The following is a 115,343-nucleotide window of genomic DNA, read 5'->3' as shown; positions in this document are numbered from 1 at the left end:
GCTTCTGTGGCTACAGTAAAAAATAAGGCTGCTATGGTAATCCTACATTTCAAACTTTTCATACTTAAAGTGTTCTCTTGATTATGATTATTTAATTTTTTGAGTAATGTTTTATTTTTTCAGGATATAGGTGTTTTCTTTTTTCTGTACTTCCAATCCCAGGATGAAGGCCAGTGATTCAATATTTTCTCCTACCGTTCCTCCGGTAAAGTCAGCAGTTATCTTCTTGTCTTCAGCATCTTTAGGATATAATACTTTTGTGTTGTAGTTACTCTCAAGAACAGCTACCACTTCTTTTAAAGGAACATCGTTAAAGCTTAAAGACAGTATTGCAGAAATTTTCTTGGCCGCATTTTTCACCGGACGTATTGAAATAACCGCTGTAGTACGTGCAATCCCGAAATTTGTCCATTTCTGATTTGGTTTCAGGAAAGAAACCGGAACTCCCGGAGAAGATACGGCCACCTTCCCTTCATAAAGATCAACCGCTTTTCTCTTTCCTGACTGTGAGATTTTAAATACAGTTCCCAAAACTTTAGTACTGAAACCATCAGCACGCACTACAAAAGGATGTATTTTTGACTTGGCTACGGAGAAGATTGCATCTCCTTTTAAATCCACAATTCTGGTAGAAGCAGGAAATGATTTTTCAACGGTAAGTTCCGCTCCTGGTAAAAGGGTAACCACAGACCCGTCTTCCAGATGAACAATACGGTTTTCTGATTTTGCAAGATAAACATCAGGCTTAATGAACATTGTATACGTAAAAATACCTCCCAACGACAAAAGCAGAATAATAACCGCTGCAATTTTATATAGATGTGTTTTAAACCTTTTTACAGAATGTATAGAAATACGATCTGTTTGAGGAAAATAATGCTCCAGTCCCGACAATACTCTTTCTCTGGATTCTTTTCTATGAACAGCATCCAGATCTTTTTCAGTACGGATTCTCCATTTTGTTAAAAGTTCTTTTTCCTTTTCAGAAATTGATTCTTCAGAAACTTCCCGTTCCCAAAGTCTGAAAACAAAGGCTTCAATATTTTTATATGTTAAACGATTTTTCATAAAGTCTTTCATGGTATTCACAGATACTTCTATCTATAAGACAGTGAAAATGAAAAACTTCCCCAGGGCATTCTTAACGTTATATTCACATTATGAGCAAATTGTTAATAATTTTCACCATTTTTCACATTTACCCAACATTAACCCACTATTTTGTTCCCGTTTTTCAGAAATATTTAATCTTACCACACCCAAAGTTCACAAAAAGTTAATTTTCCTTTAGGTAATTTTGCATCAACAATATGAGCCCAACAGACTATACATTATTAAAGAAAATAAAATCAGGCGACCGTCCTGCATTTATGCTGCTGTATGACCGATATTGGGATAGTCTATATAGCTTTGTCTTTGTACGGACCCGGGATAAGGAAATCGCTGAGGAAATCCTTCAGAACCTGTGGGTAAAGATTCTTGAGAATACAGATGTAATACAAACTGACGATTCAGAAAGTGCAAAAGGCTATCTTCTCCGCCATCTTCATTACCGTATCCTTGACTTTTATAACAGTTATAAAAAAGCTCCTCTCACGCTGAGTATTGACGAGTTTGATATCCCCAATGAATTTGAGATATCGGATACAGATTATTTTGAAATTCTTGAAGAAAATGAGATCAATACTTTATTATCGATGATTGATGAAGTGGTTGCCCAGCTTCCTTCAACGGAACAGCAGGTATATGATATGAGGATCCGGAAAAACATGTCCGTTAATGAAACTGCAGAAGCTTTGGGACTCAGCAATAAGACGGTAAGTAATAAATTAAGCAAAGCTTTGGGGGAAATCCGTGAACAACTGAATCCGGAATATCAGTCGTCTAAGAAATTGGTCTCTATCCTGTTGCTGATGGAGATTTTGATGAGGTATTGAGAGGTGGGATTCATGATTCATAATTGCGTCAATCGTCAATTTGCTACGCAGGCAATGGTCAATTTTTATAGCACGTTTTAAAATTCACAGCGAAGCGGACTCACTATTCACCATTCATTATTTATTATTTACTATTCACTAAACACCGGCAATAAAGCATTGCTAAAGTTCAATATTTTAAAGTCGGCAAGATCAGAATCAATGCTTTCATCATTATTGGTGAAAACAATGGTCTGCATTCCTGCATCTTTTGCTGCTTTTAATCCTGAGTGGCTGTCTTCAATAGCAATGCAGTATTCAGGAGAAACACCAAGGTTTCTTGCAGAGGTAAGATATACCGCAGGATGAGGTTTGCCCTGGGTTTCAAATTCGGACGAATGGACGGTATCAAACAGATCACGAACCTGAAGTTTTTCAAGAACAATATGTGCCACACGCAAAGGGGCATTGGTTGCCAGCCCTATTTTATATTCTTTATTCTTAAGATGTCTGATAAACTCCTGTACACCGGACATTGTACAGTCTTTGGTCTGTATCATTTCAATCACTCTTGTGACTACTTTATTTTCCAGATCAGACGCATCAAAATTTTCCCATGGAAATCTTTCATACCAGAATTCTGTCACTTCCTGAGTGGTCATGTATTTGGTTTGTACTGCAAGATCCTCTGTAACCTGTACTCCATAAGACGAAAATACATCAAGCTCTGCATGAGTCCAGAATTTTTCTGAATCTATCAGGACTCCATCCATATCAAATATTACTGCTTTTAAAGCCATTTTTTGAATGATAAATTAAATTACTGGCTGATTTTATAAACACAGCGCTGCCCGCCGGAAACAATATGATCTACTCTTTCAACCGTATATTCTTTCCCGATCAACGACTGGAAATTGGATAACTCAGCACGGCAGAACCCTTGACATTCTGTTGCTGCAGCACATATCGGGCAATGGTTTTCGATCAGTAAGTAATCTTTCCCTTCTTTTTTCCATTCTGCCATATATCCTTCTTCACTACGTACTTTTGCCAGGGATTCAAGGCGTTGTTCCAGAGATTTTGATTTAGAAAGTACTTTTTCATATCGTTCATGAGTATTCTTCTCACGATCACTGATTAATAAATCCAGAGCATTTTCACCTAAAAGATTTTTCACTGATTTCAGAATCTGAACGGTTACATCTGCATGGGTATCAGGAAACTGAGCCAATCCTTTCTCTGTAAGGGTATAGTAGGCAGATGGACGTCCCACACCTTCGCTCTTCACCGAAGAACGGATCAATCCCTCCTGAGCAAGATTCAGTAAATGTTTTCTTGCCCCTTCTTTGGTAATCGACAATTCTTCAGCAATAAGAAGTGATGTAACTTCGCCTCTCATCTTTAAAAACATCAGAATACGATCAGCAGCCGGCTTCTTCATTTGGCAATATTTAGGTTGTTTTATTTTTCAACAACAAATATAGTCATTTTCTATAACCTCCAAAAATAGCAGACAATCCAAACATTTACAACCAGTTATATTTTGAAAGAGCACACTCAATTAAACAACCAAAAAGTTGTTTAATTCAAATATATTTTTACCTTTGTCAGACAATAATCAAAAAAATAAATACGATGAACCCATTTACATTACCACAGTTACCTTATTCTTATGATGCTTTGGAACCTTTTATAGATAAAGAAACAATGACCATTCATCACCAGCGCCATCACCAGGCCTATGTTGATAATCTGAATGCAGCCCTGGCACAAACCAGTGAAATCAATCCCGATCTTGATTCTTTACTGCAAAGGATAAGTGAATACAGCCCTGCTGTAAGAAATAACGGCGGAGGACATTACAATCACTCTTTATTCTGGGAAATTCTTTCACCTCAACCCAAACTTAATCCTGAAGGTGCACTTAATGATGCTGTCATTGCTACTTTTGAAAGTCTTGAGAACCTTAAAGCAGAAATGAAAAAAACAGGTCTGTCACAATTCGGGTCCGGATGGGTATGGCTTTTTATAAAATTCAATGGATCTCTGGCTATCAGTTCCACACCTAATCAGGATAACCCAATGATGGATGTTCTTTCGATGAACAGAGGCTTCCCTATTCTTGGAATAGATGTGTGGGAACATGCTTATTATCTGAACTATCAGAATAAAAGGGCAGATTATCTGGATTCTTTCTGGTCTGTTCTGGATTGGTCTGCTGTGGAGAAAAAATATGAAGAGGCTTTATCAAAAGTAAGATAATTAACATCAAATATAATAAACTATGACTGAGGAAACTTTTATCAATAAAGCAAAGGCTTCAGGCATTATTGCTCTTGACCTTTCAGACTACAAGCCTACAACGGAAATTGTAGAACTGGATATTAAAGATCATCTTTTTATGGGAATGATTGTCAAGGAGAAAGAATTTAAAGAATCAATTGCTGCGGTGGATTTTTCTGTCTATAACGAAAAAGCAGTAGGAATCATCTGTTCTACGGATGCCATTATCCCGCCATGGGCCTATATGCTGATCATGGAAAAACTATCTCCTTATGCTTCTTATGTTGATTTAAACAGTGCAGAAACGGTTCTGCTCGACCTCTGGAAACGCCGTCTCATTTATGCAGACCTGAAGCATTACAGAAATCAGAAAGTAGTTGTCCGTGCGAGCACCCATCATGATCCTGCGCTCTATTTATTAGCTGCTGGACTTCTGAAACCGTTAGTTAAAACACTGATGTATGGTGAGATAGGTTTACCCAAAGTAATTTTTAAACAATAAAAAATGAAAGCAATCATATTCAATGGGTCTTTGGAAAGAAGAACACAATCTACTTCCGGACTGATTTCCGACTATTTTTCAGAACGTCTGAAAATGCTGGGAATTCAGACTGACATTTTCACCCTTGCGGATTCCGGCATTCCGCTATTTGATGTCACGCTTACTAAAACTCCTTTAGCAGTAGAACGTATGACCCAAATGTTTACCAATGCCGATCTGCACATCTGGCTGACTCCGCTTTACCATGGAAGTATTCCGGGAGTGATGAAAAATTGCCTGGACTGGCTTGAAATGACTGCCAACAGGCATGAACCTTATCTTACCGATAAAACAGTTGGGTTAGTATGCTGGGCTGATGGTCTGCAGGCAATGCAGGGAATCAATGCTATGGATTCAATTGCCAAGTCATTGCGTGCCTGGCCATTGCCATTCAGTGTCCCTATTGTCAGGTCATCATTATTTGATCCTGAACATTCAACTGAAATTTCGGATTTTTATTCCGGTAAGTTTGATAAGCTGATCAGCATCGCAACAACTAAAAAAATAGAAAGCCTGAATTCTTCAACATTCATACTACCAAAAGATTAGCTTCCAGATGCCCTTTACAATGCAGATGCATGGACTGCCGGTAGAAATTGCTGCAGATTAATGATTTAAAAATAAAAATTAGCACACTTTATGCTGCTTATTTTCAAAAGAACAGTGTTGAACTGCTGTAATTAAGTTTAGCAGGGATTTCTGAATCGTCCGACGTTGCAGAAATCCCTTTTAAAAACCCTCTAAACATACACAATATGGCTATAAAAATAACGGATGCCTGTATCAACTGTGGAGCCTGCGAACCCGAATGCCCCAACTCAGCCATTTATGAAGGCGCTATCGACTGGCGCTGGAAAGACAAAACAAAGCTTTCAGGGCATATTACATTTCCTGACGGAACAGAAGGAGATGCTGATGCTTACAATGAGGCTGTTTCGGATGAAGTTTATTATATTGTCTCCGGAAAATGTACGGAATGTAAAGGTTTTCATGAGGAACCACAATGTAAAGCTGTATGTCCTGTAGACTGCTGTATAGATGATCCTGATCATCGGGAAACAGAGGAAGTACTATTGGACCGGCAAAAATTCATGCACAGTGCTTAAATTTCTATCTTTTATATTTAATTTCAATAAAGGGCGGGCTAAAACCCACCCTTTTATATTTCTTTTCCGGTCTTAGCGCAAACTTATTTTGCTTTAATCCCAGTGTAGATTTTTTGGGTAAAAGGAGTTTCGATACCAAGTTCAGCTCCATATTTTAAGACAGCTCCGGCAAATAATTCCAATTCGTTATCTTTCTTTCCTGAGTTAACATCAAGCTGTAAAGATGTGGGTGTTTCAAAAGGAAATGTAGAAGCTTTCTCGAAAGTTGCACTGATAATGTCTTCCTGCAAATCAATTCCTTTTTTAGCTGCGATCAGCTTTATTTCTTTCATAATTTCAGCGGCTTCGTTTCTCTGCTGTTCATCAGTACATACAGCTCCTATAGATGAATTATACTTAGCTGTTACCAATCCGAAACTGGCAATGAAAATAAATTTCGTCCAGATATCCGTTAATGAATTGTCTTTAAAATCAAAATCAATTTTACTTTCGCTCAAAAGATCGGTAATCCACTCTACAGAGGTAGAAAAATGCTCAGGATCTCTTCCCACAATCATTTTCCCGGCTTTTCCTTTATGCTCCACGGTTCCTCTTTCCTTAATATGAGAAGCTACATAGATGCAGGTTGGAAGAACTGTATGTTCAGGAATTATTTTGCGTATTCTGTCATAGATATCTGCACCGTTCATCATCGGAAGTAAGACTGTATTTTCATTGATGACTGGCAGTAACTGTTTACACACGTTTTCAAGATCGTATTCTTTTACGCAGATCAGTACCAGATCAGGATTTTCAATCTCCCTGATGTTCTGTACAATTGTATCAGGATGAGTCTGCGGATTAGCATGTTCAGGAGACAGCAAAGTCAATCCGTTATCTTTTACTTTCTCATAAGTTTCTCCACGGGCAACAAAGGAAACGGTATATTTCCGCGAAATTTCATTAGCCTGATTTATTTTAAATCCAAAATAACCGCCTACACCTCCCAATCCTACTACTACAATATGTTTTTTGTTCATGAAATTATTTTTAGCAAAGATCAGTGATGATCTCTGAAATATCACTTGACAAATGAAAAGAAATTATATTTTATGAATATCCCTTCTGATCCGGCTCAGTGAGCTGTCTTTGATACCCAGATAAGAAGCAAGTATCTTCAAAGGAACATGCTGAAAAATATCGGGATCTTTCTTCATCAGATTGAAATATCTTGTGGAAGCTTTCTGACTTGCCATTTCTATCAGTCTGTCATGAATATTATAGTAATTCAGGACAAAAAGAAGCCTGCTGAACTCCCTGAATTCAGGAATATTATGAAAATTATCCTGTACATTTTCCAATCCTGTTTCCCAGAAAACACAGTCAGTCACCGTCTGGTATATTTCTTTGGCAGGCTGCTGCCTGAAGAAAGACAGAAAATCATTCACAAAGCAAGGAGCTGTATAGATATTAGTTGTAATCTCCTCATTATCTTCATTCAGTATATATGAACGTACATAGCCTTTTTCCAGAAAGTATGTTTTGGTACTGATGGCATCTTTATCCAGCAAAACAGTATTTGCTTTTAATTCAAAATGGATAAATTTTTCTGTGATCTTTTCAACCACCTCCGCTTTGATACTGAATAAGGAATGAAAGTAGGTGTTAAGTAATGATTTGTCCATGAGAATAAGAGCTGTTATACATTTATTTTTGAAATCTTTCCGAAACAAAAATAAGATTTAAAAACCATTGAAGTAAAGCACAAATCTTTTAATTCTAAAATATTATCCTATAAACTTTTACTATTTTTATCTTTAATTTGCTGAAAACTTTAGGCTTTGTTTTGATCCTGTACAATGAAGAATATCTTGCTGGTTTATAACAAATTTTGTAATTTCATTCATTAAACCCAGTCTGCCACAGACCATATTATGGACAATGACTTCACTTATAATTTCATCGAACCTGATGAAGAGATCGCGGATTTTGTTGAAAATCTGGGAACTTTTCAGAATCTTTCAGATGAGGCTAAAGAAGTGGTGATTATTCCTGACGGAAGAATTGATTTATTTTTTTCACAGTCTGCCTCAGAACCTTTTCATATTACCCTTCTCGGACTGGAAACTTATCCTGAACAAAGATATATTGCTCCTCAGACAATTGCTTTTGTTGTCAGTTTCAAACCTCTTGCAGTTGAATATATTTTAAATACCTCCATTGCAGATCTATTGAATATAGGAAAAGAACTTTCTCCCGATTTCTGGAATTTTAAAGCAGATGATTTAAATGATTTTTCCAGCTGTTGTACAAAAGCAATTCAAAAAATAAAAGAACTGCTTCCTTCAAAGGTAGATGAAAGAAAACGCAGACTTTTCGACCTGGTTTATACTTCAAAGGGTGAAATGAGCGTGCAGGAACTTTCTGAAAAAACAGGCTGGAGCAGCAGACAAATTAACCGTTATTTTACCAAACAGCTCGGTTTATCATTAAAAGCCTACTCTACTATTTTGCGTTTCAGAGCATCTTTGGAACACATTGCACAGGGAAGACTCTTTCCCGAACTCAATTATACTGATCAAAACCATTTCATCAAAGAAGTAAAGAAATTTTCAGGAGTTGCTCCCAAAGAATTATCTAAAAATAAAAACGACCGATTTGTACTATTATCAGTGTTAAAAGGAAAATAAATTTGCATTGTAAAATTTAAACTAACAATGCTGATAGACAATAAATCAATAGCAATCGTTGGCGGCGGTCCCGCAGGACTTACACTGGCAAGACTTTTACAGTTGAAAGGTGCAGACGTAAAAGTATATGAAAGAGATTTCAATAAAAATGCACGGGTACAGGGTTCCCCTCTTGATATGCATGAAGATTCTGGGCTGGCAGCCATACGCAAAGCTGAGCTGCTGGAGGAATTTAAGAAGACTTTCCGACCGGGAGCAGACAAAACCCTGATCATGAATGAACAGGCTCAAATATTTTTCAATGATCATGAGACGAAACCTGAAGAAGATTTTGGCGAAGAAAATTTCCGCCCTGAAATAGACCGCGGGCCTTTAAGGAATATGCTTTTAGAATCATTACATCCTGAAACCGTAGTCTGGGACAGTCATTTCCTCACGATGGAGCGTAAGAATGAAGGATGGCTTCTGCATTTCAAAAACGGAACTTCAGAATATGCAGATCTTGTTATTGCCGGTGATGGAGCCAATTCTAAAATACGGCCTTATCTTACTGATATTAAACCTGTTTATTCCGGAATCATCATGCTGGAAGGCAATGTTTCAAAAGAAAATGCACCTCAGATTGATGCTATGATTAAAGGTGGGAAAATAATGGCATTTGGAAATACCAAAAATATCTTATTAGGTCAGAAAGGCAATGGAGACCTGGGATTTTATGCAAGCTTTAAAGCTGATGAAAACTGGCCTGCTGACAGCGGTCTTGATTATTCTGATCATGCACAGATGCTAAAATGGTTCAAAACAGAATATTCCGGATGGAATCCTATCTGGGATGAGTTGTTTGAAAATGCTGTAACGCCGTTTATTCCGCGCCTGATCTACTCTATGCCTTCAGATCAAACCTGGGAAGCACAACCCAATCTGACACTGATTGGTGACGCTGCCCACGTAATGCCTCCGTTTGCAGGAGAAGGCGCTAATATGGCCATGCTGGATGCCCTTGAACTGAGCGAATATTTAACAAATAACAGCTACAGCACATTACAGGAAGCAATTTCCGGCTATGAACATCATATGCGTAAAAGAGCGGCTATTGCCACACAGGAATCTCTTGAAAACGGAGAACGGATGCATTCTGAAAAGTCACTAACAACCATGCTGGATTTCTTTAATGGTCATCTTACTTCATTATAAACAAAAGGCTGCCTCAACCAGAGACAGCCTTTTTCAGTTAAATAAACTTTTTTTCTCTCCGCTTTTTTAGATCCTGATGCAGAGATTCATGTGTGTTATTTCTTGATTAACTTAGTATTGTAAGTATTCTTCTCATCTTTTATAGTGATCACATACATTCCTTTTACCAAAGAAGCAACGTTGATTTTACCTTCAATTTTACCTTCCTGAACTAATCTTCCGTCTGCACTGTAGATTTTGTAATCTGCTTTACCTTTAAGATTTTTCACTTCTACAAATGTATCTGCAGGGTTAGGATAAATAGATACCTCTGAAGATTTTGTGTCTATAGCCTCTCTCACAGCAAGAGCACCAGCAGTAATTTTAACAGGAAGATCCAAAATACCACCCGCATTGCTTGCCAGTTCACCACAAGTATCAGTAAGAGCTGCAGTTGAATATTTACCAACAATTCTCATTCTTAATAATTTATCTCCTGTATATGATGTGGCTGGAACCGTAAAGTTATGATCTCCAAAATTTACAAGCCCTTTCGGAGCACCACCTGATATACTGCTTACTCTCTCAGTAGCTTCAAATACTCCGTTTCTGTTATAATCAATCCAAACAGAGACATTTTCATTTGCAGCAGCAAGTAAGTTTACAACAGCAGGCTTTAGTGTATAAGAACTCCCCTGAACAAGATTCACTATTTTAGAAGGATCCTCGCTTAAGTCTATATATGATCTTGCAACCCCATTAAAGTAATCCAAATTCGCTACTTTAACAGATACAATTCCGGCAAAGTAAGGTGACCCTGAATTCAATATACAGTAATCAACTCCTGTCTTTAAACCTTTTGTTTTAAATGTATAATTATTAGAAAAAGCCCCGACAGCAGAGTTCACTACAGCTGCAACCTGTACTTCATAATTTGTTTCGTCTTCTAAGTTATTTAATACTAATGAATTTGTCGGGCTCACTGCATTGGACCAGTTTACAGTTCCTGCTTTTCTATAATTAACAGAATAGGTAGCTCCCGGAACACTGTTCCAAGATACCCTCGCTGTTGTTTTGAAAATCTCAGTATCTATAGTGGAAAGACCTGTAGGTGCTGACGTAGGAGATGTAGGTGCACTGCCCACAGTAATGGCAGGAGATACTGCGTAAAAAACGTTTCCTACAGCTGATATTCTTAATTTTACAGCTCCATTTATATTAGCCGGCATTTGTGCACTAAAACTTCCGGTATTAGGAGTTGCAGCAACAAGGTTCGTCCAGCTGGCTCCATTATTTGTAGTATAATCTATTTTTACGCTCGCTGTATTATAAGGTGCAGCATTCGTATTGGCAACATCCCAATAAATTGTGCCTACAGCATCATTATACAACACTGAAGATGCAGTAAGCCCATTGAATTTGAATGGACCATCATTCCCAACTGTTACTGTAGTTGTTGAGGTTGAAACCATTGGGCGCTGAGCGTTCAGATCTCTTACCGTTACAGCATAATTCAATGTTCGAGGAATATATGATACAGTTTCCCATCCCTGCTTATCTGTAAGTATTCCGTTCATCACAGTCTCCAGCTTAGGAAAATATCTTCTTCCATTTGGTGTACCAGGAACTGATCTCGTTAAGGCTCCTTTGGGATTATACCCCCATCCGCTATCTCCTGAAATGGTAGAAAAATCATCTGTAGTATCGTTCTGCTCCCAAGTATAGTTTACAGCATCATTTTCAGCATCTGCAGCAGAAGCTTCAAGATAATAAGCCGTTCCTTTAGGAATGTTATACGCTGACAATGGATTAATTGCCGGAGCTGTATTATTAATAATATTTTGAGATGCTCCACATGTAGATTTATTTTCTAAATTGGTCAGTACCTGATCAATGGATTTGTAATGAAAATATCCATCTGCGTTTGCCTGTACATTATCATAGGTAATCCCTGCATATCCCATGATTGTTGTTCCTCCTCCCGGTTCTACATTCGCTCCCTGAAGAGCATCTGTAACAGAAGTATTTGAAAATGTATGATTAGCTCCCAGCTGGTGTCCCATTTCATGTGCTGCGGTAAAGTCAAAAACTTCACCAGCAGGTACAGGTCCCTGGGTATAAGCTGATCCTTTTTTAATTTCTGTATTATTGGCAGGATCTGTACAGACAATCCCAATTCCACCGGCATTTCCACTTCTTTCTGCATTTTGATGAAGAACGTGCCCAATATCGTAGTTGGCATTTCCTACTGCAGAAGTAAGGGTCTGCTGTAACTGAAGATTTAAATTATCTGTATAAGGATCAGATGCAGCATCAAGATATATAATCTGTGGAAGGTTCTGAACTGTTAAATGAGCACCAAAATCTCTTTCAAAAACACCATTTATACGGGTCATGGTATTGTTCATTGCTGCCAAAACAACTCCTTTTTTCACATCATCTGTTGCGTTGGCAGGAGTTCCCGCTGCGGTCAATTGATATTGGCTGTATTCTCCGGTAACGGATAATGCCATTCTAAAATTTCTGTATTTTGTATTGGTAGGTCTGCTTGTAATTCCCACTCCGGAAAGCATTTTTTTACCATTTTCTACCAGCTTATTCATATTTTTAAAATCATACTCCCCGGTATCACATTTAAAACCATGCTCCCCTGTTTCTTTTGATTTATAAAATACACCGTAAGTTTGTTTATCCGTACTTATGGGTTCTATAAATTGGAATACACCATCTTTGATAATCATAGACTGCATGTCAGTAGGGGATGTACTGAATCTTAAATACTTAGAAGAATCATCCACACCAATTCCCACATAGGATCCCAGCTGATATTCGTCTACAAGCGATTTATCCATTACAGGATTGCTATAGACAGCAAATTTTTCAATCTTTCCTTCTGCTGTTGGTAAAGAAATAATAACAGGACGTGCATTCTTTCCCGTTTCTTCAGCATTTTTCAGCATTTCTCTCAGGGACTTCAGATCAACTCTGTAAGACTGCTGCACTTCTACACCTTCTCTTATCTGCAAAGATTTCTGAGAAACAGATTCCCATCTCTGAGCATTGAAAACTGTAAAACAAGACGCTAATGCGCAAACAAATAAAATTCTTTTTTTCATAAAGCTCTATTAAAGTTATTTTGGAGGAGTATATTGTGATTTTTATTGAAAGGATTATCCGGCTTCTGCCTTCAAAGACACTGATAATCATTATCATAAATTCAATAAAACAAAACATATCATGTGATATTCACAACTAAACCCGTTGCAAAACTTACATTTTCTGAATAAAAAACAAAAAAAAACGATACTACACAGATACAACATGATTATAAATAATTATATTTCAAGGATTTACACTTTAATTCTAATTATTTATTTAATCCACAAAGATTTTGAAAAGGTGAAATTATTTGAGAGTTCTTATCAAGATACTGATAAAAAAACATGGAAAATCAGGGCTAAAAAACATTGTCAAAGAGTTTATTATTTTAAAATACAGGCTAAAAAACGAACTGCTTTAAAGTTGCTGGTCCTTTTTTCTAAAATAAATCCACAAATCCAACATAAAATACAATAACTTAACTATCAGTTATTTAAAAATACAAATATGTGATGTAGTATTCATGTAGTATAGCTTTTTTTCTTGTTTTCATTAAAAATTTTCATATTTGAACAGAGAAACCACAAAAAAATTCAAGTGGTGAAAAGAGAATATTTTCGAGTACTGTCTGACATGATAAATCAGACAGTTTTTTTTGAAATTATTTCAAGGTATCAAAGAAATGATAAATATCTGTTTCTCCAGGAATATTCAGTTTCTTTCTTATTCTGTATTTTTTCTGCTGCACACTTCTGTGCTGAACCAAAGTATAATTTGCAATTTCTTTGGATGTAAAATGCAGTTTCAGCATCGCACAAAAAATCAATTCAGAACTTTCAAGGCCGGGATTAATTGTTAAAAGCTGATCTATAAATTCAGAATAAACTTCTTTAAAACGATTCAGAAATTCGGGATCATTCTTCTTACCAAGTTCTATGATCTCTTCCTGCTTGTTGTCATTCATTCTGATTTTCAGATTTTCGGCTTCTATTGTAAGTACTTCTTTTCTTTTTCCAAGGGCTCTGATAATTCTCCATGCATATAATCCCAGCAGAGAAAGACCTACCAATGATAAAAAGAAAATCCAGTATATTTTACTTTTATGATGGGCTGCATCCTGTTGGGCTCCGGTAATGAAAGATTCCATATCCTGATTGATCGTGGCCGCTAAAGATGTATTGGTTTTATAATAAGCTTCTGTATATGCTTTCAAATAAAGGTATGCTTTTTCTTTATCTCCTGTACGTTCATACAACATCCTGAGATCGTTATAGATATATTTACCATAGTAGGCATAGATACGTTTGGTCTTTTCATTGATTTTCAAAGCCTTCTTAAGAGTTTCTTCTGCCTTATCATACTGTTTGTTGGTAAGAAAATATTCTCCCATAATAGTATTGGCATACAGGGCAATTCCGTCTTCCTTCCCTCTTATATTAGCTTTATTATAAGCAGTAGCAACGTATTTGTATGCAGAATCTTTATTCTTATGCATATAAACGTAATCCCCTATTGCACAATCGGTAAGACCTGTATTATCCATTTTTTTTGCCCTGTGAAAGTATTCAAGTGCTCTTTCATAATCCTTTTTTTGGATAAAATAAATGGCCTGTCTGAAATAAATACTGAAAAGAAGGTCATTTTTAAGTTCAGATTGACCGCTTTTCTGGATCAGGCTCATCGCTTCATTATTATATTGAAAAGCTTTGTCAACCCGTCGGAGTTCTAAATTGAACCTGCCGTAAACATTATAAAATCTGGCTTTGTGTATATTATCTTCTGAATGATCCAGGATTTCTTTTGCGTTATCGAAAAGAATCTGAGATTTCTGAAAATTTTCTAATGAAATATTAAGCTCTGCCAGATTGATGTAGCACAGCGCTTTTCCGTCTGCATAATTTATTTTATCAGCCAGTTTGTAATACCTTTTATTGAGATTGATCAGAGAGTCATATTCTCCGGCCACTCTGAATTTCTCATTCTGCTTCAGAAGAGAAACATCAAATTTCTTTTCAGCCTCCTTTTTTGAATAAGAATGGCATGAAACTAAAATAATAAGTAAAACAGCAAGAAAAATACGTGTCATATGTTTCTTTATTTAAGCTAAATTTCTGTATAAATTATGATTAAAAATGATCTCTCAGAATAAATTGCACTCTATTCTTTTCTCCAATGGTGCTTCTACTGAGATTAACAATAAAATCTTTTATAAAACAGAATCAGACACCTTTTATTGTGATGAATTTCTTTATTCTGTTAAGTTTTCAAAAAAGTCATAAATATCCGTTTCTCCATGAATATTCAATCTTTTTCTGATTCTGTATTTTTTCTGCTGTACGGATCTATGCTGTACAAAGGTATAATCTGCTATTTCTTTGGAAGAAAAGCGTAGTTTCAACATAGCACAGAAAGTCAGTTCTGAATTTTCAAGATCAGGATTGATTTTCAAAAGTGCTTTTATAAAATCAGGATACAGTTCTTTGAATTTTAATAAAAAAGAAGAATCATTCCGTTTGGCAAGTTCTGTTACTTCTTCCAACTGCTTAGTTTCCACATTGTTTTTCAACTCATTCGTTTCTTCTTTTAAGGAATTCTTCTTTAGCTTTAACTTATTAATTATCTTCCGTACATATACTCCTGAAAAGGTAAAAACAGCGATAGAAAGGGCAATAAATAACGGAAGATCATTTTTATGCCAGTCCGACTCCTGCTTTACTTCAGAAATAAAATCCTCGGTCGCCTTATTCATCGCGGTAAATCTTGCAGCATCAAATCTGCCTTCTTCTTCCATATATTTTTTCAGATAGAAATAAGCTTTCCCGCCGTCATTCTTTTTCTTATACAGGTCTGCCAGTGCCTTATAAACCTCTTTTATATGTGAAGAATAAGTACGTCTCGTTTTAATATTGATGTCCAGAGCTTTTCTAAGTGCTTTCTCAGCCTGCTCACTGTTATTTATTTCATTATAGTAGTATCCCATCGTATAATAAACCCATAGGGATTCTACATCAGTTGTCTTTTGGCTTAGCATTTTCTCATCTGCCTCCTCAATATATATTCCTGCAGAATCTGGCTTATGAACAAATAAATAATATTGGGCGACCATACAATTGCTGTAGGCCGAGTTTTCCAGTACATTCGCTTTGGTGAAACATTTTAAAGAAGTTCCGAACCACCCTTTCCAGGCATAGTAAATTCCTTTGTTCACGTACAGTCTTGGAAGAAGTTTTCGGGCAAGACTAGTTTTTGCAGCCTGTTTTAAAAAATAAAATGCTTTATTATTACATTCAATAGCCTTGTCATTTATTTTAAGATGAGAATAATACAGGCTATAGTCATTATAGAATGCTGCTTTATGATAATTATTCTCAGAGTTTTTCAGATCTTTCTCTGCTTTGTTGAAAAAAAAGCGGGCTTTATCATAATTTCCTGCCGAGACATTCACCCCTGCCATATTCAGATAGCAAAGACCTTTTCCGGCTTTATATTTCATTTTCGCAGCCTTTTTCAGATATTTTATATTCAGCCGGATAAAAGCTTCATACTCCCCTGACAACTGAAGGTCTGAAGTCTGGTTTAATAGAGAAGTATCAAAATTTTCTCTTTCCTTATCCTGAGAATCATGGCTGCACGAAAGCATACATAAAAATAACCCTATACAGATTGTACAGGCTATTATTTTTTTTATATCCTTTGAATGTATTTTTTTATTCTTAAGAATGATTAGATTAATTCTTTCCATCAGCACCACTTTTCCCTATATCTACCTATACATATTTCATTAAAATATGTTGATAAACTTCTACTATTATTTTACTATTTTCCCCAATAAGTGTTATAAATATACATAATTTATCATGCTTATTATGAAATAAGCTGTTAATTTTGCAAAAATGTAACATTTAAATAAAGTACCAAATTTTCCCCTTAAACAAACATTTTTTAAGCTTTCCGGACTGCTCTATAAACTTTTCCGCTCAAAAAATGATTGCTTTTGTTTATAATAAGACTAACTGAAGTGAAATTTGTTACAAATACATCGTTTAGTTTAAAAATTTTAATACAATTGTTGAAATTCAACCGGGCATACTAAAAGAAGTTCAGAATAATCTATATACTTGTACCCGGATATTAATGGAAATGATTACCCTACTGACTATGATAAATATTAGCTATCGAAAACTTATCTCCGGAGAAAGTAAAATGTACCGGGCCATCCGCCTGGAAAGTCTGGAAAAATTCCCTGAATCTTTTGGAGCAACCTATCAGGAAGCCCTGAGTATTGAAAAATTTCGGATAGAAAGCGATATTGAAGAACAAACACCGGAAAGATTTGTATATGGAGCTTTTGCACAGCAGGAACTCGTGGGTATCTGTACTTTTGTTAAAAATGAAGATAGCACCGGAAGTATTTACCAGATGTATGTAAAAAGAGAGTTTCAAGGAAAAAATATAGGTCAGGGACTGATTGAGGCCGTTATTGCCGAGGCCTGTCAAAAATTTAATGGCATTGAAATCATTCTAGAGGTTATTCCCGGAAATGACAAGGCTTACAATCTGTACCGGAAAATAGGGTTTCACGAAATACCTAATACTCTTTCTGAAGAAATCAGTATGAAATATATTCCCGGATAAGAATATTTTATTTTTAATAGTAAATCTTAATGAGGAGAAGTTTATTGTCCTGATCCCTCTTCTGTCCGTTGCTCGAAAATCATCGATCAATTAATCGAATACTACTCAGCTTTAAAAGCAAGAAACGCCATGTAAAAGTTATCATTTTTACATGGCGTTTCTGTTTGGCCTCAATTCATTCTTTATTGTATGTCTTAATAGCTGAATGTCCTGTTTATGTGAGGTAGGTCACACAATCCATTGTCAAACTCTACCGAATTTTGCTCTATGATTTTCCGGTATCCAAATTCATCCGATTACAAGTGACTGGATAAAAATTACAATAATTAATTTCTGAAAAATGAAAAAAACAAATTACTTTATAACTCTGCTTTGCACCGTTGCATTTCTAAACACCAACCATACTCATGCTCAAAGTTTATCCAATAATGAATGGGGAGATATCTATCCAGAAAATATCAAATGGTCAGCATTTCCAGCGTTTCCACCTGAAGCCCGTCTTGCTGTACTGATAGGAGATCCGAAAAAGGCAGAACCCTATGTAGTTCGGGTAAGAGTACCTTCTGACGTGGTACTGCTTCCGCACAAGCATCCTGAAAACAGAATATATACAGTCATAAGCGGTGTATTTTATATTGGTATAGGCGAAAAGTTCGATGCTGCTAAATTAAAGGCTTATCCATCGGGAAGTGTTGTGGTACTTCCTGGAAATACACCGCATTTTCATTGGGCAAAATCAGGAAGTTATGAAACACAGGTCAGCGCCTTTGGGCCTTTGGGAATAAGCTATATGAATCCTTCGGATGATCCCAGAAATAAAGGAAAATGAATTATTAAAATGAATTAAAATATAATTAACATGGAAAATAAACCCATTATTGTTGATTCAAGCTTTTCTGCTGTGATCAACGCACCGATTGAAAAAATCAACCTTCCGGAATGGTGCTTTACCCTTCCGGAACACGAATATCAGGCATGTTCCCCTGCTCACATTGCGGCAGGCGTTACGACCTCTACTGAGGGTAAAAGAATGTCTATTAATGTAGAAATACTTGGAGGAAATCCAATGGTACAGCATTATATAGAAACCGTGTCCGAGCCCACACACCTTATCCTGGAGTCTGTTTCGGATGTTTTTACCCCTACCGGCCGTGTTACTATCCTTGTACACTGGGAAATGAGTGTAAGAAAGATAGATGATAATACTTGTGAATTTACCAACAGAGTCCTATCAAGACCTACTGATGATTTCCTTAAAGGACTGGAAAAGCAGGGAATCCCATTTGAACTTTTTAAAACCCAACGACAGCCAGTTTCTATATATCACAATCAAAGCGAGACGCCTTTGTTTGCAAAAAGTATTGAAAGACATGCATTGAGATAAAATTAATCTTATATTAAATAAAAAAGAAAATGGAAACACCAATCTATGAACGTAATAAAACAGCTTTGTTATTTATTGATCCTTACAATGATTTTCTATCTGAAGGTGGGAAAGTGTGGCCAAGAGTGAAAGACGTTGCAGAAAGCAACAATTTATTGAATAATCTGCGAAGCATCGTAAAAGCTGTAAGGCAGGCAGGTATACAGATCTTTATTGTTCCGCACAAACGATGGGAACCTACAGATTACCAATACTGGAAATTTCCCAACCCTACTCAGATAAGCATTATGGAACGTCATTCTTTTGCAAAAGACAGCTGGGGAGGCGAATGGCATCCTGATTTTACTCCTCAGGAAGGAGACATTATTGCCAAGGAACACTGGGCACAAAGTGGTTTTGCCAATACAGATCTGGATATGCTGCTCAAGCAACGCGATATAACCCATGTCATCGCTATAGGATTGCTCGCTAACACCTGTGTTGAAAGTACGGCACGTTTTGCAATGGAGTTAGGATATCATGTAACCCTGGTAAAAGATGCAACAGCAGCCTTCACCTCCGAAATGATGCATGCAGCACATGTCCTGAACGGGCCTACCTATGCTCATGCACTCCTCACAACCCATGAACTTATCACTGCATTACCCGTAGAAAACAGCACCGGATCATAGAAGACGATTATCTATAAAACTGATATAAACAGAAGGCGTATTTTCATGCGCCTTTTTAGCTGATTAAACACTGCACAGTTTTTTTACGACCCCATTACAAAATTCAGGCTTCCTTTCTTGAATACTTATAAACAAGAAGTAAAAAGCTGTAAAGAATATATACTTTACAGCTAAAATTTCATGGTGTGTTTTTAGAATCTTTCTTGATCTGATAATCTTATAAATATATTGAGCAACTTAATTTTGAAACTTCACAAAATCTAAATAAAAGCTAGGGTTTCCTATATTAAAAGCAGGAACCACTCCGTTAGTTTTAATAGCCAATACCGGATAGGTTCCGGGTGTTGAAAAATACAGTACCCGGTTCTGATCCCTTGGACTCATATTAGCAACAGTAGAAACATTACAGTAGGTTTTCCAGACCTCTCCAATCCCATTAATATAAAATACATAATCGTTACAGTCAGAAGCAATTGTAAGACCAGAGCGGAAAAAATACCATCCTTTTGCCGGTATCGTTACTGAAATCCCTGTGGCCAGCCCACCACCGCCTGTAGTTCCGGTAAAAGGATTTACCAATGTTCCGGTATAAGAGGTCCAGTTATTGGCAAATGCAGTAGTAACCGTAGAAGACCATGTTGCTAATCCGTTAGCATCACTTGTGAGTACATATCCCAGTTGCTGGGTACCGTCTTTAATCTGAAGGGCTCCATTAGTAGTTCCGTTATCAATAACCATCTTTGCACTGGAAGCTCCGGCAGGTACAATATTGGTTCCAACCAGAACTTTCCCAGTACCATTAATGCTTAAGTTATTCCCTGCGGTTGCAATATCTGCTGCTTGTGAAAGAGTTCCTCCCAATTTTACATCTGTTCCGGATAGAGTAAGACCATTACTTGCTGTGATGTTATTATTAATGATTGTTGTTCCCCCATTTCCGTTACCTCCGGCAAGTTCTGTAACTGTCATAAAACCTATCCCTGGATTCAGTTGAGCGGTTCCAGCTCCCCCTAATCTTACCTTTACAGATGTATCAGCGATAGGTCTGTAGATCGCATAAGCTTCAGGCTGCCCTCCAAGGGATGTTGCCGGATAGTTATTTATTGCATCAACTACTCCCGTGGTGCTGGAAGGAAGAACAGAGTTATTGGAAGCATCTACCCATTCATAAACAAAAAATCCTCCTGCCAAAGAAAAATCAGTAGCGTGCAACTGACATCGAAGCACATAGGTCTTGCCCGCCTTCAAATTAAAAACACCTGAGTTATAAGTGATGTTATTAGAAGCAATTACAGATCCGAAGGTCACATCTGACCCTGTAGATACTACTTGAGCCGCGTTAGGTTTTACAATAATGTAGTCTCCTGTAGAAGAAGAGCCTGCTGATAGGAGTTCCCATGTAGAATTTGTTCCTGTAAGCCCCGTATTTACCAGTTCCACACTTTGATTCGCAGGAATTGAAATAGTAGCACTGCCATTAATTGTTTCCGGAGCCGCAGAAAAGACTGTTATTTTAAAGTTCGTATTATTTTTAATTCTGTAAATCCGCCCTTTAAAATTCCCGACTCCACTAATAGCAGATGGAAGGTTAAATATAGCATCTGCCCCTCCGTTATATGAAACATGGAAGTCTGATGATGTTAAATTATAAGACGTTGTATTCACCGCTTTATAACTTGCGGCTAACGATCCGTTAATATCCATGGTAGAACCAGGGTTCACAGTATTAATCCCAACACTTCCAGCCTGGGCAAAAGCAACGGCCGGGCTAAAAGCCAGCATTGCAAAAATTAGTTTTGTAGAAATTTTAAGCATTTATCATTATTTTATTTACATTACTAAACCGTGTTGTTTAACATAATGTAAAAGTATTAGAATAAATACTACAGGAAAGATCACAATACGTAGAAATAAACTAAGCAATTTGTAGAAAATTTTCTACACTTTGAAAACTAATTTCTACTGAAAATACAGTACAGCTATGACATATAAGCTTCATATAATTTAATAAGGTCTGCCAAATTGGTTGTTTTTAATTTTTTATGAATCCTTTTTTTATAAGTACTTATAGTGGACATCTGAATTTCCATTTCATTTGAAATTTCCAGGTTTCCGTTTCCTTTTACCATTAATATGAAAATTTCATATTCTCTTTCCGACAAACTTTTAATGCCATCAAGTGCAGATGGCTGTAAGAGTTTGTTTACAATACCATTGGGATAATAATTGCCTTCTGCAAACATTTTCATGACTGCTTCAGAAATTGTATCTACCTTGCTTAATTTATTAATATAGCCATCTGCCCCTTCTTTGATATATTGTACTCCAATATCTTCTTCATATGCTGAAAACACAAGTATCCTGATTTCAGGCTGGATGCTCTTAATTTCTGAAATCATTTTTTTATTCCTGCTTTCGGGCATATTAATATCCAATATGAGTAAATCATATTTTTGTCCGGAAATTTTATCCAGAACCTCAGGATAGTCTGCAGCCGTATCTATTACAGTGTTGGGAATACGTGATTCTAAAATGATAGATGTTCCCGTTAATACAATATCATGATCATCCGCTATGAGGATTTTTTTAATCATTATTCCGATTTTTTAAGATTAATTGGAAAGAAGTTCCTTTTGCTTCGTTTCTTTTGATTATAATTTTACTTTCTATCATTTGGAGCAATTGCAGTACAAGATGAAGACCCATACCATACTTTTGTAATAATAACTTCTCATTTTCAATATTCTCCTGAAGTTTAGTATAGTACTCAATTTTCTGGTCATCCATCCCGATACCTGTATCGGTAATTTCTAAAATTATCAATGTATCCTTATCTGATCCATTGATCGTAATAATTCCGTTTCTTGTAAATTTCACTGAATTATCTATCAGATTATGAATAATAACAGCCAAGATGTTTTTGCTGGTACGGATCATTAATTGTTTGCTGGCCAGATTTACAATTGTGGTATTATGATTATTGGCAATTTCCTCAAAAAGAATTTTCTTTTCTTCCACAAGGCTATACAACGAATAAAGTTCAGTCTCATCAGTTCTGTATTCATTGTAAATATCAGCATACTCCTTCAAAGTCTTTGTAAAATTATAGAGTTGGTTGGACGACTTGTAAATAGAGTTCAAAATCCTTTCCGTACTAGATACGCTCATTTCCTGATAATTTAAAACTTCTTTACTTGTTAAAGCAATAAACTTTAACGGTGTAGTAATATCATGGGTAATAGTACCAATAAGCTTTTTCTGCTGTTCAATTTCCTTTCCCAATTTTATTTGAGTAACTTCAAGATTATTGACAGTTTCTGATAAAATCTTGGTCCTCAACTGAATAATTGCCTCCAATTCATGGTTTTTCTTTCTAAGAAAACTTGTCCGCCATTTTATGGAGAGATAAAATAAGCATAACAGCAGGAAGCATGTTAACAGTTTGAACCAGAGAGTCTGATAAAAAAAAGGGGGAACAGTAATTTTTATTTTTTTGAAGATATATTTCTGCTGATCAGAAACAAGCATTCTAACAGTAAGAATATGTGTACCATTACCAAGACTTCCAAGCAAAATCTTTCTATCTTTTCCTACAGATATCCATTCATTTTTTTTCTCATTATCAAGATGTGTCTGAATGATAACATTATCAGGATTTGCATAGTAAGGAACATCAATAAAAATTTCTGCTCTCGTGTTTTCCTGACTAAGTGTTAAAGTATTTGCAAAAAAACTTTCTTTACCATCAATTCTGGCTCTTTCTAAGTATATGTCTGTTGGATAATAACTTTTGACCTTTAAAGGATTAAAAAAAACAAGACCATCTAAGGAAGGTAACACAAACTCTTCATTTTTTAATTTATTACCATTTATGTTAGCTCCACCATTAAATTCATTAGTACTAAAGCCTGTTTCTTTTGAGTATTTGTAATAGTGTATTTTAAAATTTCGATTCTGAACATATTTTAACAACATGTTTTCCTTTATTTTGTACAAGCCATTGTTCGTGGAAATCCAAAAATAGCCATTTCTATCCTCCAATATGGTGTGGGATGACAGAAGGTTTCCTTCAGAATCGACCGGCAATTTTATGAGACTGTTATTTTTTAAAAGATAAAAACCTTTTCCCAGGGTTGTTATCCATATGTTTCCATCTTTGCTGCGTATCACGTCCCGGATCGACAATTCATTATGACCATTTAACTTGTATATTTTACCTGGCACAGCCGGGAGTTTGAACAAACCTTTTATAGTTCCTACTAAAATATTGCCACCATCTGTCAACATAATTCTGGTGGGTTCACTGGCAAAAAAATATTTTTTCTTTAAAGATTTATAGGGCCAGTCTTCATATATGCTCAAAACACCCGTGAATTCAGTACTTCCCTTTTTTTGTTTGGAGGACAAGACATAATATTTTCCATTAGCAAATAAAAAATCTTTAACGGTCTCTTCTCCTGTAGAAATTCTTTGAAAATCCAAAAAATCTCTCTGCTTATCATATACAAGAAGAGTCTGTTCCTTTCTTGTAATAATATTTCTGTACTTATCAAAACCTAAAAAATAGGATATGTTTTTCCCAAAATTTTTACTTTTAACCAGTCCATTTCTATTATATATTTCACCTTCAGGTGTTATTACACATGAGTCACTAAAAGGATGAATAGCATAAAAAACGGCCAGCGATTTTGGATTTTTTTTTTTCGAGGAAATGAAATCTGTTAAACTCACAATTTTCAACCCATCTGTGCTGCTCCCCAAATAAAGTTTTTTGTATTTTTCATCATAATAAATACTCATTAAGGTGCTCTGAATTACATTTTCCAGCTGAACCAGTTTTGATATTTTGAATGCTCCATTACTATAGGTATACCGATAAAGAGTATTATTATTTAAGACAAACCCTTGTCCACTCATTCTGTTCCAGAATACTTTACTTCTAACATCAGCAATAACAGGCACATCATAATCAGCCGTAAACCTTCCCTCTTCTATTGTTCTTACTTTTTTAGCATTATGATCAATATAAAATAAAGTCTCTCCAATGACAAAAGTATTGGGACTATTTTTATAAACAGGTTTCTCAATCACCTGGATCTGGGAATTTGAATGCCGACCCTCATAAATAATGGAATTCTCCGCAATGAAATACCGCCCTTTTTTAAAGTTCATAAAAAAATAGCTGTAGGTATAGTTTGAAATAGATAAACTATAATTTATATACCCCCTAGCAATAAGTGAGGGAGATTTCTTTATATTGTTAATTACCTTTGGAGCTTTCTGATGGATTAGCACAGTTTTTCCATAATCTCCATCTGTAAAAATACTATCCTTTTCAGGATTACCATAAAAATAGGTAAACCTCTGGCTATTCAGGGGGAAATTTTTATATACTAAAAAATTAAGGCCATCATATCGTACAATTCCGTTTTCTGTTGTCAGCCAAATAAAACCATATTTGTCTTTAATAATGTCTTTTACACTATTCTGAGGAAGTCCGTTATCCGTATTGAAAAGCTGGGTAGTATATTGCTGGGAATAAATCGAAAGAAAAGCAAGTAGAAAGCCGACTACAAGAATATTTCTGTACAAACCTATTATTATTTATTGATACTGTAAAGATAATTCATTTATGTATAAATAAATTATCAAATACCAACATTCATATAAAAAGTAGTCATTCAATTCGTATAATGATCTCAAGTCGTAACTTATTCATTTATTTAATTGCAGTAAATTATTTCTATTTTGGAGAGGGTTATGTAAATACGATCAATTACGGTTACCTGATTTAGCCTGCCGGACGGTCTGATTATCTCTTAAATTAAGTCGATATACAAGTGTTAATCGGTAACGGGCTGCATTGGGAATATTGGTCTGATTGATCTGGTAATCTGCTCCTGTGGTTTTGCTGATAGATTTTCGAAGATCGAACAGGTTACTTACATCAAAGGACACTGTTGCTTTATCCTTTAAGAAAGTTTTGCTGCACCCAAAATCAATACTATGCAAAGCGTTTGAGTAAGTTTGGGCAGTTGCATTGGCTCCCCTGAAATTATACACCGACTGAAAAGCAAGTTTATTCTTCAATTTCACCTGAGCGCTTACACGGGCTGTAAGTGTATTTCCTGAATAATCGAAGATCTGATTCTGATAACTTCCCTGTTTGACATAGTGAAATATATTAAGTTCAGTATTTAACTGTAACCATTTAATAGGATTATACAATACGGAAAGCTCTAAACCACTGCGCTCTTCTTTGTTGATATTAACCGGCATGGTAATAAACAAACCATCTGCATTTTGATACGTATAATCTTCAATGACCCCAGTATTTTTTTGATAATAAAGGGATGGATTAAAAGTAAGGGTCTTCCAGTTCTTCAGGAAAGCTAGTTCAAACACATGAGCATAAGATGGGTTCAGATCCGGATTACCAATATAACGGCTATTCAGATCGGTCAATTCATTGAAAGGATAAATCATTCCCAATGATGGCCTGTTGATCCGTTTACTGTAACTCCCCTGTAAGGTGGCACCTGTATTAAAACGGTAACTGACATTTAACGTAGGAAATAACCTGCTATACTTTTTATCATTTGTGTAACTTCCTATACGGTCTTCAATACCTATACGGGTCAATTCGCCTCTTATACCACCCTGATAACTCAACTCCCCCATTTTGCCTGCAAACTGCACATAAGCACTCCCAATAAGTTCTTTATATAAAAGATGATTGTCGATCTGATCAATAATTTCCCAGCCCGCAGAATTTTGCTGTTCAGCAGTGAAATCACTGTTAACCCTCCTGTTCTCCAGTTTCAATCCAAATTCCAGTGTCGAAGTACTGTCCAGTGGCTGTATCAGATCTGTTTTAATCATCAGATCCTTACTCCCTCCTACCGAGCTTGTTCTGATTGTGGGAAAGATAACAGGAGCTGGAAAAACTCTATTAGTTGCCAGATTCCATTCTTTATCACTGTCCCAGAAATCATATTGTATATCCACAGTAAATTTTTTGCCGGTGCGTTCAAAACTTTTTGTATAATTAAATTCCAACTGATTGTAACTTCGCTTTTCCCATGATTCGCCACTGCGGCTAAGTGTACTATCAGTGACACCACCCTTTCCTGAATATAAATAGTTCAGCCAGGTCTTATCATGATCATGTGTAGAATTCCTAAGAAAGGCTGCAGTAATCGTATTATGGTCATTAATCTGGTAATCTGCACCAAAATAAAGCAATTTGGCATTATCATGGCGGTTCTCATCCTGGCGTTGGCTCAGATAAACCGCGTTACCTGAAAGTCCGGTAAATTGCTCTGTTTTATAGAGACCCACATAATCTGATAATCGCAAACCATACGTTGCAAATAGGTTAAGTTTATCTGATTTATAATTTAAACTGGGACTAACACGTGTTTCATTAGGAATACCGCCAACTACCCTTAGCTGCCCGCTGAATCCATCTTTCTTATTTTTTTTAAGAATAATATTAATAATTCCTGCCGACCCTCCGGCATCAAATCTGGAAGAAGGATTGGCAATTACTTCAACACGTTCCACCTGATCAGCAGGTAACTGTTCCAGGACATTACCCTGAGTTAATCCGGTTCGTCGTCCATTAATTAATATCAATACATTAGCATTACCACGAAGACTAATCGCACCCGTAGGACTCACACTGACTGATGGAACAATGTTCAACAGATCAGTTACCGCTCCTGTTTGAGAGAGAACATCCTTACCTACTTCAAAAACTTTCTTATCAAGTTTTAAATTGATCGAACTCCGATGTCCGGTTAATGCTACCTCCTTCAAAAGTTTTGTGTCAGCCTCTAAAGTTATTATTCCAACATCTGTCAGCAGGTCCGTACTCACTTCTATTGGTTTACTGACTGGCTTAAAACCTATCAGATTATAAGTGATATGATAGGTTCCGGCTGGTATATTTTCCATCTTGAATATTCCTTTGGTATCCGAAATACTGGTCATAATTATTTTTTCCGTACTATCTTTTAGTGTTACATTGACATGCGGGATAGGAACAGAAAGATTTTCATAAATGACACCCGTTATTTGTGCGTGCTGTGCAAAGGAATTTTGAACAGTTAACATGATCAGAAAAATGAGTAGTATTTGTTTCATGATGTAAAATTAAATTCCAGAAGTACTCATTTCGAGTAAAAACATCTGAACGGCTCTACAGACTTGCAAACTGCCATCAGCTTTTATAAATTACCTTGTATATTTACATTATGCAGAATTTTATGTTTTTGCTGATTTTGCTCGGCATACTGAACCCATCTGTTATTCGTAATGAAGATCCTATACCTGTTTACAAAACAGGTGACGATATGTCTTGGGCATCTAAGGATTATAATGATAAGAACTGGTCACCCGAGAGAGCAAATACTTCTGATAAAATTTTCTGGTCACGAACTCATTTAGATCTGCGTAAGGTTGAAAATGAGGTATTACCGCTTGGTCTTCAGATTGAATCCTTTGGTTCTTTTGAAGTATACTGGGACGGAATATTGATTGGTCATAACGGTCAGATTCCACAAAACGGCAAACCGGAAATACCCGGTACTGAAAGCAGTTATTACAGAATTCCGGATCATTTGATTTCGCCTGGTCTTCACACGGTTGCCCTACGCAGTTCACAATCATTACTTCCACACATACAACGTGGTATTGGATATAAATTAGATCCTTATAATTCCTTATTGACAAGCCCATTGGTTACGATGTCTTATATGAATCTCATGGCAGGAGCTTTCCTTATCGCAGCTGTGTATTACTTTTTTCTTTATGTAAACAGCAAGCGAAAACAATGGGATATATTGATCTTCGGAATCATCTGTTTTTTGTTTTTTTCCTTACTGATCATGGAATATCTGAAGTTTCATGTTACAATCCCTTACTCCCAGTTTTTCATACGCCTTGAGATTATCGGTTGGCTGACTTTTGCTAATGCATTATTGGTTCCGCTGTATTTTATCATCCAATTCAATTTTAAAAAGGGAAAATGGCTGATGGCAGCACTTCTGATAGCTTTAGTATTTCTTTACTGGTCCAATTACGGACACTATGATCTGACTGCCAGGCTCTATAGTTTAGCTATGCTTATTGCCTCTTTCATTGTCGTTTTGAATGGTATCATTCAAAAGGAAAAAGGAGGGTTTATAGCTATGCTCGCGCTTTTAATGAGTGCGATGGTCAATCGTTTAGTGGTTTATGATTTTGGGCTGTTCATCAGTTTCACTATCATTGTTCTGAGCATGCTCTATCTGCATTCCATCCGTACAAGTGTTATGGAGGCTGAGCGTCAGAATGCAATTTTACTTTCCTCAAGGCTGCAGTTGGAACTGCTCAAAAAAAATATTCAGCCTCACTTTTTAAGAAATACCCTGACTTCAATGATGGACTGGGTAGAAGAATCTCCAAAAGAAGGAGCGCGTTTTATACAGGCACTGGCTGCAGAGTTTGATATTATGAACGAAATTTCTGAACAAACCCTGATTCCCATAACAAAGGAATTGGAGCTTTGCCGTCAACACCTGTCGGTAATGGGGTTTCGTAAGGAGATTAATTATATATGGGAGCAAAACGGAATAGATGAAAGTCAGCTGATACCCCCCGCTATTATTCATACATTGCTGGAAAATGGTATCACCCACAGTGAACCCTTACCAGAGAACTCTGTTAAATTCATACTTCGTTATGTTGTAACGAAAGAAGGCTATCATCAATATGTTTTTGAAACCATCGCAAAGAACCGGCATATTCTCACAGAACGTGCAGGAGGTAATGGGCTTAGATATATCCGGACACGCCTCACTGAAAGCTATGAGCAAAACTGGAGATTCGATTCGCATGCTACAGAAAACGGCTGGATATCTACCATTCAAATTTTAAAACCATGAATATACTGATCATTGAAGACGAAGCCAGAATCGCCCGTCGTTTACAGCGTATGACTGCCGAATTCTTTGGAAACAGGCCTATCCAGATCACAATCTGTGATTCTCTTCAGAGAGGGCTTGATCAAATTACCAGTCAACTTCCGGATTTACTTCTTCTAGACCTGAATCTCAATGGTGATAATGGTTTTGAAGTATTGGAACAGATGGTAGCGGCTTCTTTTCATACCATTATTGTTTCAGCCAATACGGACAAAGCTATTACTGCTTTTGCTTATGGTGTACTTGATTTCGTTCCCAAACCTTTTGACAGAGAAAGGTTTTTTCAGGCGCTGAACCGATTTATTAGCCCTGCATTAAAATCGGATGATGGGATGAAATATCTTGCAGTAAAGAAATCCGGACAAATCCGGCTTATCAGCATTTCTGAAATTATCTATATCAAAGGAGCAGGAATCTATACAGAACTGCATCTTAAAAATGGGAAACAGGAATTGCATGATAAATCACTTGAACTTTTGCAGCAGCTTCTTCCTGATAGATTTGAAAGGATTCATAAGTCTTATCTCGTCAATCTCCAAGAGGCAGAAAAAATACTGATTAATCCCGGCTCAAGATATGGGCTGCAGATTAAAACCGGTGAAATACTGCCCATAGGACGTTCAAAATATAAAGAACTTAAAAATAAGGTGATTTAGCATATATTAAAGTATTTTTTCAGCTTTTTACATTTAGAATCGTTTGAAAATCAAGATATTAGCACCACATCAGTAACAATCTGAAAAACTAATATTTAGACATAAAAGCAACCATTTTGAACACTTTTATAAAAAATCTGGATAAGCTGTTTGAGCTAACAGCTGAATAAACTATGTTTTATTTCTTAACTTTTATATATTTTCTTCCATTTGGTCACAGTATTCCTGCTTAGTTTAAAATGATCAGCCAATTGTCCGTTATTAAGCTTATTTTTTTTCTGATATTCTAACATGTACAGAATATCTGACTCTTTATATGAACGGTATTTCTGGCTATTTTTCTCTGATATGCCAAAAATAAGGGCATTAATTTTCAGGATGTCCAAAGTAAAAATATTTTTTTTTAGCAGAACCCCTTCACAGGTCTCATATTTTTCCGGATATTTTCTGGTAAGAATGTCTTTGTAAATCTGTCTAAAATCTGGTGTAACATATTTTTTCATATTCAAAATGTTTTTATTATCTGTTGTTATATTTATTAATCCACCTAAAAAGTGTTGTCTTGGGTATACCATATCGTTCTACCACATCATTTTTCGTCATGGTTTCTGTGTTGATCTGTTCCAGAATAAAATCTATGACCTCCTGAGTATAAATAGTCTTACGAAACTGGGGAAGGCTGATTATCTTTTTTCGTTTTTCAGATATATTTTTCCGTGATAACGGTGCATACAGAATAATATGCTGGGAATAGAGTCTGAAAAAATCATATTCCAAAAGCTTACTCCATTTTAGTAATATTTGGATATCTATGCTTCCTGACAGATACATTTTCTCTATTTCTTTTTCTGTGCATTGAAAGTAATTACAGATACGGGAAGTTTCTACATTGTTTTCTATAACTGCTTTCCGAATCATGCTTCCTATATGAATGTCTTTAAAATTCATTTAATCTTTGTATTAAAAGTCCTGCCAAAAGTCCTCTTCCGGCAGGATGAAATGATATATATAAATTGTGTTTTATGTTAAAAAATGTTCTTTAATTCCGAAGAATCATTTCCAGTAGTTCCAGTTGGAGCCCATCGAATACAACCAGGCTCCTTCTACTTTTACATTACCTGTTTACTGTTTTTTATCAATCCTTTTATGGTTTCCAAAAGCTCCACACAGTTCCGTTATAAATGGCCAGCTGTTTTTTTGTGGTATCATATACATCATGCCAGCGGCAGGGTTGACAATGTTGAGGTGTGGACTAGCTATTTTGGGAAGAATCATTGCTTTATTTACATCCACATAAGCATCCTCGAATCTCAGGATATTGATTTCAATGTTGAGAGAATATTGACTTCCAGCAATTACAAGGCTATACGTAAGAAATCTCCTTCCTTACGGGATCTTGTAAACAGCAATGGGGTATCCAACGGACCGATGATGCATTCGGGGCTTATTACCACTTTAGAGGGTGTTGTAGATCATTATAATAAAGTGCCAAAAAGCAGCAAGAATCCTAAGCTGGATATACGTTTGGCACTTGCCGATAACCTAAGAGTCACGGAAAAAGAAAAAAAAGCACTTGTAGCGTTTCTTAAAACCCTTTCCGGAAAAAATATATATACGGATAAAAAATGGTCAAATCCTTTTATTAATCAATAGTACATTTCAAATTTATGCTTAATGAAAAGAAGCCGTCTCACAACTGAGGCGGTTTTTTCTTGTTAAAAAGTAAATAATTTTGTATATTTTATTTTAAATCAATTTTGTTTTCAATGATTTGAAAAAACTTTAAGCTACTGCATTATACAAACAACTATCTTTTCCGCTTTTCTTCTCTTTACACTATAAAATTCAAGAATCATGATGAATTTTTTACTTGCATATCGAACTCTTCTATCTGAGTTAAGAATTAATCCATGGTCAACTTTTCTATTTTTGACAGCCATTTTCCATGCGGCTAAACTTGCCTAATCATTACTCATCCCCGAACTTAAACTCCAGCCGATTATTTTTCTGTCGTACTAATCTATATTCCTGTTAGCTATAAAAAAACATCTTTGGTTTGGGAATAAGTTATCACAGCCCCAAGCTTGTGATGGACTGCCAATCAAAAAGTTTCTATTCAGTATGTTCTCTGCGATCAAATAATTGTGAAATTTAATTTTCCTCTTTGTCTATTACTTTCATGACTTCTTTTGCCTTTTCCTCATCTATAAATTCACCAGGAGTTGGGTCTGGGTAATAGCTATTTATTTGAGGAAATTCATGCCTTTGTTTATTGTAGTATGTCTCTCCTATTTCTCGTACTTGATCATATACAACTCTTCTGTGTAGTTCTTTGAATCCGGCTTCATCATCATGAACATAAATAAAATCAATTATTTTGATTACTTCTTTTTCTTTATTCATTTTTAAGTGTTTTTATATGCTTCTTCTTGTTTAGTATTATTTGTCGCTTTTTGGATTCTTCCCAATTCATAGGTGTATGTAAAAATTAATTGAAACGGGGTATCTTTAAAATTTATGGTTACGAAAGGAGAACCATCTAGTATTTCCTCTCTATTTTAAATATTTGTATTATTTTCTTTATTGAATTTTTATGTAATCTGTGTAACTGCTGATATAGCATATCTTATTTTTTTGCTTTCATTTTTTAATATTTTACATTATCGATTAAATTTATTTTAGCATTCGAAATATCTTGCTAAAATCTTGTATTACTTCTTGGCAAAATAGACAATAAGGTAAGTTGTGCAAGGCAGCTTCAGAGGACATTATTTATCCTATATGCTCACCTTTAATATAATAGTCAAAAATACCTCTTTTCATTCTATTACTATCGATCGAGAAAGTTACAATATCACTTTGCCTGCTCTATCTAGGAATGCTATGCTTACCTTTGTGGCTTGTCCATCTACATCTTTAGCGAAAATTGATTAAAATTATTAATAAAAAGAGACTATTAGAAAAGATGGATTAGGAATATTATGTTTTTGAAGAAAATAACAGTATTGAATTATTTATTCCTATCCCAAATCCCAGTCCAGGATTTAATATCCAGTATGTCTTGAATGAATTTGAAAAAGAAATGTATTTACATATAGGTATTAAAGTCCTTGAAGGTTGATTCCTATCAAGTATTTATCACCAGACAGCAAATTGCGAATTTGACAGGTTTATGTGTCAAAACTGTTATAAGAGCAATTAAAAAACTGCAAAACCAAGGAATATTCCTGATTATCAATAGCAAAATATTTTATTAATCTATATTATCATATCTCCCCCTAATAAAAATTACTTGGTAAAAAATGAACTTTTTAGCCCTTTATGATTGATGACGTAAGAAATAACAAGACAAAAAACATTAACAGTATTTGAAGACAAGCTAATTAAGATCACAGGAAAGTATTATTTAACTCTACGATTCTTTCCAAATCTTCCACTAAATGTTTCGATATCTCTTCGGTTTATGGGTACAAGAACGAAACAGCCAAATAAACAGTTATTATTTCAACAGTAATTTCTACAAGTGTTGAAAACTTAATTGCATTAAACAAAAGTCTAATAGAATTTGTTTGATAAATTGGAGGGATATAATTCATTTTTAATTTGACTTAATCTAACCAAATCATCTATAAAAGTGTTTGAAGATACGCTCGTTAAGTCTACAAGATGGGATTATTAATTTCTAAAATTCTTTCCAAATCTTTCGATATTTCTTCGGTTATAGATACAAGACAGGAACAACCAAGATTTAATATACAATGTAGATTTTTAAACTTCTTAAAGTATTTGTGTCACAAATAAACTATAAGAAACTTCTTAACAAGAATGAGCATTGCACGTATTTCTTCATCAGGCTAAATAAGATAAAACATCGTTACAGGGTTGGAAAATACTGTTAACTTGCTTACAAAACGGGATCTTTTTATAGTGGATCTAATCTTTAACTGTACTCGTATATTGCAGTTTACGTCTTAGAATTAACATGTCCTCACTCACTTTCTTATCTAATATTTTTGCATAATGCTGAGTCGTTTTGATATTCGTATAACCGAGCATTTTACTCACACTTTCAATAGGAACACCATTGGACAAAGTAACAGTAGTGGCAAATGTATGTCTAGCGATATAGAACGTCAAATCTTTATTGATTCCACAGACACTCACAATTTCTTTGAGATACGAATTCATTTTCTGATTGCTCAAAACAGGGAACAGGACATCTGAATTTACACATTCTGGATGGTCTTCATATTTTAAAATCAGTTCCTGTGCCAGAGGTAATAATGGAATTCTGGTTGAGGTATCCGTTTTCTGACGATGTGTGAATATCCATTGGTCGCCATCTATTCCGATATTCACGTGAGATTTCGAAAGTTTCTTTACATCAACATACGCCAAACCTGTATAGCAGCTGAAAAGGAAAATATCACGTACCTGGCTCAATCTGTCTGATGCAAATTCCTTTTCATAAATCGCTTGAATTTCTTCCTTGCTAAGATATGGCCGTTCTACTACCTTGAGTTTTGCTTTGTAGCCTAAAAGGGATAACCTAATAATCTTTTTGAAATTCTTTATATACTTTACTGCCGTATTGTTAGCACATTTACGTACACTACGAAGCCAAAAATCATAATCCATGATAAAAGCATGGTCGATTTTAGTAATATCAATATCAGAAGTTTTGTATTTCCAGTTGAGAAATTCCTGCGTATGTTTTAAAGAGGTTTTGTACCGCTCCAATGTTCCGGACGCAAAATCCTGACCAACTAAAGCCTCAACTTTATCATTATGATCCTGAAAAATAGGAATGAGCATTCTTGTAGAGACATCAGTTCCAAGCAGTTTAGATTTTAAACTTTCTGATGTTACAAAATCTTCTTCTTTCAGCATCAGGTAATGATAATCGTAAACTTGTTGTTCCACAGTTTTAAGATAGAGGTTCAGTATTTTAGCTTCTTGAGTATTACCTAGTGCCTTGTGTGATTTAGTGTCCCATTTCTGTGGATCGATATACCTTTTAGCAGCAATGTCCACAGCTTTGCCATCTATCGTGATTCGTAAAATAGATGGGAGCGGTTCCGTTTGTTATGATTTTATTCTTTTTTATAAAGAATAATAGGTTGAATGTTTTGTTCATTGTGTGGTAACTTTAATTGTTAATAATTTACTTTTTGTTACCACTTTCTGCAAGATGTACAATCGTTAGACTACCTGTTAGTCGGCTTTCCCTGAATTTTTCGTGACCCATTTTCCAATTTTCAGGATGGGTCACGAAATAGGTCATATAAATCATGACCTATTTTGATTTTTTTTGATACTAGCGCAAGAACAAAAAACGCTGTAAACATTGATATCTACAGCGTTTTAGCTTATTTTGGTTTCCCAACTGGCGGAGAGTGAGGGATTCGAACCCCCGGACCTGTTACAGTCAACAGTTTTCAAGACTGCCGCAATCGACCACTCTGCCAACTCTCCCTAAACTCCGGCTATACCGTTGTTTTCAGTGGTGCAAATATAGAACGATTTTTAATTCCCGCAAAACTTTTGCCACACAAATTTTAACAAAACGTAATAATAGACTAGAAATCAAGGGAATTATTTTTCACGAACATATCATCTATTCCTTGTCTACGATTGCAATGAAGCTGTTTTTTAAAAGATCAGATGGGTATACAAACTGATCTCCATCATCTCCCTTTATCACAATAGCCCCCTGCTCATCGTTCAGGCACTTGTCCAGCTGGCTTTTCAGATCATTAAGTTTTCCATGGGGAGCTTCAATAATGTAGGTTCCGGTAACGTGTGTTATTTTGATGACTTTTGTTTCCATATTCTTTTTGATTAGTTGCTAAATGTAGGAATTTTACTTCAAGTATGAAGCCATTTATTACCATGAACAGAAAGACTTTTAGAAATGATCCAAAAATATTATAAAAGATCATGAATCATAAAACTATCCGACATCCTGTACTCAATTTTACATTTTATAATTTATATTTGTAAGGATTCATCAGAATATTAAAAACTAATAACAATATCTTTCAAATGTTTACTCAATCTTTTATTAAAAACACGATTGTTACTGCCTCACTAGCTATTTCCTCTATGGCTTTTGCTCAGAAAATGCCTATATCTGTCCTTCCCTCCGGCCATCTGATTGTAGGAGCTGAAATAGATGGTAAAAAGGGAAATTTCATCTTTGATACCGGCGGAGGAATCAATCTTTTTCTGGGAAATTTTTCCAAACAACTTGGTCCAAAAGAGACTTATAATTATCTGACGGCTTTCCGGGCTACTGGTGAAAAGATGACTATTCCTCTTTTCAAATCGAAAGAGATTATTTTTAATGGTAAGAAATTTAAGGATACCTGGTACTCCACTCATGATATGGAGATCAAAGGAATTGATGGTTTGATTTCCCTTCCAATGCTCTATGACACAGAGTTTATCATCGATTATACTACGAATGAGCTTATATTTCCAAAAGAAAAGCTGGCCAGTAAGAAAGTAATGGATATACAGCTGTCTACCAATGCTGACCAGTCTATGGATATTACCACTTACGTGCTCCTGAACAATAAATATAAGATTAATGTTCTTCTGGATTCCGGTTCTGGCAAAGATTCTTTCTGGCTGAGTGAACACCTGGTGAATATACTGGACATCAAAAAAGAAACACTTCAGATGATGGAAAAGAAAAGTGAGTTTAATCCCGATCTGACGACCAAGTTTTATATCGGTGATATTGGCTCTATTTCTACTCCTTTTGCTACTGTTGAAAAACCTAAAGTCTCTTTTGTGGAAGGTCTTATTTATGAAGGTAAAACAAGTATCAACTGGCTGGGTAAAAAACTGGGATTCAACCTTAAGGAGAAAAAGATTTATATTTTGGATTAAGAATTAAGGCAATATTGTAAAACTGTCGTTCTGACGAAAGAGAATCTTAAAGCTTGAGATTTTTCCTTCGTCAGAATGACAATTTGGAGAGGCTTGAGTGTGAGGGAAACCACCCCGTCAAAAATTCTTCGAATTCTCGCCACCTTTCCAAGGGAGGGAAATGATTGTGTCTTAAGTTGTATTGTTTGTCATTTCACAGTAATCCCAGCTTTTTTAAAATACTTTAGATTCCACGCTTCACTTTGTTCCGCTCTGAATGACAAACATCCTCCACCTTTTACTCTCCAGCAGGTTCGAATAATTCTATTTTATTTCCTTCCGGATCAAGAATGTGTACAAACTTTCCATATTCATATGTAGCGACCTCATCCAGGACAGTTACACCTTCTTTCTTTAGTTCCTTTACCAATGCTTCGATATTCTCTACATGGTAATTGATCATGAATTCTTTTGATGAAGGTTCAAAATATTGGGTAGACTCTTTAAAAGGGCTCCATAGTGTATATCCTTTCTTATCAGATCCTTCGTCTTTCCAGTCGAATTTGGCACCATATGGACTGGTTGGTAATCCGAGATGGGTTTTGTACCATTCATTTACTTGTTCCGGGTCTTTACACTTAAAGAAGATGCCTCCGATAGCAGTTACTCTTTTCATTTTTTATCCGTTTTTGTTCAGTTTATAGTTTCTTACATGCAATTTGTAATCGTTTTGCAATTTCACAAATATATTAATGTTTTCATTAGATATTTCATGAATTTTCATTGAATATTTGATGAGAGCCATGTTCGAAATTGAAGCACTTAAACCACTAAGAAAAATTAAATGTTTAAGAATATTAGGGTGAAACAGTGTGCTCTTAAAGCGTCTTTGATGTTTCCTTAACTTTCCTTCACAGCTTCAATTTCCTTAATGGTTCAAAAAATTTGAAAACATCATATTATTTCAGGAAAAATTATAACAAAAAAGCGCACCCATCGGGCACGCTTTGTATTGTATAAACTGAATACTATTAGTGTAATTCAGCTAAATATTTTTCAGCATCCATGGCAGACATACATCCGCTTCCTGCAGCTGTAATAGCCTGTCTGTAGATATGATCCTGAACATCTCCAGCCGCAAATACTCCCGGAAGATTTGTTCTTGTAGAACCTTTTTCTGTTAAGATATATCCATTCTCATCAAGATCTATCTGACCTGCGAAAATATCAGTATTTGGCTTGTGACCGATCGCGATAAAGATTCCTTCAACCTCTACTGTAGATTTCTCCTGAGTCTGGTTATTGATGATCACTGCTCTTTCTACCAAACTGTTTTCTCCTTCAATCCCGATTAATTCATGGTGAAATTTCACTTCGATATTCGGAGTACTTTCCACTCTGTGAACCATTGCTTTTGAAGCTCTGAAAACGTCTTTTCTCACCAATAATGTTACTTTCTTACATAATTTGGCAAGGTAAGTAGCCTCTTCAGCTGCTGTATCTCCTGCTCCTACTACTACTACATCTTTTCCTCTGTAGAAGAATCCGTCACACGTAGCACAAGCAGAAACTCCACCTCCTGCATATTTTTTCTCATCATCAAGACCTAAATATTTTGCTGTAGCGCCAGTAGAGATAATTACTGTTTTGGCAAGGATCTCTTTGTTTCCTGCATATAATTTGTGAACACCGCCAACTTCCTTAGAGAATTCAGCTTTAGTGATCATTTCATAATGAACTTTGGTATCAAATCTTTCTGCCTGTTTTTGCAGATCCATCATCATTTCAGGACCTGTAATCCCAGCTGGATACCCTGGAAAGTTATCCACTTCTGTGGTTGTAGTTAATTGTCCGCCTGGCTCCAAACCTGTATACAATTCAGGTTTAAGGTCTGCTCTTGCTGCATAGATAGCAGCGGTGAAGCCAGAAGGCCCAGATCCAACGATCACACAATCTAAAATGTTTTGCTCCATAATTTACTTTGTTCGAAAAGATTTAATTTGAATTAAGACTGCTAATTTCGGAATTTTTAATTTCTCCTTAAAGTTATTTTAATGATACTTGTCAATATCTGATATGTTGAATTTCGATAGTAATTGTTATAGAGTAGATTAGAGTTCTGGGGTTGGGTTACAGGATTTGGTCTTTAATATAAAAATTAAAACTTTTGTTTTCATATCCGCATCAAGTATCACAAACTCATCTCGCTATCTCGAATCACGAATCACGAAACTCGTATCCCGTCTCACACCTTCATCTTAATTTTATCTACATTGATAATCTTATATACCAGCTCTCTGATGAGTTCCGCCTCTCCCATATTCACTGCTCCAAGTCCTTTTCCTTTCATATCAAACTCACGGAGAATAGAAATGACTCTTGTGGCGTGTTTCAAAGGATAAAGTCTCGCACTTTCTGCATAATCTTTAATAAAGTAAGGATTTACGCCCATTTGGGAAGCAATGGTCTGTGGAGACTGCCCAGCCATCGTTTGATAGATAATAACGTTTGAAAAGTAATTGTAAAGGCTTGCCAGCATCATTACAAAAGGATTGTTTTTCGGGTTCTTTCCCATAAAATGGGCAATTTTAAAAGCAGCATTCGCATTTTTGGTTCCCAACGCTTTTTGAAGTTCAAAAATGTTATATTCTTTACTGATTCCGATATGGTTTTCAACAATCGTTCCGTCAAGGATTTCTCCTTCTTTAAGAATGATCTTTAATTTGTTGAGTTCATTGACAATTCTTGACAGGTCATTACCCAGATATTCTGCCAGAAGATGGGAAATATTAGGTGCTGTATTGATTTTAAATTTCGCACATTCATCTGAAATCCATTTAGGAAGATTGCTTTCCTTTACAGATTCACTCAGAAAAAGAGCTTTGGCTTTATCCAGAGCTTTAGCAGCCTTTTTCCGGCTGTCCAGTTTCTTGTGTTTATGCGCAAAAACCAATACAGTAGAAGGAACAGGGTTTTCTACATAAGATTCTAAAATTCTGTTTTCCTCTTCATTGAATCGCAAATCCTGAGCTTCTTTCACGATAATCACCTGCTTGTCTCCCATCATTGGAAACTGTCTTGCCAGAGAAAGGACTTCCTGATAAGAAGTATCTTTTCCGTAGGTAACTGTTTGGTTGAAAGCTTTCTCATCTTCTTCCAAAAAGTTATGCTCAAGGGCTTTCACAGCGACATCAATAAAGTAAGCTTCTTCTCCGTGGAAAAAATAAATAGGTAAAACTTCTTTATTTTTAATATTTTTGAGGATTAAATCTAATTCTTTCATCTTATTAATGGAACTTCCAAAACTGAATTTTCAGGAAACTTTTGATTTTAAATTCAAGAAAGACAAAGATAAGTTTTTTATTTATGATTTAGTTCGTAAAACTTATCTTCTGCTCACTCCTGAGGAATGGGTAAGACAGCACTGGATACATTATTATCTTACTGTAAAGTCCTATTCTACCTCAGCCCTGATCACCGAAAAAAAGATAGTCCTGAATGGATTGACCAAACGTATTGACCTTCTGGTGACCGAGAAAACAGAACCTATAATTCTGATCGAATGTAAAGCGCCGCAAATCAAATTAACGGAAAAGACATTTGAGCAGACCGCCAGATACAATTCCATTATCGGAGCCAGAGAAATTATTCTTACCAATGGTCTTCAGCATATCAATGCTTATTATAAGGATGGACAGTATCAGTTTTACAGAACGGAATAGTACAAAATCATTTCCGTTTACCAATATTGATTGGAACAGTAAAGAATTCCCATCCTTTGGAGGGGTGGTGAAAATTCAAAGAATTTTTGACGGGATGGTTCACAAAAACACTACTACTTCACAACAATATTAAACATTATGAAAATAAAAAACATCATATTCGATTTCGGAGGTGTACTTATGGACTGGAATCCGAGATATTTTTTCAAAGATTATTTTAACGATAATGAAAAAATGGAATTCTTCCTGGAACATATCGCACAGGATGAATGGAATGTAGAACAGGACAGAGGAAGAAGTCTTGCTGAAGGAACAGAAATTCAGGTGAAAAAATTCCCGGAATGGGAAAAAGAAATCCGCGCTTTTTATGACAACTGGCCGGTAATGTTGAAAAGCGATATTCCACAAAATGTAGAAGTTCTCAGAAAACTTAAAAATACAGACTATAACCTATTCGGGCTCACCAACTGGTCTGAAGAAACCTTTCCTTACGCATTGGAAAACTATGACTTTTTTCAGATTTTTGAGGGCAAAATTGTTGTTTCCGGAACAGAAAAACTAATCAAACCTGATCCTAAAATATGGCATGTTCTGTTAGACAGATACAATATCAAGGCTGAAGAATCAGTTTTCATTGATGATAATGCAAAGAATATTGAAATGGCACAATCACTGGGATTCATTACTGTTCAGGTTACATCTGACACCAATCTGGAGCAGGAATTAATCAAGCTAGGCATTTTCAGTTCAGATCAATAAAAATTTTATAATATTTACCGTCCTCACTATTAAATTGTATTTAACTAATTTAGGTGAGGATTTTTTTATAACTATGAGAAAGATTTTATTGCTGTTGATCTTCGTGGGAATTTACTCTCACGCACAAAGTATTGAAAACAAAGAAACATTAAGAAAATGCCGTAAAGAATTCAATAAAAAACATTGCCTTTCTGACGAAGATAAAGACAATATTCCATTGTATCTTGATAAATGCCCGATAGAAGCAGGCCCAATAGAAAATAACGGTTGTCCATGGCAGGATACTGATAAGGATGGCATAATAGATAAGGATGATAACTGCCCTACTGTTAAAGGCCCCATAGAAAACAACGGTTGCCCATGGGAGGATACAGATGGTGATGGTATTTTGGATAAAGATGATGCATGTCCTACAGTTCCGGGGCCGGCTCATGCTAATGGATGTCGTGTAATAGTTTGTTCTTTTGGGAACGATGACGTCAATATCCGAATGGAGAAGATCAAGATGAATGTTAAAAATATTGAAGGTATTTACAACATGATCAACAAGAGAGTTTTAGATGATCTTGTACAAACAATATCTAAAAAAGATCTTGCTGGCCGAAAAGCTTTTTTCCATATTCAATACATAGACAAAAAGTCTTACATTGATATTGATACGCCTGATGAGGGTATTTCTCCCGGATATAATTTTCTGATCATCAGATTTTGGAATAAAAACGTCCTTGAATATGCCCGTACAAAATATGGTATGGATATCTATTTGTCAACATCTATTATCCCTGAAAGTATTAATGCATATCGCAAAATAATCGGTAATAAAAATTTCGATTATCTTATAAAATACTATGATCCGGAATCCTACAAAATAAAGATAAAAGGCAAACAGGCAAGCACCACTGAATTCCCAATTAACATCTTATTAGATTTTATTACTCCTTATAAAATTAAAGCAAGCTATAATCAAAACAGTGTAATATATGAATATAAAAATAAGAAGTGGGAACTTCAGAGAAACAATACTCCGCAATAAGTTATTTTCATTAATTTAGTTGAGGATTTCAAAAAATTACAAAATAAAATAATATGATACGTTCCATCTTATTAACTACAATGATTATGGCTTCAGGAACCCTTTTCAGTCAGAAACTTAAAACAGTTTCCTATCAGGACGGAGCACAGAAACTGAATGGCTTAATTACCTCCAATGCAGGAAAGAAACTTCCGGGAGTTCTTATTCTCCCAGCCTGGAAAGGGATTGATGAAGAAGCTAAAACAGCCGCTCTTGAACTAGAAAAGCAAGGTTACATCGCTTTTATCGCTGATATTTATGGTGAAGGAAAAATTCCTGCAGATAATGAATCTGCTGCTAAAAGTTCAGGATACTACAAACAGAATTATAACGAATACCAGAAAAGAATTTCACTGGCTTTGGAACAGCTGAAGAAAAACGGAGCAATTTCTGACAAAACAGCTGTTATTGGCTATTGCTTTGGTGGTACCGGAGCATTAGAATCAGCCAGAGGACATCTGCCTGTTGCAGGAGTAGTTTCTATCCATGGAAGTCTGGGGAGAGATCAGAACAGAAAAAATGAAGTATTAACTGCTAAAATACTGGTTGAAAATCCAGCTGATGACAGAGGTGTAACTCCAGATGATTACAATAACCTCATCAAAGAGATGAATGAAGGAAATGCCGACTGGCAAATTATCACTTACGCCCACTCAAAACACACTTTCACAGATCCAAAATCACCGGATTATAATGAAACTATGGCGAAAAGAGCATGGAACCACACCCTGATGTTCCTGAAAGAGATTTTGAAGTAAACATAAAAAAGGCAAATCTGCTAACTGCAAATTTGCCTTTTTCCTTTTATATTTTTATCCAATTATGGTTTAGCTTCCAGCTCAACATCATATTTTTTTGGAGAATATTTGGTCAGGGAACCCGTGGCTGCATCAATACCAACTCCTATTGCACCACCCAGAATAATATTAAGTAAAGTTACTGCATTAAAGTTCTTAGTCAGCTTAACTTCTTTCTTCTCAAATCCTTCTTTTTCAAATGCTACCATCTGCTTACCCAAAGCTCTTGGAATTTTAGCAGTACAAGGTGTTGTACATTTTTCTATTCCTTTGTGAAACACTTTTGCCCCTTCAGGATTTGAAGAAAAAGCTATTGAATCCTGAGTTCCTGTAAAAATAGTTGCGCATGAAGTAGTAGAAAATGCGATTCCTAGCATAAGTACAATTGATAATTTGTTTTTCATAGATTTTAATTAGTTCATTTTTTTAAGTCCGCGAACTTACAAAATAATTTAAAAAATCCAATATCAATTTCGAAAAAACATTTAATAAAACATAGAATTCATAGGCGTTTCAAGAAAATAACTCTAATTTAATATTCAAATAAAAAAAGCAAATCCTCAGATTTGCCTTTTTTATTTGAAAAATTTTCTTAATCTACTCCTTCCTCTTCTCTGTTGACCAACTCCATAGAAAATGCAGGCAGGCAGATGGCAAGGTATTCGCAAGGTTCTGAAAACGGGTTACTGTAACGGATTCTCGCTCCTTTTTCAATAAGAATACTCTGTCCTTTTTCCAGAGTAACAGTTTCTCCATCAATTTCAAATTGTTTTTTTCCTGAAATAATATAAGTAAATTCATCAAATTCAGGGGTCTGATGGGGCTCACTCCAGTCCGGAGGTGCTATCATATGTGCAATAGAAACATTAGAATTTCCGGTAGAATTTCCCCAATGTTCTTCTATCAGTTTCCCGTCCGTAGTTGGGACTACAAATGGTGAGTGTTGAATTTTATATTTTTTCATACCCAAGCTTCTTTTGTGATTTCATATACAAAATTGGTTCTTGTAGGTTCTGCAAAATACGCAACTTCTTCCTCAGCAATTTTTTGTCCTCCAAGTCTTTCCAAAGCTGTCTGTGAACGGAAATTTTCTTTTCCGATATGAAAATGAACCTTATCTACAAACTGGAAGATATAATCAAGCATCAGTTTTTTGACCTTAGGATTGATTCCTTTTCCCCATGATTTTGTTCCATAGAAAGTATACCCGATGAAAATATGATTATCTTCTTCATCAAAATCATAATAACGGCTGCTTCCCAATACATCTCCGGTTGCTTTCTCAATAATTTTGAAAGCACCTTTACTCTCCATAGCTCCTGTAAAAAAATTTTCAAAAACCTCTTTCTTATAACGGTCTTTGTTGGGGTGTTGTTCCCAGACTTTAGGATCGGAAGCTACTTCATATAAAGATTCAAAATCCCCTTGCTGTAAGGGGATCAGTTGAAATTCTTCATTCTCTAAAACAGGCTGAACAGAAAAATTCATTATTTAGCTCTTTTTAGTAGAATCTGATTCTATTTTTTTGATTTCTTTCAATTTGTCAGAAATCTTGATCACAGTATCTAATTTTGATGGCTTCAAAGGAACTTCTGCCTGAGCCATATCCCATTTGATTACTAAGTTTCCTGTGTTTTCATCTGTAGGATTCAGGGTGATTTCAAACCACTCCTGTTTGTCTGTCAGTTTATTCACTGGCACGGTAACATCTACTACATCCTGTTTAGGATCGTAAGTATAAGCTCCCCACTGCTGAAAATCTTTATTCAGGATCACTTTCCATTCTTTTTCTGTAGGAACAATGAATAATCCATAGGTTCCTGCAGGCACTGTTTTCCCACCGAAATTAACGGCTTGTCCGAAAGTAATTTTCGTAGACGAGTTCGCTCCTGCTCTCCAAACCTGGCCATAAGGAACCAATTCTCCAAAAATCTTACGTCCTTTCACTCCCGGTCTTCCGTAGTCGATGGAGATTTTGGACATTGAAAACTGCTGCTCCACCTTCTGACGCGGGCTTGCTGCCGGTACAGAATAATCCTGAGCAAAACTGAATGCTGAAACTGAAATGCAAACTGCTGCTAGTAACTTTTTCACGTGTAAATTTTTGCTTAAAATTACAAAAATCAAAACAAAATAGCCTTTCCCAACTCCACTAATTTTTGTTTTCCCGATATTTTTCTATTAACATATTACTCCAGCCAAATTCTTTTTTAAATCTCCCTTAGCCATTGAAAATTTTACTTCTTTTAATTGCTTTTCCTTTTCTGAGCATGATCGCATGATAAACGGAAGGTACATCATTGGTCCATGTTTTCAGTAGTAAAAGAATAGCAATAATTTCTGCTCTCGTAAGGAGTCCAATCCAGAAGCAAAGATTAAATAAAATAACTGACTGACATTGTAAAATAACCTGGATCAGTGTTCCAAAAAGCAGTAAAGTCCAGATCTTGGCACCAATAGAGTGTGTAGCCACTTCTTTTCGGAATCTCAAAAAGCTCACCAGATAGATCAGAGCTTCAGCTCCTGCAAGAATTATTATTTTATAGGCATTTGTTTTGAAAAATTCAGGGCACTGTATATAAGCAGAAACTCCTACTGAGATGAAAAAAATCTGATCAACAGCAGAATCCAGACGTCTGAGCTTTTGAGTTGAAACATTCAGATACCGGGCGATAATTCCATCAAAGATATCGGTTAATAACCCTAAAGATAAAAGAATAACAATAATGATCTTATAATTTTCTATTTTAATAAGGCTTAAAGAAATAATGATAAACCCAATAATAAGCCTGGAGAAAATTAAAATAGTCGGAATTTTTGATGTCATAAAAATGATAAAATAGTATTCTAATGAATAAATTCTATGCCACAAATTCTTTTGAAGACTTTTAAAATAAAATAGCCTTCTCAAGCTCCAATAATTTTTGTTTCCTCCAGATTCCTCCGCCATATCCCGTTAACTGTCCGTTGCTTCCGATCACACGGTGACAGGGTATTATAATAGATATTTTGTTTAAGCCGTTCGCATTGGCTACTGCTCTCACTGATTTAGGATTTCCCAGTATATCAGCCTGTTCCTGATAGCTTCTTGTTGCTCCGTAAGGAATTTCCTGAAGAATATTCCAGACTTCTTTTTGAAAAGCTGTTCCTACCGGAGAAAGAGAAACCGTAAATTGTATTCTTGTTCCTTCAAAATATTCTGAAAGTTCTTGTTCCAAGGTCTCAAAGTGAGGATTCTCTCCTTGTATAATATTCGCTTTACAATATGCTGAAATACTTTTCAGTTCTGTAGGGAGTGCTTTCCTATCAGAAAATTCCAGCAGACAGATTCCATTTTCATCAGCACAGGCGATCATAGTTCCCAGTATGGTTTCAATTCTCTTCAAATCAATGATCTTTTCCGTAGTATTATTTTTAGGAGATACTCCAAAAATATTTTTAAAACTCTCATTAAAACCGCTGAGACTTTCATATCCTGTATCAAATGCCACCTCTGTAACCGATTCACCCTGCTGGAGCTTTTTAAATGCTGTATTGAGCCTTGACATTCTTTGAAAAGCGTGAAACGTTATGCCATGGTGTTTCAGAAACCATCTGCGAACTGTAGCCGGCTCCAATCCTCTTTTTACAAGGTCATAATCTTTAAGTTTTAATGTGGGATCTTCAGCAATTTCTTTCAGCAACTCTTTAATATAGAATGGGGTTGCATTTAGATTCTCCAAAGGTCTGCATACTTTACAGGGACGATATCCTTTCAACATTGCATCTTTGGTATTGGAAAAAAATTCCACATTCTCAAATTTGGGTTTTCGTGCTGTACAGGTTGGTCTGCAGAATATTCCTGTGGTCTTTACTCCCATCCAGAATATCCCCTCAAATGAAGAATCTTTGGTATAAGAAGCCTCATACATTATTTTTCCTGTGAGTTCCATCATTCAATGAGTAATTTTGAAAAACTTCTTTCTTGTCTTATCACCTGACTTACCTTTTCAAGTTCTTTGTAAATATGTCTGTACATAAAAGCACCTGAAGTAATTCTTTTTACACCTAATTCTTTAAGCGTATCAAAATCAGGTAAATCTGATACTCCCATAACATTCACAGGAAGAGACGTGGCTTCAGTAATGGTTTTGATATCATTTTCAGAAGTCACGCAGGGAATGAAAACTCCGTCAGCTTTAAGTTCTTCAAATAGTTTAATTCTCTCTAAGGTCTCTTCCAGCTTATTTTCAATATTCAATAAAAAAGCATCTGTTCTGATATTGATGAATACTTTCTCTCTGCTTTTTCCCAGTTTTATGAAAATATCTTTCAGCTTTTCATAGAAAAATTTTCTGTCTGTAAGCTTTCTTATTCCGCCAGCTACATAAGTATCTTCGATATTAATTCCCGATACTCCTGCTTCAATAAGCTGCAGAATATTAGACACAACCGTATCATTTTTACTGCCATATCCAGATTCCAGATCTACGGATAAAGGAATTGATACAGATTCTTTAATCCTTGTAATTATATAAAAATATTCTTCGAAGGTCATCTGCTCTCCGTCTTCATACCCTAAACTAAGTGCCACTGCCGAGCTCGATGTTGCCAATGCTTTGTACCCAAGTTTTTCGTATACCTTTGCACTTTCTACATTCCATACATTACCCAATAGCAATGGTTCTTCACTTTGATGTAATTGTTTAAAACTGATCATTCTTTTTTTATTCAAAAGTAGAAAGATTATCGAGCGCTATACAACCGAAAAATGAACATCTATTTTTTTAATAGTCTTTAAAGTAAAGTTCAGATTTAAAATAAAATAACCTTTTCCAGTTCCAGTAATTTTTGTTTTCTCCAGATTCCTCCGGCATACCCCACCAATTCTCCGTTGGAGCCTATCACTCGATGGCAGGGGATTAAAATGGCAATTTTGTTAATCCCATTGGCTGTTCCTACAGCACGTATTGCCTTGGGATTTCCTAGTCTTTCTGACTGCTGCTTATACGTTCTGATTTCTCCCATCGGAATTTCACGGAGAAGCTGCCAGACTTTTTCCTGAAACTCTGTTCCTGTGGTAAATAATGGAACTTCAAAATGGGTTCTTACTCCTTCAAAATATTCTTTCAGTTCTTCTTCCAGCTGCCTGAAATGAGGATGTTCTTTCTCTACAATCTCAGCTTTCAAAACCTTTGACAAAGCCTTCAACTGTTTTTCAATATTTTTCCGATCTGTAAATTCAAGCAGGCAGATTCCCTGGTCTATGGCACAGGCCATCATTTCTCCCAGTGGAGTTGATATGTTTTTTTGGTGTATTTTCATTTCATTACAATAAAAAACCTCATAAGCTTTCTTATGAGGTTTAAATTTATATAAAAAATAATTTAATATCCATAAACCGCAGATACTCTTATATAATCATTTGGAGTATTATCTATCTTCTCCTGATAATAAATTGTGGAAGGGAGACCATTATTTTGATATTGAGAAATCATTTCAAATTCTTTTTTCGGACTGTCAGGTAACGAACCGAAATAATATTTTATCATTTTACTCACATTATTCTTAGAAATTTGTGAGTAATTCTGAAGTAAAAAAATATTATAAGCATATTCAGGTAATGCCAATATTCTGTTTCTGTCAATCAAAAAATCAGGATTTATTTTATTGTCATATTCATAAGTGATAACATTTCCCAACTTAGATAAATTTCCTTCTTCATATCTTTCAACCTTTGTTACATTCTCATTATTCATATAGATTTTAAGCATATCTGTATTGAATGGTATACCAGAATAATTATCAATATAGTTTTTCACAATAATGATATCTCCAGAGGAATATTCAAAGGTTTTGTAATTCTTCACATAGTTCATATCTATGTTTTCTACTTTTACAAGTCTTTGATTATTATCATACATTAGTTTTCTTTTTTCACTGAACGGAGATGGATCAGACAGTCCAGGATAAGAGTTACCTTCAATAGAAATTGAGGTTAATAATCCATTGGTATAATCAAGGTTTTCAGTATAATTACCATTAACATCCCAAACCTTAACCAATTTATCATTGCTGTATTCAAACTTAAAATCTAGCTTTTCAACAAGGGAAGTTATCCCATTTGCCAACTCCTCATCTTTTATGGTAAGTGTTTTAATTTTACCTAATGGCGGATCAGTATTGGGTATTTGATTGTCTAGTTCATCAGAACTTCCACATGATATAATCGAAATGAATAAAATTCCTAATAAATATTTTTTCATAAAAGGCTTTTAGCTCCGCAAAACTATGAAAAGTTCAGAAATAACTCAAATATTATGAACCTACTATTTTCTGAATCTGCCTAATATGTCTCGCGTTGTGGTAAATAACAAACCGGAAGGTATCCCCCAGCTTCAGCTTGATCAGCTTTGAAATGCTTATATTAGTCTTTACCTTTTCCAGATCCGTCTGCCGGGCATCTTCCAATAATTCAAGTAATTTTTCCTGCTGTTTTATGAAGGTATCTATTACCCCTTTATTTATCTGGCTGTGGATAGGATTCATTGTTTTAAATGTTTTCATCTTATTCATTTTCTCTTTAGGAATCATACTTTTAGCAAAATAGTTCCCTAGAATTCCAGGCCTAAAATAAGATTGGGGAGACTTCCCCGCAGAAGAAATATTGCGACTGATTTCAGGAATATAAAAATCTCCATAGCGATTGAGATGTTCCAGACATTCCAATGTACTCCAGTTGTCTGTTGAAGGTCTGAAGTTCAGCTCCTCCTCTGTTTTTTGTGTGAGTATCTGTGCGTATTGTAAATGCTGGCGGGTTATTTCTTTTAATTCATCTAATAGTGCTGAAGCTAAAATTTTCATTACGTTTTTTATGCAAATATCATGAACAGATCATTCTTAAATCTTGACTGAACTCAAGATTTTTTAAGCCTTGATAAAGTTTCAGGTGACATCCTCAGATAATTAGCAATGTATTTATTGGGAACTTCCTGAAACAGCTTCGGGCTTCGTTTCAACACTCTCTCAAAGCGTTCTCCCGGAGCATTGATGAGTAAATCTTTTTCCCTTTCGAGCTGCTGCAATATCAGATCTTCCAGAATATCCATCCAAAATTTCAGGTGTTCTTCATTGGATTGTATAAAATTATAAAAATCCTTTTTTGAGGCTGTTCTTACTGTTGTTCTTTTAATTGCCTGAATGTAAAGGTCAGACGGTTTTCCTGATAAGAAGGAATCCAGGCTGACAATAATATTTCCGGTGTATCCGAAACGAATGATTCTTTCTTCATTTTCATCCATCATAAAAATCCGGACACTTCCGTTTTCAATAAAATAAATAGAGGTATCTGTACTGCCTGAAATCTTCAGGAACTCATTTCTTTTGAATTCTTTCTTTTCCCAATGGATTCCGCTTTGAAGTAACTTTTCAACCATTTCATTTTATTATTTGATTTTCCAAAGATAATAGGTAATTTTAAAGTTTTAAAACACCAATCACTGATAATGCTCAAAAGAACAGTCTTTTTCATGCTGCTTTCTGTTGGATTTTCCGGTATGAAAGCCCAGCAAACCATTCCTTTCCGGATCACAAAACACAATAATATCATTGTGAAGACTCTTGTCAACAAAAAAGATTCTCTGGATCTGATGTTCCAGATCGCAATGAAAGATTATTCAATTTCCCCCGAACGAAAGCGAAAAGCAGATCATATTGTTTTCAACAAAGAAGAAATCAGTGACCATAATACCGTGGATATTGGGAAAATCAACCAGAAAAATGTACGCTTTTTTGATAATCAGTTAACAGGCCATGAAGCAGATGGAAAAATCGGAACCGGAATTTTTGATGGTAAAGCATTTAAAATCGATTATGATAACAGCCAATTTGTGATGTATGATAAAATGCCAGACCTGAAAGGCTACCAGCCCGTCAATATCATCTTAGATCATGATGGGTTTTATCTTGCAGCAGATAATATTATTGATGGAGATCAACAGCAGGAAGCTTATTTTGTACTGCAGTCAGGATTTTCCGGAGCGATTCTGTACAGTAACGAATTTGCAGAGGAAAAACATCTGGATAAAAAACTGAAAGTAACCGGTGAAAAAACACTGAAAAATTCTGAAGGAAAAACTTTAACTACCAAGCAGGCCATTCTTCCTTATTTTAAATTGGGAAAGAGTGTTTTTAAAGATATTTCAGTAGGATTCTTCTCCGGAGAACTTAAAACACAAAATGTCAGTTATCTCGGGGCCGATATGCTTCGCAGATTCATTTGGATTTTTGATGCTGAGAGAAAAATGGCTTATATAAAACCAAGCAAATACTTTTCAGAGCCTTATTACAAAATGAATTAAAATATAATAAACACTTTAATGCCAAAAAAGATAATGAAGATAAAAACTGCCGCAGCCCCTTTAATTTTTCTACTGATGGTTACCAGCTGTCAGAAAGAAGAGAAGAAAACTGCCGTTACCACAACAAAAACGACTAATGATTCTGTAAAAACGACAAAAACAGAGGAGAAAATAGATTACACTAATTTTAATATTTTCAGTCTGTCTTCCATTTCATCAGCAGAGAAGGATTCTGACGTTGATTTTTTTATTTCTGTTTCTGATATTTTTAATGAGACTCCTCCTATTCCGGCAGATATTCTTAAAAATCAAAAGCAGATGTCTTTTGAAGAACTCCAGCATTTTGAACTGGATGCTCCAGGCAGAAAGAAACTGCTTAGTGGAATTCATCTCACTGAAAATGATTCCCTGTATATTTACAATTATCAGTCTAATAAGCTTCAAAAAAGACCTGTCAGCCAATTAAAAGCAGTTGCTTATTTAAGTCCTTATATGTCAGACAGTGAAGAATTAGATCCAGAGTCTTATATGATTGGTTTTCAGGTTGAAACTCACCGAAAAATAACAGACTATGATAAATACGATAATGCCATCGCTTATTTTGGGAATAAAAATCCATTCGTAGAAAATAAAATGAAAGCTGTGAAATGGCAAAAAGCCAGTACTGATATTTCAAAAAAATATTTTAGTCATTCAAAATTAACTCAGGGAAAGACCTATCAGTCACAGTATGAAAATATAACTTATTATCTGCAGGACTATCTTGAAGAAGGAAATATTACAGAACGTAAGCTTGTAGCCATCAATGATCGTAAAGAAAAGGTGGCGGAAAAAACATTTAGTCTTGCAGGAAGTGATGGTGGAGAATTTCTTCCTTTGTATGGAATAGATGCCGATGAAGCCAATGTTTTCCAATGGACAGGCCATCTTTTTAAAGGAAAATCTCCTGTTATTTTTGGATTCATTGCCCAGTCTTTTGGCTGTCCCTCTATTAGTTTTTTAGATAAAAAAGAGAAGGATTTTCCAATTAATTGTGATAACAGGCATTAAGAAAAGCTTTTGGAAAAAATCTGCATGGATTCCTACGGAATCACAAACTGTGTGGATAGGTTTTTAGAATACATTTGCTCAATTAGCAAAATCTATAAGAAAAATTAAATAGGAACGGGCTTTAGCCCGTTTTTTATTTGTCAACAATCCATTGGCTTTAGCCAAAACTTATTTTATACATTATCTAATATCAAAAATCCAACCTGTTAATTAACAGACTGGATTTTTTATTTCAGTTCACTATTTCTTTGAATAATATCTGTCTTTCAGATTCGTAAAATAAGTTTCAGATTCTTTGAATCCATTGTTCTTCATGAATTTGATGACTACATTCAGATACGCTTCTGAAGGGGTAAACTCTGTTCCTATTTTTTCGGAAAGCTTTTTATAATCTTCCTCCAGTAATTTGGGATTTTTGGACAACTGTTTTATATCGGTTCTGAAGCCTTTAAATATAAATTTTAATGCTTCATAATTTCCGGGATAGGAAACGGTTCCATGGGTTTCCCCTTCGAAGAAACTATGCTTATAGTTCAAAGATCCGTTTTTTTCTATGATTCCTTTAAATTCTTCAATGGCCTGGGTCATATCGGAATTCCAGTTTTTCTGCTGTTCTTCATTGTCTGCCTGAGAAACATACAAAGATTTCTTTACCGGAAATTTTTTATTCTTTTCTAAATAGTCTTTTGTTCTTGAAATGGTCACTTTATTATCCCACCATAAACTGGGATCATTCGCCACATAAGCATTGAAATAATCAGGATGTAAAAGGAATGTATTGATGGCAAATAATCCTCCGAAAGAATGCCCAACCAATACAGAATAATCCTGAGTCCGGTAATTTTTATTAATGAATGGTTTCAGCTCTTCCTGCATAAATTTCACAAAATTTTCACCTCCGCCACTGTCTGCAAAAAGGATAACATCTGGATTTACAGGGCTTTTTTTCTGAGCTTTCGTTGGCGTAAGATCTCTTGTTCTTTCTGTATTTTTTATTCCTACCACAATACATTCCGGAATATCTGAATAAGGAGTTCTGGCAATGAAATCCGTTAATCCGGTGTAATATTCAAAATTGATTTCTCCGTCTAGGAGATAGATGACCGGATATTTTGCAGCATTGATGGTATTGTCACTATAGGTTTTAGGCAAATGCACCCAAATTTCTCTGTTTTCGTTTAAAAATTGTGAAAATACATTTTGCTTCTCTCCTATTGTCAGTTTTTCCTGCCCATTCCCTAATGTGAAGAGTAAAAATAATGGGAGGTATAGAATTTTAAACCAATTGCTCATGCTGTAAATCTTTTCTGTGTTGATGAATATTTTTAATTTCTTTATTCTTTTTGGGTGATTTGTTTCTTCTGCCCCACCAGATCAGGAATCCGGTAACCGGAAGACTTGTACAGATAATTCCGATAATAAAGGTGAATATTTTACCGAACATACCACCCCAATATCCCACGTGAAGGTCAAAATTCATATGCTCAATCACTTCATGCATCTGAACTTCTTTGGGATAATCTATCTCATTCCCGGTATATTTATTTGTTTCCATACTTTTCCCATTGACAAGGCTTTTTAAACCAATAAACTGAGCTGCAACCACGTGATAGACTGTTGCTGAATCATTTCTTGGAATACTCATCCTGAGCTGTTTAGCCTCAGGAAATTCCTTGAATTTTTTGTCTACAAAATCAGTATAGGACAACGCTTTTTTCTCAGGATCAAATTTGGGTTCATATTTTTCTGCAATGGTATGGGCATCCACAGCGCCTCCAAAAGCCTGCTGGGTAAGATTTGTCAAAACCTCATAGGCCATAATCAGTCCTGTAATGGTAATAAATACTGCCGGAAGCAATGAATAAAAGCCAAAGACATTATGAAAATCATAGTTTTTCCTGCGCCATTTTGTTCCTGATTTAATTTTAAAAGCTGTTGTTCTTGTTGTTTTGTTCCATTTTTTTGGCCACCATAGAATCAGCCCTCCGATGAGCTGGATAAAAAAAATAATTGAGGCAATTCCGACTACGGTTTTCCCGAACTTTCCTGCAAGCAACTGAGCGTGAATATGTGCAACAACATAAAAAAATTCATAGCTTTTTGTAGAACCGATGACTTTCCCAGTATAAGGATTAAGGTAATGATAGGCAAATACTCCTCTTGGACCACGTCCTTTCTGCTTTGCTTTGTCTGCATTTTTGTCTTTGGGCGGCTTAGTTGCTGATGCTACCCTGAAACTTCGGTCTGCCTCTTTATAAGTATCAAAATAGAATGCTTTTCTATCCGGAACCTGTTGATGAAACTGAACCAGCAATTCTTCGGGAGTCATTTTTTTTGCATTCACCGGAGTCTGGACATATTTGGCGCTTCCGCCGCACAGATCAATGATTTCGTCACAAAAGACAAATACTGTCCCCGAAAGAGTAACCGTCAGCACAATGATCCCGGAAACCAGTCCGAGCCAGAGATGCAGCCATCCGGTGATACTTTTCGTAAGGGATTTCCCTTGCTTTTTTTTAGGATTAGTTTTTTTATTCTCCATATCTGTTTTTGTCATTCAAAAATATAATGGTTGAAAATGCAAAGGCGCAACAGGATTTATAATGGCGTTTGTAAAGTGAAAAGAGTTATTCCTGCTGCCATTTACTTTAGCATATTCGAGGGCACAGAAATATTGGGTTATTATAAATCAAAGCGTTGCACCTTTACGGTTTTCATCCTTCTATTTTCGTTGAGATTATTTTTTGTTTTTAGGTATTAAAATTTAAATGCAAAATTGGCAAGGATTTCTCTTGGCTTCTGTGGCTGTCCGTAGAAGTTCCAATAGGCTTCATTGAGGGCATTATTCATTTTCAGACCGATTCTGTATTTTTTCTTGTCATAGAAAATTGTAGCACCTACGGTAGTATAAGAAGGAGCAAGGAAATGATTGGTAATATTAATATAAGTTTGGTCTACAAAATTAAATCCGGCTCCGAAACCAAGCCCCTCATACGCTCCATCTATAATTTTGTAGCTTGTCCACAGATTGGCTACATGTTTTGGTGTCCAGGCAATTCTTTTTCCGCTGTCTTTACTTCGGTCATCATATTTATTATCGTTATATCCATATCCGGCAACAATATTCCATCCTTTGAGAGGATTGGCGATGATGCCTATTTCCAGACCCTGACTTTTGATATTGCCATCCTGAATACTTCCTATTCCGCCCGGATCTGCAACCAGTCTGTTTTTAACATTAATATTATAATAACTTACGGTCGTCAGTAATTTTTTATGGAAAAGATCTACTTTAAAACCTGTTTCAACCTGATTTCCCTGTTCCGGATCCCATTTTGTCAAAACACCGGTTTCATTCAATGACGGAGCATAGTTTTTGAATCCATTCACATAATTGGCGAAAAATGAGATCTGATCTTTTACAATTTCATAAACCAACCCGAATTTTGGTGAAAACTGGGTCTGGCTGTACCCTGTAACTTTATTTTCAGGATATCCGTTTTTAGTCGAGATCTCAACACCATTTATTACTGTATCGTCATTTTTGTAACTGTCTACTCTTAAACTAGCCATTACAAGTAAATTATCTGTGATATTCAAAACATTGGAGATATATCCGCTAATCGTTCTGAATGTGGTAATATCCGATTCTGTAGATTTTCTCTCTTTATTCATGAATTTGTTTCTTGAAATGGGATCCCATGCTGAAGAACTGTCGAGATTCACTTTGTCATAAGGCATAAAAACGTTGCTGTATCCGTTGGCTTCATAATAAGGGAACTGATATTTTGTTCTTTGCTGGAAATAATCTATTCCTACTACCAGCCGGTTTCTTAAGCCACCTATTTTAAAATCTCCTGTAAAATTCTGCTGTATATTGTCTGTAGTCACTTTGAAGCTGTCGAAAGGGCGGATCATTCTTTCTACCTGATTATTATTCAGATATCTAAGCACTAAAAAGATAGACTCATTTTCATTGGCTTCACCTCTTTGGTAAGATGTTCGCGAGGTCCATTGATCGTTGAATTTATGGGTAACCTCGGCCATCGTCACAAAATTGGTTCTTTTAGAACCAATATCATTGCTTGTAAACGCTCTTTTATAGGCTACTTCTAAGTCTTTCATTGAATGTAAGGTCAGTTTCTCTGAGTTTCTTACATAGGCATTCAATGTTTTATCCGGAGCATGAAATTCGGTATCAAGCGTTACTGATGTTTTGTCGCTTACTTTATATAAAACACTTCCGGAAAAGAACAATCCTTTGTTGTAACCCGCATCCTGAAATGAATCCTGAGAATAGGCTGCCACATTGAATCTTGCCAATGCTGTTTTTTCTTTGTTCAAAGGGGTATTCACATCAGCCGTGATCCTGTTCATTCCCCAGCTTCCGGTGGTATAATTGATAATTCCCCCGAAGTTTTCCTGTGGTTTTTTAGTGACTATATTCACCACTCCGCCATAGTTGGCTAAGGTTCCTCCGAATAAAGTTCCGGACGGTCCTTTAATTACTTCTACTCTTTCGATATTAGCGATTTCGGACTGTACTCTTGGGTTTTGGGTAAGTCCGTTTCTGAAACTGGCATTGGAGCTGAAGCCTCTCATAAAAATATCGTTCCCGCTGTCATTTACACTGTTGCTTACCACAACACCTGGAGCAGAAGCCATCGCAGTGTTGAAGTCCATTGCCCCCATTTCACTGATGATTTCTTTGGGAACAAGGTTGTAAACGGTAGGGTTTTCAAGGTTTTCCAGAGGAAGTCTTGCTATAGATTCAGATTTTTTCGTTCTGTAATTATGGGTTCCCTGGAGTGATACGGACTGGATTTCAGCCACTTTAATGGTATCCGTTTCCTGGGCACTCAGCATTGTTACGGCTAATAGAGCTGCAGAAATAATTGTTTTTTTCATGTTTATAATTAAGTTAGTTCTGCAAAATTATTTTATTTTTATTAATTCTAAATAAAAATATGACGCATATCATAAAATTAACTGCTTTGAAATAGCCCATCAACAAAGGATTTATTGAAATAAGAACTTATATCTGCTATTGATTATCTGCTGTGAAATGGCATTTTAGGTAATAGGATTTAGATTTTTCTTATCTTCTAATCTTATATATTTATGGCATTATTGATTAGAATTTTCCAAAAGGATTTGCCGTGGAAAAATGAGTTTAAGCTCTTTTAAACTTATTTTCCCAACATATAATTTTTATAGAAATGATTCAGGAAATTTAAAATTTATAGAAAAATGAATAACAGTATTCAAGAAACCGTACAGGATTTCCTTCAGCTTCTTTCGGGAAGAAATCTAACAGAGTTAACCAATTTATTTTCTGACACGGTAGATTGGTATATACCTGGAGATGAACAAAAAGCACCATGGCTGGGAGTAAGAAGCAACAAACAGGAAGTATCCGATTTTTTTGAGTTATTATGGAAAAATACAGAACCCGTTTCTGCTAAAATCGACCATATTTTTACTGACCATGAAAATGCTGTTATAACGGGAGAATTTGCAACGAAAATGCTTGCAACCGGTAATATTGCAGAGTCTTTATTCTGTATTCAGATGCGTATTCAAAACAATAAAATTATACGTTACAGATTACTTGAAGACAGCCTGGCTGTTTCAAAATCTTTATCAAAGTTATGAAGTTATCTAACCATTTTATTGATGTAAAATTGAAAGCGAAAGAAAAATCTTTCGCTTTTATGGTGATTTGTAATTATTTACTTTAAAGTATTAAATTATCTTTTCTATATGACAGCAGATGCCATCATCGACATGTAATAGTTGGCACAATGCAGCGCATTAATCAGGACAATCTCTTTATCCGGAAACAATTCAAAGGCGTCAGAAGTTGTAATCTGGTATTCATAATTCAGAGAGGCCCATTTTAAATGCGGTTTTATGATCATAAGCTCCACTCCTTCCTGATCTGTAAGGACAAATGATTCTTTAAAGATACCTCTGTGTTTAAAGAGATAGCCGTTTTTCACGCCCTCAAAATAAGTCTGCACCACAATTTCACCATTCCAGTTCATCCTGAATTTTAAAAGGACTCTTTCATGGTCTTTCAACTCAATAGTGGTTCCCCAGAAACCTTTTGGTTCCACCTGATAGGATTGACCATTTGCAATTTCAATAACAGCATTAAATTTAAACCAGCTTGTATAAGTAAGTTTCCCAATTAATGTCTCTTCTTTTGTGACTTCAAAAGATAAAGAATTGCTTGATTTTGCGTAATATTCTGCCATGGTTATATCTGGATTTGGTGAAGTTTTTATTAGTTTTTAAATAGTAATAACAGCTTGAATTTTAACGCTCTAATTTATAAATAATTCTGCAAAAATAATCTACTTTTAAGATTATACGATAAAAACTATTGTGAATTAATTCTGGGAATGATTTTTATATTGAAAGTTTGCTTTCAAATATACATCTGTACCACATACAATCTATTATTTACTTTCAAACCAGTATTTCCACTTTTCATGACTCACTCCAAATTTTTCCAGCCACCATCTCGCGGGATAACCAACATCATCATTTCTGATAAGTCTGTGCTCTCTTTCCGGATAGGTAACATATTGATCTGCATACCCAAAATGGGTATCATCATGTAAAATTCCGATAATGCCTAGTATTTCCAACAATCCTGAGAACTTTTTATGGTAGTAAATAAAATTTTTATTGCTTTTTTATCCATTCTTCATTGATTGTTAAGTTTTTCATAATAATGATTTAGATCTGCATTCAACATGATTTTTGGATTTTCAAATACTTCATTTGAAAAATAGGTTTTATAGACTGCTGATTGATCAAAATCTTTATAATAAAGTTCTATTTCAGGATTTATCCCATTGTATAATTTATATGTTCCAACGCCGTAAAAATTACTTTCAAACGTTTTATTCTCATACAAAGTTAAAGTGTCTGCTATATGTGGAGCTTCTACACAACAAACTGGATTATCAAAATTCTTGTTAATATACTTTCCATAGATATCCTGTTTCTTTAATGGAAAATTAATATTGATAATAAGCATAACAACTAATATTATTACGAATACTAAAAATGCTTTTTTCATAAAATTGCTCATAATACCATCCTATTCTTCTGAACTACCATAATCTTACTTTTTTCTTTATTCAATTTTGTAAACATAATCATTACGGATAAACTTAATTTTATCTTTCAATTCTGCAGGATAAAATATTGTTCCATCAATCTCAACACTTTTAATCATATATCTCCAACTTCCATTATGGCTTTTGTAAATTTTTGTTGTTGAATTTGGATAAAGCTCAAGAACAATGGAAGAATCTCTGACTTCTATTTTTTCAAGAGACTTTGGATTTTTGATTTTATAAAAAGACCGGGGTGACAGTATTCCATTCTCATAATGAAATGCAAAGCTGCCGGATTCATTATCAATTGCTTTTGAGATCGGATAGCTATAATTGATCTTTATTATTTTTTTGGTCCCGGTCAGATTCTGAATATAAAAATCAGTCAACCAGGAACATCCTGAAAGTACCGCTACGAAAATAAAACTTAAGAATCCTATCATCATTGACTTTACACTCATTGTCTTGAATTTTAGATGGTTTTCGTAAAAATAATCAGATTACTTTAATTGATGAGCTTTTCAGATAAAAAAAATCCCACAAGAAAACTTGCGGGATTTTTTTATTTTACATTGTTTCAATGTTAAAGTACCTATTTTAGAAGTTGCAGCACTAAAATATATCTTCATTACATTCAGTGATTCTGATACCTTCAGCCTGTTAATTTATTCTTATATAATAATTGATCGCCATATTTTTGGGACGGGTTTCTTTTCCTCCGGTAATGGCAATAACTAAAGGAACTGCAGCTTTGTCATAACCACTAACGGTTTGTGAGCCATCAAGATCTCCATCAGCTCCAGATGTATTTCCTGAAACGGCCAGAGGTGTTGCAACTACACCACCGAAACTTTGCTGTACAATTTGATGATTATGTTCCTTAAACTCATCCTGTTGGATACTACCCCGCAGCCTATTATCAGAAGGGTCTTTTTGCTGTGAAGAAACTCCCGGAATGCCATTTCCAGCTTCATTTGAATCAAAGACATTATTTCCGCGCAGGAAAACACCTCTCAAATCCGGAACATTCGTCAAGTTTTGGCCAGCACGTGCCAATCCACAGGTACTATCAATTATTCTTCCGTCACAAGGTGCCCATTTTGAATATTTGCTATTCCAGTTCTTATCAGGGTTTGACAAATTATTTTGGGTTACTTCCTGAAATTCTACCCAATTTAAATATGAGCAAAGTACTGTACCTACGGGAAAATCCTTGTTAAAACCATTAGGAAGTCCATTTAATAAACAGTTTACAGGTCCTTTATCTGTGTCTAAGAAAAAGAAAATATCTTTTGACGGATCGCTTCTTTTAAAAGTAATTGAATTATCATCGTCAAGAATACCTCCTTTATGAAAGCTTTTACTTATTTCTATTCCATTGGTTATTTTATAGTCTTCAACTACAGGACTTGGATCCGTACTTGATATTTTGTTATAAAAAATATAAATGGTTATCCCTTCATCTCCCTCCTGGACTACTGTTGATAATCCTTTTTTATTATTTTGAACTTCTAAACATTTCAGATATCCTTCAATTATATCTTTGTTTGGTGTATGCAGACTAAATGAATCAAAAAAAGATTGTGAAACCATAATCGTTTCCAGTGATTTAATTTTCTCTTGAAAACTATTAATTTCATCATCGGAAGCGCCAAAATTTAAGACATTCTTCACCATAGATGTAGGATCAATTGCTTCAAAGCCAAATGAAAATTTTCGAGCTTTAAAATCTTCTTTGAATTTTTCAGATTCATAATATTTCTTCAGGTCGTAAAGAAAATCACCTGTTTTTACGACATTCAGGGTGGTATAAATTCCACCTTCCAAAAGTTTTGCACATTGAATGGGTTCCATTTGTATTGTTTTTTGAGGTTAGTTACTAAATTTTGATATACAACAAGAATTGTATTGTCAAAGTGTCATTTGTTATGACTCATCAAAAGTACTTTATACGGAATCATGCGTCAATTACCCTTTTGTGGTATTTATATTAAGGACACAAAAAACCCCGCAAGTTTTCTTGCGGGGTATATGGTATGTATTTTTACTCGAAATTACATCGTCTCCATTTTGAAGCTCATGCTTTCGATTACTTTTAAGATTGCTTCTACAGTATCCATTGAAGTTAAACAAGGAACACCATTTTCTACGCTCATTCTTCTGATCTGGAATCCGTCTCTTTCTGCCTGCTTACCTTTTGTAGTGGTATTCACAACATACTGAACTTTTCCTTTCTGAATAAGATCGATAAGGTTTACACTTTCTTCTCCTATTTTGTATCCTATTTTGCAAGGAATTCCCTTTTCTCCGAAGAATTTTGCAGTACCTTCTGTAGCCCAGATTCTGAATCCTACTTCATGGAATCTTGCTGCAAGAGCTGCTGCCTCATCTTTGTGCTTATCTGCTACTGTGAAAAGGATAGAACCGTGCATAGGAACTTTTCTTCCTGCTGCTACCAATCCTTTGTACAATGCTTTTTCAAGGGTTGTATCTTTCCCCATAACCTCTCCTGTAGACTTCATTTCAGGGCCTAAAGAGATGTCAACTTTCGTTAGTTTAGAGAAAGAAAATACCGGTACTTTTACAAATACGCCTTCTTTGTTTGGAACCAATCCGTTTTTGTATCCTAAATCTTTCAGTTTTTGTCCTAAGATTGCCTTTGTTGCAAGGTTAGCCATTGGAACTTCTGTGATTTTAGATAAGAAAGGAACTGTTCTTGAAGAACGAGGATTTACTTCGATTACATATACATTTCCTTCAAAAAGAACGTATTGGATATTCATTAATCCGATCACCTTTAATCCTTTTGCCAGCCTTTCTGTATAATCTACCAAAGTATCGATTTCGTTCTGAGAGATATTCTGTGGTGGATATACCGCAATAGAGTCTCCGGAGTGAACTCCCGCTCTTTCGATATGTTCCATAATTCCCGGAATCACTACTGTTTCACCGTCACAGATGGCATCTACTTCAATCTCCTTTCCTACCATGTACTTGTCAACCAAAACAGGGTGCTCAGGGCTCGCCTCTACAGCGTTCTCCATATAGTGAGCCAGTTCTGCTTCTGCGTATACAATTTCCATTGCTCTACCTCCAAGAACGTAGCTTGGACGTACCAATACCGGATAGCCGATCTCGTTAGCAATTTCTATAGCTTCTTCTTTTGAGGTAGAAGTTCTTCCTTTTGGCTGAGGAATTCCCATCTCCTGAAGTGCTTTTTCAAATTTATCTCTGTTTTCAGCTCTGTCAAGGTCTTCCAGTGAAGTTCCTAAAATCTGTACTCCGTGAGATGCTAATTTATCTGCAAGGTTAATCGCGGTTTGTCCTCCGAACTGTACAACTACTCCTTTAGGTTTTTCAAGGTCGATGATGTTCATTACATCTTCTTCTGTAAGTGGCTCGAAGTATAGTTTATCAGAGATGGAGAAGTCTGTAGAAACTGTTTCAGGGTTGTTGTTGATGATAATCGCTTCGTAACCCATTTCTTTGATCGCCCATACTGAGTGAACCGTAGCGTAATCAAACTCAACTCCCTGTCCGATTCTGATAGGTCCGGAACCTAGTACGATGATCTTTTCTTTATCTGAAACAACACTTTCGTTCTCTTCTTCGTAAGTTCCGTAGAAATAAGGTGTTTCACTTTCAAACTCAGCAGCACAAGTGTCTACCATTTTGAAAACCGGCATTATTCCGTTTTCTTTTCTGAAATTGAAAACCTCACGTTCTTTTACATCCCAAAGAACCGCGATATTGATATCTGCAAAACCTAATTTCTTAGCTTCAATTAATGTTTCTTTATCAAATTTATTGGCAGCAATTACTTTTTCGAAGTCAACCAGCTTTTTCAGTTTCCAGATGAAGAATTTATCAATTTTACTCCATTCTACAATCTGTTCCCAGTCGTATCCTCTTCTTAAAGCATCTCCGATGATGAATAATCTCTCATCATCACATACTCTGATTCTTCTTTCAATTTCCTCAGCAGTAAGTGCTTCCGCTTGTTTTGTTTTTAATCCTAAATGCTTGATTCCTGTTTCTAATGAACGGATCGCTTTCTGTAAAGATTCTTCAAGGTTTCTTCCGATCGCCATTACTTCACCAGTTGCTTTCATCTGAGTAGAAAGTCTTCTGTCTGCAGTTTCAAATTTATCGAATGGGAATCTTGGGAATTTGGTTACCACATAATCCAGTGCGGGCTCAAAACATGCGTATGTTTTTCCAGTTACCGGGTTCATGATTTCATCCAGCGTTAATCCTACTGCAATTTTTGCTGCGATCTTTGCAATCGGGTATCCTGTTGCTTTACTTGCTAAAGCTGATGAGCGGGAAACTCTTGGGTTTACCTCGATGATATAATATTCGAATGAATCCGGATCTAAAGCTAACTGTACGTTACATCCTCCTTCAATTCCTAACGCTCTGATGATTTTTAATGAAGCATTTCTCAGTAACTGATACTCTCTGTCTGAAAGGGTCTGAGAAGGTGCTACTACGATAGAATCTCCTGTGTGAACTCCTACCGGGTCAATATTTTCCATGTTACAAACCACAATGGCGTTGTCGTTTGCATCACGCATTACTTCGTATTCTATTTCTTTGAAACCAGCGATTGATTTTTCAATCAAACATTGTGTAACCGGACTATGCTTTAATCCTAATTCGGCAATTTCTTTCAATTCTACCTCATTGGAAGCAATACCTCCTCCTGTTCCTCCCATTGTAAAGGCAGGGCGAACAATTACAGGATACCCGATTTCGTCTGCGAAAGCAAGTGCTCCTTCTACCGTATTAACGATATCAGATTCCGGAACCGGCTCATTCAATTCTCTCATCAACTCACGGAAAAGGTCTCTGTCTTCTGCTCTGTTGATTGCAGAAAGTGTAGTACCCAATACTTCCACTTTGCATTCTTCAAGAATTCCTGATTTTTCCAGTTCTACCGCCATATTCAGACCTGTCTGTCCTCCAAGCGTTGGTAATAATGCATCCGGACGTTCTTTTCTGATGATGTGGCTTACAAACTGTAATGAAATCGGTTCGATATATACTTTATCAGCGATTTCCACATCTGTCATGATTGTTGCAGGATTCGAGTTGATCAAAATCACCTTATAGCCTTCTTCTTTCAAAGACAGGCAAGCCTGCGTTCCTGCGTAATCAAATTCAGCTGCCTGACCAATGATGATAGGTCCTGAACCGATTACTAAAATTGTTTTTATATCTGTACGTTTTGCCATTTTTCTTTTTTTAGATACTAGAAGTTAGATACATAGATCTTAGACTTTTAGCATAATGCTTTATTTAGATTGAATTAACACACTTTGTCATTCCGCAGGAATCTAAACATACTTTGTTGAGATTCTTCACTCCGCTATTGCTTCGTTCTGAATGACAGAAAGCCGTATTATTTTTTAAAGTCCTCCATCATTTGAATGAACTCATCAAACAGGTAGTTTGCATCTTCAGGGCCCGGGCTTGCTTCAGGGTGATACTGAACTGAGAAACAAGGGTGGATTTTATGTTTTAATCCTTCATTTGTTCTGTCATTCAAAGCGATGTGCGTTTCGATAAGGTCTGTTCCTTTTAAGCTTTCCTGATCTACCGCATATCCATGGTTTTGAGAAGTAATGGCTACTGTATTTTTCTCTAAATCCAATACCGGGTGGTTTCCTCCTCTGTGTCCGAATTTCAGTTTGAAAGTTTTCGCTCCACAAGCAAGGCCAATCAATTGGTGTCCTAAACAGATTCCGAAGATGGGAACTTTTCCTAATAATCCTCTGATCATATCTAAAGCATGTGGTACATCTTCCGGGTCACCAGGACCGTTTGAAAGCATGATTCCGTCAGGATCCATCAATAAGATTTCTTCTGCTGTTGTATCCTGAGAAACTACAATGATATCACAGTTTCTTTGAGACAGCTCTCTGATAATCCCCAGTTTTGCACCGAAGTCTACCAACACTACTTTGAAACCTCTGTTCGGGTTAGCATAAGGTGTTTTTGTTGAAACCTCTTCTACCTGATTGGTTGGGAAATTTGTTGATTTCAATTCAGAAGCTACAGCAGCTTCATCAGCATCAGCATTTACGATTTTTCCTTTTACAACTCCATAGTTACGAAGAATTCTTGTCAGTCTTCTTGTATCAATTCCTGAAATTCCTGAAAGGTTTTTCTTTTTAAATAATTCATCTAAAGTAATCTGAGTACGGAAATTGGAAGGAAGATCGCAAAGTTCTTTTACGATAAGTCCTTTAATTGCCGGCTCAATACTTTCATAATCATCACGGTTAATACCATAATTTCCGATAAGCGGATAGGTCATACAAACTATCTGACCGCAATACGACGGGTCAGAAATCAATTCCTGATATCCTGTCATTCCGGTATTGAAAACTACTTCCCCTGCAGTTTCCAATTCTGCTCCGAAACCTTCTCCATGAAACACTTCACCGGACTCCAGTATTAATTTTTTCTTCATTTTAAACTTTTATCTCTTATTATTTTATTTATATGTCATTAACAGGTCGCCCTTACAGGGCTAGGATTATCATTATCCTTTTGTTTTCTATGGGCTTCACCCATTGCTATTAACAGGCCGCTCCTACGGAGCTCACTATCTTTTACCTTCTACTTTTAACTTGGTTCTTTTACCTTTGCTCTTATTTAAAGGTAAACCCTTTTTCTTCCAATGCTTCTTTCAAAATGGCCATCCTGGCGAAGACACCGTTTTCCATTTGTTTAAAGATTCTTGATCTTTCGCATTCTACGAGGTCTGAATCTATTTCCACTCCCCTGTTGATAGGCGCCGGGTGCATGATGATTGCTTCTTTTTTCATCGCCTTCTCTCTTTCTTTCGTCAGACCATATCTTTTATGATATTCTGAAGCGGTGAAACTCATGGCAGCATCGTGTCTTTCATGCTGGATTCTTAATAGCATTAAAACATCCACTTCGCCGATCAGTTCATCTACTGACATATAAGTTCCGTTGATTAAAGCTCCTTCGTCAAACCACTGTTCAGGTCCTGAGAAGTATACTTTAGCGCCTAATCTTCTTAAAGCTTCCGCATTTGAATTGGCAACACGGCTGTGTTTTACATCACCTACAATTCCTACTTTTAATCCTTCAAACTTTCCGAATTCCTGATAGATGGTCATCAGATCCAGCATACACTGTGAAGGATGGTTTCCTGTTCCGTCTCCACCGTTGATCACAGGAATCTTAATATTTTTCAGTTCTTCGAAGTATCTGTCTTTCTTATCGCGGATCACCACAAGGTTTACTCCTATACTTTCAATGGTCTTTACTGTGTCATAAAGGCTTTCTCCTTTGTTTACCGAACTGTGTGATGCATCAAACGGAACTACCTGAAGTCCCAGTTTTCTTTCTGCAAGATCAAAACTTGTTTTCGTTCTTGTACTGTCTTCGAAGAAAAGGTTTGAGCAAAAAACTTCTCCTTCAATTTTAGCAGTTTTACCGTTCGCAAAAGCCATCGCTTCTGTCAGTATACTGTTGATTCTCTCGGTGCTTAGTTCTGTAATCGTAAACATAATTCTTATTTTTGGGCATAAAAAAAGCGAAGACAACAATCTTCGCTAATAACAATAAATATCGTAAAGGGCGCTTTCGCCCGGTAAATCTAATGATATAAATGCTTTTTTATTCATTAGGTGCAAAGATACAACAATTTTATGAACCTACAAAAACAAAGTTTAAAATAAATTAAAAACCTCAGTATTTCCTTATTCTCATTTTAAATTAATATTTTTGTTACAACTCAATTTATTTTATGGATTTAAAAGACAAAATGATTCTCAGCATTATTCAGGAAGACTCTACATTATCGGTTAAGGAAATTTCCGAAAAAATTGGTCTTACCTTTACTCCTACGTATGAGCGAATCAAACAATTGGAGAAGCAGGGGATCATTCAGAAATATGTAGGACTTTTAAACCGTGAAAAACTGGGATTAAATATTGTAGTCTACTGTAATGTCCGTCTCAAGGAACAATCCAAGAAAGTATTGGAAACCTTTGAGGAGCATATCGGAAAATATGATGAAGTACAGGAAATCATCAGTCTTTCCGGAGAGTATGACTATATGCTGAAAATTATAGCCAAAGACATTAATTCGTATAATGAATTTGCCGTTAATGTCATTTCAAACATTCCTAACATCGGACAATACCATAGTTCTATTGTACTTCACGAGGTAAAAAAATCTACCAAGTTTAAAATTGACCTGGAATAAATCCCTTTTATTTTTAAACCATTAAGAACTTTTAAAAGGTGAAGAATAATTAAAGAATTCGCATGCGAATTTTAAAACTATGCGGCTAAAAAATTCCGGATTTTCTTACCTTACCTTAAAGTCTTCATCTTCCTTAATAGTTCAGTTACAATCAATCATCAAATTCAAAGAGCAGGATTACAATTAAGCCATTAAGATCACTTAAGCAGATAAGATTTAAAGATTAAGGCTTTCACAACGAAAAGGCAGCAGGCTAAAATAATTTAGAAATTCTACTGATTTTTGCTTAAGTTTTTATTGACCTTAATGGCTTAGATTCTAACCCAATAATTTATTTTTCAATTTATTGAACTGATATTCTATTTTACCCAGACAAAGATTTCCGATACTTCCCTGATGGGTATGTTCAAGGTTTCCAGGTTCAAACTCAAACGCATTGCTTTCAATCTCCTGTCCTACTTTCACATAAGCATCACGGAATGAGCTTCCGCTTTTCACCTCTTCATTGATCTTTTCTACGCTGAAAAGATATTTGTATTTCTCATCTTCCAGAATTCCGTCTTTTACCTGAATATTCGGTAAAGTATAGCTTAGGATTTCCAGACATTCCTTTAAAGAATCTATCGCAGGGAAAAGAATTTCTTTCGTAAGCTGTACATCTCTGTGATATCCTGAAGGCAGATTGTTTGTCAATAAAATAAGTTCATTCGGAAGTGACTGAATTCTGTTGCATCGTGCACGAACCAGCTCAAAGATATCCGGATTCTTTTTATGAGGCATAATACTGCTTCCTGTGGTAAATTCTTTTGGGAAGCTGATGAAATTAAAATTTTGGTTCAAATACAGACATACATCATACGCAAACTTCCCAAGCGTTCCCGCTAAAGTTGCCATTGACATTGCCAGCATTTTTTCCGACTTTCCACGGGTCATCTGAGCATACACAGAATTATAATTCATGGACTGGAATCCTAAATTATAGGTCGTACTTTCACGGTTGATCGGAAAAGATGAACCATAGCCGGCAGCTGATCCCAACGGATTTTTATTAATGATATTCTTCACTGAAAACAGCATTTCCACATCATCCAAAAGTGCTTCAGCATAAGCACCAAACCACAATCCGAATGAGGAAGGCATTGCAATCTGCAAATGGGTATATCCAGGAAGCAACACATTTTTATGCTGATCCGCCAGTTGAATTAAAATCTGGAAAAACTCGTCGGTAAGAGCTGTTATCTCACGGATTTCATCTAATAAATACAGCTTGATATCCAACAAAACCTGATCATTTCTTGATCTTGCGGTATGGATTTTCTTTCCCGTATCTCCTAATTCTTCAATGAGAATAGCTTCTATCTGAGAATGGATATCCTCAGCATCTTTATCAATTTCAAAACTACCGTCTTCAATTTTATGTAAAATACTATTTAAAACAGATAACATCTGCTCTGATTCTTCCTGGGAAATAATCCCGGTTTCTGCTAACATTTTGCAATGTGCCATAGAACCTTTGACATCATATTTGGCCAAACGCTCGTCAAAGTCAAGATCTTTCCCAACGGTAAAATTATTGACTAATATATTGGTGGCAAGGTCATCCTTCTGCCATATTTTTTTCATATGATTTATTTAAAATACTGATTGATTTTGACATGCCCGGCAAGGCAATCCTTATTACTATTAACTATAAAAAAACATTTCCTTGTGAAGCTTTCATTTTTAATTTTCTTTTTGCATAAATCTTATTAAAAACTAAACTTCTAATGCCTGCCGGACAGAGTCAAAACATATATTGAGCTGGAAACCTGAAACTGATGGCTGGAAGCGAATTACAAACTCTATAACTTCCATCTTTCTGCTTCATTCTTCCATTATTTATAACACTTTTTCTAAAATTCTGATGTAGATTTCTATTCCTTCTTCTATTTCATGGATATAGATAAATTCATCTGCAGTGTGAGAGCGCCTACTGTCTCCAGGTCCCATTTTTACGGATGTACATGGAATAATCGCCTGATCTGAAGAGGTGGGCGAACCGTACGTTCTCCTGCCGATCTCAATTCCTGCTTTTACAAACGGATGATCCATTTCAATTTTTGAAGAATTCAGTCTGAATGATCTTGCTGTCAAAGTAGATTTCATCTGAGACTGGATAATTTCAAATGCTTCCTGATTGGAATATTCGTCTGTCACTCTCACATCCAGTGTGAAATTACACGACTCTGGAACGACATTGTGCTGGACTCCCGCATGAATACCTGATAAAGTAACTTTAACCTCTCCCAGGTATTCTGAAACCTTTGGAAATTTAAAGGCTAAAATATTCTGGAGATCCTGCATACATTTTATAATCGAGTTATCATGATTAGGATGAGCGGCATGAGAAGGAGTCCCTTTCATTTCTCCATCAATCACAAGAAGTCCTTTTTCTGCAATCGCCAGATTCATCTGTGTGGGTTCTCCTACAATGGCGAGTTCTACGTTGGGTAGCTGCGGAAACAGTGCTTCAATTCCATCAAATCCTGAAATCTCCTCCTCTGCCGTCAAAGCAATAACTAAATTATATTTTAAATCTTCTTTATCATAAAAGTGTAAAAAAACCTGCGCCATAGAAACCAGAGAAGCTCCGGCATCATTGCTTCCCAATCCAAACAGTTTCCCGTCTTTTTCAACAGGAACAAAAGGATCCAGCGTGTAAGCTTTATTAGGTTTTACGGTATCATGATGCGTATTCAGTAAAACGGAAGGTTTAAACACATCAAAGTGTTTATTCACTGCCCAGATGTTGTTTTTAAAACGCTTCGCAGGAATCTGATGTTTTGCGAAAAAGTTCTCAATTTCTACTGAGGTACTGAATTCATCTTTACTGAATGAAGGAATCTCAATCAAATTTTTAAGCAATCCGACCGCATTATTCAATAATTCTTCTTTATTATAAACAGATTTCAGTTCCTGCATGATGATTTTCTATATGGTTTTTCAGTTCTGTTTCTTTAATCAGAAACACTTTATCTACATTATTTTTTATCGCTCCAAGCGCATTTTCAAGTTTGGGTAAAATCCCTTTGTGAAGCTTTCCTTCTTCTTTTAATACCGCAAACTCTCCTGCTGTAACACTTTTGATCACTGATTCGGGGTCGTTCACATCTTCTAAAACACCTTCTTTATCAAAACAATACAACAGTTCAACTTCATATTTCTCTGAAAGAGCTTGCGCCATTACAGATGCAATGGTATCTGCATTGGTATTGAAGAGATTTCCTTTTCTATCGTGGGTAATCGCTGAAAATACAGGAACAAGATTCAGTTTCATTAATTTTGAAACCAGCTTTTTATTCACGCTTTTCTTATTGATATCTCCCACAAATCCGAAATCTATCTCAGGATCTTCTCTTTTTTTGGCTTTGATCAGATTCCCATCTGCACCGGAGAATCCTATGGCATTGCATTTTTTCTGCTGCAGCTTTTCAACAATATTTTTATTGATTCCCCCTGCATATACCATGGTTACAATATCCAGTGTTTCTTTATCCGTAATCCTCCTTCCGTTGATCATTTTCTGTTCAACACCCAGTTTATCCGCTAATGTTGTAGCCAACTTTCCTCCGCCATGAACAAGGATCTTCTTTTCCTGAATTTCAGAAAATTGTTCTAAGAATTGGGTTAACAACTCTTCATCATCAATTAAAGCTCCGCCAATTTTTATGATGTATAACTTTTCTTTCATTTGTAAATTTTTTGAGATCCTTACTTTTCTATCCTTGATCCTTATCAAGGTTTAAAACCTTGACAAGGATCAAGATTCTGAATTAAAAAAATTATCCGGCATGCAGCTCATCTAAAATTTCACTGAACACAGCCTGTGCAGAGAAAATACGGTTTTTTGCCTGCTGATAAATAATAGAATGGTCTCCATCCATCACCTCATCACTCAACTCAACATTACGGCGGACCGGAAGACAGTGCATTACCTTTGCGTCGTTGGTATTGGCCAATTTTTCATTGGTAAGCATCCAGTCACCTTTCACTTCAGGCATTGCTGCATAATCATCAAAAGAAGACCAGTTTTTTACATAGATAAAATCTGCATCTTTTAACGCCTCGTCCTGATCATGGATTACTTTCACATCTTTAGTGAAGTTTTTATCCAAATCATATCCTTCAGGATTGGCAATTACCAACTCTACATCCATTTCCTGCATCCACTCCGCAAAAGAGTTTCCAACGGCATGTGCAATAGGTTTGATGTGTGGCGCCCAGGTCAATACCACTTTTGGTTTATGTTCTTTTTTCCAGCTTTCTGTAATCGTAATACAGTCTGCCAGACTTTGCAGCGGGTGACGGGTTGCAGATTCCAATGAGATTACAGGAACTTTTGCATGTTTTTCAAACTGGCTCAAGATGCTTTCATTTACATCATCTTCTTTGCTCTTCATTCCTGCAAAACAACGCACAGCAATGATATCACAATATTGATTTAAAACTTCAATTGCATCTTTGATATGCTCTACGGTATCTCCGTTCATGACAGCTCCGTCAGCAAACTCTAAATTCCAGGCTTCCTGTGCAGCATTTAATGTCAGCACATTCAACCCCAGGTTTTGTGCTGCAATCTGACTGCTGAGACGGGTTCTTAAGCTTGAATTTAAAAATACAAGTCCAATTGTTTTTCCCTTTCCTTTTTCCGTTTCGGTAAGGGGAGCTGCTTTTATTTGTAAAGCTTTTTTTATGATTTCCTGTAAGTTTTCAACATCACTTACAGAGGTAAATTTTTTCATTTCGAATTAATTTTAAAGATTTTTTTACACATTTTTTGAGAATTTCAACACAAAACCGCTAAGTTTTTCACTAATTTTTTTCGTTCGCAAAGGCGTTTCATTCAGCAATGGACGGTTGTTTTGTCATTCTGACGAAGGAAGATCTCTACATTATTTTATAGATTCTTCATTTCACTTGTTCCATTCAGAATGACAAACATTGTGTAATATTCTAAGCTTTTAACCCTTTTTATAATTTTGGCCTTTTGCTTTTAAATACTCACCAATACTGTTTTCAAAGCATTGATGAAAAGATCCGTTTCCTCTTTTTTGATATTCAGTGCCGGAAGAATCCTTAAGACAGTTTTATCATTAGAGTTTCCTGTGAAAATATGATGATCGAACAATAAACTTTTCCTTATTTCCGAACAGTCTCTATCGAGTTCTATTCCGATCATCAGCCCTTTCCTTCGGATGGATTTAATATGTGGTAAATCTTTAATTTCATTTTCAATATATTCGCCCATTTCCTGAGCATTTTCAATAAGATTTTCATCTTTCATCACGTCAAGCACAGCAATTGAAGCTGCACAGGCAAGATGATTTCCTCCAAATGTAGTTCCCAGCAAACCGTTGCTCGCCTGGAATTTAGGATGGATCAAAACTCCGCCTACCGGGAAACCATTTCCCATTCCTTTTGCCGTTGTAATAATATCTGCTTCAACTCCGAACTCCTGATGAGCAAAGAAATATCCACTTCTTCCATATCCTGATTGTACTTCATCCAAAATAAGAACCGCCTCATATTTTTCGCATAGTTCTTTAATTTTAGATAAGAATTCCGGCGTAGGAATCATAATTCCACCTACTCCCTGAATACCTTCAATGATGACAGAAGAAATTTCATTTCCATTCTTCTCAAAAGTCTCTTCAAGCTGCTGCACATCATTCCATTCTGATTTGATAAATCTTTCTGAAAAGTTAACCGGAGCAACAATTTTTGGGTTGTCGGTCACCGAAACCGCTGCAGAAGTTCTTCCGTGGAATGAACCTGAAAAATACAGCACTTTGCTTTTGCCATTATGAAATGAAGCCAGTTTCAATGCATTTTCATTGGCTTCCGCTCCCGAATTGCACAAGAAAAGGTTATACTCTTCATATCCGGAAAGTTTCCCTAGTTTTTCTGCGAGTTCAGTCTGCAATTCATTCTGAACCGAATTGGAATAGAAAGAAATTTTTTCCAGCTGATCTTTTAACTTATTTTGATAATATGGATGGTTGTGCCCAATGGAAATGACAGCATGACCTCCGTAAAAATCAAGATACTGCCCTCCTTTATCATCCCAAAGAAAAGATCCCTGAGCTTTAACCGGATTTATATTGAATAATGGATAGACGTTGAATAAATTCATTTTTTTATTTTTTATTTTTCTTTTGTCTTAAAACAAAAGAAACAAAAGTTCAAGACCTGGAAACTTCCGCTAAAAATTAGTTCTATTCTCTAAAAATTCTAAAACTTGTGCGAATCCTAGATTAGTTCTTCGGCTAAATATTTGCCTCGCACTTCAAACAGTAGAATTTTCTTAACGTTCATAGAATTAATTTTCTTAACGCTCCATTTTCCTAAGTCATATTTACTTCTAATTTAAATTGTCAATTTAAAACGCTATTGGTTTTAAGTTTAACCCTGCATTTTCTTCCCATTTCATTGCCAGATTCATGTTCTGGACTGCCTGCCCTGAAGCACCTTTTAACAAATTGTCAATCGCTGAATGAATAACGGCAACATTTCCACTCTTTTCGATCTGAATCACACAGCGATTAGTATTGACAACCTGCTTTAAATCAATTGCCCTGCTACTTACGGTAACAAAAGGCTCCTCCGCATAAAAATCCTGATATAATTGTTCTATTTCCTCCAGCGTCAAATCCGTCTTCATGGTGGAACTTGTAAAAATTCCTCTTGCAAAATCCCCTCTCCATGGAACAAAATTCAGGGTTACTTCTTTATTATTAAATGCAATCAGCTGTTGTAAAATCTCATCTACATGCTGATGAGTTAATGTTTTATACGCTGAAACATTATCATTTCTCCAGGTAAAATGAGTTGTTGCCTGCAAAGACTGTCCAGCTCCGGTAGAACCAGTAATCCCTGTAGTAAAAACTTCATTTAACACTTCTTTATCTGCTAATGGCAGTAAAGCCAATTGAATTGCTGTGGCAAAACATCCCGGGTTGGCAATACTTTTTGCCTCTGACAGTTGTTTTTTATTGATTTCAGGTAATCCGTAGATAAAATTTCTGTTCCCAAAGTTCCCATCTAAACGGAAATCATTTCCGAGATCAATCACCAGCGTTTCATCTTTTACAGGATGTTGAGTTAACCAGCTTTGACTTTCTTTATGAGGAAGACACAGAAAAAGAACATCTACGTCTTCAGGTTTATTTGTCAAAACCATTTCACAAACCGTCGTTAAATCCGGGTACAGATCCGAAATTCTTGTTCCCGAATTCGAACGACTATATAAAAAACTCAATGTCACATGGGGATGAAAAGCCAGTAAGCGTATCAGCTCACTTCCTGTATAACCGTTGGCACCAATTATTCCTACTGTTTTCTTCATTTTTATTCTGCCTTACATTAAATCATCCTTTCGGAACTAGTTGATATTCTGGTTAATCTGATGGTATATATTTAAAGAATTGCTTACAATCTTTGTGTATCCTTTCACATCGTCGCCTGTCCAAGCTCTGTTAGCCTCTCCATAACTTCCGAATTTATCAGACATCAGGTCATGATCAGATTCAATTCCATTAAGAATAAATCTGTATGGATGAAGCGTCACAAATACTTTTCCACTGACTGTTTTCTGAGAATCTGCCAGGAAAGACTCTATATTTCTCATCACAGGATCTAAGAAAAGCGCTTCATGAAGCCAGTTTCCATACCAGTCGGACAACTGAGACTTCATCATTTGCTGATATTTTGAAAGCGTATGCTTCTCTAATAAATGATGTGCCTTAATGATCACAGATGCTGCTGCTGCTTCAAATCCCACTCGTCCTTTAATCCCAACAATGGTATCCCCTACGTGAATATCACGACCAATTCCATACGCTGAAGCTAATTCTTCTATTTTTTGAATTGCAGATACAGAATGTTCAAAGCTTTCTCCGTTCACGCCTATCACTTCTCCGTTTTTAAACTCGATTTCCAGTTCTGAAGGCTGAGTTTCTTTAATCTGAGATGGAAAAGCTTCTTCCGGCAGGTAATTTCTGGAAGTCAAAGTTTCCTTTCCTCCCACAGAAGTTCCCCAAAGTCCTTTATTCACTGAATATTGTGCTTTCTGGAATTCCATTTCATAACCGTGATCTTTCAAAAACTCAATTTCTTCTTCACGGGATAGAGCCATATCACGGATTGGCGTAATAATCTCGATATTCGGGCACATTACCTGAAAAATCAAATCAAAACGAACCTGATCATTTCCAGCTCCTGTACTTCCATGAGCAATAGCATCTGCATTTACTTCTATTGCATATTTTGCAATTTCCTGCGCCTGAATGGTACGCTCAGCACTTACCGAAAGAGGGTATGTATTATTTTTCAATACATTCCCGAAAATCAAATATTTCACACATGAATTATAATAATCTTCCTGAGCGTCTACGCACCTGTATTCTTTTACTCCAAGGTTTAGAGCTTTTCTTTCCAGTTCTTTTTCCTCTTCTTTTGAAAAACCTCCGGTATTTACGGTGACTGCATACACATCATACCCTAGTGTTTCACTAAGATATTTTGCACAGTAGGAAGTATCTAAACCTCCACTAAACGCTAAGATGACTTTCTTTTTCATCTGGACTCTTTTTATTTTTTTTAGTTGTCAAATGAAATTCATCAAGGGATTTTTGTACAGAATACTCAAAATCAGTTTGATTCATTTCATTATATTTATTTTCAGGCTGGTTATTCACCACCTCTTTTTTTTTATCATTTTCAGGAACAAACAACATAGCTGTACACAAACAGTTTTTGCGTTCCTTCATCATTAAAATCTCATAGTTCACACAGTTTTTGCAGCCACTCCAGAATTCTTCGTCCTGGGTAAGTTCTGAATAGATGACCGGCTTATATCCTAAATCACTATTGATTTTCATTACTGCCAAACCCGTTGTCAATCCAAATACTTTCGCATCCGGATATTTATCTCTAGATAACTGGAAAACCCTCTGCTTAATTTGAGTTGCTACGCCCCCGTTCCTGAATTTCGGCGATACTATCAATCCCGAATTAGCCACAAACTTCCCATGCGACCAGGTCTCTATATAGCAGAAACCTACCCACTCACCGTTTTCAGTGGCTACCACAGCGTTGCCTTCTGAAATCTTCTTACTCAAATATTCTATAGAACGTTTTGCGATGCCCGTTCCTCTGCGCTGTGCAGAATCATACATTTCCTGCTGTATTTCACTCACATACATTAGATGTTCGCATGAGGAAATTTCTATTTCCATTTATTTATCTAATTTTTTTGGCAAATTTAAAATATATTTTCTTTTAAATCCAAATAAAAAAGATATTTTTTTTGTTTTAAAATTTTAAACAGGTAAAATTATCTTTATTGAAAAATATATATTTGCTAATTTATTATATATTTGCTAAAATAATATAGTTATGGAAAATACATGCCCTAAATGCAACAGTACCAAAGTGGTAAAAAGCGGCATCATCAATGAAAAGCAACGCTTCCACTGTAAAGACTGCAAATATTATTTCACTGTTAAAAAGCTGGGAAAACAGATTGATGACTATTATGTTACCAAGGCGCTTCAGCTGTACCTGGAAGGCTTAAGTTACCGTGAAATCGAAAGAATTATCGGGGTTTCCCATGTTACAATAAGTTCCTGGATAAAAAAATACAACATCACAAGACCTCCACACTCTGAATTCCATCCTGTTTATAAAATACTGAAACAAAATGAGTTGATTGATTATATTGCGCAGGAGGAAAACATTAAAAATTCCGGGATTATCATCACTCAGTTTGCTGATAAGTATATGCTGATCAAGTGGGAAAGGTTTAAGAAGTAGGCGGGATGCTAGGTTACGAGATACTTAAACAATTTAGATTAAAACCCCGGATCCCGGGGTTCAGAACCTTGTACAGTCATAACTATACTATTACCACTAATATATATTAAATTTTCGTAACTAAATTATTAATTACAATTTGGTATTCACAAAAAACAACGCCAAAAATTGATAATTTATGAAGAAATCACTTACATTTATTGGAGCAGTCTTAATCAGCAGCTCTGTATACTCTCAAGGTTCTCCTGATTACGGAAATGGCTTAAAAATAAACCTCAATCCGGATGGTGATAAATTCGTCCGCTTTATTTTATGGGACCAGCTTTGGCTGAGAAATACCTCTATGAATCCCGGAAGTATGGTAGGTGGCGAGCCCACAGACAACTCCTGGAGCATAGGAAACAGACGATTACGTGCTTTAGCATATGCACAGGTCTCTAAAAGATACATGATTCTCCTCCATTTCGGAATCAACAACCAGACCTTCATCAATGGAGGAGCCACAGGTACTTCCGGCACAGGAGGTTATGGAAACGGAAAGAAAACCCAGTTATTTTTTCATGATGCATGGAACGAATATGCAGTTATTTTACCTGGAGAAGCGGGAAAATTCAGTTTATCTTTAGGAGCAGGGCTTCATTATTATATGGGACTTTCCCGCATGACTATGGCTTCTACACTCAATTTCCTCACATTAGATTCTCCCGTTTTTTCATGGCCACTGATTGATAACTCAGACCAATTTGCAAGACAGTTGGGAATGTTTGCAAAAGGAAAATATGGCAAACTGGAGTACCGTTTCAGCTTAAATAAACCTTTCGCAACAGACCTCATCCCAGTGAATGTAACAGATCCGTCAAAAGCCATTGCGGTAGACAACAACGGAAATCCCAGTTTTTCAAAGGCAGGATATGTGGAATATCAGTTCCTTGATGAGGAGTCGAATACACTTCCATACAAAGTGGGATCTTATCTGGGAACAAAGAAAGTCTTCAATGTAGGAGCAGGTTTCTATCATCAGGCAGACGGAACAAGAACTTCCGTGAACTCCAACATTGAGAAGCATGACATTACTCTTTTTGCCGTGGATGCTTTTGCAGACATTCCTTTGGGAGAAGCAAAAAACAAAATGGCAGTTTCCGCCTATGCCGGATATTATAACTACAATTTTGGTCCCAACTATGTAAGAAATCTTGGAACAATGAATATTGCAGCTTCGGATCCTAATTTTATCGGAAACAAAGCCATTGCAGGACCAGGAAACCTGCAGCCGACTATCGGAACAGGTAATATTATCTACGCACAGGCAGGTTTACTCTTACCAAGCCAGGCAGAAAAGCCAAAAATCAGAATACAGCCTTTTGCAGCTTATACCCATAAAAGTTTTGAGGCTTTCGATAAATCTTCATCTCAGTTTGATGTAGGCGCCAATTGGTTCATAGATGGGCATCATGCAAAAATCACAACCCAATATTCAACAAGACCAGTTTATACCAGCCCTACGGAAAGCCCTTCTTCAAAAGGGGAATTTATTGTACAGTTTCAAATCTACTTGTAAAATTCAAACCATTAAGAATAATAAAGATTGTAAGATGAATTAGGGATACGTTCCCAAAATTCAAATAATTTGACTCTTGTCATTCTGACGAAGGAAGAATCTTACTAACAACCAGTCACACATGAGATTCTTCATTACATTTCATTTCATTCAGAATGACACTTTTGAAATAGTCCCAAAGCATTAAACTTAATTATTTAAAGCCCTTAATGGTTAAAAAAATCAAATTAACATCCTATTCCATTAACATCAAAAACTAATCAATATGAGCGAAAATCATCACGAAAGCTACGAAAATATGACCGACAGGCAGAAAAACCGCACCATATGGAGTGTGATCACCGCCTCTTCACTCGGCACCTTGATAGAATGGTATGACTTCTATATCTTCGGAAGTTTAGCCATTGTTTTAGCTACTAAATTCTTCCCTGCAGACAACCCTACCGCAGCATTTTTATCTACACTGGCAACTTTTGCTGCCGGATTTGTTGTAAGACCTTTCGGAGCTTTATTTTTCGGAAGGCTTGGTGATATCATAGGAAGAAAATATACTTTTCTTGTCACTTTACTGATCATGGGATTTTCTACTTTCCTGATCGGCTGTATTCCAAGTTATAAAACTATTGGATTTATGGCACCAGTTTTAGTTTTAATCTTAAGATTACTTCAGGGACTTGCCCTTGGTGGTGAATACGGAGGCGCAGCCACTTATGTTGCAGAATACGCCCAACCTCATCGAAGAGGCTACTGGACTTCATGGATTCAGACTACTGCAACGGCAGGACTTTTCATTTCACTGATTGTTATCCTCATCACAAAATCAACCCTTTCGGCAGAAGAATTTGATAATTGGGGATGGAGGGTTCCTTTCTGGATTTCTATTTTAATGGTAGCAGTTTCTTATGTTATCAGAAAGAATATGAAAGAATCTCCTCTTTTTGCTAAGGCTAAAAGTGAGGGAAAAACATCTAAAAACCCATTGAAAGAGAGTTTCGGAAATAGATACAACTTCAAGTTTGTATTATTAGCTTTATTCGGAGCAGCAATGGGACAAGGGGTCATCTGGTACACAGGACAGTTCTACGCTATGAGTTTCCTTCAAAAGGTAATGAATGTAGAATCTGCACAGGTGGATTCATTGATGGCTACCGCTTTATTTTTAGGAACGCCCTTCTTTGTATTCTTCGGCTGGCTTTCTGATAAAATCGGAAGAAAAGCAGTAATGATGACCGGAATGTTAGTCGCTATTTTAGCTTACAGACCTATTTACGACAGCATGTTCAAGAGTGTAAATCTTGAAAGCAAAACCGTTGCTGCCAATGGAATCACTGAAAAAAGAACTGCTAAAATCCACAGTGATATTGCTACAGACAGCCTGGTCACTTTCCATAAAGAAACTCTTTACACGGATGGCACTCTGATCAAAAAAGACAGTATCATTCACTGGTCGCCTGCAGGAATTGTCATGAAAGACGGAAAAGCAGAAGAACCCAAATTATCAACTTCTGTAAAATTGAGCGATGACACGAAATGGTATCTGGTGTTTCTTGTATTTATTCAGGTCATATTTGTAACCATGGTATATGGGCCTATCGCCGCTTTCCTTGTTGAAATGTTCCCTGTGAGAATTCGCTATACCTCAATGTCGTTACCTTATCACATCGGAAACGGAGTATTCGGAGGACTTCTTCCGGCAGTAGCAACTTACCTGGTAACCACCGGAAAAGACGCCGGACACGCAACATGGTACCTGGAGGGACTTTGGTATCCGATTGGTGTTGCCACAGTGTGTCTTATCATTGGATTATTCTATCTTAAAAATAAGAACAATAATCTTCACGATTAAGCACTAAATCACTCAGATTTTTATTAATTTTAAAACTACTAAAATGAACGGACTAAAAAAAATATTAGGTATTCTCTGGATCGCAATTGCGGTGATTGTAGGATATTTCGGAATTACAGTATTGGGAATCCCCAAAATAGCATCCGGAAAACAGGAAGATCTGGTTTTTGGTATTATTATCCTTTTTGTACTGATGCCGATTATCTCAGGCGGAATGGCCATTTTTGGTTACTATGCCCTGAAAGGAGAATATTCTGACGATAAAATTTAAAAACAAAATAGATAATTGATGGATGCTGCATTCATCAATTATCTTTTATCAATAATCATTTATGAAAAAGAGACACGAGCAAAAACTTATCATATTGAGTGTAGGTCTTATGATCGCTTTCAGCGTTCCTATTTCATTGCTTTTCAACAGTGAAAAGGAGGTTTTAGGCTATCCTATGATTCTTATCTATCTGTTCGTAGTCTGGATGATTTCCATTGTGATTTCTTTTGTAATTGTAAAAAGACATGATGAATAGTTTCGCATTATTTTTTGTAGTTCTGCTTTACCTGGCTCTTCTTTTCTTAGTTGCCCACCTGGCAGAGAAGAAAAAGAGCAAGCTCTGGATCAACAATCCTTACATCTACGCATTGTCTCTTGCGGTATATTGTACTGCCTGGACGTATTATGGAAGCATTGGTGTGGCAGCTACAAGCGGATTAAACTATCTGCCGATTTACATTGGTCCTATCATGATTATTCCGGCATGGATCTATATCAATACCCGGATCGTAAGGATTTCAAGGGTTAATAAAATAAGCAGCCTTGCCGATTTCATCTCATTAAGATATGGAAACAGCAGAAGTCTGAGTGCTATTATTACTGTGGTTTGTCTTTTGGCTATTGTCCCTTATATCGGGTTGCAGATCAAAGCTATTTCGGAAACCTTCCATCTGGTAACGGAAACTCCGATGTCAAAAAATATCCTGACTGACAATGCTACTTTTGTGGTGGTTTTAATTGCCTTATTTTCCTCTTATTATGGAACACGATATGTGGATGCTTCGGAAAAACGTCTGGGAATTATCTCAGCTATTGCACTGGAGAGCTTTTTAAAACTATTCTTTATTATCATTCTCGGACTTTTCGTAATCTATTATGCCTTTGACGGATTTTCGGACATCTACGAGAAAGCCAGCAGGTTTAAAGATTTTAAAGAAAAAAATACCTTCAACGGGATTGAGGGTGCTATGAACTGGATGATTTTGTGTATGATTTCCGCAACAGCAATCTGCATCCTGCCAAGGCAGTTTCACACCGCTATTGTTGAAAACAGACAGGAAAAACATATCAAAACAGCGATTTGGTTTTTCCCCCTTTATCTTTTAATCTTCACCGTATTTATTTTCCCGATTGCCTGGGGAGGAAGACTGATTTTTGATGGTCAGAAAGTAAACCCGGAGTTCTACTCTATCCTGATTCCGCAGCATTTTGACAATACCTTGATCACTGTGCTTGTTTTTCTCGGGGGATTAAGCTCATGTATTTCCATGATCATTATTTCAGCCATTACTTTATCAATCATGCTTTCCAACAACCTTATTATCCCATATGGATTGCTTGGAAAATTAAAATCTGAAAGTGAGGAACAAAACACAAGAAGCATTACCAATATCAGGAAAATCAGCATTTTCGGACTGATCATCATGGCTTTTGTTTTTTATAAGTATTTCATTCTGAAGACCTCACTGGATTCTGTAGGATTGATCTCATTCGTTATCATTGCCCAGCTGGCACCTGCATTTTTCGGAGCTTTATTCTGGAGAAGAGGAAGTTACAAAGGTGCCGTTACAGGTCTTATAGCAGGATTAGCAATCTGTTATTTCGGATTGATCATCCCGCAGTATTATTTTTCATACAATCAGGAGCTTAAAGGAGTACTGAGAGATCTGTATGATGCATTCGGGTTTTTCACAATTCCTTATCTGGGAAGAATTCCACAGATTTTCTTCTGGTCGATGCTGGTAAACACGAGTCTGTTTACTATTGTTTCCGTAAGTTCTAAAGGGAATTACCGTGAAAGAAACTTTGCCGAATTGTATGTGGATATTGACAAATACATTCAGAATCATGAAAATGCTTTTATCTGGCGTGGAACGGCTTATATTTCGGATATTCAGAATATTCTTGAACGCTTTTTAGGCAAAAATAAAACAGAGCAGGCCCTAAGAATTTTTAATTTAAAATATAATATTGATTCCAAAACAGAAACCGCCGACTCCAGATTTATCAAATTTTCAGAAAACCTTCTGGCCGGAAGAATTGGAACAGCTTCAGCAAAAATATTAATCGAAGGGGTAACCAAAGAGGATAAAATATCTTTAAAAGAGGTGTTAAACATTCTTGAAGAATCAAAAGAAAACATCAGCTTAAATAAAAAGCTTACCGAACAGTCCGAAGAACTGCAAAAACTTTCCGACGATCTGCGAACCGCCAATGAAAGCCTCATCATCAAAGACCGCCAAAAAGATGATTTCCTGGACTCTGTTGCCCATGAACTGAGAACCCCGATCACCGCCATTCGTTCTGCCGGGGAGATTTTGGCTGACGATGACGATATTCCTTTTGACATCAAACAGGAATTTTTAAATAATATCATCACAGAATCCGACAGATTGAGTGAAATTATCAACGATATTTTGTATCTGGACAAATTACAACACGGTGAAATCTCTTTACATATTCAGGAAAATAATATTATTGAAACTTATAAAAAAGCATTAAATCCGCTTCTTCACCTGATACAGCAGAAAAATATTCATTTAAGTGAAGTTAATCTTCTGAATCATTTTATATTTGAATATGATGAAGCGAGAATGATTCAGCTGTTTCAGAATATCTGGGGAAATGCCTTAAAATTTACAGATGAACAGGGAACAATCCAGACTAAATTATTTGAAAAGGACCAACAGCTGACCATTAGTATTTTCAATACCGGGAAACATATTCCGGAAGGGGATCTGGAAATGATTTTTGACAAGTTTTATCAATCGAAAAACCAAAATATTTTAAAGCCTACAGGAAGCGGACTGGGACTGGCCATTTCCAAAAAAATTGTACAGGCACACGGAGGAAGTATAAAAGCAGAAAACAGCGGACTGGGTGTAACTTTCACCATAAGCATTCCTGAAAAAACTAAAAAAGAGATTACAGATGAAGTTGAACACCATTAAAACCTTCTTATGAGAAAGATAATCATTGCGGATGACGAACACAAAATATTAATGTCATTAGAATACAGCTTTAAGAAAAACGGATACGATGTTTATATTGCCCGTGACGGAACGGAAGTTCTTGACTTTTTGAAAACAATGGTTCCGGACGTAATCCTTCTCGATATTATGATGCCAAATCTTGATGGCTACAGCACCTTGGACCTCATAAAACAGGATAAAAAACTGAGAGATACCAAAGTCATCTTTCTGAGTGCTAAAAACAACCCCAGAGATATTGAAAAAGGATTGGAAATGGGAGCCGATGCCTACATCACAAAACCCTACTCCATCAAGAAACTGATGCAGCAGATTGAAGAGATGTTTTAATGTATAAAATTAAACCATTAAGATTCATATCATAAAGGGATTAAGAGTATTAAAAAATTGCTTCGCCTCGGCTCGCAGTCATATCCTTGTCAGGGTTTTAAAACCCTGACAAGGATAACAAAATACGCAAAAAAACAAACACACGACTATTGACATGGATACTGACACCCTATTTAAACAAAGCATAGAGAACAAAGAAGATTTCTGGAAAGAACAGGCCGGAGAAATACAATGGTTTGATTTTCCTACACAGATTCTCACTAACGACGAAAATGACTACCCACAATGGTTTTCCGATGGAAAGCTCAATATGTGCTACTTATGCATTGACAAACACATTGAAGACGGTTGCGGAGATCAGATTGCTATCATTTACGATTCTCCGGTGACCAGTCAAAAGAAAACCTATACCTTCAATCAGGCGAAAAAGGAAATTTCAAAATTCGCAGGAGGGCTGGCTTCTTTAGGATTAAAAAAAGAAGATACAGCGGTTATTTATATGCCAATGATCCCTCAGACTCTTTTTGCTATGCTGGCATGCGCAAGAATCGGGGTTATTCATAATGTGGTTTTCGGAGGGTTTGCTCCCCACGAACTTGTGGTCAGAATTGACGACTGCAAGCCAAAAGTTTTAATCACAGCCACTGCTGGAGTAGAAATTGCCAAAAGAATTCCCTACCTCCCACTGGTTGAAAAAGCTATTGAACTGGCACAGGATAAAGTAGACCATATTGTTGTATACAACAGAAAACTAGTAGATAATCAGGATGAAATGTTCGATGGACTTATTGATTATGAAGAACTGGTTGAAAAATCAGCTCCGGCAGACTGCATTTCTGTGGAATCTACCCACCCGCTTTATCTTCTTTACACATCCGGAACTACAGGCAAGCCCAAAGGTATTGTTCGTGATACCGGAGGTTACGCAACTGCCTTAAAATTTTCCATGACGTATGTTTACGGCGTTGAACCGGGAGAAACCTATTGGGCTGCTTCAGATTTCGGATGGGCAGTTGGGCATAGTTTTTCAGTATACGGACCATTAATCAACAGAAATACAACTATTATTTTTGAAGGAAAACCTATCATGACTCCTGATGCAGGAACGTTTTGGAGAATCATTTCAGAATATAAGGTTTCGGTGATGTTTACTGCACCTACCGCTATCAGAGCAATCAAAAAAGAAGATCCGAACGGAGAACTGGTAAAAAAATACGATTTAACCCATTTCAAAAAACAGTTTCTGGCGGGCGAAAGATGTGATGTTGCTACTCTGGATTGGTTTGCAGAACATATCGGAGTTCCGGCTATAGACCATTGGTGGCAGACAGAATCAGGATGGCCCATGCTTGGATTGCTGACTCATGATGAAAGTTATCAGATCAAAAGAGCTGCCGCAGGAAAACCTGTTCCGGGATATGACATTAAAATTTTTGATGAAAACGGACTGGAACTCGATCCTCATCACGAAGGCTATCTGGTAATCAAACTTCCTCTTCCCCCCGGAGCCATGCTTGGAATATGGAAAGACTACGAACGTTTTGAAAACAGCTACCTTTCTCAATACAAAGGCTACTACTTCTCAGGAGATGGTGCGATACAGGATGAAGACGGTTATATTTTCATCACAGGAAGAGTGGATGATGTGATCAACGTTGCGGGGCACAGACTTTCCACTTCTGAAATGGAGGAAATAGTTTCTTCACATCCGGATGTTGCAGAATGCGCTGTGGTAGGTATTGATGATGAATTAAAGGGACAGGTTCCTTTTGCAACTCTTGTGTTGAAAAACGGATCAGCAATTTCTGAAGAAGATGTTGAAAAAGATATCATTCAGATGGTCCGCAACAAAATTGGAGCGGTAGCTTTTCTGAAAAATGCTATGGTTGTTAAACGCTTACCTAAAACACGATCCGGAAAGATTTTAAGAAAACTGATCCGAACTTTACTAGACGGAAAAGATTTCCAGATTCCTTCAACCATTGACGATGAGAAAATCATTGATGAAATTCAGGAAAAAATAAAGGAATACAAGGCTTAAGCCAGAAATTAAACATAAATTTAAAATAAATTCAAATTTCAAAAACGAAAGGGATATGAGAAATTACTTAATAGAAGATTTACCACAGTATTTTGAAGATTATAAAAAGTCTATCAAAAATCCTAAAAAATTCTGGGATAAGGTAGCAGATCAAAATTTTGTGTGGTACCAACGATGGAGCAAGGTTGTTAAGTACGATATGAATGAAGCTAAAATCACCTGGTTCAAAAACGCGAAACTGAATATTACCAAAAACTGTATCGACAGACATCTTGCCGTAAGAGGAGATAAAACGGCCATCATCTGGGAACCCAATGATCCAAAGGAAGAAGCACAGCATATTTCTTATCAGGAGTTATATACCCGCGTGAATAAAACAGCAAATGTTTTGCATGATATGGGTATTAAAAAGGGAGACAGAATCTGTATTTATCTTCCCATGATCCCTGAATTGGCTATTACAATGCTTGCCTGCGCAAAGCTGGGAGCAGTACATTCTGTGATCTTTGCAGGATTCTCAGCTTCCGCAGTAGCTTCAAGGGTAAATGACTGTGAGGCAAAAATGGTAATCACATCGGATGGAAGTTACAGAGGAAATAAAGTTCTTGACCTGAAAAGTATTGTTGACGATGCTTTGGAAAAAACACCAACAGTTGAAAACGTTCTTGTAGTCAAGAGAACTCACAACGAGATTAAAATGAAAGAAGGAAGAGATCACTGGATGGCTGACTTGTATGAGAAAGCTTCTTCTGATTTTGTCACCGTAATTATGGATTCTGAAGACCCGCTTTTCATTTTATATACTTCAGGATCTACAGGAAAACCAAAAGGAATGCTTCATACCTGTGCAGGCTATATGGTGTATACCGCTTATACATTCAAAAATGTATTCAATTATAAAGAAAATGATATTTATTGGTGTACTGCAGATATCGGGTGGATTACGGGACATTCCTACATTCTTTACGGACCTTTATTAAATGGGGCTACCACCGTAATTTTTGAAGGCGTTCCTACTTATCCTGAACCGGACCGTTTCTGGGAAGTCATTGAAAAACATAAAATCACTCAGTTTTATACCGCTCCTACAGCCATCCGTTCTTTGGCGAAAGAAAGTGCAGAATGGGTAGATAAACATGATCTGAGCTCCCTGAAAGTAATTGGTTCCGTGGGTGAACCTATCAACGATGAAGCATGGCATTGGTTCAATGATCACGTTGGAAAGAAAAAATGCCCGATTGTGGATACTTGGTGGCAGACTGAAACAGGAGGAATCATGATTTCACCACTTCCTTTTGTTACCCCAACGAAACCTACTTATGCCACTCTCCCATTGCCGGGTGTACAACCTGTCCTGATGGATGATAAACGAAATGAAATTACAGGCAACCAGGTGACCGGAAATCTTTGCATCCGCTTTCCATGGCCGGGAATCGCAAGAACCATCTGGGGTGACCATCAACGGTATAAGGAAACATATTTTACAGCTTTCCCTGGGAAATACTTTACCGGTGACGGCGCATTGAGGGATGAAGTGGGTTATTACAGAATTACCGGACGTGTAGATGATGTGATCATCGTTTCCGGACACAACCTTGGAACGGCACCTATTGAAGACAGTATCAACCAGCACCCTGCCGTTGCAGAATCTGCTATTGTAGGCTATCCGCACGACATCAAAGGAAATGCACTGTATGGCTATGTAACGCTTAAAGAAACCGGAGAAGGACGTGATAAGGAAAACCTGAAAAAAGAGATCAACCAGCTGATTTCAGATCAGATCGGCCCTATTGCCAAGCTGGATAAAATACAATTTGTATCCGGACTTCCGAAAACACGCTCTGGAAAAATTATGCGTAGAATTCTGAGAAAAATTGCAGAGGGAGATTTCAGTAATTTTGGAGATATCAGTACGCTTTTAAATCCTGAAATTGTAGAGGAGATCAAAAACGAAAGAATTTAAATTTAATTAATTTTTTAACCAATGAAAGCCCCGGAAGTTATTTTTGGGGCTTTTTATTGTATTCTTAATGCTTCAAAAATTACGATGTGTTTTGCTAATCTTAATTAGGATTAAACTAATAACTATAATGATCAATATAATCTTAATGATATCCGGTACTGAAATGATGTAAGGATTGACAAAAAATAGAATAAGGAAACTCAAAAAAACTATCAAAAACTTGGGATCAAATACATATAGCACAACTATTGTGATTCTTTAAGACTCGACATTATTCAATTGTTAAAATTAAACACCCGTTCAATAATTATTCTCAAATATTGCCCAAGTCTATTGAAAACAGAATATTAATTAACAAATTATATTACCTTAAACGTAATGATAATCAGAAAATTATTACTAACTTTAGTCATAACTTTAAAACCAATTAACTATGTCACATATATTAGCTGGACTATTTGATCATCACAGCGACTACAAAAGACTGGAAAATGATCTGGAGAATTCAGGATTTGAAAACTCAGATTATATTGTATACCTTAATAGTGGTTCTCATAATTCCCAATATCTGGCAAGTGTTACCGTAAATGATATCAATCAGATTGATCTTGCCCGGAATGCGTTTATTCAGAATGCAGCATTGAAATCCTACTTATTTGAAAACATGAACATCAATGAAGCGAATTATGATACCATTAAAAAGTATATTGACGCAAGAAACAGAGCTGAAATCCATAACAGCCCTGATATTAAAATCAAAACGTCAAGTGACGGTATGAATTCTGAAGTGAAATTCTAATCGATATAAAATCTAATAGCCGGAGATCCGCAGTGTATGCTGCGGATCTTTTATGTTTGAAAAAACTAAAAAATTTCGTATTTTCGTCTTATTATAGGCATGCGCACAAATGAGTTACGATTTAGAACAAGAGAATAAAGAGATCCTTGCAAGATATAAGGACCTGATTTCTAACACATACAGAACGTTGGATGAGGAAAATAACAAACTCATCCGAAAGGCATTCGATATCGCTTTGGATGCCCACAAGGATCAAAGGAGAAAATCCGGAGAACCTTATATCTACCACCCTATTGCTGTTGCTAAAATTGTAGCGACAGAGATTGGTCTTGGAGCTACTTCTATTGCCTGTGCCCTTTTGCATGATGTCATTGAAGATTCCGATTATACTTACGAAGATCTGAAAAAAATCTTTGGAGAGAAAATCGCCAGTATCGTGAACGGACTGACTAAGATCTCCATCATGAACCACCAGAATATTTCTGTACAGTCTGAAAATTACAGAAAACTGTTATTGACTTTATCCGAGGATTTCAGAGTTATTCTGATTAAAATTGCAGACCGTCTTCATAACATGAGGACGCTGGAAAGTATGGCTCCGGATAAGCAGAAAAAAATTGCTTCAGAAACGGTTTATATCTATGCTCCGATGGCCCACCGTCTTGGATTGTACAACATCAAATCTGAGCTGGAAGACCTTTCCTTAAAATATAATAGTCCCGAAGTATATAACGAGATCACGGAAAAACTCGAACTTGCCAAAGAAAGCCGTGAAAGATATATAGAAGAATTTACCAAAGAAGTATCAGAAAGACTTCGTGAAGAAGGCTTAAACTTTAAAATCAAAGGCCGCGCAAAAGCAATCTCCTCTATTTACAGAAAAATGCTGAAGCAGGGAGTTTCCTTTGAAGAAGTTTTTGATAACTATGCCATCAGGATTATTTACAAATCGGATGCTAAGAATGAAAAGTTTTTAGCCTGGAAGATCTACTCTATCGTTACGGATGTCTACCACAGTAACCCTTCAAGAATGCGTGACTGGATTACCCAGCCCCGTTCTACAGGATACGAAAGTTTACACTTAACGGTTTTAGGTCCGGACAGAAAATGGATTGAAGTTCAGATCCGTTCTGAGCGTATGGATGAAATCGCTGAAAAAGGGGTTGCCGCTCACTACAAATACAAAGAAGGCTACAAACAGAGTTCTGATGACAGAAACTTTGAAAAATGGGTAACAGAAATCCGTGAAGTTCTTGAACAGCAGCAGAACCTCTCTACTTCGGAGCTTTTGGATAATATTAAGCTTAATTTATATTCAAAAGAGGTATTTGTGTTTACCCCGAAAGGAGAAATTAAAATTCTGCCAACCAATGCTACTGCCCTGGATTTTGCATTTTCAGTCCATTCTGACTTAGGGATGAAATGTCTGGGAGCTAAAATCAATGGAAAACTGGTTCCTATTTCCTATATCCTTCAAAACGGGGATCAGGTAGATATTCTTTCATCACAGAATCAGAAACCAAAATCTGACTGGCTTGAATTCGTAGTGACTTCAAAAGCCAAATCAAAGATCAAAAGTTATCTGAACTCTCAGAAAAATCAGCTGGTAGAGGAAGGAAAAGAAATTCTGCAAAGAAAACTTCGTCATGCGAAAATCAATTTCAATGATGAAGAAATTAATAAGCTTCAAAAGTTCTTTAATTTAAAATCTTCTCAAGAGCTGTTTCTTAAATTCCAAAGCAACGAATTGGATGTCAGCAGCCTGAGAAAATATATTGAAAGTAAAAACGTATTTAACAATTTACTTTCCAGATTTAGAAAATCTCCGCCAAAAAATCAGCATTTCGAGGAACCGAAAGAGGAAAACCTTGACATGATTATCTTTGGTAAAGATGAGGAAAAACTGAACTATAGCTATGCAAAATGCTGTACAGTGATTCCAGGAGACAAAATTTTCGGATTTATTACCATTTCAGACGGAATTAAAGTTCACAGTGATAGCTGCCCAAATGCCATCAACCTGAGAGCCCAGTATGACTACCGTGTCATTCCTGCCAAATGGGTAAATGCTGAAAGCTTCAAAAACAGAGTAAAAATTGAAATTGAAGGACTTGACAGAATGGGTATGATCAATGATATCACCACGGTCATCAGTGGAAGTATGGGAATGGATATGAAAAGTCTCTCTATTGAATCCAACAATGGAGTTTTCACAGGAAATATCATTCTCGAAGTTAAAAATAAAGGCCAGCTGGAAGAAACCTTCAAAAAACTTAAAAATATTAATGGTGTTTCAAGAGTGAGACGACTACAATCATAAACATGAATTTATCTCTTTATTTTAAAAAATTTTTCAACAACAGTCAGTCTTCAGGAATTATTCTTATTTTCTGTGTACTTGTTTCATTGCTTATTGCCAACTCATCTGCTGCAGAGAACTTTCAGCATTTTTTAGACAAGGAAGTGGGTACCCATATTTTTGGACTGGAATATCCTGTCAGCATCTGGATCAATGACGGATTGATGGCAGTATTCTTCCTTCTGGTAGGTCTTGAAATAAAACGGGAACTTGTAGAAGGTGAGCTTTCATCCTTTAAAAATGCTTCACTTCCCATTTTTGCCGCTGTAGGCGGAATGCTTGTTCCGGCAGTGGTTTTCAGTATTTTCAACACCGGAACAGAATACAGTAATGGCTGGGGAATTCCTATGGCTACAGATATTGCTTTTTCACTGGCAATTATTTCGATGCTGGGGAAAAAGATTCCCAATTCTATCAAGATATTTTTAGCTGCATTGGCTATTGTAGATGATCTTGGAGCTATTCTTGTGATTGCTATTTTCTACACTGAACAAATCCATTGGAGCTATCTCTTATTGTCTTTTGGAGTGACTGCCCTGCTGTTTATTTTAAATTTTTTAAAAGTAACCAAAACTATATTTTATATTATTCCCGGACTGTTTTTATGGTATTTCCTTCATCACTCCGGAATTCACGCCACGATAGCAGGTGTTGTACTTGCATTTTCAATACCTACCAACGCTTCCAATGTAGAAATATCACCATTGGAAAAACTTGAGCATCAGCTTCACATTCCGGTAAGCTTTCTGATCATGCCTATATTTGCTTTAACGAATACCAATATCACTTTTTCCAGTGAAATGGTTGCCGGTGTTACAAGTACATTAGGTTTGGGAATTATTTGCGGTTTAGTATTGGGTAAGCTGATCGGTATCAATCTGTTTTCACTCATTGCTATCAAATTAAAGCTTAGTTCTCTGCCTCAAAACAGCAACTGGCTTCAAATGATTGGTGTAGGTCTATTGGCCGGAATTGGGTTTACCATGTCCATTTTTATTGCGTTACTTTCCTTTAAAGGAGAAATTCCTATTCAGGATGAAGCGAAATTTGCTATTTTGATTGCGTCCTTTATAGCTGCTATTGCAGGATTTACCATATTAAGTATAAGCTCAAAAGAAAATCCCGAACTGGAAGAGAATTAATCTTTCTTTCGGGTTTCCAGTTTTCTTTTATGCTCTTCATCACCATCAAAGTCAGGTTCTGTAATCTGAGTATGATAGTGTATGGTTTCTCTCTGGATTTCATCGGACAGCAGTTTTTCAATTCTGAGCTTTCTGATGGCCATATTCAGTTCATTTCCGAATAAAAGCAGATATACATTCACATTCACCCAAACCATCAGCAGAATCATACTTCCGATGGATCCGTAAAGCACGTTATACCTTGCAATATCCTTTACATAAATAGCAAAAATATAAGTAGTGACAACAAACAGTATCGTGGTTAAAATAGCCCCAGGAACCGCCTGTCGGAATCTTGTGATTTTTACAGTGCCCAGCCAGTAAAACAAAGTCAGAAGGATAAAATAAAAAAGAGGAAAAGAAACGAACCCAATAATACTGGAGAGGTTATCTACAAGCCAGGAAATATCATAAGCCGGTGTAAAAAGCTTCATCACAACCTCCACATAATACACCCCAAAAAGTGCTAAAAAAACAATGGTAATAAAGCCTATTGTAATAAAGAATGAAAGAATAAATTCCTTTACGTCACTCAGTTTCTCATCCGTATTTTCATTAAATCCATTAATCAGGGAAAATGTACCATTTGTGGCAAAAATAAGAGCCAGAACAATGGTCAGATTACTGATCCCTCTCATATTGGGGATAATATTGTTTTCTATATATCCTCTTACATCTCCTTCCATATTTGAAGGGAACACATTATGCATCAGCACATCAAAAATATAGAACTGCAGTTTATCATAATGCGGCATATAAGGCAAAACAGAAAGCAGAAACAGAATAAACGGAAAAAGACTTATGGTAAAGCTCCAGGAAATAGCAGCTGCTTTTCTACCAATTTTCCCTTTGAAAATCCCGGAGATATAGATCTGAAACATCTGCCATAGCGATATTCCCAAAACAGGAATATGGATGCTGTCAAAAAACTCTTGAATCTTCAAAATAAATTTGGGAACCTTTACACTCATCGATCTGTTTGTCTTTATACAAATGTAGGGGAATTAAATTAAATAAGGAAAAGATAGAGGGTGATAGGTGGCGGAAATTAGGTAGCAGATGGCAGATCCCAAGGATTAGGGGAATACTCTGTGAAATAGTAATGAAGGCTTATTGAAGTCAATGGTGAATTTTGCTTCGCAAGTGAATGGTTAATTTTGAAGAGAGCCAAGAACCTAGAGTCAAGAATCAAGATAATGGCAATCTTGATAGAACCAGCAACTACTCAACCGGCAACATTAAACTCAAAACTTTGAACATTACCCTGCGAAGCCCTATCTTTGCGTTCTGAAACTTCTTACAATGCGAATCAGCTTACTTTGTATCGGTAAAACAGACGATAAAGAAATTACGTCTCTAATTAATTACTACCTCAACCGTTTACCTAAACACTGGAATTTTGAAATCACAGAAATCCCGGATGTTAAAAACGCCAAAAACCTCTCTCCTGACCTTCTTAAAAAAGAAGAAGCTAAATTATTTTTAAATCATATCGACAAAAATGATCTGGTTGTGATTCTTGATGAAAAAGGAAAACAGTTTACCAGCCGTGAATTTTCACAGAAAATTGATACCTGGATGAATTCTTCTGTGAAAAAAGTACACATTCTTATTGGAGGCGCTTATGGTTTTTCTGAAGAGATTTACAGCAGAGCAAATGAGAAAATGTCTTTATCCAAAATGACTTTTACCCATCAGATGATCCGCCTGTTTATTGTTGAGCAGCTTTACCGTGCTGATCAGATTTTACAGGGTAAGCCTTATCATAACGATTAAAACAAAGGAGCTATCTCAAAAGTTAAATAGTTTGACTTTTGAGACAGCCTCCTTTTATGTATTGATATTTATTTCAGACCAATCTGTCTTTTTGCCTCACCCACTACAAAAGCAACAGAATTGGCAATATTAAAACTCCTGATCAGTTTTGACATAGGAATTGTCAGATGATTTTCAAAACGGTCCAGAACCTCTTTGCTCAGTCCCACACTCTCTTTTCCGAAAACCAACCAATCCCCATCCTGAAAATCGGTTTCCAGATATGATTTTTCAGCATGTGAACTCATTAAAAAAACACGTGACCGATCAGGGATCTGTTCAATCCATTCTTCAATATCTGCATATTCAGAAACATCGAGATGTACCCAGTAATCCAGCCCGGAACGCTTCAGGTTTTTATCATTAATTACAAATCCAAATGGGTGAACCAGGTGTAATCTGCTTTCGGTTCCTACACATAATCTTCCGATATTTCCTGTGTTATTCGGTATTTCGGGTTCTACAAGAACAATATTCAACATCTCTATCTCTTTATTCGTTTTTCAAAACAGTTAAACCAGGTTTAGTATTTTCGTTTGGATTTAATTTAATAATCAGGATTATAAATTTCAATTTATTTCTTGCCACATTTAGCATAGGAATCTGTAAGCACCGTTTTTTCGTAGCCTAAAGCAACTGCTTTATCAAGATTTGCGCAGGCTTCCTTAAGTTTGGAAGTATCCAGCAGAATCATGGCTTTGCTCACATAAGATTGTGCAAATTTGGGATCTATGGAAATGGCTTTATTGGCATCGGTAAGTGCTTCTTTATATTTTTTCATTTTAAAATACACATCAGCACGGCCGTTGTAAAGCAATGATTCCGGTTTTTCAGAAAGAAGTATATTGTAATCTTTTAAAGCTCCGTCCAGATCACCATTATTTTTTTTCAGATTGGCCAGTCCTGTTTTTGCAAAAATATTATCAGGTGCAAAAGTCAGAATCTGATTAAGGTCTTTGATGGCAAGATCCTTTTTTCCCTGGCTGTCGTAGATTTTGGAACGGGTAAGGTATAAATCCGGAGTTTCAGGATTCACTTTCAATCCTTTTTCTACATATTCCAGTGCTTTTACCTTATTTCCTTTCTGGCTGTAAAGCGATGAGAGGTTGACATAAACGGAAACCGACATAGGATTTGCTTTTAACGCAGAATCATAAGATTTAAAAGCCTGAGTCGTCTTCCCCAGCCTTCTTTGAGCCGTTCCGAGATAGTCATAATATTCCGACTGAAATTTTTGAATCTGTTCTTTCTCAGCCAGTTTTAAGTATTGCTCTTCTGCACACTTATAGTCCGCTTTATCAAAACAGTCTTCGGCCAGTTTTTTATCCTGGGCATAGAAATTAAGAGAGAAACAAAGGGAAGTTACTAATAATAAAGTTTTTTTCATGAGGTTATAGTTTGTTTATTGATCACTTTTTTGGCGAGTGCACCAAATACCACTCCCAATAAAGATCCAACAAACGCCCCCACCAAAATATCAATTGGGAAATGTACTCCTAAATAGATTCGGCTGTACGAAACAACCAGAGCCCATGCAAATATAGCATAAGGAAACCATTTAATCTTCTTTTTCAATAAAATACCTAAATATGTTGCCAAAAAGAAGGTATTGGAAGCATGAGCTGAATAAAACCCAAACTGTCCGCCACATTTCACAATCCTCATATGATGCTCCAGAGTAGGGTCATGGCAAGGTCTTAACCTCGCTACCCCATATTTGAAAATATTGGCCAGCTGATCTGAAACGACAGCCCCAAGTGCTATAAATATGAGAATAAAAACTAAAGTTTTTAGTTGATAATTTTTGTATAAAAAATAAAGAAAAATAATATAAAGAGGTACCCAGATCCAGGTACTTGAGATCAGCATCCAAAACTGATCGAAAGATGAATCGCCCAAATTATTAAGGTATAGAAATACCTTTTTATCTTCCTGAATGATCTCCTCCATGATTATCTGCTTACAGGTCCTTCATAAGTCTCATCATCAGCAGGCTTCGGTTTTGGAGGCTCATTAGAAGCAAGAGTACCCGGTTCCGTCAGAATATCTTTTTCGATATCTTTCATCGGGTTGAAATCTTTGGCAGCATCTTTCACCTTTTCAATCTCACGCTTTATTTCAGAAACAGGATTATCTGTTTCCTTCATAATTTCAGTTTTGATATCTTCTACTGCTCCACGCATTTTTCTAACGCCTGCACCTAAGTCACGCGCAATCTGAGGCAGTTTATCCGGTCCGAATAATACAACGATTGCAATGGCAATGAGTGCCATTTCTCCAATGCTTAATTCCATCCTGTAAAATTACAAAAGATTATTGCATTTATGAATGGTAAACTAAAAATTTAAACAAATTTTAAGATTTTGTAAAATGAGAATGGAAGTTCAGTGTTTTTAGTTGAGAATTGCTGGTTATTAGTTCTTTGTTTCTAGCTACTGGTTTCTTTTATTACTGGTTATATACAGGCTGCCATTATCTTGACTCTAGATTCTAGATCTCCCTTCAAAAATTCACCACTCACTTACAAAGCAAAATTCACTATTGACTTCAATCAACCTTCATTACTATTTCACAGAGTATTCCCCCTAATCCCTAATCCCTATTACCTATTACCTATTACCTATTACCTATTACCTATAAATTAACAAATACTTAATTCAAAACAATGAGAATTACATAACAATTCAGTATATTTATAATACACAATCAAATAAATATATAGTATGAAAAAACTAGTGACTACTTTTAAAGTTTTCGCCGTATTATCGGTATTGGCATTCAATAGCTGCCAGAATGAAAACAACGAAATGGATCAGCAGGAAACAATTCAGGCAAAGATAACCGCCTCTGACCTGAAAAAAGAGATTACTCCTCTTTCCTCTCAAATTGTTCCGGAAACAGTACAGCTTCAACTGAATGAATCCGGTAAAAACCTTGAAACTTATCTGAAAAATGATCTGCAGATTGCAGAAGTGAAGGTATTGGGAAAAATTTCAACCCAAAAAGGCATTGATCTTTCCAAAAGCCTGATCATCGACAAAGACCAGTTTATTGCAACGGGAAACATCATGGATCCGTCTTCAGTAAAGATTGGAAAAATTGGAGATTTATATCACGGAGATGACCTGACAACAGCTCAGCAGGGATTGAAAGAAGCGGTCACTGAAGAAGTAAAACCCGGGATTAATGTTATGGAAATAACGTGGAACAGCAAAAGCGGAAAATTTACAACACTATGTTTTTACAAAGATTCGGGAATTATCTGGGACAATATTTTCGGAGGTCTTATTATGATGGATTCACGTGGAAATTCGGAAGCATCCAACAACAATCAGGCAGCAAAAGTAGTTTCTACCTGGTATAAGCAATGGTGGACCGCAAGCTGGCTGTGGGGTTCCAAGAGAGGTGAAACCGGATATCAGATTACGATTTATTATTCCGGTTCTACGGTTTCTAATGCAGATGTAAGCGATTGGGGATATATCAGTTTAGGAAAAGCGAAAAGTGAGAGTAAGATTATAAAGAAAACAGGAGCTTACGGGCAATGCCGTTATGCGCTGGGGCTTTGTACTCCTACAGGTTCTTTAAGTTTTAATAGCAGCAATTTCTCTGTGTCATTCTCAGGATTGGGCAGCAATATTGTAAGTAACGGGACAAAATCTCTTTATCCATAATTTTCATAAAAATCAGATTTCAAAAAAACGGGAAGCCTGCTGAGCTTCCCGTTTGTATTTTATATCAAGACTTTTGAAGGGATCCGTTTTCAATTTTTGATTTCAATACTTCTACTGCATTTTCTTTCAGTCCGAAAGTATTCATCAGTATTTCATACAACTGCATATCATTTTCTATAGATATGGATTCTTTTTCACCATGATCAGACCGGATATTCAGGACATGGTCTGTATAGGTATAACGGACATTCTCATCTACTTTTGAAAGGATTAGTTTGTTCTTAAAATGAGAATCCGGATGAGTAGACAAATACCAATTAGAGATAGTAAGATCAATGGGCTCTACATGTTCAGGTATGAAGCGGTACACCGGGAACCATTGTTCTTTCAGCATCCAGAGGGTATAGGTTTCTTCTTTATAGGAAACTTTAAATATTCCGTTGGGTGTTTGCTGTGGTTCTTCTTCATTTAAAAGAATAGGTGCTGTAAGTGTAGCTGTCCCAAATCCACAGTCTACAACATACTTTTCACCTCCAAAATCCACGATCAGTAATAAATGAGTCTGTGCCGCAACGCTGTCTTCTTGTCTCCCCCACACTACTCTTCCAAGCTGTAATTTTACATTGAATCCTAAATGTTTTAAAACTTCGCTTAAAAGTAAGTTTTGTTCATAGCAATATCCGCCTCTCGATTCTGTAACCAGTTTTTTAAAAATATCCTCCAGATCCAGAGAAGGCACTGTTCCTGTGTAAGAGTCAATATTCTCAAAAGGAATATATTTAGGATGAAGCCGGTGTATTGTTTTCAATACCTCCATAGTCATTTCCGGCGTTCCGGAGAAATGAATCCGTTCGAAATATTTTTCCAGGTCTAATGTATTCATAATTTATTTTGTGTTTAAAAAAGTAGAAAGACTACTTCTGTAAAATTATCGAATAGATTGAACCCAGAGCCACCTGTATGTTCGGAATAGAACAAATCTATTGTTTCTGAAAATCCTTTTCTATTTTTTCTTTTCCTTTTTTCTGAAATGCAGAATAGGTGATCACAACGCTGATCGCCATTAAAATAAATGCTAAAAAGAAAGGCGCACCAGAAAACTTGAATGGCGCTTCATCATGGGTAAAAAAGTAAAACAGGTTTGTCATCATCGGAGGCCCGATAATTGAAGTTGCACTCATTAAACTCGTTAACGCTCCCTGAAGTTCACCCTGCTCATTGGAAGGAACACTTTTTGTGATGACAGACTGTAAAGCCGGTCCACAGATTCCTCCTAAACAATAAGGAACCAAAAATACAAACATCATCCATCCTTCAGAGGCAAAAGCAAACAGCAGCATTCCTACGGCATAGAAAGCCAATCCGTAGTAAATACTTTTCTGCTCTCCAAGCCTTGGAGTAGTCCATCTGATCAGTCCACCTTGTACGAGACCAACCAATAAACCTACTACTCCCAATGAAATCCCTACCATTCTTTCTGTCCAGCTGAATTTATACATTGTAAAGAAACTCCAGTTGCTCTGTACGGCATGACCTGCAATATAAATCAATATTAAGGAAAGAATAAGTCCGGAAATTTCAGGGTGTTTACCTAAAAACTTAAATGAACCTATAGGGTTTGCACGTTTCCAGTCAAACTCTCTTCTTTTATCTTTATCCAAACTTTCAGGAAGGATGAAATATCCATACAGGAAGTTAAGCAGACATAAACCCGCAGCAGCATAGAAAGGGACTCTGGCACCATAATGACCAAGTACACCGCCCAGAACCGGACCTATAATAAATCCGAGCCCAAAAGCAGCTCCTATCAGTCCAAAATTCTTGGCTCTGTCTTCATCCGTCGAAATATCTGCAATATAGGCACTGGCAGTGGTGACACTTGCGCCCGTTATTCCGGCAATAATTCTTCCCAGAAACAGCCACCAGATTGTGGGAGCCAGTGCAAGGAAAATATAGTCCACAGCAAATCCGAAAAGAGAAATCAGGATCACAGGTCTACGCCCATATTTATCACTCAGGTTTCCAACAAGCGGAGAAAATATAAATTGGGTAAAGGCATAGGCAAATCCAAGCCAGCCACCATATTTTGCGGCTTCACTAATATCTGCATGAATAAGTTCCTCAATTAATTTGGGAACAACAGGAATGATGATTCCCCATCCTGTAATATCTATCAGTAAAGTAATAAATATAAAGCCTATAGCCGCTTTTTTCCTTGAATTTTCCATGATGGTGCAAAATTAATCAAATCTTAAAAATAATGGTTCTAAATTTCATTGTATTAAAGAAGTATAACATTAATAATACACTCAATTTGCTTTTTAGTATTTATAAGGAATAAAAAAAAAGCAGATATTTAGCAAAAAAAAAGACCATCTCTTTCGAAACGGTCTTTATTAATTTATTGTAGTTTGTATTACTTTGAAGCAAGTTCTTCTTTTGTAGAAGTGGTTTTTCCATGTACCTCTTCTTCTTTTCCTGTTTTAAGGAAGTCATAAGCAATTGCAGACGCAATAAAGATAGATGAATACGTACCGAATCCAATACCAATTAACATCGCAAACATGAATCCTCTCAAGTTATCACCACCGAAAATAAAGATCGCAAGGATAACCAGAATTGTAGTAAATGAGGTGTTGAATGTTCTACCCAATGTACTTGAGATAGAGTCATCAAACAGACCCGCTAATGTTAAAGATTTTTTCTCTCTCAGGTATTCTCTAATTCTGTCGAAGATAATTACCGTATCATTGATTGAGTACCCTAATACAGTAAGAATCGCAGCAACGAAATCCTGATTGATCTCCATGTTGAACGGCATAAACTTATGAAGTAATGAATAAGCCCCCAAAATGATAACAGCATCGTGGAATAACGCGGCAACAGCACCAAGGGAGAACTGCCATTTTCTAAATCTTACCAAGATATAGATAAAAATACCTGCTAATGCTGCAACTACAGCAAGAATACCGTGTGTCTTGATATCGTCTGCTACAGTAGGTCCTACTTTCTCAGAAGAAATAATTCCTGAGTGATCTTTATCTGCAGATTTGAAATCTTTTAAGGTCATATTTGCAGGTAAGCTGGATTTTAATCCGTCATACAATTTCTGCTCAACAGTCTGGTCAGCTTTCAAAGATTCGTCTTCGATAAGGTAATCTGTAGAGATTTTCAACTGCTTGTCATTACCGAAAGTTTTAGCTTCTACTGAAGAGTTTTTACCATCCTCAGTCTGGAACATTTTTACTAAGCTAGCTTCAACATCTTCAGCATTTACTGCCTTATCAAATCTTACCACATAATTTCTACCTCCTGTAAAGTCGATACCATATTTGAATCCGTGGATTGCAATAGATGCGATACAAACAATAGTTAAAACACCAGAAATGATGTAAGCATATTTTCTTTTTCCAATAAAATCGATCCAGGTATTTCTGAAAAGATTTTTTGTAGCACCTGTCCAAACAGAAAGGTGTTTTCCTTTATTCAGTCTAGAGAAGATCATTACTCTTGAGATCAATACCGAAGTAAAGAATGTCATCAAGATACCGATTCCTAATGTTAATGCAAAACCTTTGATAGGCCCTGTTCCGAAAAGGAATAGTACACCTGCCGTCAATAATGTCGTTAAGTGACCATCAACAATTGCATTTAATGCATGTTTGAAACCGTCTTTGTATGCTTCAAGAATACTTTTTCCTGCGAAAAGCTCTTCTTTAGTTCTTTCATAGATAATTACGTTCGTATCTACCGCCATGGCCATTGTAAGTACAATACCTGCGATACCAGGAAGCGTAAGTGTAGCATCTACGGAATCCATAATTCCGAAAATGTAGAATAGGTTGATGATCATTGCAATTACTGCATAAACACCAGCTCCACCATAGTAGAAAATGATATAAGCAATAATTAATAAGAATGCGATACCGAATGACATCACACCAGCATCAATAGATTCCTGTCCTAATGAAGGCCCTACAACTGTAGCCTGAACTACTTTTGCACCTGCCGGTAATTTACCTGCTCCTAAAACGTCAACCAATTCTTTAGCTTCTTCCTGAGAGAAGTTACCAGAGATCTGGGTTCTACCGTTCGGGATTGCATTTACAACGTTTGGTGCAGTATATACTCTACCGTCAAGCGTTACAGCAACCGGCTTACCAACGTTTTTCTCAGTTAATGTTTTCCAGTCTTTTGCTCCTTTGGAATCCATCTGCATATCTACCACTACTCTGCTCAGCTCATCATAGCTGATATTTGCAGTTTCTACCGCACCGTCTACCGGAGCTTTTTGGTTGATGTTACCTCTGATTGCATACAGGACTAAGCTTTCAGCATCTGTAGCTTCAGGCTTGTAACCCCACATGAACTGTGTATATTTAATGTTAGACGGACGTAAAGACTGACCAACCTTACTGTTTAAAATTTTATTTACAACAGCTGTATCGGATAATTTTACGTTAGCAACACCATTCGTTCTTAATTTGTCAAGCTGTAAAAGGCTCATGAAGTTCACATTCTTTGCTACTCCCATAGAATCTCCTTTTGTAGCAACCATAGTTGTCAAAGTTTGGAAATAAGGCGCAATCTCAGGAACCTGCTGTACTTCCCAGAACTGAAGTTTTGCAGAAGTCTGAAGCATTTTCTTTACTTTATCGATGTCCTTCATACCAGGCATTTCCACAGAAATTCTAGCTGTTCCAGGTACTCTCTGAACGTTTGGCTGCACAGCACCCATTTTATCAATTCTCGTTCTGATTACCTCAAAAGCTGTTCCTACAGATGCATCAATTTTTCTTTTAACAATGCTTTTTACCTGCTCATCAGGAGTGTTGTACTTCACCTCGGTAAGTGTAGTATTTCCGAAAATTTCCGGATCTGCCAACTTAAGGTTTGTACCTTTAGCTTTGTTCACTACATCGAATTGTTCGAAGAAATTATCAATGTAAGCTTTTGTAGAATTCTTCTGTGCTTCATCAGTTTTGTTTAAAGCCTCAATAAGAACAGGATTTGTAGAATAATTTGTTAAATCATTCACAAGATCTCTTTGGTTGATTTCCAAAAGAACGTTGATCCCTCCTTTCAAGTCAAGACCAAGTTTCATTTCCTTGTCTTTGGCTTTAGTGTAATAAAGTTTTGTGAATCCTAGATTCAAAGTATCCTTAGAAAGTCTAGCAATTTCTTTCTGATACTTCTCCGGATTGTCTCCTGCAATAGCAGTTGCCTGCTTTTCAATTTTGCTGGCGTACCATGTTGGTAATAGCTCGTTTAAGCAAATCAACCCTAGTACAATAGCGACAATTGTAATAAGTCCTTTTCCTTGCATTTTGTTATAACTACGTTAAATTAAGTCGGCAAATATAATGATTTTCTTGTATTTTATGAATTTTTAACAACAGAAATGGTTTATTTTCAGATATATTGGTATTCTGAGTTCTATTTAAGATTTAACAATTTTTTCTTAGTATCATAATGAAGTCTTCAAAATTCGATTGGTATAAAATTTTCATTCACTTTCTCAACACACTAACTCTCACAATATTATGAAAAAACTACTTTTTGCCATTAGTATTTTTTCTTCCTTAATTGCTAATTCTCAAAGCATTAATTTGGAAGAATTTGCCACGGGACTTACCAGCCCGGTAGAGATTACAAACGCCAATGACAGCCGGCTTTTTGTTGTTCAACAGAACGGAATTATTAAAATTATTCAACCTAACGGGACAATTAATCCCACTAATTTTCTGAACATCGGTTCAAAAATTATTTTTAGCGGTGAAAGAGGTCTTCTGGGACTTGCTTTTCACCCACAATATCCTACCAACGGGTATTTTTTTGTGTATTATAATAACCCGGCAGGCAATATCATTGTTGCAAGATACAGTGTCAGTTCAACTGATCCTAACGTGGCTGATCCTGCTTCTGAAAAAATCCTGCTCAACATTCCCAAACCATTCGACAATCACAATGGAGGAAGTATTCATTTTGCTCCTGACGGAAAACTCTGGATCATCACCGGAGACGGAGGAAGTGGTGGCGACCCCAACAATAATGCTCAAAACAAAAATGTTCTGCTTGGAAAAATGTTGAGAATAGATGTGGATGCTACTGGTCCTTACAACATTCCTCCTGATAATCCTTTTGCCGGAGCCGGAGTAGCTGGTGCCGATGAAATATGGGCCTATGGTCTCAGAAATGCATGGAAATTTTCCTTTGATCTAACCACCGGAAATGCGATGATTGCAGATGTAGGCCAGGGCGCCATAGAAGAAATCAATAAAATGCCTATAACACAAGCCGGCTTGAACTATGGCTGGCGCTGCTATGAAGGAAATAATGCCTATAATACAGCAGGATGTGCTGCACAGTCTACCATGACCTTTCCTATTGCAGTATATGATCATTCAGGCGGAAAATGTTCTATCACGGGTGGCTATGTTTACAGAGGAACTCAATATCCGTCACTTCAGGGGAAATATTTTTTTGCAGACTACTGCTCTACCCAGATCGGAATTCTGGATAGCAATAATGCCATCACTTGGACGGGTCCTTATTCCGGAAATAATTTTTCTACTTTCGGAGAGGATTATCAGAAAGGACTGTACGTAGCTGCAGTGAACAGTGGAAAAATTTTTAAAATATCCACAGGGACTTTAGGAACTCAGGAAAGTACTTTAGGAACCGTAAAAATTTATCCTAATCCTGCTTCAAAAGAAATTTTCATTGATGGCATTACAGATAAAAAAGCAACCCTGGAAATTATCAGTGCAGAAGGAAGAAAAGTATTGGAAACAGATCAGATCAGTCAGGGCAAAAGCATTGATATTTCACATATACCAGCCGGAGTATACTATATTAATCTAAAATCCGGAGAACAGAAGTCTTACAGTCAGAAATTGATTATTAAATAATTATAGTTTGTTGTTAACGCAAGCGAAACGCTAAGATTTTTACAATTCTATGAAAAGGGCGCAAAGGCGTTTCACTAAGCAAAAAAATCTTGCTAAACACAGTAGCTTTGCGAACATAGCAATAAACTACCTGGCTAATAAAAAAAGCGGTTCAGATCTGAACCGCTTTTATTTATATTGTCATTGAGAAAATCCTTGTTTCAGGCTTATTTCTCATCATTCTCAGGTCAAAAACCATGGCTACATTTCTTGTGAATGCTCTTCCGGCTTCTGTAATTTTAACTTCTGTCCCATTAATCTCAACCAGTCCGTCATTTTCCATTTCTTTCAACATTTCCAAAGCGTTTTCAAGCTCCGGGAAAGAATTGTTGATATCAAAAGTAGTTTCAAGCTGGCACATCAGATTCAGAATATGTCTTCTTACAGTCAGATCTTCTTCACTCAGAACGTGTCCTTTTACAACAGGGATCTCACCTCCTTCAACCATTTTCTGATATTCCTCAACCGTTTTTACATTCTGGGCAAAAGCATACCATGAATCTGAAATGGCAGACATACCAAGTCCTACCATCAGCTGGGTTTTGCTTGAAGTATACCCCATGAAGTTTCTGTGAAGTTTTTTATGAATCAAAGACTGATACAGATCATCATGTTCAAGAGAGAAGTGATCCATCCCTACTTCAATATATCCTAAATCCTGAAGCAATCTTTTACCATCTTCGTACAAACGGCGTTTTTCTTCTCCGCTTGGAAGGTCATTTTCATCAAAACCTCTCTGCCCAACTCCTTTCACCCATGGAACGTGTGCATAAGAGTAGAAGGCAAGTCTGTCCGGCTTCAGCTCCATTGTTTTTCTGATCGTGTGTTCCATCGCCTCCCAATTCTGATGCGGCAGTCCGAATACAAGATCATGACTTATTCCTCTGTAACCAATTTCCTTTGCCCATTCTGTAACATTTTTTACGTTTTCAAAGGGTTGAATTCTATTGATTGCTTTCTGAACTTTAGGATCATAATCCTGAACGCCAAAGCTTACTCTTCTGAAACCGAGGTTGTATAAAGTCTGAAGATGTTCTTTCGTTGTATTGTTAGGATGCCCTTCAAAAGAAAATTCCGGATGTTCCGCAATGTCTACAGTTGAAAAAATTCCCTCCAATAATGTTTTTAAGTTCTCAGGAGAGAAAAATGTAGGAGTTCCACCTCCTAAGTGTAATTCTTTCAGTTTAGGTCTTTCGTTGAAAAGGTCAAGATAAAGTTTCCACTCTTTCAAAACACTTTCCAGATAAGGCACTTCAACACTGTGTTGTTTGGTAATACGTTTATGACATGCACAGAACGTACACAAAGCCTCACAGAAAGGCAAATGGATATAAATAGAAATCCCCTCCTCTGCATTACTCTCATGAAAAGACCTGATTACAGTTTCCTTCCATTTTTCCGGTGAAAATGTAGATTCATCCCAATACGGAACGGTAGGATAAGAAGTGTAACGCGGTCCGGGAATATTATACTTATCTATTAAAGAGTTCATTTTGAAATTTAAAATTTTATAAGAGTATGAAATTTAACACTATTAAAATTTCATCTTACAAAATTAACCATTAGTTATGAATTTTAACCTATGAATTATATTAGGTTCTATTTTATAATGAGTCTAAATACATATGGCCAGGCTTTTGGCAAATAGTGATAAATTCTATTCCTGATATTTAAAATTTTAATTTCATTACCGCGATTTTATTATTTCCGGCAAAAACTACATTGTTTCCATCAATCCATTGGCAGACGAAAAAACCTTTCTCATCAGAAATTTTCTTCCATGTCTTTCCAAAATCTGAAGAATAACTGACATGCTTGTCTCCAACTGCAATGATTTCTTTTCCTTTTGATCCGGGCTTAATCTTCACACAGGTTATATATCCCGCATTCTGTCCTGAAGCCTGAATCTGCCAGGTCTCACCAGCATCAATAGTGGTTGCAATATTGTTCATATTGGCATCCTGCCTGGTATAATCCCCTCCTGCTGCAATCCCGAAACGGTCTTCAAAAAAATCGATAGAATACATTCCTTGTGAAGATTCTCCCTGAATGAAAGGTGTTTCTATAATTTTCCAGTCCAATCCCTTCTGCTTAAAGATCCTGGAAGCTTTCCCGCCCGTTGCAATCCAGAGAATATCCTTGTAGGAAGCAATATTTGTATTGCTGGCAGCAAATGCGGCTTCCCCTTCCTTAAGTCTTACTGCCTCGTGATTACCCATTGGAGGATTCCACACATCGTACATTTTCTTGTGAGGGAATAATAATGCCAGCTTCATCAAAAGATTTTTATCAGGATCACTGAACGTTATACCATATCCATCCTTTACAAAATGTAAAGCATCATAGAAAGCGGTTTTAGCAGTATCTTTAAAGACAATCTGTGATTTCAGATCTTTTTTATCAATTTTAAAGAAGTAAGCAGGGCTTTCAATGTTGATGGCATAAAAAGAGGTTTTATCCTGTGCCAGCGTTCTGAACTGAAGCTTTTCCTCAGACAGTTTTATCTGCTTCTGATTTTTATAATCTTTCAGATCTACAAACCCGAATTTGGAATCTGTACCGCTATACCAGACCTTATTATCATATAATTCCAGCGCTCTGATGCTGATTTTATCATTAAGAATGGTTTCAAAACTTTCCACTTGCTGGGAAAATGCTGTAAGTCCTGCGGACAGGAATAAAATGGAAAAAAACTTTTTCATATAATAGTATTGGGACAAAAAAAACCGCCGAAGCGGTTTATATTATTATTAATCTTGGTTCTGATATTTTTCAGGATTATTAAGTTTACTGTTTGATTTTCCGTAAAGGAAATACACCAAACCTCCTAAGAACAACCATACAGCAGAAAGTTCCAATGCATGAGCACTTAAGTTAAATATCAAATAGATATTGATAAACACTCCCAATGCCACCACTATTTTGTAAGCCGGAACTTTGAAAGGTCTTATCAAATTAGGTTCTTTTTTTCTCATTACCCAAACGGCAATACAAACCAATGTAAATGCAAACAGGGTTCCAAAACTTGTCATATCTGCCAATGTTGAAATTGGAGTAAATGCTGCGATCAAAGCCACTACAATTCCCAACAAAATAATTCCTTTGTAAGGTGTTTTTGTTTTTGGGTGAAGTTCTCCGAAAAATTTAGGAATCAATCCGTCTTTTGCCATACCGATGAAGATTCTTGACTGCCCCATCATCATTACCATTACTACAGAGATCAATCCTACTGTTGCGGCGATGGTTACTACATTACTTGCCCAGTGCTTTCCTGCAATTTCAAATGCATACGCTACAGGCGCTTTGATTGCATCAGGATATTTACCTTCAGGGTTAAAGTCTGTATAATGCATCATCCCTGTTAATACAAGCGATACACAAATATAAAGCGCTGTACACACCAATAGTGATGCAATAATTGCAAAAGGCACATCTTTTTTAGGATTAATAGCTTCTCCTGCCTGTGTAGAAACAGCATCAAAACCAATATAAGCAAAGAAAATAGCTGCTGCACCGGAAATAATTCCTTTAATACCATAGGCAGAGACCATATCCCCTTCAGAATTTCTGATCTGTACCTGATCCGGAATAAAAGGTTTCCAGTTTTTTACACCATCTACAGCGTTGTAAAGATCAGTATTAGAAAAAATAATATATACTCCTGCAATAATTACAAAAATAACGGCAGAAGTTTTCATCAAAACAATCAGGTTATTAGCCCCTGCTGCTTCTTTAGTTCCTTTTACCAATAATGCAGTAATTAAAAGAACAAGAATAAATGCCGGCAGGTTCATTGAAAAACCATCTCCTGTATAACTGGCAGGATCTGATGTAAGATAAGCCGGTAAATGAATATTAAAGATTTTCAAAAATTTGTTAAAATATCCGGACCAGCTCACCGAAACGGCCATACTCGCCATGGCATATTCGAGGATGAGACACCACCCCATGGCCCATGCAAAAATTTCTCCTACCGTTCCATAGGCATAAGCATAAGCTGAACCTTCTACAGGAATAATGGATGCAAACTCTGCATAGCACAATGCAGCAAAAACACAGGCAATACCTGCTATGATAAAGGAAATGGCAAGTGCTGGTCCTGCGTGATAATAGGCTCCTGTTCCCGTAAGAACAAAGATTCCACCACCGATGATAGCACCCACTCCAATTGCTGTTAAACTCCATTTTCCAAGGACTTTCTTCAGCTCACTTTTCTTCATATCTGCCTCATAGGCACTTAGTGGCTTTTTAACCCAAATTTTCGACATGTTTTTTTATTTATTAAGGATTTACGAAAATATAAAAAATTTAGGAACTCCCACGTTTATCGTTAAACTTTCGTCATTTATTTTACATAAAGTTTTTAAAAACCTGAGCAACATATTATATAATCCATTTTAAAAAGTCCATATTTTTGCTTATTTTTGATTGCATGAATTTATATGATCTTTTTGTAAAGCCTTATGAAAGCTATGATTCTTTACAGATTACATTGGAAGCATCAGGTGCTATTTTCGGAATACTCAGCGTATTTTTTTCCATTAAGAAAAATATATGGGTATACCCTACCGGCATTATTTCAACTCTGATCTACGTATATCTTCTTTTCAATGCCGGGCTGTTAGGAGACTGCATAATCAATGTCTATTATTCTGTTATGAGTATTTATGGCTGGGTTCTATGGGCCAGAAATTCTGAAGATCATGTTCATGTAGAAGTTACCTGGGCCACCCGAAAAGAATGGACTCATGCTGCCCTGCTTTTCATACTGAGTCTGGCACTGGTTACTCTTATTTATTATTATAAGCCTTATATTGATAATCAGTTTTCTATGGAGGGAGCCAGTTTAGGATTGTATCACCTGGACTTGGCAAATTGGATGGATGTTTTCACCACTTCAATATTTTTAGTAGGAATGTGGTTGATGGCCAAACAGCGCATTGACAGCTGGATTTTCTGGATTATCGGAGATATTATCTGCATCCCTATGATGATTTTTAAGGGATTTGGAATCACTTCGGTTCAATATTTGGTATTTACTATAATGGCTATCTTAGGATACCTCAATTGGAAAAAAAGTTTTAAAGAAAAAAAAGTACAATAAAGTCATGAAAAATTTATTCAAAATAGCAGTCAGTATTTTTGCTATTACCAGCTTAACCTCTTGTTTAGCATATACCGACGGATACGGAAGCAATGGAAATTATGGATATGGAGATCCCTATTATAACAACGGATATTACTATGCACCTTCCGGATATTACGGAAATGGAGGATATTATGGTAATGACGGGTATTATTACAGAAACAACGTTAATTACTACTATGATAATGGAATTCCTTATTACTATGACAATTATAATAACTCCAGAAGAAAAGTCTATGTAGAAAGAAGATCTTCTTCTTCATCGAGACCTCAAAACGGATTCCAGAACACGCGTACAACGAATAGTAACGGTTCGTACAATAATAACGGAGGATTCAATAATAATAGAAACTCCAATAGCAATAGTGGATTCAGAAACCAGAACAATGGTAATCAGAACAATCAGGGTAACCAAAACAACAGCGGATTCAGAAATTCCAACAGTAACAGCGGATTCAGAAACCAAAGCAGCGGTAACCAGAATAGTCAGAGTACCCAAAATAACAGTGGATTCAGAAACCAAAACAGCGGCAGCCAAAACAGCACCAGATCAGAATCTTCCGGCGGTGGGTTCAGAAACAGTTCCAGCGGCCAAAGCAGTGGTTCAAACAGACAACAGAGCGGCGGAGGCGGCTTTAGATAAAACGATTATAAATAAGGAAACGAACAGTTAACACTGTTCGTTTTTCATTTTAAATATATTAATTTTGCTTCTTCATTTAGACAAAAAAATATGGAATTTTATAAATATCAGGGAACAGGAAATGATTTCGTAATGGTAGACAACCGTGATCTGCAGTTTACTAAAGATAAAAACAGTATTGAAAAATTATGTGACAGACGTTTTGGAATAGGTGCTGACGGCCTTATTCTATTGGAAAACGATCCGAACTATGATTTCAAAATGGTTTACTACAATTCTGACGGAGGAGAAAGTACCATGTGCGGAAACGGAGGAAGATGTCTTGTAGCTTTTGCTTTTTTCCTTGACATCTTTGAAGATAAATGCAAATTCATTGCAACAGACGGAGCGCATGAAGCTGAAATCCATAACGGGATCATTAAATTGAAAATGATTAATGTGAATACCATTTCACAAGACGGAAATGACTTTGTTCTGAATACAGGATCTCCACATTACGTAAAATATGTAGAAAATCTTCCCGATTACAACGTGTATACTGAAGGAAACGGGATCAGAAATTCAGAAAATTATAAAGAAAAAGGAATCAATGTAAACTTTGTAGAAAAAATTTCTGATGATGAAATTTTTGTAAGAACCTATGAACGAGGCGTTGAGGACGAAACTTACAGTTGCGGAACAGGAGTTACTGCTTCTGCTTTAACTTTTCTTCAAAAACACAATCTAACCTCTGTAAAAGTTAAAACTTTAGGCGGAAACCTTAAGGTATATGCTGAAAAAAGCGGAGATACATTCCAGAATATTTGGCTGGAAGGTCCTGCAAAGCAAGTTTTTAGAGGTAAAACAGATCTTCTTTAAAAACAAAAACTTTTAATCAACATTTAATAAGAATGAAAAAAGCTATTCTCATTATCATTCTGCTGGTTTTTGTAGCCGCAGGATTTTTTGGTTTGAGATTTTATAATAAATATTTAGGAAATAACGTAGAAAAAGACGGTTATGTTCTGATTCCTCATAGAGCAGGTTTTAAACAGATCCTCGATTCTATTGCTCCTTATATTAAAGACAGGGAATCTTTTGAAGCTGTGGCTAAAGAAAAAGGTCTTGATTCTAATTTTAAAGCGGGACGTTATCATATCCAGAGCGGAACAGGAAATAAGAACCTTGTCAATATGATCAAAGCAGGTAACCAAACGGCAAATTCTTACAGAATCGGGGATTTTGGAGATATGTATCAGATGATTGGTAAGGTGACCAAAAAAACGGAAATTGATTCGTTACATTTTATAAATGATCTGGATGCTGTGGCACAGGAGAAAGGCTATAAAAATGTTGAAGACTTAAAAAAATATTTCTTCATTGACACTTATAATTTCTTCTGGACTGTAAGCCCACGAGAATTTTTTGCAAAGTTTGAAAATCAGTACAATGATTTCTGGACGAGTGAAAGAAAAAATAAAGAACAGCAGTCTGGCCTTACAAGAGATCAGATCTATGCACTGGCTTCTATTGTTTATAAGGAATCAGGAGGAAAAAAGGATGAAATGAAAACGATTGCCGGATTGTATTTAAACCGTTACAGGAAAGGGATGAAACTTCAGTCTGACCCTACGGTGATCTACGCAATTAATAAGCAGACTAATTTTAAAGAATCTATTAAAAGAGTATTATATAAGCATTTGTCTACACCATCACCCTACAACACTTATGCAAACGCAGGTATTCCTCCGGGACCCATCTGTGTAGTGGATAAAAATTCGATTGATGCTGTTTTAAATGCAGAAAACAACAATTATATATTTATGTGTGCTGATCCGGCAAGATTTGGATACCATAAGTTTACGGCAAGTGCTGAAGAACATGCTGTAAATGCAAAGGCTTACCAGGACTGGCTCAACTCAAAAAATATAAAATAAGTTTAGAAAGCACCTAAAAATTTATACAGTTAGAAAAACAATAAATAATCATAATATTTTGAAAATCAAATTGATATAGATATTCGAAATATTATGGGTTATCCTTTTACGATTTTATACAAAAAAATAACCTATGAAGAATAAGACAGAAATTGTCAATATTTTCACCAGAAAAACTTTAGGACTTACGTTAGTACTTTCAGCCGCGGCGATGGCTTTTGCACAGGAGAAGGCTGGAGTTTCAGGAATCATTGTCAACAAAAAAAACCAACCGGTTCCCTATGCCTCTGTAACATTCAGCAATAAAGTAAACAAGGCATTAAGTGATGCTGTACTGACAGATGAAAAGGGGCAGTATAAACTTGAGCTTATACCGGGAGATTATGATATCACCGTAGAAGCTATTGATTACAAAAAGAGTGTAGTCAGCAAAAATATTGCAATAGCGGGTAATATCGGGGCATTATCTATAGAGCCAGAAGCGGCTACAACCATTGATGGAAAAACAAAAGAAATCCAGGGTGTTGTAATCACCGCTTCAGCAGCTAAGCCTTATAAAGTAGAACTTGATAAGAAAACATATGATCCTTCACAGGATATCGTGAGTAAAGGAGGAAGTCTTCAGGATGTATTGACCAACGTTCCTTCAGTTTCTGTAGATACAGACGGAACGGTTTCTATGAGGGGAAGTACCAATGTAAAATTTCTGATCAACGGAAAACCTTCTGCTCTTCTGGGAATAGATGATGGTGCCAATGCCTTACAAAGTATCCCGGCTGATCAGATTGAAAGAATTGAAGTCATTACCAACCCTTCTTCTAAATTTGAAGCAAGCGGAACTTCCGGTATCCTTAATATCATCCTTAAAAAGAACAAAAAAATAGGATTTAACGGTAGCGTTGTAGGGTCATTAGGATATTTCCCAAGAACCTCGCTTAATACCAATCTGAGCTGGAGAAAAAATAACTGGACATGGTTTGTAAACGGCGGAGGAGGCTATACGGAAAACAAAACTAAAAATAATTCAGAAACGACTTATCACAATATTACTTTTCCTAAGATTTTTCCTAATACCCAGCCAAATGATGTTCTTGTACATCAGCTGCAAAATTCTACCAGTAAAACCTATAATAAAAATTATAATGTAAGTGCGGGTTTTGTGTATGATCTGTCTGACAAAACATCGATTAATGTAACAGGATTGGTCAGAACATTTGAAGGAGATGGCAATGAACTTTTGCAGACTTATGATAGTTTTCACAGATTTTTCAAAGACCCGTCAGATCCAAATGGAACTGCAGGAACATGGCAATTATTAAACCCTTACGGACAAAGAGATTCTAAAACGATATTTAATAACCTTGCCTTCCAGGGAGATGTAGGTTTAGACCACAAATTTGATGATAATGGTCAGAATTTATCCGTATCATTAAGTTTACAGAGAAACAGAAGTAATAATAATGCAAATATTCTTGAGACCAATGACCTGCTTCCTGATGTACAGGATATTACCAGAAGACATTCTGTAAGTAAAACGATTATTGGTAAAGCTGATTATGAATTACCAATAGGAGAAAAATCTAAACTTGAAGCAGGATACAGATTGGATGTGAATGATAATACTTATAATAATTTTGTAAGCAGTACTTCCAATAATCCTTATATCCCGAACTATAATAACGATACGGATTACAGAGAGATCTTCAATGCTTTCTATTTACAGTTTAAAAGTAAAATCGGAGAAAAATTTGCTTATCAGCTTGGTTTAAGAGATGAGCTTTCCAATGTAAAGATCAATTACATCAATCAAAATCCTAATGATCCACAATTAAATAAAACAAAAAACTACAACAATTTATTTCCGAGTATATTCTTAAGCTATGATGTATCTAAGAACAATCAGATTTTG

General features: G+C 36.2%; 105 protein-coding genes, 1 tRNA gene and 1 pseudogene (2 of these 107 only partly in view). 44 read left to right on the top strand and 63 right to left on the bottom strand.

The genetic code is table 11. The annotated features are described in order from the left end of the window. Together CHRYMOREF3P_RS22985 and CHRYMOREF3P_RS22980 are read right to left on the bottom strand one after the other, a co-directional pair. Positions 1 to 62, bottom strand: the 5' end (the start) of a protein-coding gene (locus CHRYMOREF3P_RS22985) for a TonB-dependent receptor (RefSeq protein ID WP_180565601.1). 3,226 nt of this gene lie to the left of the window's left edge; 62 of the gene's 3,288 nt are visible here — the first part of the coding sequence; the start codon lies at positions 60 to 62; the stop codon falls past the left edge of the window. Positions 63 to 111: 49 nt separating this feature from the next. Then, entirely contained in the window at positions 112 to 1,068 is a 957-nt protein-coding gene (locus CHRYMOREF3P_RS22980) for a FecR family protein (protein ID WP_232539085.1), read from the bottom strand. A 242-nt stretch (positions 1,069 to 1,310) separates the two neighbouring features. On the opposite strand from CHRYMOREF3P_RS22980, the gene CHRYMOREF3P_RS22975 reads away from it, so the two are divergent. After that, a complete protein-coding gene (locus CHRYMOREF3P_RS22975; RefSeq protein ID WP_077414671.1) occupies positions 1,311 to 1,937 on the top strand; it encodes an RNA polymerase sigma factor in 627 nt (208 codons plus the stop codon). A gap of 131 nt (positions 1,938 to 2,068) precedes the next feature. On the opposite strand, the gene hxpB is transcribed toward CHRYMOREF3P_RS22975, so the two are convergent. Continuing rightward, positions 2,069 to 2,716: a hexitol phosphatase HxpB gene (gene hxpB, locus CHRYMOREF3P_RS22970; RefSeq protein ID WP_077414673.1), complete on the bottom strand. Its 648-nt coding sequence runs from the start codon at positions 2,714 to 2,716 to the stop codon at positions 2,069 to 2,071. Between the two features lie 20 nt (positions 2,717 to 2,736). Next, entirely contained in the window at positions 2,737 to 3,357 is a 621-nt protein-coding gene (locus tag CHRYMOREF3P_RS22965; RefSeq protein WP_077414675.1) for a helix-turn-helix transcriptional regulator, read from the bottom strand. 194 nt (positions 3,358 to 3,551) lie between these two features. On the opposite strand from CHRYMOREF3P_RS22965, the gene CHRYMOREF3P_RS22960 reads away from it, so the two are divergent. From CHRYMOREF3P_RS22960 to CHRYMOREF3P_RS22945, 4 genes are all read left to right on the top strand, one after another. Next, entirely contained in the window at positions 3,552 to 4,178 is a 627-nt protein-coding gene (locus CHRYMOREF3P_RS22960) for a superoxide dismutase (protein WP_180565599.1), read from the top strand. A 22-nt stretch (positions 4,179 to 4,200) separates the two neighbouring features. Next, entirely contained in the window at positions 4,201 to 4,701 is a 501-nt protein-coding gene (locus CHRYMOREF3P_RS22955) for a DUF2480 family protein (RefSeq protein WP_077414679.1), read from the top strand. A gap of 3 nt (positions 4,702 to 4,704) precedes the next feature. Further along, the gene (locus CHRYMOREF3P_RS22950) at positions 4,705 to 5,289 is read left to right on the top strand and encodes an NADPH-dependent FMN reductase (RefSeq protein ID WP_180565598.1); all 585 of its coding nucleotides are present in this window, start codon (positions 4,705 to 4,707) and stop codon (positions 5,287 to 5,289) included. Positions 5,290 to 5,495: 206 nt separating this feature from the next. Continuing rightward, positions 5,496 to 5,846 carry a 4Fe-4S dicluster domain-containing protein gene (locus tag CHRYMOREF3P_RS22945; protein WP_077414683.1) on the top strand — a complete coding sequence of 117 codons (351 nt, stop codon included), beginning with the start codon at positions 5,496 to 5,498 and terminating at the stop codon, positions 5,844 to 5,846. Positions 5,847 to 5,929: 83 nt separating this feature from the next. On the opposite strand, the gene CHRYMOREF3P_RS22940 is transcribed toward CHRYMOREF3P_RS22945, so the two are convergent. Then, positions 5,930 to 6,865: a ketopantoate reductase family protein gene (locus CHRYMOREF3P_RS22940; protein WP_077414685.1), complete on the bottom strand. Its 936-nt coding sequence runs from the start codon at positions 6,863 to 6,865 to the stop codon at positions 5,930 to 5,932. Between the two features lie 63 nt (positions 6,866 to 6,928). Further along, complete coding sequence (locus CHRYMOREF3P_RS22935) at positions 6,929 to 7,510, bottom strand: Crp/Fnr family transcriptional regulator (RefSeq protein ID WP_077414687.1); 582 nt, start codon at positions 7,508 to 7,510, stop codon at positions 6,929 to 6,931. A gap of 249 nt (positions 7,511 to 7,759) precedes the next feature. Here CHRYMOREF3P_RS22935 and CHRYMOREF3P_RS22930 point away from each other — a divergent pair, with 249 nt between their 5' ends. Together CHRYMOREF3P_RS22930 and CHRYMOREF3P_RS22925 are read left to right on the top strand one after the other, a co-directional pair. Next, a complete protein-coding gene (locus CHRYMOREF3P_RS22930; protein ID WP_180565597.1) occupies positions 7,760 to 8,515 on the top strand; it encodes a helix-turn-helix domain-containing protein in 756 nt (251 codons plus the stop codon). 27 nt (positions 8,516 to 8,542) lie between these two features. Next, the gene (locus CHRYMOREF3P_RS22925) at positions 8,543 to 9,709 is read left to right on the top strand and encodes an FAD-dependent oxidoreductase (RefSeq protein ID WP_180565596.1); all 1,167 of its coding nucleotides are present in this window, start codon (positions 8,543 to 8,545) and stop codon (positions 9,707 to 9,709) included. 95 nt (positions 9,710 to 9,804) lie between these two features. Here the strand turns inward: CHRYMOREF3P_RS22925 and CHRYMOREF3P_RS22920 are convergent, their stop codons facing one another. The 3 genes from CHRYMOREF3P_RS22920 to CHRYMOREF3P_RS22910 all read right to left on the bottom strand — a co-directional run bounded on the left by CHRYMOREF3P_RS22920 (position 9,805) and on the right by CHRYMOREF3P_RS22910 (position 16,529). Beyond that, positions 9,805 to 12,804, bottom strand: coding sequence for a reprolysin-like metallopeptidase (locus CHRYMOREF3P_RS22920; protein WP_180565595.1), 3,000 nt, complete (start codon positions 12,802 to 12,804; stop codon positions 9,805 to 9,807). A gap of 644 nt (positions 12,805 to 13,448) precedes the next feature. Next, positions 13,449 to 14,873, bottom strand: a complete 1,425-nt coding sequence (locus CHRYMOREF3P_RS22915; protein WP_180565594.1) for a tetratricopeptide repeat protein — start codon at positions 14,871 to 14,873, stop codon at positions 13,449 to 13,451. A 162-nt stretch (positions 14,874 to 15,035) separates the two neighbouring features. Further along, complete coding sequence (locus CHRYMOREF3P_RS22910) at positions 15,036 to 16,529, bottom strand: tetratricopeptide repeat protein (RefSeq protein ID WP_180565593.1); 1,494 nt, start codon at positions 16,527 to 16,529, stop codon at positions 15,036 to 15,038. A gap of 416 nt (positions 16,530 to 16,945) precedes the next feature. On the opposite strand from CHRYMOREF3P_RS22910, the gene CHRYMOREF3P_RS22905 reads away from it, so the two are divergent. From CHRYMOREF3P_RS22905 to CHRYMOREF3P_RS22890, 4 genes are all read left to right on the top strand, one after another. Next, positions 16,946 to 17,422, top strand: coding sequence for a GNAT family N-acetyltransferase (locus tag CHRYMOREF3P_RS22905; protein WP_232539084.1), 477 nt, complete (start codon positions 16,946 to 16,948; stop codon positions 17,420 to 17,422). Between the two features lie 340 nt (positions 17,423 to 17,762). Further along, positions 17,763 to 18,251 (top strand): cupin domain-containing protein, encoded by a 489-nt coding sequence (locus CHRYMOREF3P_RS22900; protein WP_198424149.1) that lies wholly within the window; start codon positions 17,763 to 17,765, stop codon positions 18,249 to 18,251. Positions 18,252 to 18,281: 30 nt separating this feature from the next. Next, on the top strand, positions 18,282 to 18,806 hold the full coding sequence (locus CHRYMOREF3P_RS22895; protein ID WP_077414700.1) for a hypothetical protein: 525 nt from the start codon (positions 18,282 to 18,284) through the stop codon (positions 18,804 to 18,806). A gap of 29 nt (positions 18,807 to 18,835) precedes the next feature. Beyond that, positions 18,836 to 19,477, top strand: a complete 642-nt coding sequence (locus CHRYMOREF3P_RS22890) for a cysteine hydrolase family protein (RefSeq protein WP_077414702.1) — start codon at positions 18,836 to 18,838, stop codon at positions 19,475 to 19,477. A gap of 237 nt (positions 19,478 to 19,714) precedes the next feature. Here the strand turns inward: CHRYMOREF3P_RS22890 and CHRYMOREF3P_RS22885 are convergent, their stop codons facing one another. The 4 genes from CHRYMOREF3P_RS22885 to CHRYMOREF3P_RS22870 all read right to left on the bottom strand — a co-directional run bounded on the left by CHRYMOREF3P_RS22885 (position 19,715) and on the right by CHRYMOREF3P_RS22870 (position 27,625). Continuing rightward, positions 19,715 to 21,292 carry a hypothetical protein gene (locus tag CHRYMOREF3P_RS22885; protein ID WP_077414704.1) on the bottom strand — a complete coding sequence of 526 codons (1,578 nt, stop codon included), beginning with the start codon at positions 21,290 to 21,292 and terminating at the stop codon, positions 19,715 to 19,717. Positions 21,293 to 21,456: 164 nt separating this feature from the next. After that, positions 21,457 to 22,071 carry a response regulator transcription factor gene (locus CHRYMOREF3P_RS22880; protein ID WP_180565592.1) on the bottom strand — a complete coding sequence of 205 codons (615 nt, stop codon included), beginning with the start codon at positions 22,069 to 22,071 and terminating at the stop codon, positions 21,457 to 21,459. Beyond that, the gene (locus tag CHRYMOREF3P_RS22875; RefSeq protein WP_232539083.1) at positions 22,064 to 25,069 is read right to left on the bottom strand and encodes a two-component regulator propeller domain-containing protein; all 3,006 of its coding nucleotides are present in this window, start codon (positions 25,067 to 25,069) and stop codon (positions 22,064 to 22,066) included. The genes CHRYMOREF3P_RS22880 and CHRYMOREF3P_RS22875 overlap by 8 nt, the downstream gene beginning before the upstream one ends. A 180-nt stretch (positions 25,070 to 25,249) precedes the next feature. Next, positions 25,250 to 27,625: a TonB-dependent receptor domain-containing protein gene (locus tag CHRYMOREF3P_RS22870; RefSeq protein ID WP_180565591.1), complete on the bottom strand. Its 2,376-nt coding sequence runs from the start codon at positions 27,623 to 27,625 to the stop codon at positions 25,250 to 25,252. Positions 27,626 to 27,834: 209 nt separating this feature from the next. Here CHRYMOREF3P_RS22870 and CHRYMOREF3P_RS22865 point away from each other — a divergent pair, with 209 nt between their 5' ends. Next, the gene (locus CHRYMOREF3P_RS22865; RefSeq protein WP_180565590.1) at positions 27,835 to 29,406 is read left to right on the top strand and encodes a histidine kinase; all 1,572 of its coding nucleotides are present in this window, start codon (positions 27,835 to 27,837) and stop codon (positions 29,404 to 29,406) included. Beyond that, positions 29,403 to 30,101: a LytR/AlgR family response regulator transcription factor gene (locus CHRYMOREF3P_RS22860; protein WP_077414714.1), complete on the top strand. Its 699-nt coding sequence runs from the start codon at positions 29,403 to 29,405 to the stop codon at positions 30,099 to 30,101. The genes CHRYMOREF3P_RS22865 and CHRYMOREF3P_RS22860 overlap by 4 nt, the downstream gene beginning before the upstream one ends. A gap of 185 nt (positions 30,102 to 30,286) precedes the next feature. On the opposite strand, the gene CHRYMOREF3P_RS22855 is transcribed toward CHRYMOREF3P_RS22860, so the two are convergent. Both CHRYMOREF3P_RS22855 and CHRYMOREF3P_RS22850 read right to left on the bottom strand, forming a co-directional pair. Further along, positions 30,287 to 30,604, bottom strand: coding sequence for a transposase (locus CHRYMOREF3P_RS22855; RefSeq protein WP_077414716.1), 318 nt, complete (start codon positions 30,602 to 30,604; stop codon positions 30,287 to 30,289). A gap of 16 nt (positions 30,605 to 30,620) precedes the next feature. Then, positions 30,621 to 31,049, bottom strand: coding sequence for a transposase (locus CHRYMOREF3P_RS22850; protein WP_077414718.1), 429 nt, complete (start codon positions 31,047 to 31,049; stop codon positions 30,621 to 30,623). 249 nt (positions 31,050 to 31,298) lie between these two features. Between CHRYMOREF3P_RS22850 and CHRYMOREF3P_RS22845 the strand changes: the two genes are divergently transcribed. Beyond that, entirely contained in the window at positions 31,299 to 31,754 is a 456-nt protein-coding gene (locus CHRYMOREF3P_RS22845) for a hypothetical protein (RefSeq protein ID WP_180565589.1), read from the top strand. 498 nt (positions 31,755 to 32,252) lie between these two features. Here the strand turns inward: CHRYMOREF3P_RS22845 and CHRYMOREF3P_RS22840 are convergent, their stop codons facing one another. Continuing rightward, complete coding sequence (locus CHRYMOREF3P_RS22840) at positions 32,253 to 32,504, bottom strand: hypothetical protein (RefSeq protein WP_180565588.1); 252 nt, start codon at positions 32,502 to 32,504, stop codon at positions 32,253 to 32,255. 707 nt (positions 32,505 to 33,211) lie between these two features. Between CHRYMOREF3P_RS22840 and CHRYMOREF3P_RS22835 the strand changes: the two genes are divergently transcribed. Continuing rightward, a complete protein-coding gene (locus CHRYMOREF3P_RS22835; protein WP_262889616.1) occupies positions 33,212 to 33,358 on the top strand; it encodes a helix-turn-helix domain-containing protein in 147 nt (48 codons plus the stop codon). A gap of 676 nt (positions 33,359 to 34,034) precedes the next feature. Here the strand turns inward: CHRYMOREF3P_RS22835 and CHRYMOREF3P_RS22830 are convergent. The 3 genes from CHRYMOREF3P_RS22830 to CHRYMOREF3P_RS22820 all read right to left on the bottom strand — a co-directional run bounded on the left by CHRYMOREF3P_RS22830 (position 34,035) and on the right by CHRYMOREF3P_RS22820 (position 35,931). Continuing rightward, entirely contained in the window at positions 34,035 to 35,135 is a 1,101-nt protein-coding gene (locus tag CHRYMOREF3P_RS22830) for a site-specific integrase (protein WP_317169710.1), read from the bottom strand. Between the two features lie 353 nt (positions 35,136 to 35,488). Further along, positions 35,489 to 35,576: transfer RNA gene (locus CHRYMOREF3P_RS22825), tRNA-Ser, on the bottom strand. Positions 35,577 to 35,718: 142 nt separating this feature from the next. Beyond that, entirely contained in the window at positions 35,719 to 35,931 is a 213-nt protein-coding gene (locus tag CHRYMOREF3P_RS22820; RefSeq protein WP_077414816.1) for a glyceraldehyde-3-phosphate dehydrogenase, read from the bottom strand. Positions 35,932 to 36,146: 215 nt separating this feature from the next. Here CHRYMOREF3P_RS22820 and CHRYMOREF3P_RS22815 point away from each other — a divergent pair, with 215 nt between their 5' ends. Next, positions 36,147 to 36,998, top strand: coding sequence for a hypothetical protein (locus CHRYMOREF3P_RS22815; protein WP_139348481.1), 852 nt, complete (start codon positions 36,147 to 36,149; stop codon positions 36,996 to 36,998). A 277-nt stretch (positions 36,999 to 37,275) separates the two neighbouring features. Here the strand turns inward: CHRYMOREF3P_RS22815 and CHRYMOREF3P_RS22810 are convergent, their stop codons facing one another. The 3 genes from CHRYMOREF3P_RS22810 to holA all read right to left on the bottom strand — a co-directional run bounded on the left by CHRYMOREF3P_RS22810 (position 37,276) and on the right by holA (position 40,260). Next, positions 37,276 to 37,653, bottom strand: coding sequence for a VOC family protein (locus CHRYMOREF3P_RS22810; RefSeq protein ID WP_077414820.1), 378 nt, complete (start codon positions 37,651 to 37,653; stop codon positions 37,276 to 37,278). A gap of 355 nt (positions 37,654 to 38,008) precedes the next feature. After that, positions 38,009 to 38,950, bottom strand: a complete 942-nt coding sequence (gene trxB / locus CHRYMOREF3P_RS22805; RefSeq protein WP_077414822.1) for a thioredoxin-disulfide reductase — start codon at positions 38,948 to 38,950, stop codon at positions 38,009 to 38,011. A 272-nt stretch (positions 38,951 to 39,222) separates the two neighbouring features. Further along, on the bottom strand, positions 39,223 to 40,260 hold the full coding sequence (gene holA / locus CHRYMOREF3P_RS22800; protein ID WP_077414824.1) for a DNA polymerase III subunit delta: 1,038 nt from the start codon (positions 40,258 to 40,260) through the stop codon (positions 39,223 to 39,225). 7 nt (positions 40,261 to 40,267) lie between these two features. Between holA and CHRYMOREF3P_RS22795 the strand changes: the two genes are divergently transcribed. The 4 genes and pseudogenes from CHRYMOREF3P_RS22795 to CHRYMOREF3P_RS22780 all read left to right on the top strand — a co-directional run bounded on the left by CHRYMOREF3P_RS22795 (position 40,268) and on the right by CHRYMOREF3P_RS22780 (position 43,288). After that, entirely contained in the window at positions 40,268 to 40,699 is a 432-nt protein-coding gene (locus CHRYMOREF3P_RS22795) for a type I restriction enzyme HsdR N-terminal domain-containing protein (protein WP_077414826.1), read from the top strand. Positions 40,700 to 40,837: 138 nt separating this feature from the next. Continuing rightward, positions 40,838 to 41,458 (top strand): HAD family hydrolase, encoded by a 621-nt coding sequence (locus CHRYMOREF3P_RS22790; protein WP_077414828.1) that lies wholly within the window; start codon positions 40,838 to 40,840, stop codon positions 41,456 to 41,458. Between the two features lie 193 nt (positions 41,459 to 41,651). Next, positions 41,652 to 41,903: pseudogene (locus tag CHRYMOREF3P_RS22785) on the top strand (thrombospondin type 3 repeat-containing protein); the annotation flags it as partial. 641 nt (positions 41,904 to 42,544) lie between these two features. Further along, positions 42,545 to 43,288, top strand: coding sequence for a dienelactone hydrolase family protein (locus tag CHRYMOREF3P_RS22780; protein WP_180565587.1), 744 nt, complete (start codon positions 42,545 to 42,547; stop codon positions 43,286 to 43,288). A gap of 62 nt (positions 43,289 to 43,350) precedes the next feature. Here CHRYMOREF3P_RS22780 and CHRYMOREF3P_RS22775 read toward each other — a convergent pair whose 3' ends face one another. The 11 genes from CHRYMOREF3P_RS22775 to CHRYMOREF3P_RS22725 form a co-directional block, all read right to left on the bottom strand. Beyond that, positions 43,351 to 43,731 (bottom strand): PEGA domain-containing protein, encoded by a 381-nt coding sequence (locus CHRYMOREF3P_RS22775; RefSeq protein ID WP_077414832.1) that lies wholly within the window; start codon positions 43,729 to 43,731, stop codon positions 43,351 to 43,353. A gap of 188 nt (positions 43,732 to 43,919) precedes the next feature. Beyond that, positions 43,920 to 44,291 (bottom strand): cupin domain-containing protein, encoded by a 372-nt coding sequence (locus CHRYMOREF3P_RS22770; RefSeq protein ID WP_077414834.1) that lies wholly within the window; start codon positions 44,289 to 44,291, stop codon positions 43,920 to 43,922. Beyond that, the gene (locus CHRYMOREF3P_RS22765) at positions 44,288 to 44,815 is read right to left on the bottom strand and encodes a GNAT family N-acetyltransferase (RefSeq protein WP_180565586.1); all 528 of its coding nucleotides are present in this window, start codon (positions 44,813 to 44,815) and stop codon (positions 44,288 to 44,290) included. Before CHRYMOREF3P_RS22765 ends, CHRYMOREF3P_RS22770 begins: the two co-directional genes overlap by 4 nt. 3 nt (positions 44,816 to 44,818) lie before the next feature. Beyond that, positions 44,819 to 45,421: a DUF2911 domain-containing protein gene (locus CHRYMOREF3P_RS22760; protein WP_077414838.1), complete on the bottom strand. Its 603-nt coding sequence runs from the start codon at positions 45,419 to 45,421 to the stop codon at positions 44,819 to 44,821. 127 nt (positions 45,422 to 45,548) lie between these two features. Beyond that, positions 45,549 to 46,154, bottom strand: a complete 606-nt coding sequence (locus CHRYMOREF3P_RS22755) for a CDP-alcohol phosphatidyltransferase family protein (RefSeq protein WP_198424148.1) — start codon at positions 46,152 to 46,154, stop codon at positions 45,549 to 45,551. Between the two features lie 61 nt (positions 46,155 to 46,215). Continuing rightward, the gene (locus CHRYMOREF3P_RS24350) at positions 46,216 to 47,262 is read right to left on the bottom strand and encodes a bifunctional transcriptional activator/DNA repair enzyme AdaA (RefSeq protein ID WP_198424147.1); all 1,047 of its coding nucleotides are present in this window, start codon (positions 47,260 to 47,262) and stop codon (positions 46,216 to 46,218) included. After that, positions 47,259 to 48,026: an isocitrate lyase/phosphoenolpyruvate mutase family protein gene (locus CHRYMOREF3P_RS22745; RefSeq protein ID WP_180565585.1), complete on the bottom strand. Its 768-nt coding sequence runs from the start codon at positions 48,024 to 48,026 to the stop codon at positions 47,259 to 47,261. The genes CHRYMOREF3P_RS24350 and CHRYMOREF3P_RS22745 overlap by 4 nt, the downstream gene beginning before the upstream one ends. A 95-nt stretch (positions 48,027 to 48,121) precedes the next feature. Next, a complete protein-coding gene (locus CHRYMOREF3P_RS22740; RefSeq protein ID WP_180565584.1) occupies positions 48,122 to 48,631 on the bottom strand; it encodes a methylated-DNA--[protein]-cysteine S-methyltransferase in 510 nt (169 codons plus the stop codon). A 62-nt stretch (positions 48,632 to 48,693) separates the two neighbouring features. Next, the gene (locus CHRYMOREF3P_RS22735; RefSeq protein ID WP_180565583.1) at positions 48,694 to 49,572 is read right to left on the bottom strand and encodes a hypothetical protein; all 879 of its coding nucleotides are present in this window, start codon (positions 49,570 to 49,572) and stop codon (positions 48,694 to 48,696) included. A gap of 52 nt (positions 49,573 to 49,624) precedes the next feature. Then, positions 49,625 to 50,170, bottom strand: coding sequence for a DinB family protein (locus CHRYMOREF3P_RS22730; RefSeq protein WP_077414848.1), 546 nt, complete (start codon positions 50,168 to 50,170; stop codon positions 49,625 to 49,627). A gap of 53 nt (positions 50,171 to 50,223) precedes the next feature. Next, positions 50,224 to 50,742, bottom strand: a complete 519-nt coding sequence (locus CHRYMOREF3P_RS22725; protein ID WP_180565582.1) for a Crp/Fnr family transcriptional regulator — start codon at positions 50,740 to 50,742, stop codon at positions 50,224 to 50,226. Positions 50,743 to 50,811: 69 nt separating this feature from the next. On the opposite strand from CHRYMOREF3P_RS22725, the gene CHRYMOREF3P_RS22720 reads away from it, so the two are divergent. Continuing rightward, positions 50,812 to 51,666 carry a hypothetical protein gene (locus CHRYMOREF3P_RS22720; protein WP_180565581.1) on the top strand — a complete coding sequence of 285 codons (855 nt, stop codon included), beginning with the start codon at positions 50,812 to 50,814 and terminating at the stop codon, positions 51,664 to 51,666. 33 nt (positions 51,667 to 51,699) lie between these two features. Next, positions 51,700 to 52,716 carry a hypothetical protein gene (locus CHRYMOREF3P_RS22715; RefSeq protein ID WP_180565580.1) on the top strand — a complete coding sequence of 339 codons (1,017 nt, stop codon included), beginning with the start codon at positions 51,700 to 51,702 and terminating at the stop codon, positions 52,714 to 52,716. 240 nt (positions 52,717 to 52,956) lie between these two features. Here CHRYMOREF3P_RS22715 and CHRYMOREF3P_RS22710 read toward each other — a convergent pair whose 3' ends face one another. The 3 genes from CHRYMOREF3P_RS22710 to CHRYMOREF3P_RS22700 form a co-directional block, all read right to left on the bottom strand. Next, positions 52,957 to 54,009 carry an alpha/beta hydrolase gene (locus CHRYMOREF3P_RS22710; protein ID WP_180565579.1) on the bottom strand — a complete coding sequence of 351 codons (1,053 nt, stop codon included), beginning with the start codon at positions 54,007 to 54,009 and terminating at the stop codon, positions 52,957 to 52,959. Continuing rightward, positions 53,993 to 55,258: a PepSY-associated TM helix domain-containing protein gene (locus CHRYMOREF3P_RS22705; RefSeq protein ID WP_180565578.1), complete on the bottom strand. Its 1,266-nt coding sequence runs from the start codon at positions 55,256 to 55,258 to the stop codon at positions 53,993 to 53,995. Before CHRYMOREF3P_RS22705 ends, CHRYMOREF3P_RS22710 begins: the two co-directional genes overlap by 17 nt. A gap of 215 nt (positions 55,259 to 55,473) precedes the next feature. Further along, positions 55,474 to 57,624 carry a TonB-dependent siderophore receptor gene (locus CHRYMOREF3P_RS22700; protein ID WP_077414860.1) on the bottom strand — a complete coding sequence of 717 codons (2,151 nt, stop codon included), beginning with the start codon at positions 57,622 to 57,624 and terminating at the stop codon, positions 55,474 to 55,476. Between the two features lie 342 nt (positions 57,625 to 57,966). On the opposite strand from CHRYMOREF3P_RS22700, the gene CHRYMOREF3P_RS22695 reads away from it, so the two are divergent. Further along, the gene (locus CHRYMOREF3P_RS22695; protein ID WP_180565577.1) at positions 57,967 to 58,371 is read left to right on the top strand and encodes a nuclear transport factor 2 family protein; all 405 of its coding nucleotides are present in this window, start codon (positions 57,967 to 57,969) and stop codon (positions 58,369 to 58,371) included. A 104-nt stretch (positions 58,372 to 58,475) separates the two neighbouring features. On the opposite strand, the gene CHRYMOREF3P_RS22690 is transcribed toward CHRYMOREF3P_RS22695, so the two are convergent. From CHRYMOREF3P_RS22690 to CHRYMOREF3P_RS22655, 8 genes are all read right to left on the bottom strand, one after another. Further along, positions 58,476 to 58,976, bottom strand: coding sequence for a hypothetical protein (locus tag CHRYMOREF3P_RS22690; protein WP_077414864.1), 501 nt, complete (start codon positions 58,974 to 58,976; stop codon positions 58,476 to 58,478). Between the two features lie 204 nt (positions 58,977 to 59,180). Beyond that, positions 59,181 to 59,375 (bottom strand): hypothetical protein, encoded by a 195-nt coding sequence (locus tag CHRYMOREF3P_RS22685; protein ID WP_198424146.1) that lies wholly within the window; start codon positions 59,373 to 59,375, stop codon positions 59,181 to 59,183. 56 nt (positions 59,376 to 59,431) lie between these two features. After that, a complete protein-coding gene (locus CHRYMOREF3P_RS22680) occupies positions 59,432 to 59,809 on the bottom strand; it encodes a hypothetical protein (protein WP_139348484.1) in 378 nt (125 codons plus the stop codon). Between the two features lie 57 nt (positions 59,810 to 59,866). Further along, complete coding sequence (locus CHRYMOREF3P_RS22675; RefSeq protein ID WP_077414868.1) at positions 59,867 to 60,310, bottom strand: hypothetical protein; 444 nt, start codon at positions 60,308 to 60,310, stop codon at positions 59,867 to 59,869. Between the two features lie 199 nt (positions 60,311 to 60,509). Next, positions 60,510 to 61,703, bottom strand: a complete 1,194-nt coding sequence (locus CHRYMOREF3P_RS22670) for a hypothetical protein (protein WP_077414870.1) — start codon at positions 61,701 to 61,703, stop codon at positions 60,510 to 60,512. Positions 61,704 to 61,903: 200 nt separating this feature from the next. Continuing rightward, positions 61,904 to 65,086: a carbamoyl-phosphate synthase large subunit gene (gene carB / locus CHRYMOREF3P_RS22665; RefSeq protein WP_180565576.1), complete on the bottom strand. Its 3,183-nt coding sequence runs from the start codon at positions 65,084 to 65,086 to the stop codon at positions 61,904 to 61,906. A gap of 167 nt (positions 65,087 to 65,253) precedes the next feature. Continuing rightward, a complete protein-coding gene (locus CHRYMOREF3P_RS22660) occupies positions 65,254 to 66,327 on the bottom strand; it encodes a carbamoyl phosphate synthase small subunit (RefSeq protein WP_180565575.1) in 1,074 nt (357 codons plus the stop codon). Positions 66,328 to 66,508: 181 nt separating this feature from the next. Further along, positions 66,509 to 67,399 (bottom strand): aspartate carbamoyltransferase catalytic subunit, encoded by an 891-nt coding sequence (locus CHRYMOREF3P_RS22655; RefSeq protein ID WP_317169709.1) that lies wholly within the window; start codon positions 67,397 to 67,399, stop codon positions 66,509 to 66,511. 239 nt (positions 67,400 to 67,638) lie between these two features. Between CHRYMOREF3P_RS22655 and CHRYMOREF3P_RS22650 the strand changes: the two genes are divergently transcribed. Next, a complete protein-coding gene (locus CHRYMOREF3P_RS22650; protein ID WP_077414878.1) occupies positions 67,639 to 68,100 on the top strand; it encodes an Lrp/AsnC family transcriptional regulator in 462 nt (153 codons plus the stop codon). A gap of 318 nt (positions 68,101 to 68,418) precedes the next feature. On the opposite strand, the gene argH is transcribed toward CHRYMOREF3P_RS22650, so the two are convergent. The 8 genes from argH to CHRYMOREF3P_RS22610 form a co-directional block, all read right to left on the bottom strand. After that, the gene (argH, locus tag CHRYMOREF3P_RS22645; protein ID WP_077414880.1) at positions 68,419 to 69,723 is read right to left on the bottom strand and encodes an argininosuccinate lyase; all 1,305 of its coding nucleotides are present in this window, start codon (positions 69,721 to 69,723) and stop codon (positions 68,419 to 68,421) included. 255 nt (positions 69,724 to 69,978) lie between these two features. Next, positions 69,979 to 71,061: a M20 family metallo-hydrolase gene (locus tag CHRYMOREF3P_RS22640; RefSeq protein WP_180565574.1), complete on the bottom strand. Its 1,083-nt coding sequence runs from the start codon at positions 71,059 to 71,061 to the stop codon at positions 69,979 to 69,981. After that, the gene (gene argB / locus CHRYMOREF3P_RS22635; protein ID WP_077414884.1) at positions 71,036 to 71,830 is read right to left on the bottom strand and encodes an acetylglutamate kinase; all 795 of its coding nucleotides are present in this window, start codon (positions 71,828 to 71,830) and stop codon (positions 71,036 to 71,038) included. Before argB ends, CHRYMOREF3P_RS22640 begins: the two co-directional genes overlap by 26 nt. Positions 71,831 to 71,921: 91 nt before the next feature. Continuing rightward, entirely contained in the window at positions 71,922 to 72,881 is a 960-nt protein-coding gene (locus CHRYMOREF3P_RS22630) for an N-acetylornithine carbamoyltransferase (RefSeq protein WP_180565573.1), read from the bottom strand. Positions 72,882 to 73,132: 251 nt separating this feature from the next. Further along, entirely contained in the window at positions 73,133 to 74,272 is a 1,140-nt protein-coding gene (locus CHRYMOREF3P_RS22625; protein WP_180565572.1) for an aspartate aminotransferase family protein, read from the bottom strand. 246 nt (positions 74,273 to 74,518) lie between these two features. Then, positions 74,519 to 75,484 carry an N-acetyl-gamma-glutamyl-phosphate reductase gene (gene argC / locus CHRYMOREF3P_RS22620; RefSeq protein ID WP_077414890.1) on the bottom strand — a complete coding sequence of 322 codons (966 nt, stop codon included), beginning with the start codon at positions 75,482 to 75,484 and terminating at the stop codon, positions 74,519 to 74,521. A 36-nt stretch (positions 75,485 to 75,520) separates the two neighbouring features. Continuing rightward, positions 75,521 to 76,717, bottom strand: coding sequence for an argininosuccinate synthase (locus CHRYMOREF3P_RS22615; RefSeq protein WP_180565571.1), 1,197 nt, complete (start codon positions 76,715 to 76,717; stop codon positions 75,521 to 75,523). Further along, positions 76,689 to 77,375 carry a GNAT family N-acetyltransferase gene (locus tag CHRYMOREF3P_RS22610; protein ID WP_077414894.1) on the bottom strand — a complete coding sequence of 229 codons (687 nt, stop codon included), beginning with the start codon at positions 77,373 to 77,375 and terminating at the stop codon, positions 76,689 to 76,691. Before CHRYMOREF3P_RS22610 ends, CHRYMOREF3P_RS22615 begins: the two co-directional genes overlap by 29 nt. 160 nt (positions 77,376 to 77,535) lie before the next feature. Here CHRYMOREF3P_RS22610 and CHRYMOREF3P_RS22605 point away from each other — a divergent pair, with 160 nt between their 5' ends. The 12 genes from CHRYMOREF3P_RS22605 to nhaA all read left to right on the top strand — a co-directional run bounded on the left by CHRYMOREF3P_RS22605 (position 77,536) and on the right by nhaA (position 93,251). Then, complete coding sequence (locus CHRYMOREF3P_RS22605; RefSeq protein ID WP_047383611.1) at positions 77,536 to 77,952, top strand: helix-turn-helix domain-containing protein; 417 nt, start codon at positions 77,536 to 77,538, stop codon at positions 77,950 to 77,952. 178 nt (positions 77,953 to 78,130) lie between these two features. After that, on the top strand, positions 78,131 to 79,510 hold the full coding sequence (locus CHRYMOREF3P_RS22600) for a porin (protein ID WP_180565570.1): 1,380 nt from the start codon (positions 78,131 to 78,133) through the stop codon (positions 79,508 to 79,510). 265 nt (positions 79,511 to 79,775) lie between these two features. Continuing rightward, the gene (locus tag CHRYMOREF3P_RS22595) at positions 79,776 to 81,356 is read left to right on the top strand and encodes an MFS transporter (RefSeq protein WP_180565569.1); all 1,581 of its coding nucleotides are present in this window, start codon (positions 79,776 to 79,778) and stop codon (positions 81,354 to 81,356) included. A 43-nt stretch (positions 81,357 to 81,399) separates the two neighbouring features. Then, the gene (locus CHRYMOREF3P_RS22590; protein ID WP_034696261.1) at positions 81,400 to 81,627 is read left to right on the top strand and encodes a DUF6814 family protein; all 228 of its coding nucleotides are present in this window, start codon (positions 81,400 to 81,402) and stop codon (positions 81,625 to 81,627) included. 61 nt (positions 81,628 to 81,688) lie between these two features. Continuing rightward, positions 81,689 to 81,883 (top strand): hypothetical protein, encoded by a 195-nt coding sequence (locus CHRYMOREF3P_RS22585; protein WP_180565568.1) that lies wholly within the window; start codon positions 81,689 to 81,691, stop codon positions 81,881 to 81,883. After that, positions 81,876 to 84,578: an ATP-binding protein gene (locus tag CHRYMOREF3P_RS22580; protein WP_180565816.1), complete on the top strand. Its 2,703-nt coding sequence runs from the start codon at positions 81,876 to 81,878 to the stop codon at positions 84,576 to 84,578. Before CHRYMOREF3P_RS22585 ends, CHRYMOREF3P_RS22580 begins: the two co-directional genes overlap by 8 nt. 9 nt (positions 84,579 to 84,587) lie before the next feature. Next, positions 84,588 to 84,947, top strand: coding sequence for a response regulator transcription factor (locus CHRYMOREF3P_RS22575; RefSeq protein WP_077414904.1), 360 nt, complete (start codon positions 84,588 to 84,590; stop codon positions 84,945 to 84,947). A 154-nt stretch (positions 84,948 to 85,101) separates the two neighbouring features. Further along, on the top strand, positions 85,102 to 86,988 hold the full coding sequence (locus CHRYMOREF3P_RS22570) for an AMP-binding protein (RefSeq protein WP_180565567.1): 1,887 nt from the start codon (positions 85,102 to 85,104) through the stop codon (positions 86,986 to 86,988). Between the two features lie 25 nt (positions 86,989 to 87,013). After that, a complete protein-coding gene (gene acs / locus CHRYMOREF3P_RS22565; protein ID WP_262889626.1) occupies positions 87,014 to 88,951 on the top strand; it encodes an acetate--CoA ligase in 1,938 nt (645 codons plus the stop codon). A gap of 433 nt (positions 88,952 to 89,384) precedes the next feature. Then, positions 89,385 to 89,750 (top strand): hypothetical protein, encoded by a 366-nt coding sequence (locus tag CHRYMOREF3P_RS22560; protein ID WP_077414912.1) that lies wholly within the window; start codon positions 89,385 to 89,387, stop codon positions 89,748 to 89,750. A 109-nt stretch (positions 89,751 to 89,859) separates the two neighbouring features. Continuing rightward, entirely contained in the window at positions 89,860 to 92,070 is a 2,211-nt protein-coding gene (locus CHRYMOREF3P_RS22555; protein WP_180565565.1) for a RelA/SpoT family protein, read from the top strand. 2 nt (positions 92,071 to 92,072) lie between these two features. After that, complete coding sequence (gene nhaA, locus CHRYMOREF3P_RS22550; RefSeq protein WP_180565564.1) at positions 92,073 to 93,251, top strand: Na+/H+ antiporter NhaA; 1,179 nt, start codon at positions 92,073 to 92,075, stop codon at positions 93,249 to 93,251. On the opposite strand, the gene CHRYMOREF3P_RS22545 is transcribed toward nhaA, so the two are convergent. Further along, a complete protein-coding gene (locus CHRYMOREF3P_RS22545; RefSeq protein ID WP_077414918.1) occupies positions 93,248 to 94,261 on the bottom strand; it encodes a YihY/virulence factor BrkB family protein in 1,014 nt (337 codons plus the stop codon). The two genes, nhaA and CHRYMOREF3P_RS22545, sit on opposite strands and share 4 nt — an antisense overlap. 331 nt (positions 94,262 to 94,592) lie before the next feature. Here CHRYMOREF3P_RS22545 and CHRYMOREF3P_RS22540 point away from each other — a divergent pair, with 331 nt between their 5' ends. Continuing rightward, positions 94,593 to 95,066 carry a 23S rRNA (pseudouridine(1915)-N(3))-methyltransferase RlmH gene (locus tag CHRYMOREF3P_RS22540; RefSeq protein ID WP_047376769.1) on the top strand — a complete coding sequence of 158 codons (474 nt, stop codon included), beginning with the start codon at positions 94,593 to 94,595 and terminating at the stop codon, positions 95,064 to 95,066. Positions 95,067 to 95,134: 68 nt separating this feature from the next. Here CHRYMOREF3P_RS22540 and CHRYMOREF3P_RS22535 read toward each other — a convergent pair whose 3' ends face one another. The 4 genes from CHRYMOREF3P_RS22535 to CHRYMOREF3P_RS22520 form a co-directional block, all read right to left on the bottom strand. Beyond that, entirely contained in the window at positions 95,135 to 95,587 is a 453-nt protein-coding gene (locus tag CHRYMOREF3P_RS22535; protein WP_077414920.1) for a tRNA (cytidine(34)-2'-O)-methyltransferase, read from the bottom strand. 92 nt (positions 95,588 to 95,679) lie between these two features. Continuing rightward, the gene (locus CHRYMOREF3P_RS22530; RefSeq protein WP_180565563.1) at positions 95,680 to 96,492 is read right to left on the bottom strand and encodes a tetratricopeptide repeat protein; all 813 of its coding nucleotides are present in this window, start codon (positions 96,490 to 96,492) and stop codon (positions 95,680 to 95,682) included. Further along, positions 96,489 to 97,055 (bottom strand): phosphatase PAP2 family protein, encoded by a 567-nt coding sequence (locus CHRYMOREF3P_RS22525; RefSeq protein WP_180565562.1) that lies wholly within the window; start codon positions 97,053 to 97,055, stop codon positions 96,489 to 96,491. The genes CHRYMOREF3P_RS22530 and CHRYMOREF3P_RS22525 overlap by 4 nt, the downstream gene beginning before the upstream one ends. 2 nt (positions 97,056 to 97,057) lie before the next feature. Further along, positions 97,058 to 97,399: a twin-arginine translocase TatA/TatE family subunit gene (locus CHRYMOREF3P_RS22520; protein WP_047376773.1), complete on the bottom strand. Its 342-nt coding sequence runs from the start codon at positions 97,397 to 97,399 to the stop codon at positions 97,058 to 97,060. Positions 97,400 to 97,828: 429 nt separating this feature from the next. On the opposite strand from CHRYMOREF3P_RS22520, the gene CHRYMOREF3P_RS22515 reads away from it, so the two are divergent. After that, on the top strand, positions 97,829 to 98,779 hold the full coding sequence (locus CHRYMOREF3P_RS22515) for a hypothetical protein (protein ID WP_180565561.1): 951 nt from the start codon (positions 97,829 to 97,831) through the stop codon (positions 98,777 to 98,779). Between the two features lie 64 nt (positions 98,780 to 98,843). Here the strand turns inward: CHRYMOREF3P_RS22515 and CHRYMOREF3P_RS22510 are convergent, their stop codons facing one another. From CHRYMOREF3P_RS22510 to CHRYMOREF3P_RS22500, 3 genes are all read right to left on the bottom strand, one after another. After that, positions 98,844 to 99,662, bottom strand: coding sequence for an arylamine N-acetyltransferase family protein (locus CHRYMOREF3P_RS22510; protein ID WP_180565560.1), 819 nt, complete (start codon positions 99,660 to 99,662; stop codon positions 98,844 to 98,846). A gap of 97 nt (positions 99,663 to 99,759) precedes the next feature. After that, positions 99,760 to 101,007 carry a TCR/Tet family MFS transporter gene (locus CHRYMOREF3P_RS22505; RefSeq protein ID WP_077414930.1) on the bottom strand — a complete coding sequence of 416 codons (1,248 nt, stop codon included), beginning with the start codon at positions 101,005 to 101,007 and terminating at the stop codon, positions 99,760 to 99,762. Positions 101,008 to 101,195: 188 nt separating this feature from the next. Continuing rightward, positions 101,196 to 104,105 carry a protein translocase subunit SecDF gene (locus tag CHRYMOREF3P_RS22500; RefSeq protein WP_047383562.1) on the bottom strand — a complete coding sequence of 970 codons (2,910 nt, stop codon included), beginning with the start codon at positions 104,103 to 104,105 and terminating at the stop codon, positions 101,196 to 101,198. Between the two features lie 217 nt (positions 104,106 to 104,322). Between CHRYMOREF3P_RS22500 and CHRYMOREF3P_RS22495 the strand changes: the two genes are divergently transcribed. Continuing rightward, on the top strand, positions 104,323 to 105,690 hold the full coding sequence (locus CHRYMOREF3P_RS22495) for a PQQ-dependent sugar dehydrogenase (RefSeq protein WP_077414932.1): 1,368 nt from the start codon (positions 104,323 to 104,325) through the stop codon (positions 105,688 to 105,690). Between the two features lie 172 nt (positions 105,691 to 105,862). On the opposite strand, the gene hemN is transcribed toward CHRYMOREF3P_RS22495, so the two are convergent. From hemN to CHRYMOREF3P_RS22480, 3 genes are all read right to left on the bottom strand, one after another. Further along, the gene (hemN, locus tag CHRYMOREF3P_RS22490; RefSeq protein ID WP_077414934.1) at positions 105,863 to 107,221 is read right to left on the bottom strand and encodes an oxygen-independent coproporphyrinogen III oxidase; all 1,359 of its coding nucleotides are present in this window, start codon (positions 107,219 to 107,221) and stop codon (positions 105,863 to 105,865) included. Positions 107,222 to 107,399: 178 nt separating this feature from the next. Continuing rightward, a complete protein-coding gene (locus tag CHRYMOREF3P_RS22485) occupies positions 107,400 to 108,431 on the bottom strand; it encodes a WD40/YVTN/BNR-like repeat-containing protein (RefSeq protein WP_180565559.1) in 1,032 nt (343 codons plus the stop codon). 48 nt (positions 108,432 to 108,479) lie between these two features. Continuing rightward, positions 108,480 to 109,997 carry an amino acid permease gene (locus CHRYMOREF3P_RS22480; RefSeq protein WP_077414938.1) on the bottom strand — a complete coding sequence of 506 codons (1,518 nt, stop codon included), beginning with the start codon at positions 109,995 to 109,997 and terminating at the stop codon, positions 108,480 to 108,482. A gap of 164 nt (positions 109,998 to 110,161) precedes the next feature. On the opposite strand from CHRYMOREF3P_RS22480, the gene pnuC reads away from it, so the two are divergent. The 5 genes from pnuC to CHRYMOREF3P_RS22455 form a co-directional block, all read left to right on the top strand. Beyond that, entirely contained in the window at positions 110,162 to 110,833 is a 672-nt protein-coding gene (pnuC, locus tag CHRYMOREF3P_RS22475; RefSeq protein ID WP_180565558.1) for a nicotinamide riboside transporter PnuC, read from the top strand. 4 nt (positions 110,834 to 110,837) lie between these two features. Further along, the gene (locus CHRYMOREF3P_RS22470) at positions 110,838 to 111,518 is read left to right on the top strand and encodes a hypothetical protein (protein ID WP_047383550.1); all 681 of its coding nucleotides are present in this window, start codon (positions 110,838 to 110,840) and stop codon (positions 111,516 to 111,518) included. Positions 111,519 to 111,608: 90 nt separating this feature from the next. Next, entirely contained in the window at positions 111,609 to 112,376 is a 768-nt protein-coding gene (dapF, locus tag CHRYMOREF3P_RS22465; RefSeq protein ID WP_180565557.1) for a diaminopimelate epimerase, read from the top strand. Positions 112,377 to 112,408: 32 nt separating this feature from the next. Beyond that, entirely contained in the window at positions 112,409 to 113,434 is a 1,026-nt protein-coding gene (mltG, locus tag CHRYMOREF3P_RS22460) for an endolytic transglycosylase MltG (protein ID WP_077414944.1), read from the top strand. A 133-nt stretch (positions 113,435 to 113,567) separates the two neighbouring features. After that, a protein-coding gene (locus tag CHRYMOREF3P_RS22455; RefSeq protein WP_077414946.1) for a TonB-dependent receptor domain-containing protein crosses the window boundary here: on the top strand, positions 113,568 to 115,343 show its 5' portion. The gene runs 834 nt beyond the window's last position; 1,776 of the gene's 2,610 nt are visible here — the first part of the coding sequence; the start codon lies at positions 113,568 to 113,570; the stop codon falls past the right edge of the window.

This window comes from Chryseobacterium sp. JV274, from assembly GCF_903969135.1.
Lineage (GTDB): Bacteria > Bacteroidota > Bacteroidia > Flavobacteriales > Weeksellaceae > Chryseobacterium.
The sequence above is the reverse complement of the archived record's forward strand: the minus strand, read 5'-3'. Positions and strand labels throughout refer to the sequence as shown.

Bases quoted from the DNA above. Each gene is read 5' to 3' on its own strand.
- CHRYMOREF3P_RS22980 (WP_232539085.1), bottom strand. From the start codon at position 1,068: ATGAAAAATCGTTTAACATATAAAAATATTGAAGCCTTTGTTTTCAGA.
- CHRYMOREF3P_RS22975 (WP_077414671.1), top strand. From the start codon at position 1,311: ATGAGCCCAACAGACTATACATTATTAAAGAAAATAAAATCAGGCGAC.
- hxpB (WP_077414673.1), bottom strand. From the start codon at position 2,716: ATGGCTTTAAAAGCAGTAATATTTGATATGGATGGAGTCCTGATAGAT.
- CHRYMOREF3P_RS22965 (WP_077414675.1), bottom strand. From the start codon at position 3,357: ATGAAGAAGCCGGCTGCTGATCGTATTCTGATGTTTTTAAAGATGAGA.
- CHRYMOREF3P_RS22960 (WP_180565599.1), top strand. From the start codon at position 3,552: ATGAACCCATTTACATTACCACAGTTACCTTATTCTTATGATGCTTTG.
- CHRYMOREF3P_RS22955 (WP_077414679.1), top strand. From the start codon at position 4,201: ATGACTGAGGAAACTTTTATCAATAAAGCAAAGGCTTCAGGCATTATT.
- CHRYMOREF3P_RS22950 (WP_180565598.1), top strand. From the start codon at position 4,705: ATGAAAGCAATCATATTCAATGGGTCTTTGGAAAGAAGAACACAATCT.
- CHRYMOREF3P_RS22945 (WP_077414683.1), top strand. From the start codon at position 5,496: ATGGCTATAAAAATAACGGATGCCTGTATCAACTGTGGAGCCTGCGAA.
- CHRYMOREF3P_RS22940 (WP_077414685.1), bottom strand. From the start codon at position 6,865: ATGAACAAAAAACATATTGTAGTAGTAGGATTGGGAGGTGTAGGCGGT.
- CHRYMOREF3P_RS22935 (WP_077414687.1), bottom strand. From the start codon at position 7,510: ATGGACAAATCATTACTTAACACCTACTTTCATTCCTTATTCAGTATC.
- CHRYMOREF3P_RS22930 (WP_180565597.1), top strand. From the start codon at position 7,760: ATGGACAATGACTTCACTTATAATTTCATCGAACCTGATGAAGAGATC.
- CHRYMOREF3P_RS22925 (WP_180565596.1), top strand. From the start codon at position 8,543: ATGCTGATAGACAATAAATCAATAGCAATCGTTGGCGGCGGTCCCGCA.
- CHRYMOREF3P_RS22920 (WP_180565595.1), bottom strand. From the start codon at position 12,804: ATGAAAAAAAGAATTTTATTTGTTTGCGCATTAGCGTCTTGTTTTACA.
- CHRYMOREF3P_RS22915 (WP_180565594.1), bottom strand. From the start codon at position 14,873: ATGACACGTATTTTTCTTGCTGTTTTACTTATTATTTTAGTTTCATGC.
- CHRYMOREF3P_RS22910 (WP_180565593.1), bottom strand. From the start codon at position 16,529: ATGGAAAGAATTAATCTAATCATTCTTAAGAATAAAAAAATACATTCA.
- CHRYMOREF3P_RS22905 (WP_232539084.1), top strand. From the start codon at position 16,946: ATGATAAATATTAGCTATCGAAAACTTATCTCCGGAGAAAGTAAAATG.
- CHRYMOREF3P_RS22900 (WP_198424149.1), top strand. From the start codon at position 17,763: ATGAAAAAAACAAATTACTTTATAACTCTGCTTTGCACCGTTGCATTT.
- CHRYMOREF3P_RS22895 (WP_077414700.1), top strand. From the start codon at position 18,282: ATGGAAAATAAACCCATTATTGTTGATTCAAGCTTTTCTGCTGTGATC.
- CHRYMOREF3P_RS22890 (WP_077414702.1), top strand. From the start codon at position 18,836: ATGGAAACACCAATCTATGAACGTAATAAAACAGCTTTGTTATTTATT.
- CHRYMOREF3P_RS22885 (WP_077414704.1), bottom strand. From the start codon at position 21,292: ATGCTTAAAATTTCTACAAAACTAATTTTTGCAATGCTGGCTTTTAGC.
- CHRYMOREF3P_RS22880 (WP_180565592.1), bottom strand. From the start codon at position 22,071: ATGATTAAAAAAATCCTCATAGCGGATGATCATGATATTGTATTAACG.
- CHRYMOREF3P_RS22870 (WP_180565591.1), bottom strand. From the start codon at position 27,625: ATGAAACAAATACTACTCATTTTTCTGATCATGTTAACTGTTCAAAAT.
- CHRYMOREF3P_RS22865 (WP_180565590.1), top strand. From the start codon at position 27,835: ATGTCTTGGGCATCTAAGGATTATAATGATAAGAACTGGTCACCCGAG.
- CHRYMOREF3P_RS22860 (WP_077414714.1), top strand. From the start codon at position 29,403: ATGAATATACTGATCATTGAAGACGAAGCCAGAATCGCCCGTCGTTTA.
- CHRYMOREF3P_RS22855 (WP_077414716.1), bottom strand. From the start codon at position 30,604: ATGAAAAAATATGTTACACCAGATTTTAGACAGATTTACAAAGACATT.
- CHRYMOREF3P_RS22850 (WP_077414718.1), bottom strand. From the start codon at position 31,049: ATGAATTTTAAAGACATTCATATAGGAAGCATGATTCGGAAAGCAGTT.
- CHRYMOREF3P_RS22840 (WP_180565588.1), bottom strand. From the start codon at position 32,504: ATGAATAAAGAAAAAGAAGTAATCAAAATAATTGATTTTATTTATGTT.
- CHRYMOREF3P_RS22820 (WP_077414816.1), bottom strand. From the start codon at position 35,931: ATGGAAACAAAAGTCATCAAAATAACACACGTTACCGGAACCTACATT.
- CHRYMOREF3P_RS22815 (WP_139348481.1), top strand. From the start codon at position 36,147: ATGTTTACTCAATCTTTTATTAAAAACACGATTGTTACTGCCTCACTA.
- CHRYMOREF3P_RS22810 (WP_077414820.1), bottom strand. From the start codon at position 37,653: ATGAAAAGAGTAACTGCTATCGGAGGCATCTTCTTTAAGTGTAAAGAC.
- trxB (WP_077414822.1), bottom strand. From the start codon at position 38,950: ATGGAGCAAAACATTTTAGATTGTGTGATCGTTGGATCTGGGCCTTCT.
- holA (WP_077414824.1), bottom strand. From the start codon at position 40,260: ATGAAAGAATTAGATTTAATCCTCAAAAATATTAAAAATAAAGAAGTT.
- CHRYMOREF3P_RS22795 (WP_077414826.1), top strand. From the start codon at position 40,268: ATGGAACTTCCAAAACTGAATTTTCAGGAAACTTTTGATTTTAAATTC.
- CHRYMOREF3P_RS22790 (WP_077414828.1), top strand. From the start codon at position 40,838: ATGAAAATAAAAAACATCATATTCGATTTCGGAGGTGTACTTATGGAC.
- CHRYMOREF3P_RS22780 (WP_180565587.1), top strand. From the start codon at position 42,545: ATGATACGTTCCATCTTATTAACTACAATGATTATGGCTTCAGGAACC.
- CHRYMOREF3P_RS22775 (WP_077414832.1), bottom strand. From the start codon at position 43,731: ATGAAAAACAAATTATCAATTGTACTTATGCTAGGAATCGCATTTTCT.
- CHRYMOREF3P_RS22770 (WP_077414834.1), bottom strand. From the start codon at position 44,291: ATGAAAAAATATAAAATTCAACACTCACCATTTGTAGTCCCAACTACG.
- CHRYMOREF3P_RS22765 (WP_180565586.1), bottom strand. From the start codon at position 44,815: ATGAATTTTTCTGTTCAGCCTGTTTTAGAGAATGAAGAATTTCAACTG.
- CHRYMOREF3P_RS22755 (WP_198424148.1), bottom strand. From the start codon at position 46,154: ATGACATCAAAAATTCCGACTATTTTAATTTTCTCCAGGCTTATTATT.
- CHRYMOREF3P_RS24350 (WP_198424147.1), bottom strand. From the start codon at position 47,262: ATGATGGAACTCACAGGAAAAATAATGTATGAGGCTTCTTATACCAAA.
- CHRYMOREF3P_RS22745 (WP_180565585.1), bottom strand. From the start codon at position 48,026: ATGATCAGTTTTAAACAATTACATCAAAGTGAAGAACCATTGCTATTG.
- CHRYMOREF3P_RS22740 (WP_180565584.1), bottom strand. From the start codon at position 48,631: ATGAAAATACACCAAAAAAACATATCAACTCCACTGGGAGAAATGATG.
- CHRYMOREF3P_RS22735 (WP_180565583.1), bottom strand. From the start codon at position 49,572: ATGAAAAAATATTTATTAGGAATTTTATTCATTTCGATTATATCATGT.
- CHRYMOREF3P_RS22730 (WP_077414848.1), bottom strand. From the start codon at position 50,170: ATGAAAATTTTAGCTTCAGCACTATTAGATGAATTAAAAGAAATAACC.
- CHRYMOREF3P_RS22725 (WP_180565582.1), bottom strand. From the start codon at position 50,742: ATGGTTGAAAAGTTACTTCAAAGCGGAATCCATTGGGAAAAGAAAGAA.
- CHRYMOREF3P_RS22720 (WP_180565581.1), top strand. From the start codon at position 50,812: ATGCTCAAAAGAACAGTCTTTTTCATGCTGCTTTCTGTTGGATTTTCC.
- CHRYMOREF3P_RS22715 (WP_180565580.1), top strand. From the start codon at position 51,700: ATGAAGATAAAAACTGCCGCAGCCCCTTTAATTTTTCTACTGATGGTT.
- CHRYMOREF3P_RS22710 (WP_180565579.1), bottom strand. From the start codon at position 54,009: ATGAGCAATTGGTTTAAAATTCTATACCTCCCATTATTTTTACTCTTC.
- CHRYMOREF3P_RS22705 (WP_180565578.1), bottom strand. From the start codon at position 55,258: ATGGAGAATAAAAAAACTAATCCTAAAAAAAAGCAAGGGAAATCCCTT.
- CHRYMOREF3P_RS22700 (WP_077414860.1), bottom strand. From the start codon at position 57,624: ATGAAAAAAACAATTATTTCTGCAGCTCTATTAGCCGTAACAATGCTG.
- CHRYMOREF3P_RS22695 (WP_180565577.1), top strand. From the start codon at position 57,967: ATGAATAACAGTATTCAAGAAACCGTACAGGATTTCCTTCAGCTTCTT.
- CHRYMOREF3P_RS22690 (WP_077414864.1), bottom strand. From the start codon at position 58,976: ATGGCAGAATATTACGCAAAATCAAGCAATTCTTTATCTTTTGAAGTC.
- CHRYMOREF3P_RS22680 (WP_139348484.1), bottom strand. From the start codon at position 59,809: ATGAAAAAAGCATTTTTAGTATTCGTAATAATATTAGTTGTTATGCTT.
- CHRYMOREF3P_RS22675 (WP_077414868.1), bottom strand. From the start codon at position 60,310: ATGAGTGTAAAGTCAATGATGATAGGATTCTTAAGTTTTATTTTCGTA.
- CHRYMOREF3P_RS22670 (WP_077414870.1), bottom strand. From the start codon at position 61,703: ATGGAACCCATTCAATGTGCAAAACTTTTGGAAGGTGGAATTTATACC.
- carB (WP_180565576.1), bottom strand. From the start codon at position 65,086: ATGGCAAAACGTACAGATATAAAAACAATTTTAGTAATCGGTTCAGGA.
- CHRYMOREF3P_RS22660 (WP_180565575.1), bottom strand. From the start codon at position 66,327: ATGAAGAAAAAATTAATACTGGAGTCCGGTGAAGTGTTTCATGGAGAA.
- CHRYMOREF3P_RS22655 (WP_317169709.1), bottom strand. From the start codon at position 67,399: ATGTTTACGATTACAGAACTAAGCACCGAGAGAATCAACAGTATACTG.
- CHRYMOREF3P_RS22650 (WP_077414878.1), top strand. From the start codon at position 67,639: ATGGATTTAAAAGACAAAATGATTCTCAGCATTATTCAGGAAGACTCT.
- argH (WP_077414880.1), bottom strand. From the start codon at position 69,723: ATGAAAAAAATATGGCAGAAGGATGACCTTGCCACCAATATATTAGTC.
- CHRYMOREF3P_RS22640 (WP_180565574.1), bottom strand. From the start codon at position 71,061: ATGCAGGAACTGAAATCTGTTTATAATAAAGAAGAATTATTGAATAAT.
- argB (WP_077414884.1), bottom strand. From the start codon at position 71,830: ATGAAAGAAAAGTTATACATCATAAAAATTGGCGGAGCTTTAATTGAT.
- CHRYMOREF3P_RS22630 (WP_180565573.1), bottom strand. From the start codon at position 72,881: ATGAAAAAATTTACCTCTGTAAGTGATGTTGAAAACTTACAGGAAATC.
- CHRYMOREF3P_RS22625 (WP_180565572.1), bottom strand. From the start codon at position 74,272: ATGAATTTATTCAACGTCTATCCATTATTCAATATAAATCCGGTTAAA.
- argC (WP_077414890.1), bottom strand. From the start codon at position 75,484: ATGAAGAAAACAGTAGGAATAATTGGTGCCAACGGTTATACAGGAAGT.
- CHRYMOREF3P_RS22615 (WP_180565571.1), bottom strand. From the start codon at position 76,717: ATGAAAAAGAAAGTCATCTTAGCGTTTAGTGGAGGTTTAGATACTTCC.
- CHRYMOREF3P_RS22610 (WP_077414894.1), bottom strand. From the start codon at position 77,375: ATGGAAATAGAAATTTCCTCATGCGAACATCTAATGTATGTGAGTGAA.
- CHRYMOREF3P_RS22605 (WP_047383611.1), top strand. From the start codon at position 77,536: ATGGAAAATACATGCCCTAAATGCAACAGTACCAAAGTGGTAAAAAGC.
- CHRYMOREF3P_RS22600 (WP_180565570.1), top strand. From the start codon at position 78,131: ATGAAGAAATCACTTACATTTATTGGAGCAGTCTTAATCAGCAGCTCT.
- CHRYMOREF3P_RS22595 (WP_180565569.1), top strand. From the start codon at position 79,776: ATGAGCGAAAATCATCACGAAAGCTACGAAAATATGACCGACAGGCAG.
- CHRYMOREF3P_RS22590 (WP_034696261.1), top strand. From the start codon at position 81,400: ATGAACGGACTAAAAAAAATATTAGGTATTCTCTGGATCGCAATTGCG.
- CHRYMOREF3P_RS22585 (WP_180565568.1), top strand. From the start codon at position 81,689: ATGAAAAAGAGACACGAGCAAAAACTTATCATATTGAGTGTAGGTCTT.
- CHRYMOREF3P_RS22580 (WP_180565816.1), top strand. From the start codon at position 81,876: ATGAATAGTTTCGCATTATTTTTTGTAGTTCTGCTTTACCTGGCTCTT.
- CHRYMOREF3P_RS22575 (WP_077414904.1), top strand. From the start codon at position 84,588: ATGAGAAAGATAATCATTGCGGATGACGAACACAAAATATTAATGTCA.
- CHRYMOREF3P_RS22570 (WP_180565567.1), top strand. From the start codon at position 85,102: ATGGATACTGACACCCTATTTAAACAAAGCATAGAGAACAAAGAAGAT.
- CHRYMOREF3P_RS22560 (WP_077414912.1), top strand. From the start codon at position 89,385: ATGTCACATATATTAGCTGGACTATTTGATCATCACAGCGACTACAAA.
- CHRYMOREF3P_RS22555 (WP_180565565.1), top strand. From the start codon at position 89,860: ATGAGTTACGATTTAGAACAAGAGAATAAAGAGATCCTTGCAAGATAT.
- nhaA (WP_180565564.1), top strand. From the start codon at position 92,073: ATGAATTTATCTCTTTATTTTAAAAAATTTTTCAACAACAGTCAGTCT.
- CHRYMOREF3P_RS22545 (WP_077414918.1), bottom strand. From the start codon at position 94,261: ATGAGTGTAAAGGTTCCCAAATTTATTTTGAAGATTCAAGAGTTTTTT.
- CHRYMOREF3P_RS22540 (WP_047376769.1), top strand. From the start codon at position 94,593: ATGCGAATCAGCTTACTTTGTATCGGTAAAACAGACGATAAAGAAATT.
- CHRYMOREF3P_RS22535 (WP_077414920.1), bottom strand. From the start codon at position 95,587: ATGTTGAATATTGTTCTTGTAGAACCCGAAATACCGAATAACACAGGA.
- CHRYMOREF3P_RS22530 (WP_180565563.1), bottom strand. From the start codon at position 96,492: ATGAAAAAAACTTTATTATTAGTAACTTCCCTTTGTTTCTCTCTTAAT.
- CHRYMOREF3P_RS22525 (WP_180565562.1), bottom strand. From the start codon at position 97,055: ATGGAGGAGATCATTCAGGAAGATAAAAAGGTATTTCTATACCTTAAT.
- CHRYMOREF3P_RS22520 (WP_047376773.1), bottom strand. From the start codon at position 97,399: ATGGAATTAAGCATTGGAGAAATGGCACTCATTGCCATTGCAATCGTT.
- CHRYMOREF3P_RS22515 (WP_180565561.1), top strand. From the start codon at position 97,829: ATGAAAAAACTAGTGACTACTTTTAAAGTTTTCGCCGTATTATCGGTA.
- CHRYMOREF3P_RS22510 (WP_180565560.1), bottom strand. From the start codon at position 99,662: ATGAATACATTAGACCTGGAAAAATATTTCGAACGGATTCATTTCTCC.
- CHRYMOREF3P_RS22505 (WP_077414930.1), bottom strand. From the start codon at position 101,007: ATGGAAAATTCAAGGAAAAAAGCGGCTATAGGCTTTATATTTATTACT.
- CHRYMOREF3P_RS22500 (WP_047383562.1), bottom strand. From the start codon at position 104,105: ATGCAAGGAAAAGGACTTATTACAATTGTCGCTATTGTACTAGGGTTG.
- CHRYMOREF3P_RS22495 (WP_077414932.1), top strand. From the start codon at position 104,323: ATGAAAAAACTACTTTTTGCCATTAGTATTTTTTCTTCCTTAATTGCT.
- hemN (WP_077414934.1), bottom strand. From the start codon at position 107,221: ATGAACTCTTTAATAGATAAGTATAATATTCCCGGACCGCGTTACACT.
- CHRYMOREF3P_RS22485 (WP_180565559.1), bottom strand. From the start codon at position 108,431: ATGAAAAAGTTTTTTTCCATTTTATTCCTGTCCGCAGGACTTACAGCA.
- CHRYMOREF3P_RS22480 (WP_077414938.1), bottom strand. From the start codon at position 109,997: ATGTCGAAAATTTGGGTTAAAAAGCCACTAAGTGCCTATGAGGCAGAT.
- pnuC (WP_180565558.1), top strand. From the start codon at position 110,162: ATGAATTTATATGATCTTTTTGTAAAGCCTTATGAAAGCTATGATTCT.
- CHRYMOREF3P_RS22470 (WP_047383550.1), top strand. From the start codon at position 110,838: ATGAAAAATTTATTCAAAATAGCAGTCAGTATTTTTGCTATTACCAGC.
- dapF (WP_180565557.1), top strand. From the start codon at position 111,609: ATGGAATTTTATAAATATCAGGGAACAGGAAATGATTTCGTAATGGTA.
- mltG (WP_077414944.1), top strand. From the start codon at position 112,409: ATGAAAAAAGCTATTCTCATTATCATTCTGCTGGTTTTTGTAGCCGCA.